At 49.5% G+C, this 91,963-nt stretch carries 91 protein-coding genes and 1 riboswitch; of the genes, 29 read left to right on the top strand and 62 right to left on the bottom strand.

Going from position 1 to position 91,963, the window contains the following annotated elements; genetic code table 11:
* On the bottom strand, nucleotides 1–198 hold a 198-nt coding region (locus AC6R0R_RS15110), incomplete at its 3' end, for a LysR family transcriptional regulator (RefSeq protein ID WP_500627288.1).
* 207 nt (nucleotides 199–405) lie between these two features.
* Here AC6R0R_RS15110 and AC6R0R_RS15115 point away from each other — a divergent pair.
* A complete protein-coding gene (locus tag AC6R0R_RS15115) occupies nucleotides 406–765 on the top strand; it encodes a MaoP family protein (protein ID WP_500627289.1) in 360 nt (119 codons plus the stop codon).
* Between the two features lie 73 nt (nucleotides 766–838).
* Here the strand turns inward: AC6R0R_RS15115 and AC6R0R_RS15120 are convergent, their stop codons facing one another.
* Both AC6R0R_RS15120 and AC6R0R_RS15125 read right to left on the bottom strand, forming a co-directional pair.
* Nucleotides 839–1,090 (bottom strand): DUF3081 domain-containing protein, encoded by a 252-nt coding sequence (locus AC6R0R_RS15120; RefSeq protein WP_487902985.1) that lies wholly within the window; start codon nucleotides 1,088–1,090, stop codon nucleotides 839–841.
* Nucleotides 1,091–1,197: 107 nt separating this feature from the next.
* Nucleotides 1,198–1,893 (bottom strand): pirin family protein, encoded by a 696-nt coding sequence (locus tag AC6R0R_RS15125; RefSeq protein ID WP_500627290.1) that lies wholly within the window; start codon nucleotides 1,891–1,893, stop codon nucleotides 1,198–1,200.
* A 258-nt stretch (nucleotides 1,894–2,151) separates the two neighbouring features.
* On the opposite strand from AC6R0R_RS15125, the gene speA reads away from it, so the two are divergent.
* Nucleotides 2,152–4,074: a biosynthetic arginine decarboxylase gene (speA, locus tag AC6R0R_RS15130; protein WP_500627291.1), complete on the top strand. Its 1,923-nt coding sequence runs from the start codon at nucleotides 2,152–2,154 to the stop codon at nucleotides 4,072–4,074.
* Complete coding sequence (gene speB / locus AC6R0R_RS15135) at nucleotides 4,075–5,001, top strand: agmatinase (protein ID WP_500627292.1); 927 nt, start codon at nucleotides 4,075–4,077, stop codon at nucleotides 4,999–5,001. It begins immediately after the preceding gene.
* Nucleotides 5,002–5,069: 68 nt separating this feature from the next.
* Here speB and AC6R0R_RS15140 read toward each other — a convergent pair whose 3' ends face one another.
* The 3 genes from AC6R0R_RS15140 to AC6R0R_RS15150 are packed head-to-tail and all read right to left on the bottom strand — an operon-like array spanning nucleotide 5,070 to nucleotide 6,794.
* A complete protein-coding gene (locus tag AC6R0R_RS15140) occupies nucleotides 5,070–5,387 on the bottom strand; it encodes a DUF4144 family protein (protein ID WP_500627293.1) in 318 nt (105 codons plus the stop codon).
* A 27-nt stretch (nucleotides 5,388–5,414) separates the two neighbouring features.
* Entirely contained in the window at nucleotides 5,415–6,365 is a 951-nt protein-coding gene (locus AC6R0R_RS15145) for an endonuclease/exonuclease/phosphatase family protein (RefSeq protein ID WP_500627294.1), read from the bottom strand.
* A gap of 60 nt (nucleotides 6,366–6,425) precedes the next feature.
* Nucleotides 6,426–6,794: an MmcQ/YjbR family DNA-binding protein gene (locus AC6R0R_RS15150; protein WP_500627295.1), complete on the bottom strand. Its 369-nt coding sequence runs from the start codon at nucleotides 6,792–6,794 to the stop codon at nucleotides 6,426–6,428.
* 131 nt (nucleotides 6,795–6,925) lie between these two features.
* On the opposite strand from AC6R0R_RS15150, the gene AC6R0R_RS15155 reads away from it, so the two are divergent.
* Nucleotides 6,926–7,297, top strand: coding sequence for a hypothetical protein (locus AC6R0R_RS15155; RefSeq protein WP_500627296.1), 372 nt, complete (start codon nucleotides 6,926–6,928; stop codon nucleotides 7,295–7,297).
* A gap of 14 nt (nucleotides 7,298–7,311) precedes the next feature.
* On the opposite strand, the gene AC6R0R_RS15160 is transcribed toward AC6R0R_RS15155, so the two are convergent.
* From AC6R0R_RS15160 to AC6R0R_RS15170, 3 genes are all read right to left on the bottom strand, one after another.
* Nucleotides 7,312–8,700 (bottom strand): SLC13 family permease, encoded by a 1,389-nt coding sequence (locus tag AC6R0R_RS15160; RefSeq protein ID WP_500627297.1) that lies wholly within the window; start codon nucleotides 8,698–8,700, stop codon nucleotides 7,312–7,314.
* Between the two features lie 149 nt (nucleotides 8,701–8,849).
* The gene (locus tag AC6R0R_RS15165) at nucleotides 8,850–9,698 is read right to left on the bottom strand and encodes an alpha/beta fold hydrolase (RefSeq protein ID WP_500627298.1); all 849 of its coding nucleotides are present in this window, start codon (nucleotides 9,696–9,698) and stop codon (nucleotides 8,850–8,852) included.
* A 96-nt stretch (nucleotides 9,699–9,794) separates the two neighbouring features.
* The gene (locus AC6R0R_RS15170; protein ID WP_500627299.1) at nucleotides 9,795–10,391 is read right to left on the bottom strand and encodes a TetR/AcrR family transcriptional regulator; all 597 of its coding nucleotides are present in this window, start codon (nucleotides 10,389–10,391) and stop codon (nucleotides 9,795–9,797) included.
* Nucleotides 10,392–10,588: 197 nt separating this feature from the next.
* Here AC6R0R_RS15170 and AC6R0R_RS15175 point away from each other — a divergent pair, with 197 nt between their 5' ends.
* Nucleotides 10,589–11,992: an HD-GYP domain-containing protein gene (locus AC6R0R_RS15175; protein WP_500627362.1), complete on the top strand. Its 1,404-nt coding sequence runs from the start codon at nucleotides 10,589–10,591 to the stop codon at nucleotides 11,990–11,992.
* A 144-nt stretch (nucleotides 11,993–12,136) separates the two neighbouring features.
* Here the strand turns inward: AC6R0R_RS15175 and AC6R0R_RS15180 are convergent, their stop codons facing one another.
* The 3 genes from AC6R0R_RS15180 to AC6R0R_RS15190 all read right to left on the bottom strand — a co-directional run bounded on the left by AC6R0R_RS15180 (nucleotide 12,137) and on the right by AC6R0R_RS15190 (nucleotide 13,656).
* Nucleotides 12,137–12,721, bottom strand: coding sequence for a tyrosine-type recombinase/integrase (locus AC6R0R_RS15180; RefSeq protein ID WP_500627300.1), 585 nt, complete (start codon nucleotides 12,719–12,721; stop codon nucleotides 12,137–12,139).
* Nucleotides 12,722–12,822: 101 nt separating this feature from the next.
* Nucleotides 12,823–13,374: a carboxymuconolactone decarboxylase family protein gene (locus AC6R0R_RS15185; protein WP_500627301.1), complete on the bottom strand. Its 552-nt coding sequence runs from the start codon at nucleotides 13,372–13,374 to the stop codon at nucleotides 12,823–12,825.
* A 39-nt stretch (nucleotides 13,375–13,413) separates the two neighbouring features.
* Nucleotides 13,414–13,656 (bottom strand): DUF2798 domain-containing protein, encoded by a 243-nt coding sequence (locus AC6R0R_RS15190; protein ID WP_102778453.1) that lies wholly within the window; start codon nucleotides 13,654–13,656, stop codon nucleotides 13,414–13,416.
* Between the two features lie 148 nt (nucleotides 13,657–13,804).
* On the opposite strand from AC6R0R_RS15190, the gene AC6R0R_RS15195 reads away from it, so the two are divergent.
* The gene (locus AC6R0R_RS15195) at nucleotides 13,805–14,728 is read left to right on the top strand and encodes a LysR family transcriptional regulator (protein WP_500627302.1); all 924 of its coding nucleotides are present in this window, start codon (nucleotides 13,805–13,807) and stop codon (nucleotides 14,726–14,728) included.
* 72 nt (nucleotides 14,729–14,800) lie between these two features.
* Here the strand turns inward: AC6R0R_RS15195 and AC6R0R_RS15200 are convergent, their stop codons facing one another.
* Nucleotides 14,801–15,316, bottom strand: a complete 516-nt coding sequence (locus AC6R0R_RS15200) for a hypothetical protein (protein ID WP_500627303.1) — start codon at nucleotides 15,314–15,316, stop codon at nucleotides 14,801–14,803.
* A gap of 322 nt (nucleotides 15,317–15,638) precedes the next feature.
* On the opposite strand from AC6R0R_RS15200, the gene AC6R0R_RS15205 reads away from it, so the two are divergent.
* From AC6R0R_RS15205 to AC6R0R_RS15215, 3 genes are all read left to right on the top strand, one after another.
* Nucleotides 15,639–15,923, top strand: coding sequence for a type II toxin-antitoxin system RelB/DinJ family antitoxin (locus AC6R0R_RS15205; protein ID WP_500627304.1), 285 nt, complete (start codon nucleotides 15,639–15,641; stop codon nucleotides 15,921–15,923).
* A complete protein-coding gene (locus AC6R0R_RS15210) occupies nucleotides 15,920–16,198 on the top strand; it encodes a type II toxin-antitoxin system RelE/ParE family toxin (protein ID WP_500627305.1) in 279 nt (92 codons plus the stop codon). The genes AC6R0R_RS15205 and AC6R0R_RS15210 overlap by 4 nt, the downstream gene beginning before the upstream one ends.
* Before the next feature lie 282 nt (nucleotides 16,199–16,480).
* Nucleotides 16,481–17,503 carry an acyltransferase gene (locus AC6R0R_RS15215; protein ID WP_500627306.1) on the top strand — a complete coding sequence of 341 codons (1,023 nt, stop codon included), beginning with the start codon at nucleotides 16,481–16,483 and terminating at the stop codon, nucleotides 17,501–17,503.
* A gap of 36 nt (nucleotides 17,504–17,539) precedes the next feature.
* Here the strand turns inward: AC6R0R_RS15215 and AC6R0R_RS15220 are convergent, their stop codons facing one another.
* The 11 genes from AC6R0R_RS15220 to kduD form a co-directional block, all read right to left on the bottom strand.
* Nucleotides 17,540–17,929 carry an MAPEG family protein gene (locus AC6R0R_RS15220; RefSeq protein ID WP_500627307.1) on the bottom strand — a complete coding sequence of 130 codons (390 nt, stop codon included), beginning with the start codon at nucleotides 17,927–17,929 and terminating at the stop codon, nucleotides 17,540–17,542.
* A gap of 179 nt (nucleotides 17,930–18,108) precedes the next feature.
* Complete coding sequence (locus tag AC6R0R_RS15225) at nucleotides 18,109–20,103, bottom strand: heparinase II/III domain-containing protein (RefSeq protein WP_500627308.1); 1,995 nt, start codon at nucleotides 20,101–20,103, stop codon at nucleotides 18,109–18,111.
* On the bottom strand, nucleotides 20,100–21,533 hold the full coding sequence (gene uxaC / locus AC6R0R_RS15230) for a glucuronate isomerase (protein WP_500627309.1): 1,434 nt from the start codon (nucleotides 21,531–21,533) through the stop codon (nucleotides 20,100–20,102). Before uxaC ends, AC6R0R_RS15225 begins: the two co-directional genes overlap by 4 nt.
* Before the next feature lie 120 nt (nucleotides 21,534–21,653).
* A complete protein-coding gene (locus AC6R0R_RS15235) occupies nucleotides 21,654–22,820 on the bottom strand; it encodes an oligogalacturonate lyase family protein (protein WP_334553086.1) in 1,167 nt (388 codons plus the stop codon).
* Between the two features lie 71 nt (nucleotides 22,821–22,891).
* Nucleotides 22,892–24,658, bottom strand: coding sequence for a sodium:solute symporter family transporter (locus AC6R0R_RS15240; protein ID WP_500627310.1), 1,767 nt, complete (start codon nucleotides 24,656–24,658; stop codon nucleotides 22,892–22,894).
* 151 nt (nucleotides 24,659–24,809) lie between these two features.
* The gene (locus AC6R0R_RS15245) at nucleotides 24,810–25,088 is read right to left on the bottom strand and encodes a hypothetical protein (RefSeq protein WP_500627363.1); all 279 of its coding nucleotides are present in this window, start codon (nucleotides 25,086–25,088) and stop codon (nucleotides 24,810–24,812) included.
* Between the two features lie 12 nt (nucleotides 25,089–25,100).
* Entirely contained in the window at nucleotides 25,101–25,229 is a 129-nt protein-coding gene (locus tag AC6R0R_RS15250; protein WP_500627311.1) for a hypothetical protein, read from the bottom strand.
* Nucleotides 25,230–25,486: 257 nt separating this feature from the next.
* Nucleotides 25,487–26,122 (bottom strand): RpiB/LacA/LacB family sugar-phosphate isomerase, encoded by a 636-nt coding sequence (locus tag AC6R0R_RS15255; RefSeq protein WP_334553081.1) that lies wholly within the window; start codon nucleotides 26,120–26,122, stop codon nucleotides 25,487–25,489.
* 40 nt (nucleotides 26,123–26,162) lie between these two features.
* Nucleotides 26,163–26,483, bottom strand: coding sequence for a cupin domain-containing protein (locus AC6R0R_RS15260; protein ID WP_500627312.1), 321 nt, complete (start codon nucleotides 26,481–26,483; stop codon nucleotides 26,163–26,165).
* The gene (locus AC6R0R_RS15265; protein ID WP_500627313.1) at nucleotides 26,453–27,013 is read right to left on the bottom strand and encodes a YgjV family protein; all 561 of its coding nucleotides are present in this window, start codon (nucleotides 27,011–27,013) and stop codon (nucleotides 26,453–26,455) included. Before AC6R0R_RS15265 ends, AC6R0R_RS15260 begins: the two co-directional genes overlap by 31 nt.
* 52 nt (nucleotides 27,014–27,065) lie before the next feature.
* Nucleotides 27,066–27,827, bottom strand: a complete 762-nt coding sequence (gene kduD, locus AC6R0R_RS15270) for a 2-dehydro-3-deoxy-D-gluconate 5-dehydrogenase KduD (protein WP_334553078.1) — start codon at nucleotides 27,825–27,827, stop codon at nucleotides 27,066–27,068.
* 255 nt (nucleotides 27,828–28,082) lie between these two features.
* On the opposite strand from kduD, the gene kdgR reads away from it, so the two are divergent.
* Nucleotides 28,083–28,868 (top strand): DNA-binding transcriptional regulator KdgR, encoded by a 786-nt coding sequence (kdgR, locus tag AC6R0R_RS15275; RefSeq protein WP_500627314.1) that lies wholly within the window; start codon nucleotides 28,083–28,085, stop codon nucleotides 28,866–28,868.
* 35 nt (nucleotides 28,869–28,903) lie between these two features.
* Here the strand turns inward: kdgR and AC6R0R_RS15280 are convergent, their stop codons facing one another.
* Both AC6R0R_RS15280 and AC6R0R_RS15285 read right to left on the bottom strand, forming a co-directional pair.
* Nucleotides 28,904–29,221, bottom strand: coding sequence for an ArsR/SmtB family transcription factor (locus AC6R0R_RS15280; RefSeq protein WP_500627315.1), 318 nt, complete (start codon nucleotides 29,219–29,221; stop codon nucleotides 28,904–28,906).
* 105 nt (nucleotides 29,222–29,326) lie between these two features.
* Nucleotides 29,327–30,316, bottom strand: coding sequence for an arginine deiminase-related protein (locus tag AC6R0R_RS15285; RefSeq protein ID WP_500627316.1), 990 nt, complete (start codon nucleotides 30,314–30,316; stop codon nucleotides 29,327–29,329).
* A gap of 278 nt (nucleotides 30,317–30,594) precedes the next feature.
* Between AC6R0R_RS15285 and AC6R0R_RS15290 the strand changes: the two genes are divergently transcribed.
* On the top strand, nucleotides 30,595–32,454 hold the full coding sequence (locus AC6R0R_RS15290; protein WP_500627317.1) for an ABC transporter ATP-binding protein: 1,860 nt from the start codon (nucleotides 30,595–30,597) through the stop codon (nucleotides 32,452–32,454).
* Nucleotides 32,455–32,496: 42 nt separating this feature from the next.
* On the opposite strand, the gene AC6R0R_RS15295 is transcribed toward AC6R0R_RS15290, so the two are convergent.
* From AC6R0R_RS15295 to AC6R0R_RS15305, 3 genes are all read right to left on the bottom strand, one after another.
* Nucleotides 32,497–33,465, bottom strand: a complete 969-nt coding sequence (locus tag AC6R0R_RS15295) for a GGDEF domain-containing protein (protein WP_500627318.1) — start codon at nucleotides 33,463–33,465, stop codon at nucleotides 32,497–32,499.
* Nucleotides 33,466–33,572: 107 nt separating this feature from the next.
* A complete protein-coding gene (locus AC6R0R_RS15300) occupies nucleotides 33,573–34,397 on the bottom strand; it encodes a phosphatase PAP2 family protein (protein WP_500627319.1) in 825 nt (274 codons plus the stop codon).
* Between the two features lie 140 nt (nucleotides 34,398–34,537).
* Nucleotides 34,538–36,544 carry a putative bifunctional diguanylate cyclase/phosphodiesterase gene (locus AC6R0R_RS15305; RefSeq protein WP_500627320.1) on the bottom strand — a complete coding sequence of 669 codons (2,007 nt, stop codon included), beginning with the start codon at nucleotides 36,542–36,544 and terminating at the stop codon, nucleotides 34,538–34,540.
* Nucleotides 36,545–36,764: 220 nt separating this feature from the next.
* Between AC6R0R_RS15305 and AC6R0R_RS15310 the strand changes: the two genes are divergently transcribed.
* The gene (locus AC6R0R_RS15310) at nucleotides 36,765–37,715 is read left to right on the top strand and encodes a PstS family phosphate ABC transporter substrate-binding protein (protein WP_500627321.1); all 951 of its coding nucleotides are present in this window, start codon (nucleotides 36,765–36,767) and stop codon (nucleotides 37,713–37,715) included.
* A 33-nt stretch (nucleotides 37,716–37,748) separates the two neighbouring features.
* Here AC6R0R_RS15310 and thiD read toward each other — a convergent pair whose 3' ends face one another.
* Nucleotides 37,749–38,585, bottom strand: a complete 837-nt coding sequence (gene thiD / locus AC6R0R_RS15315; RefSeq protein ID WP_500627322.1) for a bifunctional hydroxymethylpyrimidine kinase/phosphomethylpyrimidine kinase — start codon at nucleotides 38,583–38,585, stop codon at nucleotides 37,749–37,751.
* A gap of 91 nt (nucleotides 38,586–38,676) precedes the next feature.
* A riboswitch (TPP riboswitch) is annotated at nucleotides 38,677–38,834 on the bottom strand.
* Between the two features lie 156 nt (nucleotides 38,835–38,990).
* On the opposite strand from thiD, the gene AC6R0R_RS15320 reads away from it, so the two are divergent.
* Nucleotides 38,991–39,878: a LysR family transcriptional regulator gene (locus AC6R0R_RS15320; RefSeq protein WP_500627323.1), complete on the top strand. Its 888-nt coding sequence runs from the start codon at nucleotides 38,991–38,993 to the stop codon at nucleotides 39,876–39,878.
* Nucleotides 39,879–39,988: 110 nt separating this feature from the next.
* Here AC6R0R_RS15320 and AC6R0R_RS15325 read toward each other — a convergent pair whose 3' ends face one another.
* From AC6R0R_RS15325 to AC6R0R_RS15340, 4 genes are all read right to left on the bottom strand, one after another.
* Nucleotides 39,989–40,141, bottom strand: coding sequence for a hypothetical protein (locus AC6R0R_RS15325; protein ID WP_334553060.1), 153 nt, complete (start codon nucleotides 40,139–40,141; stop codon nucleotides 39,989–39,991).
* A gap of 394 nt (nucleotides 40,142–40,535) precedes the next feature.
* The gene (locus AC6R0R_RS15330) at nucleotides 40,536–42,413 is read right to left on the bottom strand and encodes a PhoX family protein (protein ID WP_500627324.1); all 1,878 of its coding nucleotides are present in this window, start codon (nucleotides 42,411–42,413) and stop codon (nucleotides 40,536–40,538) included.
* A gap of 473 nt (nucleotides 42,414–42,886) precedes the next feature.
* Nucleotides 42,887–43,720, bottom strand: coding sequence for an arginase family protein (locus tag AC6R0R_RS15335; protein WP_500627325.1), 834 nt, complete (start codon nucleotides 43,718–43,720; stop codon nucleotides 42,887–42,889).
* Between the two features lie 5 nt (nucleotides 43,721–43,725).
* The gene (locus tag AC6R0R_RS15340; protein ID WP_500627326.1) at nucleotides 43,726–44,451 is read right to left on the bottom strand and encodes an IclR family transcriptional regulator; all 726 of its coding nucleotides are present in this window, start codon (nucleotides 44,449–44,451) and stop codon (nucleotides 43,726–43,728) included.
* Nucleotides 44,452–44,699: 248 nt separating this feature from the next.
* Between AC6R0R_RS15340 and AC6R0R_RS15345 the strand changes: the two genes are divergently transcribed.
* Both AC6R0R_RS15345 and AC6R0R_RS15350 read left to right on the top strand, forming a co-directional pair.
* Nucleotides 44,700–45,791: an efflux RND transporter periplasmic adaptor subunit gene (locus AC6R0R_RS15345; RefSeq protein ID WP_500627327.1), complete on the top strand. Its 1,092-nt coding sequence runs from the start codon at nucleotides 44,700–44,702 to the stop codon at nucleotides 45,789–45,791.
* 134 nt (nucleotides 45,792–45,925) lie between these two features.
* On the top strand, nucleotides 45,926–46,531 hold the full coding sequence (locus tag AC6R0R_RS15350) for a TetR/AcrR family transcriptional regulator (protein WP_500627328.1): 606 nt from the start codon (nucleotides 45,926–45,928) through the stop codon (nucleotides 46,529–46,531).
* Nucleotides 46,532–46,640: 109 nt separating this feature from the next.
* Here the strand turns inward: AC6R0R_RS15350 and AC6R0R_RS15355 are convergent, their stop codons facing one another.
* A complete protein-coding gene (locus AC6R0R_RS15355) occupies nucleotides 46,641–48,035 on the bottom strand; it encodes a glycoside hydrolase family 1 protein (protein ID WP_500627329.1) in 1,395 nt (464 codons plus the stop codon).
* Between the two features lie 237 nt (nucleotides 48,036–48,272).
* Between AC6R0R_RS15355 and AC6R0R_RS15360 the strand changes: the two genes are divergently transcribed.
* Nucleotides 48,273–48,698 carry a universal stress protein gene (locus AC6R0R_RS15360; protein WP_500627330.1) on the top strand — a complete coding sequence of 142 codons (426 nt, stop codon included), beginning with the start codon at nucleotides 48,273–48,275 and terminating at the stop codon, nucleotides 48,696–48,698.
* A 31-nt stretch (nucleotides 48,699–48,729) separates the two neighbouring features.
* Here AC6R0R_RS15360 and AC6R0R_RS15365 read toward each other — a convergent pair whose 3' ends face one another.
* The gene (locus AC6R0R_RS15365) at nucleotides 48,730–49,377 is read right to left on the bottom strand and encodes a haloacid dehalogenase type II (protein ID WP_500627331.1); all 648 of its coding nucleotides are present in this window, start codon (nucleotides 49,375–49,377) and stop codon (nucleotides 48,730–48,732) included.
* Nucleotides 49,378–49,480: 103 nt separating this feature from the next.
* Here AC6R0R_RS15365 and AC6R0R_RS15370 point away from each other — a divergent pair, with 103 nt between their 5' ends.
* Nucleotides 49,481–49,753 carry a nitrogenase-stabilizing/protective protein NifW gene (locus AC6R0R_RS15370; protein ID WP_487902471.1) on the top strand — a complete coding sequence of 91 codons (273 nt, stop codon included), beginning with the start codon at nucleotides 49,481–49,483 and terminating at the stop codon, nucleotides 49,751–49,753.
* On the opposite strand, the gene AC6R0R_RS15375 is transcribed toward AC6R0R_RS15370, so the two are convergent.
* From AC6R0R_RS15375 to AC6R0R_RS15450, 16 genes are all read right to left on the bottom strand, one after another.
* Entirely contained in the window at nucleotides 49,750–51,432 is a 1,683-nt protein-coding gene (locus AC6R0R_RS15375; protein WP_500627332.1) for a flagellar assembly protein A, read from the bottom strand. The genes AC6R0R_RS15370 and AC6R0R_RS15375 overlap by 4 nt on opposite strands.
* A gap of 245 nt (nucleotides 51,433–51,677) precedes the next feature.
* Entirely contained in the window at nucleotides 51,678–53,372 is a 1,695-nt protein-coding gene (locus AC6R0R_RS15380) for a SpoIIE family protein phosphatase (RefSeq protein WP_500627333.1), read from the bottom strand.
* A 9-nt stretch (nucleotides 53,373–53,381) separates the two neighbouring features.
* Nucleotides 53,382–53,681, bottom strand: a complete 300-nt coding sequence (locus AC6R0R_RS15385; RefSeq protein ID WP_500627334.1) for an STAS domain-containing protein — start codon at nucleotides 53,679–53,681, stop codon at nucleotides 53,382–53,384.
* A gap of 17 nt (nucleotides 53,682–53,698) precedes the next feature.
* Nucleotides 53,699–54,871 (bottom strand): methyl-accepting chemotaxis protein, encoded by a 1,173-nt coding sequence (locus AC6R0R_RS15390; protein WP_500627335.1) that lies wholly within the window; start codon nucleotides 54,869–54,871, stop codon nucleotides 53,699–53,701.
* Nucleotides 54,868–55,902 (bottom strand): protein-glutamate methylesterase/protein-glutamine glutaminase, encoded by a 1,035-nt coding sequence (locus tag AC6R0R_RS15395; protein ID WP_500627336.1) that lies wholly within the window; start codon nucleotides 55,900–55,902, stop codon nucleotides 54,868–54,870. Before AC6R0R_RS15395 ends, AC6R0R_RS15390 begins: the two co-directional genes overlap by 4 nt.
* Complete coding sequence (locus AC6R0R_RS15400) at nucleotides 55,899–56,549, bottom strand: chemotaxis protein CheD (RefSeq protein WP_500627337.1); 651 nt, start codon at nucleotides 56,547–56,549, stop codon at nucleotides 55,899–55,901. Before AC6R0R_RS15400 ends, AC6R0R_RS15395 begins: the two co-directional genes overlap by 4 nt.
* Nucleotides 56,550–56,558: 9 nt before the next feature.
* The gene (locus tag AC6R0R_RS15405) at nucleotides 56,559–57,410 is read right to left on the bottom strand and encodes a CheR family methyltransferase (RefSeq protein WP_500627338.1); all 852 of its coding nucleotides are present in this window, start codon (nucleotides 57,408–57,410) and stop codon (nucleotides 56,559–56,561) included.
* Nucleotides 57,395–59,797 (bottom strand): aerotaxis transducer Aer2, encoded by a 2,403-nt coding sequence (aer2, locus tag AC6R0R_RS15410; RefSeq protein WP_500627339.1) that lies wholly within the window; start codon nucleotides 59,795–59,797, stop codon nucleotides 57,395–57,397. The genes AC6R0R_RS15405 and aer2 overlap by 16 nt, the downstream gene beginning before the upstream one ends.
* Before the next feature lie 45 nt (nucleotides 59,798–59,842).
* On the bottom strand, nucleotides 59,843–60,310 hold the full coding sequence (locus AC6R0R_RS15415; RefSeq protein WP_500627340.1) for a chemotaxis protein CheW: 468 nt from the start codon (nucleotides 60,308–60,310) through the stop codon (nucleotides 59,843–59,845).
* A complete protein-coding gene (locus AC6R0R_RS15420) occupies nucleotides 60,310–60,849 on the bottom strand; it encodes a chemotaxis protein CheW (RefSeq protein ID WP_334553030.1) in 540 nt (179 codons plus the stop codon). Before AC6R0R_RS15420 ends, AC6R0R_RS15415 begins: the two co-directional genes overlap by 1 nt.
* A 9-nt stretch (nucleotides 60,850–60,858) precedes the next feature.
* Nucleotides 60,859–63,003, bottom strand: a complete 2,145-nt coding sequence (locus AC6R0R_RS15425) for a chemotaxis protein CheA (protein WP_500627341.1) — start codon at nucleotides 63,001–63,003, stop codon at nucleotides 60,859–60,861.
* A 37-nt stretch (nucleotides 63,004–63,040) separates the two neighbouring features.
* A complete protein-coding gene (locus AC6R0R_RS15430; protein WP_500627342.1) occupies nucleotides 63,041–63,400 on the bottom strand; it encodes a response regulator in 360 nt (119 codons plus the stop codon).
* Nucleotides 63,393–63,692: an STAS domain-containing protein gene (locus AC6R0R_RS15435; RefSeq protein WP_500627343.1), complete on the bottom strand. Its 300-nt coding sequence runs from the start codon at nucleotides 63,690–63,692 to the stop codon at nucleotides 63,393–63,395. Before AC6R0R_RS15435 ends, AC6R0R_RS15430 begins: the two co-directional genes overlap by 8 nt.
* Before the next feature lie 346 nt (nucleotides 63,693–64,038).
* Nucleotides 64,039–66,042: a tRNA(Met) cytidine acetyltransferase TmcA gene (locus AC6R0R_RS15440; RefSeq protein WP_500627344.1), complete on the bottom strand. Its 2,004-nt coding sequence runs from the start codon at nucleotides 66,040–66,042 to the stop codon at nucleotides 64,039–64,041.
* Between the two features lie 149 nt (nucleotides 66,043–66,191).
* A complete protein-coding gene (locus tag AC6R0R_RS15445; RefSeq protein WP_500627345.1) occupies nucleotides 66,192–67,163 on the bottom strand; it encodes a ParB/RepB/Spo0J family partition protein in 972 nt (323 codons plus the stop codon).
* 8 nt (nucleotides 67,164–67,171) lie between these two features.
* On the bottom strand, nucleotides 67,172–68,389 hold the full coding sequence (locus tag AC6R0R_RS15450) for a ParA family protein (protein WP_500627346.1): 1,218 nt from the start codon (nucleotides 68,387–68,389) through the stop codon (nucleotides 67,172–67,174).
* An 829-nt stretch (nucleotides 68,390–69,218) separates the two neighbouring features.
* Here AC6R0R_RS15450 and AC6R0R_RS15455 point away from each other — a divergent pair.
* From AC6R0R_RS15455 to AC6R0R_RS15475, 5 genes are all read left to right on the top strand, one after another.
* Entirely contained in the window at nucleotides 69,219–69,395 is a 177-nt protein-coding gene (locus AC6R0R_RS15455; RefSeq protein ID WP_500627347.1) for a hypothetical protein, read from the top strand.
* A gap of 431 nt (nucleotides 69,396–69,826) precedes the next feature.
* Nucleotides 69,827–71,797, top strand: a complete 1,971-nt coding sequence (locus AC6R0R_RS15460) for a replication initiator protein RctB domain-containing protein (protein ID WP_487902458.1) — start codon at nucleotides 69,827–69,829, stop codon at nucleotides 71,795–71,797.
* A 697-nt stretch (nucleotides 71,798–72,494) separates the two neighbouring features.
* Complete coding sequence (locus AC6R0R_RS15465) at nucleotides 72,495–72,692, top strand: PA3496 family putative envelope integrity protein (RefSeq protein WP_334553016.1); 198 nt, start codon at nucleotides 72,495–72,497, stop codon at nucleotides 72,690–72,692.
* 168 nt (nucleotides 72,693–72,860) lie between these two features.
* The gene (locus tag AC6R0R_RS15470) at nucleotides 72,861–73,070 is read left to right on the top strand and encodes a DUF3283 family protein (protein ID WP_500627348.1); all 210 of its coding nucleotides are present in this window, start codon (nucleotides 72,861–72,863) and stop codon (nucleotides 73,068–73,070) included.
* Nucleotides 73,071–73,159: 89 nt separating this feature from the next.
* Complete coding sequence (locus AC6R0R_RS15475; RefSeq protein WP_334553012.1) at nucleotides 73,160–73,879, top strand: YebC/PmpR family DNA-binding transcriptional regulator; 720 nt, start codon at nucleotides 73,160–73,162, stop codon at nucleotides 73,877–73,879.
* 51 nt (nucleotides 73,880–73,930) lie between these two features.
* Here AC6R0R_RS15475 and AC6R0R_RS15480 read toward each other — a convergent pair whose 3' ends face one another.
* Together AC6R0R_RS15480 and AC6R0R_RS15485 are read right to left on the bottom strand one after the other, a co-directional pair.
* The gene (locus tag AC6R0R_RS15480) at nucleotides 73,931–74,167 is read right to left on the bottom strand and encodes a DUF2798 domain-containing protein (protein WP_500627349.1); all 237 of its coding nucleotides are present in this window, start codon (nucleotides 74,165–74,167) and stop codon (nucleotides 73,931–73,933) included.
* An 87-nt stretch (nucleotides 74,168–74,254) separates the two neighbouring features.
* Nucleotides 74,255–75,139, bottom strand: a complete 885-nt coding sequence (locus AC6R0R_RS15485; protein ID WP_500627350.1) for a DMT family transporter — start codon at nucleotides 75,137–75,139, stop codon at nucleotides 74,255–74,257.
* 115 nt (nucleotides 75,140–75,254) lie between these two features.
* Here AC6R0R_RS15485 and AC6R0R_RS15490 point away from each other — a divergent pair, with 115 nt between their 5' ends.
* The 3 genes from AC6R0R_RS15490 to AC6R0R_RS15500 all read left to right on the top strand — a co-directional run bounded on the left by AC6R0R_RS15490 (nucleotide 75,255) and on the right by AC6R0R_RS15500 (nucleotide 78,186).
* Nucleotides 75,255–75,740, top strand: coding sequence for a MarR family winged helix-turn-helix transcriptional regulator (locus tag AC6R0R_RS15490; protein ID WP_500627351.1), 486 nt, complete (start codon nucleotides 75,255–75,257; stop codon nucleotides 75,738–75,740).
* Between the two features lie 26 nt (nucleotides 75,741–75,766).
* A complete protein-coding gene (locus AC6R0R_RS15495) occupies nucleotides 75,767–76,936 on the top strand; it encodes a sugar diacid recognition domain-containing protein (RefSeq protein ID WP_500627352.1) in 1,170 nt (389 codons plus the stop codon).
* A 113-nt stretch (nucleotides 76,937–77,049) separates the two neighbouring features.
* Nucleotides 77,050–78,186, top strand: a complete 1,137-nt coding sequence (locus AC6R0R_RS15500) for a glycerate kinase (protein ID WP_500627353.1) — start codon at nucleotides 77,050–77,052, stop codon at nucleotides 78,184–78,186.
* A gap of 49 nt (nucleotides 78,187–78,235) precedes the next feature.
* On the opposite strand, the gene AC6R0R_RS15505 is transcribed toward AC6R0R_RS15500, so the two are convergent.
* From AC6R0R_RS15505 to rimK, 4 genes are read right to left on the bottom strand one after another with little or no spacing between them, the layout of a single operon-like run.
* Nucleotides 78,236–79,099, bottom strand: coding sequence for a mechanosensitive ion channel family protein (locus AC6R0R_RS15505; protein WP_500627354.1), 864 nt, complete (start codon nucleotides 79,097–79,099; stop codon nucleotides 78,236–78,238).
* Nucleotides 79,100–79,105: 6 nt separating this feature from the next.
* Nucleotides 79,106–79,555: an ATP-dependent zinc protease family protein gene (locus tag AC6R0R_RS15510; protein ID WP_334552986.1), complete on the bottom strand. Its 450-nt coding sequence runs from the start codon at nucleotides 79,553–79,555 to the stop codon at nucleotides 79,106–79,108.
* Nucleotides 79,555–80,586, bottom strand: coding sequence for a succinylglutamate desuccinylase/aspartoacylase family protein (locus AC6R0R_RS15515; protein WP_334552984.1), 1,032 nt, complete (start codon nucleotides 80,584–80,586; stop codon nucleotides 79,555–79,557). Before AC6R0R_RS15515 ends, AC6R0R_RS15510 begins: the two co-directional genes overlap by 1 nt.
* 5 nt (nucleotides 80,587–80,591) lie before the next feature.
* Entirely contained in the window at nucleotides 80,592–81,497 is a 906-nt protein-coding gene (gene rimK, locus AC6R0R_RS15520; RefSeq protein ID WP_334552982.1) for a 30S ribosomal protein S6--L-glutamate ligase, read from the bottom strand.
* 103 nt (nucleotides 81,498–81,600) lie between these two features.
* Here rimK and AC6R0R_RS15525 point away from each other — a divergent pair, with 103 nt between their 5' ends.
* Both AC6R0R_RS15525 and AC6R0R_RS15530 read left to right on the top strand, forming a co-directional pair.
* The gene (locus AC6R0R_RS15525; RefSeq protein ID WP_500627355.1) at nucleotides 81,601–82,443 is read left to right on the top strand and encodes a LysR family transcriptional regulator; all 843 of its coding nucleotides are present in this window, start codon (nucleotides 81,601–81,603) and stop codon (nucleotides 82,441–82,443) included.
* A 114-nt stretch (nucleotides 82,444–82,557) separates the two neighbouring features.
* Nucleotides 82,558–83,520 carry a magnesium transporter CorA family protein gene (locus tag AC6R0R_RS15530; RefSeq protein ID WP_500627356.1) on the top strand — a complete coding sequence of 321 codons (963 nt, stop codon included), beginning with the start codon at nucleotides 82,558–82,560 and terminating at the stop codon, nucleotides 83,518–83,520.
* An 89-nt stretch (nucleotides 83,521–83,609) separates the two neighbouring features.
* Here AC6R0R_RS15530 and AC6R0R_RS15535 read toward each other — a convergent pair whose 3' ends face one another.
* On the bottom strand, nucleotides 83,610–85,457 hold the full coding sequence (locus tag AC6R0R_RS15535) for a cation:proton antiporter (RefSeq protein WP_500627357.1): 1,848 nt from the start codon (nucleotides 85,455–85,457) through the stop codon (nucleotides 83,610–83,612).
* A gap of 174 nt (nucleotides 85,458–85,631) precedes the next feature.
* Here AC6R0R_RS15535 and AC6R0R_RS15540 point away from each other — a divergent pair, with 174 nt between their 5' ends.
* Nucleotides 85,632–87,059, top strand: coding sequence for an NAD-dependent succinate-semialdehyde dehydrogenase (locus tag AC6R0R_RS15540; protein ID WP_500627358.1), 1,428 nt, complete (start codon nucleotides 85,632–85,634; stop codon nucleotides 87,057–87,059).
* Between the two features lie 7 nt (nucleotides 87,060–87,066).
* On the opposite strand, the gene AC6R0R_RS15545 is transcribed toward AC6R0R_RS15540, so the two are convergent.
* Both AC6R0R_RS15545 and AC6R0R_RS15550 read right to left on the bottom strand, forming a co-directional pair.
* A complete protein-coding gene (locus tag AC6R0R_RS15545; RefSeq protein ID WP_500627359.1) occupies nucleotides 87,067–88,278 on the bottom strand; it encodes a multidrug effflux MFS transporter in 1,212 nt (403 codons plus the stop codon).
* Nucleotides 88,278–88,931 (bottom strand): recombinase family protein, encoded by a 654-nt coding sequence (locus tag AC6R0R_RS15550; RefSeq protein ID WP_500627360.1) that lies wholly within the window; start codon nucleotides 88,929–88,931, stop codon nucleotides 88,278–88,280. Before AC6R0R_RS15550 ends, AC6R0R_RS15545 begins: the two co-directional genes overlap by 1 nt.
* A gap of 383 nt (nucleotides 88,932–89,314) precedes the next feature.
* Here AC6R0R_RS15550 and AC6R0R_RS15555 point away from each other — a divergent pair, with 383 nt between their 5' ends.
* Nucleotides 89,315–90,352, top strand: coding sequence for a lactonase family protein (locus AC6R0R_RS15555; RefSeq protein ID WP_500627361.1), 1,038 nt, complete (start codon nucleotides 89,315–89,317; stop codon nucleotides 90,350–90,352).
* On the opposite strand, the gene AC6R0R_RS15560 is transcribed toward AC6R0R_RS15555, so the two are convergent.
* Nucleotides 90,349–91,311: an integron integrase gene (locus tag AC6R0R_RS15560; protein WP_500627364.1), complete on the bottom strand. Its 963-nt coding sequence runs from the start codon at nucleotides 91,309–91,311 to the stop codon at nucleotides 90,349–90,351. The genes AC6R0R_RS15555 and AC6R0R_RS15560 overlap by 4 nt on opposite strands.
* Nucleotides 91,312–91,963: the final 652 nt, after the last annotated feature.

A 91,963-nucleotide genomic window follows, 5' to 3' on the forward strand; every position in this document is an offset into this window, starting at 1 on the left:
GCCAATCAAGCGCTCACCGGCGGAAGTCAGTTTGATGTTGTTGCGATCACGGATGAAGAGTTGCGTATCAAAATAGCTTTCCAATTGCTTAATACGTGCGCTAACCGCAGCTTGAGTGATGTACAGGTTTTCCGCCGCACGACCAAAGTGGCGTACATTGGCCAATTCTAAAAAGGTTCTGAAGACTTTAACGTCCATTAATATTCCTCAAAGTGCAAGCGTTCAAGCCTACCAAATCTTGCCATTAAGCAAACCATTGAATGGGCAAAATGTTACCTTAAAACCACAAAAATGTTTAATAGTGACAATAAAAAAGTTTTGTTTTCTTTTTGCTAACTTTGCGCCTAATTTTCGATCTGTACCGCTTAGGTCATTTATCAATTGTAGGTTACAGAGGCTACCACAATGTCTGACACTGAATTTCGTCACGGCAAAAAACGTTTTTACGACAACACTAAGTTTCCACGCGGCTTTGCTAAGTCTGGTGATTTTACGCTCGCTGAAGAAGAAATCCTAACCCTCTATGGTGACACCATGTTGGGCTTGGAGAACGGCGATCTCTTACCTGAAAACGCAGAAGAAAAGCATTTCGTAAAAGTTATCGAAAACCCTGGAAAAGCGAAAACCAAGCTGGAACGTGTGTGGTTAAAATACGTTCAACTCGCTCGTGGTCGTAAACGCTTTCACACCCTAAATGGTCGTTCAAAACCAGATGGCAATGTGGAAGATTACGCCGATGATGTCAGCTTGGTGGAAGAAGATTAATCTCGACCCGCAAGCACAGAATAACAAAGCCCAGATTGGCAACAATCTGGGCTTTAACTTTTTAGCCGCTCGGCTATTTGGCCAAAGAGGCGACCTTTTTCAAGAAGCTGTCTCTTAGATGCTCTTGGTCATACTCTAAATGATAGGTGTTGTGGAAACCGATTTTGAGTTCAACGCCGTTACCGCGTAGAAAGACGTTGTAGCCATCATAGTCGGAAAACGCTTCGACCCCTTCATACATCTTGCCAAACTCGGTCGGCGTACCGCGCGCCATTACCATCTCGTAAGCCTGCAATACTTTGGTCGGATCCAGTTCGTTTTTCATCGCTGACCCTCCTGTTATGTTCTCATTTCAAGTATGGCTCTGTGTGTACAATTTAGCCACTGGAGAACGCCAGTGACATCACGCTTTCTCTATTTACTCTTGAGGCGCTAGGGAAGATCAAACAGCAACGCTTTGACGTTGTCAGCGCCGCGGTTGATGAGCGTGATTCGAGAGGTGGACTCTACCTTTGCACCATCTCCCCCTTGTAGGGGATTCCCGTCAACCTCTAACGTGCCGTCGATTTGGTGCACATACACCTTACGATCAGCGCCAAGCGCGTGCTCCAGCGATTCCCCCGGTAATAAAATCAGCTGATGTAGTTGGGCATCTTGTTTAATATGTAAGGTACCCGCCTCGCCTGTGGGCGTCGCGATGGTCGTTAACCCAGGCGCTTGACCAAAGTCTTTTTGCTGATAACCAGGCGTTTGACCGAAAGTGTGCGGCTCAATCCAAATTTGCAAGAAGCGCAATGCATCGGTTTTCGACGCATTGTATTCACTGTGATAGATGCCTTTTCCCGCCGACATCAATTGGAACTCACCCGCAGGCAGTGACTTAATATTGCCTTCACTGTCTTTATGTTCGATGGTGCCCTCAAGAACGTAGCTGATGATTTCCATATCTCGGTGACCGTGGGTATCAAACCCCGCGCCGGGTGCCACTTCATCGTCATTGATGACGCGCAGCGCGGAAAAACCCATCTGCTGCGGATCGTAATAGTGGCCAAATGAAAACGTGTGTTTGCTGTCGAGCCAACCAAAATTGGCGCGGCCGCGATCGTGTGCGTGTCTCACTGTGATCATGACATTACTCCTCTTTCTTTTCTCCTAGATTAAGAGATGCTTGCGCTCACAAACAGCGCATAAATTTGGCTTAATAGTTCGAAATTTTTGATGAAGCAGGCGTAAAGTAATCCTTGTCCTATCGACAAATTGTTTTTGTTGGACACTAGGGGGCGTTTGTCCGTTAATGCGCTCGTCGCGATAACCCGGTCATCAAATTAAGCCCGCGACTCGTATGATTTCTAACTACACTGAAGTCATGTTTTATTCTTTATCTTTGTGAGACTTGATGTGGAAAATTCTTCCAAACTCGACCGCGTTCGCGCTGACTACAATGTTCAACACTGGAGCCAAGGCTTTTACGGTATCGATAACCAAGGTGAGGTGTATGTGTCACCTGCGCTTGGTCAAGATCACCAAGTGCCACTGAGCAAAATTGTCGCTCAACTCGAACAAAAGCAGCTTAATTTACCGGTACTGGTCCGCTTCCCTCAGATTCTGCATCAACGTGTGCACGGCATCTGTGATGCATTCAACCAAGCGATTGATGAGTACCAATATCCGAATAACTACTTGCTGGTTTACCCGATCAAAGTGAACCAACAAAAAGAAGTGGTCGATGAGATCCTTGCCAGCCAAGCGCAACTAGAGACCAAACAACTTGGCCTAGAAGCGGGCAGTAAGCCTGAACTTTTGGCGGTACTGGCATTGGCGCAAAAAGCGAGCTCAGTGATCGTCTGCAACGGCTATAAAGACAGAGAGTACATTCGCCTAGCGCTGATCGGTGAAAAACTGGGTCACAAAGTCTTCATCGTGCTTGAGAAAATGTCCGAGCTGGACTTAGTGCTTAAAGAAGCGAAAAGTCTTGGCGTTAAACCGCGCATGGGCATTCGTATTCGCCTGGCCTCTCAAGGTGCGGGTAAATGGCAATCAAGCGGCGGTGATAAGTCGAAGTTTGGTCTAGCGGCATCACAAGTGCTTAGCGTGATTGATAGGCTAACGAAAGAGAACCAATTGGACTCTTTGCAACTGGTGCATTTCCATTTGGGCTCGCAGATGGCGAACATCCGCGATATTCGTAATGGTGTCAATGAATCGGCGCGCTTCTACTGTGAACTGCGCGGCATGGGTGCCAACATTCAATATTTCGATATTGGTGGCGGACTCGCGGTGGACTACGACGGCACACGTAGCCAATCCACCAGCTCGATGAACTATGGCTTGATTGAATATGCGCGCAACATCGTCAACACGGTTGGGGATGTGTGCACGCAGTACGAACAACCCATGCCGACGATCATCTCCGAATCGGGTCGCTCACTTACCGCCCATCACGCGGTACTGATCACCAACGTGATCGGCACAGAAGCCTACCAGCCGGAAGTGGTCAATGAGCCAGAACTTGATGACCCACTGCTACTACAAAACATGTGGCGCAACTGGGAAAGTTTGCAAGATGGCAGTGATGCGCGTGCATTAATTGAAATTTACAACGATACGCAAAGCGACCTTGCCGAAGTGCATTCGCTATTTGCTGCGGGGGTGTTGAACCTGCACCAGCGCGCTTGGGCAGAGCAGATGTCATTGCGTATTTACTACGAGCTCAGCCGATTGATGAGCACCAAAAACCGCTTCCATCGCCCTATTTTGGACGAACTGAGTGAGCGTTTGGCGGATAAGTTCTTCATCAACTTTTCGCTGTTTCAATCGCTACCTGACGCTTGGGGGATTGATCAGGTGTTCCCTGTCCTACCTCTGTCAGGGCTTGAGAATGTCGAAGACCGCCGCGCGGTGATGCTCGACATCACCTGTGACTCAGACGGTACTGTCGATCAGTACGTCGATGGTCAAGGCATTGAGACGACTCTCCCTGTTCCGGCATGGAGCAAAGATAAGCCGTACTTTATGGGCTTTTTCTTGGTCGGTGCCTACCAAGAGATCTTGGGTGACATGCACAACTTATTCGGTGACACGCACAGTGCGGTCGTGACCGTAGATGACAGTGGTGAACCTATCATCGAGCGTATTGATGAGGGCGATACTGTAGAAGATATGATGCGCTACGTGCATATTGATGTCGATAACATCCGTGAGCACTACCGTGAACTGGTCACGCAGCGCGTCAGTGAACAAGAACAGCAAAGCGTATTGCAAGAACTTGAGCAAGGCTTAAGTGGCTATACCTATTTAGAGGATTTCTAAGTGAACGATTTGTTTAGCAAAATCGATTATTCGCTCTACTCCAACGCGATGACCTTTTGTCGTCGCCCTTATATGCGCGACCCTATCGGCAGTGATGCCGATTTGGTTATCCTCGGCGTACCTTTAGATATGGCGACGTCAGGACGACCTGGCGCGCGTATGGGCCCTGACGCCATTCGTCGTGCCTCGGTTAACTTGGCTTGGGAAAGCAAAAAGTTCCCATGGGATTTCAACGTGTTCAAACGTGCTAACGTGATTGACGCGGGTGATTTGGTGTTTGACTGCGGCGACGCTGAAGACTTCACTTACCGCCTTGAAGCGGCGACCAGTGAAATCTTGCGTGATGGTAAAACCATGTTGGCATTGGGCGGAGACCATTTTGTCACCTTACCCATCTTGCGCGCCTACGCGAAGCATCACGGTGAGATGGCGCTCGTCCACTTTGACGCGCACACCGACACCTACGCGAACGGCAGCTCATACGATCATGGCACTATGTTCTATCATGCGCCAAAAGAAGGGTTGATTTCGCCTAAACACTCAGTACAAATTGGCATTCGTACGGAATACAAAAAGCAAGATCATGGCTTTAACGTCATCAATGCGATGGAAGCCAATGAACTGAGCGCGAGTGAGATTGTTGCACAAGTGCGAGACATCGTCGGCGACAAACCGGTGTACGTGACTTTTGACATCGACTGTTTAGACCCAGCTTTTGCACCCGGTACAGGCACCCCGGTATGTGGCGGTCTGAACTCTGATAAAGTGCTGAAAATCATCCGCGGTTTTGCCGATATGAACATCGTCGGTATGGACGTCGTAGAAGTGTCTCCTCCCTACGACCACGCAGACCTCACCTCACTCGCAGGCGCCACCATCGCACTAGAGTTGATGTACGCTTGGGCAGCCAATCGCATCGAAGAATAACAATATCACTGACCAACAGGGAGCCCACGGCTCCCTGTTTTGTTTTCTGCGTTGTCATTTGAGGTGACTTACGCCACGCTCAGCGATTCGATGGCTTGCTGTATTGAATTAAAGTGGATTTTCGTCAAGCACATTTCCACCTTGGCAAACTCATGTTCTTGTACCCATTGGGTCACTTGTTCGAGCGTAATAAGCTCGCCGTGAGGCTGGTAGTGATAGCCTTGTTCGTCTGTTGAGATGAGAAAACACCGACCACGGCTATCAATCAGCCAATCGTCTTCACTCCAGATTAGCGATGTGAGTTCACTTTCCAACACATCTTGAGAGGGTACATAGAGTAGCTCGTAATCGCCGTCTAGCTTGAACATGCATGGCCATTCAATCATGGTTGGGTTTCCTATTGTGTTGTCAAACTATAAAACAAACGAGACCGTCACCGAGACAAACGCGTGATCACTCGCTTGGCTATCTTGCGCGAAGGACGGGTTAATCAGATGTTGATCCAACACCTGATAGCCCACAACATCCGCAAGTGAGTATGGCGAGTGAGCTTGAAACTCTTGCGAGAGAAGCAGGTAGTCCAACACATTGCCCGTTGCGAAATGATAATGTGTGGCCGCTCGGTCTTTTGCTTTGTCATTGGTTTGGTAGAGGCTCCAGCTGTCTTCGAGTGTGAGTGTCGCACTGTCGCTGCTGGCATTGAGCGTGAGTTGCCCGGTCAGTACGCTGTCCAAACTTTGATTCATATCACCCATCAGCACAGTCGGCACCGGATGTGACCGGTAGGCGTTTTCCATCGCAATTCGAAGCATCACGGCTTCCCAGCCACGTTGTTGATGAGACAACCAGCGCCCGAGAAGTGGATGCTCACTCTCACCACTTGCGCTCTCTGTCGCGCGTTGAGATTTTAGGTGACACACATAAACGGCAACTTCGCCTATATTGGGCACCGAGACCACGGCCGCAATCGGCTGACGACTAAAGCCTGGAAAGGGAACGCCATAGCACTCCATTAAAGCGCTAGGCGGCGTCACCGCCTGACAACGTGTGATTGGGTAGCGAGACGCCAGCGCCACAACGGGCTGGGAGTAGATGTATTCCTGCTCAATATGCGGCGTGTCGACGACCGCAAAATAGCCATAGCCGAGATCCGCCATCATCTGTCTCGCGGCCTCAATCGAGAACACCTCTTGCAGCCCGACGATATCTGCATCAAGAAGCGTTAATTTCTCCTTCGTCCAGCGACATTTTTCCGCCCACGCTGGCGTCTCATAGATATTCTCAAAATCATAAAACGCGTTGGGCGGCGCGACAAAATTGAACAGGTTTGCGGTGGCAAACGTCAGTGTCTGATGGGTGTGCAAACGACGTCTCTAACAATGAAATCATAGGATGAGTGTACCAAATTTTTGCGCGACCCTGCGTTACTTCTCGAGCTCGATACCCAGCTCTTTACGCACACGCTGACTCAGTCCTTTGCTCACCAGTTGGTAGGAGGCGTGCAAATAGTAATGGAGCGCTTCATCGCGCTCGGGCGAGGCATCGATTTGCTGAATCCATTTCATGCCGCGGCTGGCAAAGTACGGCGCCGGAATATAACCGTCACTTTCACTGAGGAAGACAAAGTTTCTCTCTGATGTCTTAAACGTGTAAGCAGGCGTACCACTTGGCGTGCGTGTACCGATGGCAAACACCTTGCCGCCCACTTTCCACACCTCGCTGTTGCCCCATTGCACCACGTGTGTGGTTGCCGGTAAAGCACGGCAGAACTGATTAAATTGTTCGTGATTCATCACCATTCCTTTTTGATTTAGGTCGAGCGCATAGAGCACAAGATAAATTGATCCATTACAGGTGACAACAGAGGGGATTGATGTAGTATCGCCATTATTAACTCTATGATTAAAATGGAATTAGCACCTCGATGCGATTGGAACACGTACTAGAGATCATCGAATTTACCGATTCAGACCACCTAGAAAATGCAATGGCACATTACCAAACACACGCTTGGGTGGCCGACACTTTAATGCCATATCTGCACCCCGTTTATGACATCGCACCCGAGGCGCTGTGCCAGCATCTTTCTCGCCTTGGATTTAAAGGTACATTGAGCATTGTGCCGCATCAAGATGGTAGCGCCCAGCGCAGTTACTTGCTGTTTGACGCCAGTCGCATCGATGCGCACACCGCCATGCAATTATCTGGCGCACTATCGTCATCGAAACCACAATCCACATCCTGCCATTCTACCCAAACCCAGGTGAATACCGTGCAAGAAGAAGAGGCGCTCTAGGCGCCTCAGTTGCGTTATGCCCAAAACGTGAGGGCAATGCCCGTCAGCACTAAGATACAAGCAAGATTGAGCACAATACCGACTTTCATCATCTCACTTTGTTCTACGTGACCTGAACCAAACACGATGGCATTGGGCGGCGTGGCGACCGGCAACATAAACGCGCAAGAGGCAGCAACCGCAATCAGCACAGACAGAATTACTGGCGATAAGCCAAACGCTTCGGCGACGGTGGCAAAAACCGGAATCAACAAGGCTGCGCTCGCCGTGTTGCTGGCAAACTCGGTAAGAAACACGACAAAAATCGCAATCACCGCCACAATGAACACTATGCCAAGGTGAGCAATCGCCTCGCTGAGCACATTGGCCAAAAAGACGCTGGTACCCGTCGCTTTGAGTACATTACTCAAGCAAATCCCGCCGCCAAACAGCAGCAACACGCCCCAATCTGCCGTTTTTTCAATATCTTTCCAGTGCACGACGCGCGCAAAGTTCACCGCGACAATTGCACCGAGTGCCACCAACGTATCGAACTTAGCAAAACCGCCCAGCATGGCATTAATCGGCTTACTGAAAATCCACAGACAAACCGTGGCAGCAAAAATACCTAACGTGACGATTTTGCCTTTATCCCACTGCACCGGCTGATAGTTCAGCTCAAATTTGCCTTGTAAATTGGGTTTGAGCATCAGATACAGCACAGCCATCGCGACAGGCAAAAGCACCAGCGTCGTCGGCACACCAAAGCGCATCCAATCAGTAAAAGTTAGCCCCACTTCGGCTGCGGCGATGGCGTTCGGTGGGCTACCGACGATGGTGGCAATACCGCCAATACTGGCGCTGTAGGCGATACCCAAAAGCACAAACACATAGGTTGGGTGCTCTTTGTCTGCATCGACTTTACTCAGTACGCCGAGCACCAATGGCAGCATCATCGCCGTTGTCGCGGTGTTGCTGATCCACATCGACAACCCAGCGGTCACCCCAAACAGCATAAACACCGCCACGCTCATTTTGCCTTTAGCCAAGATCAAAACTTTATCGGCAATCACCTTATCCAAACCTTGCCTGTGCATCGCCGCCGCGAGGGCGAAACCGCCAAGGAATAGGAAGATAATGGAATTAGAAAAGTTGTTGAGCGCGGTTTGGGTGTCAAACACATCAAAGAACACCGCCATCACAGGGACAAGAATGGCCGTCACCGTCACGTGCAACGCCTCGGTGAGCCATAAAATGGCGATAAACAGTAGCATGCTGATACCCAGCACAACCGGCGGATCAAACGGGAGGGTAAAATAGAGCAGCAAAAACAGCGCTATATCCGCCAAGACGATGGCGCTGTTGCGGTTAAACAACCACTCTCGGGTATTGGTGGGCAAAGGGACACTATCATTTTTATGCATTATTATATTTCCTTCTAAGGGCCGAACTGGCCCCTAGATGATCCCACAATGTTGCAGGCGGAAATAATTTCCTTTGCGAATTTGTTAACCCCATCAATACCATGGACATTAATGACTTAACTATCAGTAATAGGCGGGTAAACGCTTCACTAAGCCGTTAATTTATCGAAACTTTCCATCACTTGTGGGCACTTCATCACGCGACCATGCCCCTGGCCTTGTGTCGCCACCAAGCTGACGTTCGCCATCTCACTGGCCGCTTTTTCTGACACGGAGAAGTGGGTGAATTTATCTTGCTGATCATGAACGATAATAGTCGGCGTTTGGCGCAATTTGAGTTTGTTGTAGGGGTCGATGGATTGGATCGGATAGCGATATTGCTCTTCCACTTTCGATACCACCGCATCAAACAAACGCATCGAGTATCCTGAGCGAGAAATGCTGCCGAACAGATTGTCGAGGTAGTCCAACACCGGCGCAATCAGCAACATCGGCTTATCCACCAGTTTTTGATGATGGCACTCAATCGCAGACGCGGTTCCCATACTGTGCCCAACCAGACCCGCCACATCATCGACACTGTCCAGTACCGCTTCTAGCCCTTGAACAAAGGCAGGAATATGGCCATAGACGCCTTCGCTTTGACCATGAGCCGGGTGATCATACGCCAGAGCGGTGTAACCTCGCTTAGCAATATGCGCCATCAAAGGGTAGAACTGGCTTGCGCTGCCCGACCAACCGTGGGTCAACACCCACACCGGCCCCGACCCCAAGCGATAGGTTTTCAACACCCCCTCCCCACTTTGCACTTCGCCTTCAATCATCCCTAGCGGAGCGGCGTTTTTCGGTTTGGTGCGCACCGGCGTCAGCAAAAGTTTGCGCGCCGTTTTTTCCGCGTGCTTAGGCGCTAAGGTGTGATGAAGCCTTGTGCCCCAGTTCACCATGCTTTTCTTTAAGCTGAATTTCGTTGATGTATTGAAATAGATCTTATCACTCATGGTCGTATCCTTATCTGTTCGTAAAAACGAACGACCGTACTATTTTAAGTTAAAAAAACCGCGTCAATCGATGACGCGTGTTGTTTATTCTGTGGGTTAAGCGCTCACTCTCCAGCGCTGCAACAGCGCTTCTACCCCAGACCAGAACAGCGCATAACTCGCCTGCTCGCCGTGGATGGAGTAAAACAGATGGGCACTCAAATAAAGCCCGTACAACTCGAACGTGGCTTGTTTCGGATCGAGCTGGCGGTCGAACTCACCACTCTCGACCCCTTTCGCTACCTGAATGCGCAAATACTCAATCCAAGTGGCGATGGTTTTCTTCAATACTTGCTGCGTCGGCGTCGGTTGTGGGCACGCCTCTTTCCACGCATCAAGGAACATACAACTGCCTTGAAACGAGTGGTTCCACCCTAACCAATTGTCGAGCAGGCTGCGCAGTTTGCGCTCGATGTTGTCATCACCTTGCGCCCTCGCTGGCGCAATCACTCGCTCGGTAAACACGAGGTTGGCGTACTCCAGCACCGCAATTTGCAAGTTGTCTTTCGAGTTAAAATGGGCAAACAACCCACTCTTAGACATACCACACTGCTTCGCCAACTCTCCGATCGTCAGGCTCTCCAACCCATTTTCACTGGCCAGTTCAAATGCCTTGCTCAGAATATTCTCTCGGGTGATTTTACCTTTACTCATCGGTGACTCACTGTGTGGACTGAACGCCTTTTTAGCACGTTCGTACTTTTTTGCCAAGTGTGAAGTCTTAGCGGAACATCGAAAACGAGGAGGAACGGTCGCTCCTGGATCGTTCGCCAAGCTTTTATCGTTTGTCATTAGGCGATAACGAATGATTGCACTACAATTTTTGTTTACATGTGAATAAGTAGAGCATGATGTTGTTACAGGGTTTAAACCTCAATATGCCTTTGGCGGAACTGATTTCTTCACTGACCGTCGCACTCGATATGACGGAGGGACAACCCCCTGAACACAGCATGCGTTGCTGCTGGATAGGCATGCATATTGGTGAGCGAATGAACCTTTCCTCATCAGAACTGCATGATCTGTATTTTACGTTGTTACTCAAAGATGCGGGCTGTAGCAGTAATGCCGCGCGTATTTGCGAGCTTTACGCCACCGATGATCTGAGGTTTAAACAGCGTTATAAAACGGTCGGCACCAGCCTGACGAGTGCCATTAACTTTGTACTTAAAAATGCAGGCTCGGGAGAGCATTGGCGCAAGCGTATTTCGACCACCATTGACATCTTAAAAAATGGTACCGATTACGCACAAGAGTTGATCCAAACACGTTGCACAAAAGGTGCTGAAGTCGCGCGTGAACTCTTGTTCAGTGAAAACGTGGCGCAAGGTATCAAACATTTGGATGAACACTGGGACGGTTCAGGCCGTCCTGAAGGGCTGCAACATGATCACATCCCACTCTTTTCAAGAATTGCGCTTCTCGCTCAAGTAATGGATGTGTTCCAACGTGAACATGATTTGAGCATTGCCTTTTCTGAACTGGAACGTCGCTCCGGAAACTGGCTGGACCCTAGCTTAGTGACCATCGCCAAGCAGTTGGAAGAGAACGCGGATTTTATTGAGGCACTCAACGCCCCATCCATCGTCTCTTTTGTCCTCTCCATGTCACCCGCACAAGCAATGATCCCCTTAGACGATGATTATTTCGACCGAATCGTGACCGCGTTTGGCAAGATCATCGACGCCAAGAGTCCTTTTACCTCCGGACACAGCGCCAGAGTGGCTGTTTTTAGTACCCTCATTGCCGAAGAGCTCAATATTGACCAAGAGGATCGACTATGGCTGAAACGCGCCGCACTCTTGCACGATCTCGGAAAACTTGGGGTCAGCAACACCATCTTGGATAAACCAGGAAAACTGGATAGAGACGAATGGGCACAAGTGCAAAACCACGCAGTGCTGACGAGAGAGATCCTTGAAAAGATATCGCCGCTCAGACACTTTGCCAAAATGGCGGCGGCCCATCACGAGAAGTTAGATGGAACAGGCTATCCCGACAAACTGGTTGCCGAAGAAATATCGATGATGACACGGATTATTACCACAGCTGATATTTTTGACGCCATTACCGCTGAACGCCCTTATCGAGGCGCCATTCCGATTCCAAAAACATTGGAAATCATGGAAGAAAACGTCGGCACAGCCATCGATCCATTGTGCTTTAATGCGCTCAAAGCCGCATTAAGCAAGCTCCCAGAGAAATACATCAAAGACATTGGGATGAGTGAACTCCCCTCGTCACCAACGCTTTAGATTTATTTGTAAAGAGCATCTTCATCTCTTCGCTCACTGTGGCTATGCCGTCTGTGTGCTTCAGTTTGATAGCTTGGTTTTGGACATAAATGAGACAGAGTAAAAACTCTAAGTCACCAACATTTGATAATCATTCCTTATGAATCAGCTCTCAATTTCTTCGGATAAACGAAGTGCATCTTCCAACTCAACACCCAAATATTTGATGGTGTTTTCGATCTTGGTATGCCCGAGTAAAAGTTGAATCGCTCGAATATTTTTAGTCTTCTGGTAAATCAATGTCGTTTTAGTTCGGCGCATTGAATGAGTTCCGTAGAGATCAGGGTTGTGACCTAAAGTAAGTGCCCAACTCCGAATGATTCGACGGTAATATGAGTAGCTTAGAGATTGATGGGGCTTTCCTGGGCTTGGAAAAAGGTAGTCTTTAGGTTGAAGCTTTTGGTCTTTAATCCAATGACTCAGCGTTTGCTGTGTTCTCTGAGTGATTTCAAACTGAACGTCATTGCCAGTCTTTTTCTGAACATACTGGACACGGTTGAATATTAAGAAGTTAGATGAAACATCTGATACTGTTAATGATAAGAGGTCGTTTGAACGTAGCTTGCTATCGATTGCAAGGTTAAGAAGAGATAGTTCCATCAGATTATTACTGAGCTCTAAGCGAGTTCTAATCCGCCAGATTTCTTCTAATCTAAATGGCTTTTTTACACCCGTTTTCTTGCACTCCATATGCTCTCTCGTTGTACTGTTGTTAACAGACATCTAAACATGAAGTTTTGTGAAAAAAGAGCGAACGTATTCGTTCGCTCTATTACGTCTAGATCGTGGGACTATTTTTTAGACCAAGCAAACTTCTCAAATACTTTGTCTACTGGCGTGTGAGCAACGTGGTTGACGTAGTTACTGATCACTTTTTGCGATAGACCAAGGATCACTTCCAGTACCTGTTGCTTACCGTAACCTGCCGCAAAGAATGCCGCTAGGTCTGCTTCTGATACATTGCCACGTTCACGAACTACTGCAAGAGTGAAGTCTTTCAGAGCTTGAAGCTTTTCAGTTGGCATCGCCTCATCGTTACGCAGTGCTTCAATCAATGCAGGATCAACCTTCATTGAGTGCGCGATCCCAGTGTGTGCAGGGACGCAGTAGTGACACTCGTGTTCAACGTTGATGGTCTGCCATACAACTGTTAGTTCTTCGGCATCAAATGATGTGTTGGTGAATTGCTGATGCAGTTGCGTGTACGCTGTTAGGATTTGAGGAGACTCAGCCATTACTGCGTAGAGACCAGGAATCATACCCATTTGCTTTTGTGCGCCTTCAAGAATTGCTTTGCTTTTCTCAGGTGCAGACTCAACAGTGTGTAGTTTAAATTCACTCATTTTCACTTTCCTATTCTTTAACTTGTTAACTTTACTAACTTATTTTGCTTCTGGCTCTAGCAGCACTTTGGTTACGAAAAGACGAACAGTTGGTGCTACAAGGGCTAAAACTAACAGTGCAGATGGCACCATTTGTGAAACTGCGTTTAACCATGCATCAAAGAATGCGCCGTTCTCTGGCAGTGTTTTAGCTACCATGATGGCTGGCATGCTAAGAAGCATAGTAGGCAAAACCATAGAAACCATTAGTGGGTATTGGAACTTACGTGAAAACTTTTTCATGATTGACTCTCTTATGCCTGACTTCGATTGGCTAACTGATGGGGTTATATTAGCCCCGCCCATCACAATCAAAAATAGACAACATTGAACTTGAATCTTTCATATTTGAATGATTAACTCAGAGTGCAACCCTCAAGAGCGATCAACTATGAAAGCAAAAGACATCTCCAATCTCTATCTGTTTTGCCAATCTGTCGAGTGCGGTGGCTTTGCAGCGGCGAGCCTTAAAACACACGTTTCAGCCCCAACGTTATCAAGGGCTGTAGCGAGCCTTGAGGATAAATTGGGTGAAAAACTGGTACACCGTAATGCAAAACAGTTCCAGCTCACGACAGCTGGTGACGAATATTACCAACGCTTCGCAGCCCTATTTGTGCAGTTGAATGATGAATGGACACAGCTTTCGAATAGTCAGCCCGTATTAACGGGGGAAATCCGAGTATCTTGCCCAGAGCCATTTGCTGACAAATTCCTGCAAAAAATGGCGATTGAGTTTATGCAGCTTCACCCAGAGGTCTCCGTAACCATTCAATTTAGCGCAGGTACAGAACGTTTCTTCGATGAGCAGATTGATCTTGCGATAGTGACGACGCCTCCTCATGCCAGTCATTTAATACAGCGTCAGTTGTTTGAATCACAATTAATGCTCGCGGCATCACCCAGCTATATTGAAAAATATGGTCAGCCAGAACGAGCAGAAGAGTTAATTAACCATCAGCTACTATCGGGTAATAACTTGCCATATTGGGAGCTAAAAGAAGATGGCAAAACACTCCGTATTCCCTATCAACCTCGTTACTCAATCAGCAGTCTACGTTTAAATATTGATGCGACATTGGCAGGTGCTGGGATCTGCATGATGCCAAGAGCAGTTTTTGAAAAGCATGCAGATAGAAAAGAGTTGGTCGAGGTATTGCCAGAACTTGAATACCCAACGGGTAAAGCATTCTTGGTGTGGGCAGACAGAAAGCTGATAGCGACCAGAGTGGTTGCCTTTAGGGACATGATTTTTGAACGGTTTGGGCAATCTACTGAGTTTCTGGCTTCGATTCACTCTGAGCGAGACTCGTAGTTGTTATATTTATGAAATGAAAAACGCCAGACTAGACGAACTAATCTGGCATTTATTATGTGACTTTAGCGATTACTTTTTACGAAAATATAAGAATGCATTCAACCACGCTAAACCAAGAATAGTCAGCGTCATTACAGGTGGTTTAGACTGAAGCGGTAGCACTTCGGCAGGCACATTTGGCAGTAGGTGAACATACACTGCAACGATCATAATTGCTGTCGTTAATAGCGTTGATAACTCTATGGCTTTATCTTTAATCGGTGCCGCAAGTGCCTTATTACCAATCATCACTACAAGCAACAGTAGACCTGAAAAAATCTCACCTAATTGACCAGCCCAGCGAGACAACGTTGGTAAAGGCAGTTCACTCAGTGCAATTTGTTTTGCAAACATAGCCGTGAACGGGTCAAAGAATTTTACCATTCCCGCCATCACCATAAAGGCGCCAAGTAAACCTGTTAGGATCTTTTGAATTTTTGTTCCTACGCTGTCGGTTTTATCATAGCTACGAACCAAAAAAATACCCGTAACGAGTAGCATCGTGCCAATAAGAGATAGCTCAAGAATTAATTGTGATGTGCTCATAGCAAACCTTCATTATGTGTTATCAAGTTGATGGCACTATTCTACGAAGCACTCTAAGGTTCAAAAATAGACAATTTCGTTCTATATCCATGCAAAAATGAAAGATTGAACTATTTATAGATTTACTTCCTAGACCGTTTTGGGGCACTTCTGAGTTACGACGCGCCAACTGTAAAAGTTCTGGGCTGAAGTCTGTTAGTGCTATTGCCCAAAAACAAACACAACCACATTCGACTATAAAATGTACCTTGAAACTCCTGTTAGTTGCCCAGCTTATAGGCTAGTGCTAACATTTGTACATACGCCTACAAAGGAATACATAATGGACACTAGAATTCAATTTCGTGTTGATGAAGAAACAAAACGCCTAGCTCAACAAATGGCTGAGAGCCAAGGTCGCACTCTGAGTGACGCTTGCCGTGAACTAACTGAGCAACTCGCTGAACAACAAAGAAAAGCATTATCTCACGACGCATGGTTGACTGAGCAAGTAAACCTAGCATTTGAGAAGTTGGACTCAGGAAAATCCGTTTTCCTTGAGCACCAAACGGCTAAATCTCAAATGGAAGAGCGCAAAGCCAGAATCCGTAATCGAGGTAAGCAATGATTTTATGGGAAGAAGGGTCACTTAATGATCGTGAAAAAATCTTTGAGTTTCTCTATGACTTCAACCCTGATGCGGCAGAAAAAACTGACAACCTCATTGAAGCAAAAGTAGAAAACTTGCTAGAGCAGCCACTTATGGGTGTGCAACGAGACGGTATACGTGGTCGATTACTGGTAATTCCTGAGATTTCGTTGATCGTCTCCTATTGGATCGAAGGCGACATTATCCGAATCATGCGCGTTCTCCACCAGAAACAAAAATTTCCTATGGATTGATTGCGTCCTCTGCGGAACTCACGCTTATTAGACGGAATAATTCGGCTTTTGCTTTCCTTCTATACTGCTTAATATGTCACATTGCAGGTCTTGAAATTGGACTCAATCCTGCTCTGGCTTGTTTGGGGCAAACTACTGCCCACACCCACACCAAACATTTGAACTCCCCCACAAAAACAACACATATCCCCTCCTTCCTGCCCGACTCCTTGATTTCACCCCACCTTGTCTGCGCGGTGAACTGCTATATCTAAGGGTCAGTTATTAACAATGATAATTATTATGCAGAAAGAAAAAATCCAGAGTATCGAACTTGGCCGTGTGGTGGCGATCATCGCGATTGTTGCTATGCATGGGCAGCCATTTCTCTCCTACTGGCTATCGGATGGCACCCCTTGGTTTGGGTACATTTTTAATCAGGCGACACGCTTTGCTGTGCCGCTGTTCTTTTTGATTTCGGGGTATTTGATTGCCCCTAAACTGGACGCCAACCCCATCGCGACGCTCAAAGCCTACAGCGCGCCGCTACTGCGCATTTTTGTTGTGTGGAGTGTAATTTGTCTTGTGATGCCGTTTAACCTCAATGTAGTGATGGAACAAGGGTACTTGGCCGATCGCATGGGCTACTGGCAGTTTTTACTCTCTACACCGCTTAATACCTTGCTTGAAGGCGGACTGGTGCACTTGTGGTTTATCCCGGCGTTAGTATTAGCGGCGGCGATTGCGGCAGGGTTGGCGCATATTTCCCAATCTCAGTGGTTGATTCCGTTGGCGTTGCTACTGTATGTCTACGGCGTTTTGGCAGGCAGCTATCAAGGGGTAACGGATCTGTGGTCGCCGTTTTTCACCCGTAACGGACCATTTTTCTCAACGCTCCTGTTCGCATTGGGCATCGTGATTCGCCGTCAACAATGGCGCGTGAGCAGTGCACAGGCACTGACGATGGCGGCGCTGGGGATGTTGGTTCATTTCGCTGAAGCGTACGGATTGTCGTTTTATGACCAGCCTTTCAACACCAATGATTTTCTGTTTGGGACGGCGCTGTGGGGAACGGGCTGTTTTCTCTGGCTATTGACCAAGCCTTCGCTCGGCCAAGGTCATTGGCTGACGGGGCTCGCCCGCTACGTGTTACCGGTTTACGTCGCGCATTTACCGATGATGATAGTGATGTTCAACCTCGCCGGGGCGTTGGAATTAGAGGGGTTGATGCGAGATGCCAGTATCTTTGTGGGTACACTCACGTTGACGTATCTACTGGTGAAAGCCGTGGACGGCACCAAACTCAATACTTGGTTGTTCCGTTGATACTCAAGCGCCGCAGATACGCGGCGCTCTTGTTATCTATCCAAGCAGTTTCGAGTACGGCAGCGCGATGAGGTTTAACACCATCAGCGCGGCCATGACGAAGAAGGTCAATTTCATTCCAGTGATACGGTGCTTTAGCGTATCGGATAAAATCGCTTTCGCGTGCAGCACTCGCCCAATCACAAACGCAATCCCCGCCAAATGAATAAAGCCGGCATGCACACCGTTGTATTCCGCCAAGGCCATTAAAATCAAAGTGATAGGAATATAGTCGACCGCATTGCCGTGTGCGCTGCGCGCTAAAACCAGCGCTTCGACGCCGCCGTCCGCGTATTTTATGAGCTCTGCACGTCGTTGTTTGATCACTTGCCAAGCAAGCGAAATCAATAATCCGGCCAATATCACCGCATATAGCGCCGTTACCATAGTGTGTCTCCTTGATTGATGTCATCTCTAACATAATGGGGAACGATGGATTATGCCAGCCGAAACAAAAGGCAGCGCCCAATGAACGCTGCCTTTTTCACATCACCGACCCAGGGTGGCTGTCACGTTAGTATGCACGCTAAGTGCACATGACGATGACATGCGTGTGCGATGCTTGCTTATACCACCTGACACTGAGTCCAGTCATAACGCAGCTCATGCCAATGCCCATCACGTTGGTAACGCACGACCACTTGCTCCGCTTGCCACTCAACATTAAGCCCTTGGTAGCGCCCGTCTAAAGACAAATCGTGCAGTACCGCGACCTGACACAATGCCGCTTGGCTTCTGAGCAGACTGTACGCCAAATGACTGGTGGCTGGGTTGTCTGGGGCGTAGCCCGTGAGCAAGCCTAGCGGCGTGTCGCTGGCGATGAATTGAGTGAATGTCGGCTGACTTTCAATCTCATAATGTAGCGTTAAGCCGCTTTGTTCTGCCAGCCACTGGGTGTCTGTCATGCGGGCTAATGGGCCTTCAAGTGGATTGTCGATGACCTCACCACGTTGCGCCAACTGGTGCTGACCGCGCACGTGATAGGTCAAGTCTAGCTGCTGTTGGTGCGGGTTATCGATGCGGTTGAGCTCGATCGCTGCATCGCCTAGCCAGAGTAAGGTACGACGAAAACGCACATCTTGGTACGCTTTGCTGTCCCAATGCTCCAGCGTGTGGCTATCGACTTGCGCTGGCGGCTCAGACCAATCCACTTGCGTATCAATCACCGTCAGCGCATCGCTCTGCTGATAGGCCAGCAAGTTCGGGTTGATAGGAGACTGGTTTTTCTGGTTTACGACTAAGGTGTTGTGCGTCGCGCTGTTTTTGTAGTAGCCGTAGTGCAGCTCAGCGCCATAACCTGTGGTGCCAAGATCTGGCAGAATCTCTTTGCCCGCGCGGTTTAAAATCATGCCAAGGCGGTCATAGTGATCGTGCTCACCGCCATAGGGCGCGTGTTTGAGCAGCAAGGCGTTGTCTTGCTTGTCATCGTACACCAAGCTGATCCCGGCCTCTTTGGCGTGTACCGTGTGGCAGGCAAGCGGCGAAGCTTCCGGTAAGGTGTCTACGCCGTATAGCAGCGCATCAATGTTATCACGCTCAATATTTTGGTAGATGCTGCTGAGCATGCGTGCAAACGGCTCACATGGGGTTTGTCGGTAAGCAAACTCAAAAATGTGCGCATGAGTAAGCTGCTCTTGCCCTGCGATACAGTCATTAAGACGCGGGAACGCGCCGGTGTTCATCACTAAACTGAGCGGAAAAGTAAGCAACTTGAGGTAGTTCGGGTTTGAGGCGACCGAATATGGCGTGTTGTACGCGATCTTCTCAAAATTCATTAATGCTTGCAGCGCGTAGTAGTGATAGTGAATCGAGCCTTCAAACCACATCCCTTCACCCAAGCAGCCATGATTGAGCTGATAGTGCAGGCCGTAATCGGTATTGAGCGCGAAATCAAGGTAACGCGAATCATCGAGAATCAGACCAATCACACCCACGGTGGCATTGATTTTCATCTCATGGTTGTGCAACTGCGGGGTGCGGTATTCCATCAGGAACTCGGCCCCTTCACGCAGCAGGCGCGTCTCAATCACCGCTTGTTGCTCTGCGCTGAGCGCTTCACGGATAAAATCATAACCTCGCGCCATATCAATATGGCAGTTGGCCTCACACAGGGTTTGCGCGTTGGCTTTGCCTGGGCCGTTGTACGGAATGCCGCCGTGAATTTCGTAATCTGGGTAGTACTTGGCGTATTCAAGCAAAATCGCCGTGACTTTCTCAAGGTAGAGCGGCTCTTTGGTGATCTGCCACAGTAAGCCAAGGTCGTAACACGCTTTGGCGTTCAGTCCGTTCATCCAGCGCCACCATGCGCCATCATACGGTTCGCCGGTAAACTCTTTGCCGTCCACTGGGCAGCAGTGTGAGAGCGGCTTGTCGCGATCCCATGTCAAACGCACACCGTGCTCTGGGCAGTAGTAGTAGAGGTTCCACGTTGCGCGGCCATCGCACGGCACGAGGATCTCGTTCTCGAGCACTATCTGATTATTGGATTTGAGCGCGTCAATCACCTTAGGGGTGGCGCGCTCGCGGATGAGGTCCATGTCAGAGTGAGAAAATTGAATCATGAAGACGTCTCCAGCTGAGTCGTTGAGAAGCCGAAATAACGCTCGGCGTTGTAAAAGCAAATGTTTTCAATCGTGGTTTTGAGCAGTGACTCATCGTAAGGAAGCTCACCCTCGCTGACCCACTTCGCCAACAGATCGCACAATACGCGGCGGAAATATTCGTGGCGGCTGAAAGAGAGCACATTGCGTGAGTCGGTCAACATGCCGACAAATCGCCCTAATGCGCCGAGGTTTTTCAGTGTCGTCAGCTGCGCCACCATGCCATCTTTGTGATCGTTGAACCACCACGCCGCACCGAACTGGATTTTACCTGCGGCGCGATCGCTGTCTTGGAAAGCGCCAGCCATGCAGCTCAGCACCGCGTTGTGGTTAGGGTTGAGATTGTAGAGCACGGTATTGGGCAGCTCGGCACTTTCATCCAGCGCACTGAGCAACTGCGCCAGTGGCTGAGCAATCGACAGATCGTTGATGATGCTAAACCCGGTGCCGCCACCCAGCGCCTGTTTGCGCCTTTGGTTGACGTTGACCAACACGCCGATGTGCAGTTGCATGCTCCAGCCATAGTGGTGATAACGTCGGCCAAGCTCAATAAACAGACGAGTGCGCAGCGCCACTTGCTCAGACTCGCTCAGCGCTTGTCCACTGAGCAGCGTCGAGAACGCTGCTTTGGCCTCTTCTGGCGTGCATGGTGTAAACGCCACCTGCGTTAACCCGAGATCAGACAAGCGGCAGCCGAGCGCATGGAAAGTCTCGATACGCGCGTCAATAGCAGCAAGGTAGTCTTCCCATCGTGCGATTGGATTGCCTGTCAGCGCCGCCAATTTTCCGGTCACCGTCTGCAGCGCAGCAGGGGTATCGAACGCCAGCAGCTCATCGGCGCGAAACGTCGGCAGCACTTGTACGGAAAAATCAGATTGCTTGAGCGCGGCGTGCGCGCTTAAATCGCTCAGCGGAGAGTCGGTAGTACAGAGCGTTTTAACCTTGAGCGAGGTGAGCACCTCGCGGGTGGTCAACGGCTGAGTCGCCAGTCGCTGTTGGCAATGTTGCCAAATCGCTTGCTCGTTGTCAGGGTTTATCAGCAAATCACACTCAAAAAAGCGCTTTAACTCAAGATGCGACCATTGGTAGAGCGGGTTACCGAGCAAGTACGGCACAGACTCGCACCACTTGGCAAATTTCTCAGCATCACTCGCCGCACCGGTAATGAAGTGCTCATCCACGCCGTTGCTGCGCATCGCACGCCACACATAGTGATCGCTGTGCAGCCAAGCTTCGGCCAAGTTTTGAATGGGGGTGTTGTCTAAGATGTCCTGCGCTTCCAAGTGATTATGATAATCAATAATGGGCATGGGCGCGGCGTAGTTGTGATAGAGGTGCTGAGCGAGTGTCGAGTTGAGGAGAAAATTGTCGTGAATATAGTGATTGTTCATTGAACCAGCCTTAAGTGTTGAGCCTTAAGTTATGGCATCCCCCTTCCGCGTGTGCGAATGGGGTGAAAGCAACGAAAAGGCCAACCGATCGGCGGCTGGCCTTGGATTCGTCAGTCAGAATCAGTTCTTGTACTCTTCTGGTAGGTCTGCGATGTAGATTGCAGGTACACCTTCAAAGTCACTGGTGAACAGCACGCCATCGTCGTTTGGTGTGAACGATGGGTGTGGGTGAGTGATCTGACGGTCACCGTCTAACACGTCCCAAGAGGTACTGTGCTTAGCCAGTTTCGCAAAGCTCTTCTTCTTGGTGTTCATGATGTATAGGAACGGGTCGTTCTCGATGTTGTAGCTTTCTGCGTCTGCCACATCCACCGGCGCATCACAGCCGTCACCCACCATCAAAGAACCGTCGAAGTTACTCATTAGGTGAGAACATGGTGGCATCACCATCACTTCTTCATTCTCAAGCGTTTCTGGGTTCGCTTTGTAGATCACGCGATCCGTTTGACCTTTGAAGTAAGACACGTAAGCCATTGCGCTGCCATCTGGAATCCAGAATTCGTGCGTGCAAGATTCGCCTTCTTCATGCTCTTTGATCTTACGAACGTTTGAGCCATCTTCGTTCACTAGCCACATACGTGCGTCAACTAGATCGTGTGGACCTTCGTGACAGAAGCCAACGGTTGAATCATCAAATGGACGGTAGATTGGGTGGCCTAGCCATGCGTTATCTTGGTGAACCACTTCCAACTCACCCGTTTCAATGTCCACTTTGATTAAGCGACAGGTTGGGTTGGTGTGGTAAAACTCAGCGAATTTTTCCCAAGAAGTCAGTGGTTGCCAATCCGCTTTAAGGATCTCAATGCCCACCAGCTTAGTGCACTCTGAGTTTGCGACCCAAGTACCGTAGCCTTTCCACTCTTCATCAACGGTGTAAACGACAGTTTCGTTTAGTGTTTCGAGGTCAACCTTCATCAGGTTGAGTTCGTTTTTCACGTAGAAGAAAGAGCGGTCGTCGTCAGAGATGAAGCCGCCAAATGTGTTATCGCCCGCACCTTCTGTCAGCTGAGTCGCTTGCTGAGTTTTTAAGTCCAATAGGTAGTAGTTGCGGTTGCCGTCAAAATCGCCAGCAAATAGGAGCTTTGTGCCATCCTTGGTGAAGCATTTCTGGTAGAAGTAGTTACGGTGACAGATCACATCAGTTGGTGTCAGACGCGTTACCTTCACTTGGGTATCGCTATCAACGAAGGTTTCAAAGCCCAGTTGAATCACATTACCTTTGGCCATTTTAAATTCTCCTAAATTCTTAAGTGGTATAGCCACCTCCGAGGAGGTGGCTAATCATGATTTAAACGTGATTAGTTGGTTTGCTCAGTGAGCTTTTTTTCGTCACCGACCTTAGCGCTTTGCTTCAGTGCGTAACCAACAGCAAAGATGGCAGCCGCACAGCAGGCGAACACGAAGCGTCCCCACAGTGGGTTTGGAATCAATACCATCAAGCTCAAGCCACCCGCCATGAACATAACCAATGTACCTAGCTTGTTGCGCTGCATGCGGTCAACAATGTCTTGACCTTCAGACGCGACCACTTCAGTTTCCACGTCGTTGAAGAACTTCTCAGTTTCCGCCAACTGCGTGTCTGTCTCTTCTTTGTAGAACAAGGTGGTTGCCCAGAAGAAGCCCGCGGTTAGGAATAGGTGCGCTGCGATAGTGATCATCGTACGCATCTCAGAGATTTCACGACCTGTTAGATCCGTCATGCCGAACCAGCCGCCAACCACTTGTGGTGTGAACACGTTGATCACAGACCAAGAGACCAAACCACCGAATACTACGGTTGCCCACGGTGCCCATTTTGGCGTTCTACGGATAATCATACCGAAGAATAGAGGAACAAGAATTGGACCTTGTAGCAAGGTAGACACTTGCATCATTAGGTCAAATAGGCTGAGTTCTTTTAGAGATGTGAAGAACTGCGCCATCATGATAACCATTAGGCCGTTCGCGACACACACTAGCTGACCAGCGCGTAATAGTTCTTTGTCAGACGCTTTGCCTTTACGAACGATCGTTGCGTAGAAGCTGCGGACAAAGATACCTGAGTTACGGTTTAGTGCTGAGTCCATGGAAGACATGGTCGCAGCAAATAGACCCGCCATCAGTAGGCCAACAGTACCCACAGGCATGATTTCACGAGCAAAGACTAGGTAAACCGCATCGCTGGCTTTCGCGCCAAGTGCTGGGTACTGAGCCGCTGCATCTGGGAACACAATCGCAGTTACCCAAGGTGGGATGAACCAAATCACCGCACCTGCAAGCATCATTGCGCCTGCCATCAACGCCGCTTTAGTTGCGTTGTTTGAGTCTTTTGCGTTTAGGAAACGGTAAGAGTCTTGCATGTTGTTGATACTTTGAAGCTGTTTCACCACAAAGAACAAGAAGGTACATACCATCAACAGCGGGTAGTTCATGTCAGGACCAATGAAGAAGCCTGATGGGAACTCAGTAATGATCTCAGCTGGACCACCGATGTAAACCAGCGCCACGATAGCACACGCAATCGAGATGATCGCGATAACCAAGGTTTGAATGAAGTCTGATGCCACTACGCCCCAAGCACCACTCAATAGAGAGATGATCAGAACCGCAATACCGGTTGCCCAGATAGTGGTGATGATGTCAGCGTCAAATACCGCTGAAGCGAATACGCTCAGACCGTTTAGCCATACACCGCCGTTGATCACACTAAGAGGGATGATAACCCAAGTGAAGAACTGCTCGTTGGTGTTACCAAAGCGACGACGAATACCTTCCGTTGGGGTATCGACGCGCATGTTGCGAAAACGCTTAGCAAAGTAGAGGTAAGCCACGACGTACGCCATGATGTTACCGAAGAATACGCCCAGTACCGCAAAGCCATCGTTAAAGGCTTTACCGGCTGCGCCTGTGAACGTCCAAGCAGAGAACTGCGTCATAAACGCCGTTGCACCTACCATCCACCACAACATTTTACCGCCCCCGCGGAAGTAGTCACTGGTGCTGTTGCTCGCCATCTTTTTGAATAGCAAACTGATCGCCACCATTAGGCCGAAATAGCCCACGATGACAAGATAATCAAATTCCATAGCAGAACCTCGAAACACTGTTTTAATTTAAGCGTATTGTAGTTTTGTATTACGTTTAGTTCCGTGACCAAAATCGAAACATCGGTTCATAAACAAAAAAATCTCGCTAAACATGATCTAGATCACTAGCCATTCGGCACTAGTTGAGTTTTTATTTATCAGTAACGGTTAAAACGTCATCACTTGATATCAAAGGTGGGACAAAAGGGACGCCTTCCACGTAATCCACTTGGCTTAGGCGGTTACCTGCGGTGCCCCAAGGTTGGTAGACACCTTCACGGAAAGAGGCGTTGATGTTGGTCATACCATCGTTGGTGCGCGTGTGTGAGCGCATCAGGTTCATCACCATGTTTGACGCCGAAGGGAACTCTTCGTGGCCCTCTGGTTGTGGCATCAGACGCTCTGCGCCTACGATGTCACGAACCATGATGCCTGCGCCTTCCTAGCAGTTAGGTGTTGCGCCCGTCTCTGGGCCTAATTGTTCAAGTTCGATGTCAGCAGTCAGTTCACTCACAATCGCTTGTGGTGTCAACGCCATGGCAACGCACAGGGCAAGAGTCTGTTTTCTCATTTGACTTACCAATATTGAAGCATTGTTTTGATTTATGGTTTCTGGCGCACGCTTTTACTCGTTCTAGAGAGGGGTGAGAAGCAAAAAACCAATAAAATGCATTCTTAGATACGGTGTTTCACTTTTGCATAGACGCCACTTATCAGTGGCCAAAAAGACATAAAAAAAAAGCACCCATTCATCTGGGTGCTTTTTTGGCTAGATTCGCCGGAAATGGGCAGGCTTAACGGCCCTCCTCTTCCCTTAGCAATCCGTGATTAGTCGATTAGAGACTTCACGTATTCTGCGATTTCTGGCACTTGGCAGTTAGAGAAGAAACACTCTTGGAACTGCGCGCTGCCCACTGCTTGCTTAACAAGATCTTGGTCAATCGCACGTAGAGACTCAACTACGTCTTTACATACTGCTGCTTTCACGTTGTTTAGGATAGCCGCGTTTGCTTGCTGAGGTGCAGCACGCTCGATTGGGTAACCTTCGCCACGCGCGCCAGTGAACGCTTTTTCGAAGATGTAACGAACGTTCAGTTCACCAGCCCAACCAAAGCCTTTTGCGAACGCTAGAGAAATCGCGTTGCCGTTGTTGATTTGGTTGAATAGGAACGCGTCAGATGGCTCTAGGCAGTAACCACAAACAACACCTGGGTGTAGGTTGCTTGCCATTAGTGCGCCTTGACCAGTACCACAACCCGTTACGATGAAATCCACTGCTTTAGAGTTCAGTAGGATGCTCGCTTGGATACCTAGGTGGATGTACGTTAGGTGATGATCGTTTTCGTCAGTCATACCTACGTTGAATACTTCGTGACCTAGACCACCAGCAACCGTGTTTAGCTCAGCAGCAACCATAGCGTTTTTAGGTGCTTGGCTGTTTTCCATAGTTAGTGCAATTTTCATTGGATTCTCCTGCGGCGAACCGCGTAACTAATTTTAAAACTTATAGGAAATCTTTGCGCATTGGCGTGAAGTTATCAATCAACACACCGGCTTCTAGACACACACAACCGTGCTCAATGTTTGGCTCTTTGTACATGGTGTCGCCCGCTTCAACGATTTTCTTCTCATCGCCGATAGTGAATTCGAACTTACCAGACAGTACGTAAGTCAACTGCTCATGTGGGTGGTTGTGCATTGAACCAACAGCACCTTTTTCAAAGTGCACTTCAACGGCCATCATGTTGTCACTGTGCGCGAGCACTTTACGTGAGATACCGTCACCTAGGTCTTCTAGTTGGATGTCTTTGTTGTATACGAACATGGGTCTTCTTTCTCTTCGTTATCGACAAGCTTCACTTTCTTTTGCTCTCTGAGCAATTTTGCTGTGGTCATTAAGTTAACGCTGATCAGCGTCATTTCCAGCAGCGTTCCACCAATCGATCCTATGATGAAATTATTGGTCAGCCAGCATAACGCCCCGACCAAAAAACCGATTCTCATCGCCACGCCCTTGAGGACAAACACCGAGAATGTCCCGATGACAGTGCCCAAAATTGGCCAGATGTCCTGTGGCGATTCCATAATATAGAAACCACTGGCCATACTGATGGCGATGAAGATTGCTGCGACTCTTTTCGATGAAACGTAAATCGCGGTAGCCGTTCGAAGCGCTGAAAGCACTGAACTGACCACCGATACTAAAGAGCCAAGCAAGAAAAAATGCAGTAGATGGTTTAAATGAAAAACCAACATCAAAATCTTCAGCTTCTTATCGTCTTTCTGATAAAAGGTACACACCCCTAAAAAAAAGCTTAAGAATCCAAGAATTTGTGCAATCGTGTTTTGTTCCACGTGATCTACCCATTTTTCAGCGCCTAACCACAGTTAGGCACTAAATTGCTAATTAGCGAGCTAACCAGCCACCGTCTACAGCAACAGTGTAACCGTTGATGTAAGAAGCAGCGTCAGACGCTAGGAATACACATGGGCCAGCAACGTCTTCTGGCGTGCCCCAACGATCAGCAGGGATACGCTCTAGGATAGCGGCGTTGCGATCTTCATCCGCGCGTAGTGCTGCTGTGTTGTTTGTCGCCATGTAACCCGGTGCAATTGCGTTCACGTTGATGTTGTGACGAGCCCATTCGTTTGCCATTGCGCGAGTGATACCCATAACCGCACTCTTAGATGCAGTGTAAGAAGGTACACGGATGCCGCCTTGGAAAGAAAGCATAGAAGCGATGTTGATGATCTTACCGCCAGTGCCTTGAGCAATAAACTGACGCGCTACTGCTTGAGACATGAAGTAAACCGTTTTCGAGTTGATGTTCATCACGTCATCCCAGTTTTGCTCTGAGAAGTCGATCGCATCTTCACGACGGATGATACCTGCGTTGTTTACTAGGATATCCACTTTACCGAATTCAGTCACAGTGCTGTCGATGATGCTTGGGATATCGTCTTGTTTTAGTAGGTTAGCGCGAACATCTAGGAACGTGTAACCTGCTGCATTCATTTTTTCGATGGTTTCAGTTGGTTCAACGTAGTTAACACCAACAACTTTACAACCTGCTGCTGCAAGACCTAGTGCCATACCTTGACCAAGGCCAGTGTCACAACCCGTTACGATAGCAACCTTACCTTCTAGGTTAAATGAATTAAGAATCATGTTTATTCCTCAAAAGCTGTCAAATTAACGTTCATTACGATGGCTCGCCATCCTGTGACGCTAATATAGCAATTTTTAAAACCGCATTTCAATTATTTTTAAAACAGACTTTCAAAAAGCATGACCTAGATCGTCTTTTTGTATGACAAATAGCTGCGCGGTTTCAAAATTTTAAAAACGTTTTTTGAAATAATCTGGCGACTCATCGTCTCATAGGTATAATCACCCCTAGACAAATATAACTAGGGTAAAGAGATGGAAAAGAACACCCAACCTGAAGCCGTATCCTCGGTTCTCAAGGTATTTAACATTCTTCAAGCATTGGGCGAGCAAAAGGAAATTGGTGTTTCAGAGCTGTCACAGCGTCTGATGATGTCGAAAGCGACAACGTACCGATTCCTGCAAACCATGAAAACGTTAGGCTATGTGGCACAAGAAGGTGAAGCAGATAAATACTCCCTTACCCTGAAGATGTTTGAGCTCGGCGCGAAATCACTCGAATACGTCGATCTGATTGAACTGGCCGATAAAGAGATGAAGTACATCTCGCAGCAAACCAATGAAGCGCTGCACTTAGGTGCCCTTGACGAAGACGGCATCATCTATATTCACAAAATCGACTCCAACTACAACCTACGCATGCAATCACGCGTCGGTCGTCGTAACCCTCTCTACAGTACCGCGATTGGTAAGGTATTGCTGGCGGAGCGTGATGAGAGCTTCGTACGCGATCTTCTGGCGAATGTAGAGTTTGTTAAACACACAGAACGCACACACGAAAACGTTGATCAGCTCTTATCTGAGCTTAAAAAAGTGCGTGAACTGCATTTTGGTCAAGATAACGAAGAGCAAGAGCCAGGTCTGCGCTGTATCGCTGCGCCAATCTACGACCGTTTCGGCACGGTCATCGCTGGCGTTTCGATTTCGTTCCCGACCATTCGTTTTGATGAAAAGCGCATGTCTTACTACATTGAGCTGCTACACAATGCCGGCCGCAATATTTCTGAGAAGTTGGGTTTTAACGGCTACCCTGTGAAATAGTCCCCGCTACAGACAACAAACAGCGCCCACTCGATTTACACATCCTGTGGGCGTTTTTGATCGCAGCGTTCGTCACTACAACACTCGGCACGCAAAAAGCGGATCACCTGATCCAAACATTCATACTCCGCAACGCAATACAAAGTGCGCCCTTCTCGGCGCTGGCTGAGCAATCCCGCCGATGCCAAGCTAGAGATGTGATGAGACAAAGTAGAGCCCGGGACAGACAACCGCTCCTGAATCGCGCCCACAGCCACCCCTTGATAACCCGCCTTAACGATGGTTTTGTATATCGCCAATCGAGTCGGATGGCCCAATTCTTTTAGCGCTTTGGCAACCGATTCCAGTTCCATAATTCACTCCACAGAAAAACATTTCCATTATTGTGGAACTATTGCGTATTTGCAATCGCAAAAAAGGCAGCGAACGCTGCCTTATGACTGAAATCGCGACTAGCACTACAGTGCTCGACTGCGGGTCGGTAAGAAGACCTCACCCAGCATGCAGCGTACGCTGCCGCCACCGATGGATTCGATGGTCGAAACATCAAACGCCAGCACCTTACCGTGGCTAGAGAGTTGCGCCAATTGCGCGGGCTCAAACGCCTGATAGGCCGATTGCGACATGGCAATCACCTTGTCACCATTGATGGTTTCAAGCTGAAGAAGGTTGCCACAAAACTGGTTCATCTGTTCCAAGCTGATTGAAATCACCTGTTTGTCTTTTGCCAAGGATTTCAAAACAAAACGGCGCTCGAACTCAGGGATCACTTCATCACAGATGACGCAAAAGCCTTCACCGATCGCCATCATCACATTGGTGTGATAGATAGGATTACCTGACGGCAACGCGGTTTGAAATGACACCACTTTAGGGTAACAAATACGCTCCGCGTAATCCTCCAACACTTCACGATCACAGCGCTGCGACAACGCCGCATAAATGGTGCGATTGATGTGATCCATCACCATAACACCCGTGCTTTCAAGGTGCGCGCCATGCGCAAGGTAGCTCACTAAGCTATCTTGTTGAGTCACGCTTCTTCCCGCAGCTTGCAGCGCCTCGACCAGCGCTTTGGGTCTTACTTCCTGTTGGCGATTTTGGCAAGCCATTGGGAAGGTATAGAGCGTGCCCTCAGCTGTGGTGCTGAACCAGTTATTGGGAAACACTGCATCTGGCGTCTCTATCTCAGAGGTGGGGTAGTCAAACTCAATCACCTGAACGCCCGCAGCACGCAGCTTCGCCACCATAGCGTTAAACTCCGCCATCGCCTTGCGGCGAATCGCGCTCGTTTCAGCCTGGATGACATGCTGAAATTCATTGTCTTTGGCGGTTTGCGCGTTAAAAGCAAACTCTTTCGGTGGCACCATCACAACGCAGTTCGCGTTCTGTGCCTGTAACATGTCGTTATTCGCTAAGGAATTCACTACAGATTGCTGTTCCAACATGATGACCAACTCGCATTTTTTCACTTGATGAAGCCAATTGTAGACATAATGTTAAACAAAAAATCACTGAAATCACGCAGCGAAACGAGTATAAATCAGTAATATTTTCTGATTATAATTTTCAATGCAGCAAATATTACTGTCACCAGCACCACTCAGAGTTTCAGCATGAATAATATGCACAAATAAGAATATCGCACTGGTTACATTCTGATTACTAACGCGTTACCATTGCGTATCCTTTCATATTGAGCCATTTTTGCCTTTAGGAAACACGCATGTTTAACAAGTTTGAGCAGTGGACACACCCTTTTCCACGTCAAGAGCCCGACCAGCCGCCAATGGGCATTTGGGCCTTTTGCCGCCACTACACCCGAGGCTTTGAAAAGCCACTGCTGCTCATGTCAATTCTATCAATGATCGTCGCGGTGGTAGAGGTATCGCTGTTTGGTGCGATGGGCAATCTCGTCGACTGGTTGACACATAGCGACCCTGCGACATTCTGGCAAGAGAACCAAACGCAGTTGCTGTTTTATGCGGCGCTGCTTCTCATCATCATGCCGTTGCTGATCTTGGCGCACTCTTTGGTCATCCACCAGTCACTGCTGGGTAACTACCCTATGGCTATCCGCTGGCTAGCTCATCGCTATTTACTCAAACAAAGCCTGACCTTCTATCAAGATGACTTTGCCGGCCGAGTGGCAACCAAAGTCATGCAAACGTCCCTTGCGGTGCGCGAAACCGTGATGAAAACCATGAACGTGTTTGTTTATGTCGCGGTCTATTTTACCTCCATCGTCGTGCTACTCGCTCAGGCAGACTGGCGCTTAATGATCCCGATGCTGATTTGGTTATGCTGCTACGTGGGGATTCAGCTCTATTTTGTACCAAAGCTGAAAGACATCGCGTCACACCAAGCCGATGCGCGTTCCACCATGACAGGACGCATCGTCGACAGTTACACCAATATCGCCACCGTCAAGTTGTTCTCCCACAGTCAGCGGGAAACCGACTACGCCGAAACCGGGATGCGCGGCTTTTTGGATACCGTCTATCACCAGATGCGCTTGGTCACAGGGTTCAATGTTGCGGTGGAAATCACCAACTATGTGTTGGTCTTTACTATCAGTACGCTCTCAATCGTACTGTGGATGAACGATGCCGTCAGTGTCGGGGCGATCGCCATCGCCATTGCCCTCGCGCTGCGCATCAACGGTATGTCGATGTGGATCATGTGGGAAGTGGGCGCGCTGTTTGAAAACATGGGTACCGTGGTGGATGGGATGAAAACCCTATCAAAACCGGTGGATATCCAAGATGCGCCCAACGCCAAAGCGCTCAATGTCACTGACGGTGAAATCAAGTTTGATAACGTGAGCTTTCACTATGGTGATAAAACTAAAGGGGTGATCTCTCACCTTAATCTGACCATCAAACCGGGTGAAAAAGTGGGTCTGGTGGGCCGCTCTGGCGCAGGAAAATCCACCCTAGTGAACCTTCTGCTGCGTTTTCATGATGTCGAAAGCGGGCAAATCACCATTGATGGCCAAGCGATCAATGCGGTAACCCAAGACTCGCTGCGCAGTAACATCGGTATGGTGACGCAAGACACCTCCCTGCTGCATCGCTCTATTCGTGACAACATCGTTTACGGCAACCCTGAAGCCAGCGAGGAAGCGCTGTTACGTGCCACTCAACAGGCGCACGCGCATGAGTTTATTGAAACCCTGAGTGACCCTTTTGGCAATACGGGTTACGACGCGCAAGTCGGTGAGCGAGGGGTGAAACTGTCTGGCGGACAACGTCAGCGTATCGCTATTTCTCGCGTACTGTTAAAAGACGCGCCATTACTGATTTTAGATGAAGCCACCTCAGCACTCGATTCGGAAGTCGAAGCGGCGATTCAAGAGAGTTTGAATGAGCTGATGGAAGGCAAAACCGTCATCGCTATTGCGCACCGACTCTCAACCATCGCTGCGATGGATCGCCTTATCGTCCTCGACCAAGGTCAAGTCGTCGAGCAAGGCACCCACCAAGAACTGATAAGCGCCGGAGGGATATACTCGCAGTTGTGGGCACATCAAACCGGCGGTTTTATTGGCGATAATGAGACGCTTGATGCGGCCTCATCGAAATAACTCGCTCATTGATTCTCTTTGCGAGTTATTCCCTAGCGGACCTTATCTTTTACGGGATTTGGATTGCTTATCTTGATACATGCGCTTGTCGGCCAGTTCGACAAGCTCTTGTATCGACAGTTTAGCGTTGGAGCTGGCAGAGGTAATGCCCACGCTAAACTCTATTGCATAGGCATGACCGCTGCGTTGATTGTACGCCTCTATTGCCTGCTTAAACCGCTCTATCACCACACCCGCAACCGGCTCTGACGCGCCAGACATCAACACAACAAACTCATCACCGCCAATACGAGAAAACACATCGGACTCACGAAAGGAGTCTCGCATCGTCGCAGCAAACGCTTTGAGTAGCGCATCCCCGGCACTGTGACCGTGGGTATCGTTGATGTGCTTAAAGTTATCGAGATCAAAATAGGCCAAGGAGAGGGGTAACTGCGCCGCGCGGCAGTAATCTACCGACTTTGCTCCCAAGGCGAAAAATCCGCGCCGGTTTGAGATCAGCGTTAGAGGGTCTAAGGTCGCGGTTAAACTGTTCGACAGCTCCTGCTCGGCAATTTTGGCCAAATCCAGCAAGTCGTTGATCTCATCCGGTAAGAAGTGTCTCGGTTTGGTGTCGATAATGCACAGAGTGCCGAGCTTGGTACCGTCGTGATACACCAAAGGCACACCAGCATAAAAGCGAATATGGGGCGCACCGGAGACCAAAGGATTATCAGCGAATCGCTCATCTTGAGTGGCATCTTCAATCACGAACGGCGCATCACCCAAGATCGCGTGGCCACAAAAAGAGACATCACGCCCGGTTTCTTTCGCCTCCAAGCCAAAACAAGATTTGAACCATTGACGGTTCACATCCACCAAGCTGACCAAGGCCATTGGCACGTCAAACAACCGCTTCGCAAGGCGAGCCACGCGGTCAAAACGCTCCTCCGGTTCCGTGTCGAGAATCTGAAGCTGGTGAAGGCTTTGGATGCGTTGCTGCTCATCGGGTGGTAAATCAGGCGCTTTCATCTCTGGCTCGTGTCTTATTGATAAATGAGTAAGGTACCTTAAAGAATAGCACCGAAAGTTCGCCTTGCTTGCTCCGCGACAAACCCGTGGTTCCCCCAAGCGAAATACTAGCGCTTGACATGGCCCAAGGTGAGCTTCTCTTGCCATCTAAGTGGCACAGTTAACCGTGGCACCAGCGTGTAAATCAATGCAGCCACCGCCACAGATCCAACAAGGTCAATGGGTCGATGCATGCCAAGCCACAGTCGGCTATACGCGACCGCTAGCGCCCAAATCAACACACCGGCAGCCAGACCATAGTGCTTACGCTCAGCAAACAGGCCGCCAAAAAAGGCCACGCACACCGCGACAAACAACGTATGGCCGGAAGGAAAAGAGTAATCTTTCTCGCCATGCCAATGGCGCGTACGCCAATCACTCACCCGAGTATCCAGGGCATCAATCACCTGATCTTTTTGCTCGGCATCGAGCTTATAAAAGTGCGCGGGCTGGGGAATCAACAGCTGATGACTTAACAGTTCCGTGTAAGGACGCGGGCTTTCTGTCGCGAGCTTCAAGCCACTTTTGGCTACAAAGGCAAACACCAGCAGCAGCGCCAGTTGCGCCGCTTTTCCTATCAGCGACACACCAAGCTGACGACGAGGTGAAACGCTTGAGTGCTCTGTGGTTAAAAAAGAACGAGGGAAAAAAGAACAATGAGAAGAAGTCGAACGAATGACCCAAAGTGCCAGAGCCACCAGCAAAGCGAGAGTAACGAGAAAGCCTTGCGATCCCGCGGAGTAAGTCAGCCATGTCATCCCTTGCCCGATGGGATCTGAGACGTCACTCAGCAGATCCACTGAGCTAAACATCAGGCTCATCAGCGCAATGGCGCCCGACAGCACCATCAACAGCCCTAACCCTTTTTGCTTCTCACTAACTCTATGTTTCACACTCGCCTCTCACCTCGACTTTCGAGAGATGATCTTAGGCGTGTGGCGTTAATGATTTTATCAACCGCGTGTCAATTCGCTGCAAGTTCGCATCATGCCCAATTATCGGTGTGCAACAGTTGATAAGGGCAAGCGCATAACTAAGACCATCGGGTCATAGGCACCACGTTTCCACGCTCTCTGAGGTACGCTTCTGGAGCAAGCAATTTGGCTAGCGCCTCTGCATTTACCGGTTTAGTGAGATAGAAACCTTGGCCGATCGCGCAGCCCATTTTGAGTAGATCCCGCTGATGGGCAGCGGTTTCAACGCCCTCAGCAACCACAGAAACACCAAGCTCGTTGCCAAGCGAGATAATGTTTTTCAGCAATACCGACGAGGTGGCGTTATTGGCATAATCGATAACAAAACTGCGATCGATTTTGAGCGTTTGAAACTCGAAATCTTTCAAGTAAGAGAGTGATGAAAAGCCGGTACCGAAATCGTCCAATGCCACGCGCACACCCAGTTGCTGTAACTCTTTAAAAATCACCTGCGCGAGCTCGGTATTCTCAATCATCACGGTCTCGGTGATTTCCACCTCTAAGTAACGTGTCGGAACGCCGGACTGGACAATGACCTTTTTCAAACTGTCAAAAAAGCCCGGATGTTTTAAGCTCTTCGCGGAAATATTCACCCCCACCACCCCGGTTTCGACGCCGTCATCTAACCACTTTCTCTTGGCTTGCAGCGCTTTGCGCATCACCAACAAATCAAGCAGGCGAATCAAACCGGTGGATTCGGCTACGGGAATAAAATCATTGGGGTACAACCGCCCTTTGGTGGGATGGTTCCAACGCACTAAGGCTTCAACGCCGACCACTTTCTCATCGTTCAACTGCCACTTGGGCAGAAAGTGCAGCTCGAATTCATCACGCTCAATCGCTTTATTGAGATCGCTCTCGGTCTCTTTTTGCGACATCGCAATGCGGTTGAGCTCTTTGGAGTAAAACTGAAAATTGTTTTTGCCCATCGCTTTGGCGTGATACATGGCGTTGTCCGCGTAGCGTAGCAGGCTATCTTGCGTCGCACTGTCTTCGGGATAGAGCGAAATACCAATACTGGCGGACACATTCACCGCCACACCCTCTATATGAAACGGCTGCTGCAAGGTATCTATCAACTTCGAGGCGATACGGTTGGCAACACTGATTGCGCTATTGACGCTGTTTAAGTGACTCAGTACCACCACAAACTCATCGCCACTGAAGCGCGCCGACAAGTCGGTGATGCGAATGCTGCTCTCAATCCGCTTTGCGACTTGCTCAAGCAAGCGGTCGCCCATCTCATGCCCATAGAGATCGTTGACGTCTTTAAAATGATCTAAATCGATGAACAGTAAAGCAAACGGCTTTTTCGAGCGGTCAGCGTTGAGGATGGATTGGCCTAGTCGGTCTAAAAACAGTGCTCGGTTTGGCAACCCAGTTAAAGGGTCGAAGTAAGCTCGGTTGTGCAGTTGCTCATTTTTCTCCTCTATTGCGGCTTTGGCTTGCGTGAGAGAGTGGAGCAATTGATCGCGGTTTTTCTCATAGCGGTGCTGCAATCGTATCGAGTAGGCAGCAATCACAATCACCGCAATAATCAGGGTGATGCTGGTTTGCGTGTAATTGGAAATCCCAGATTCATAACTGGCTTTGATCACGCGCTGGATCTCATCCGCTTGGCTGGCAAACTCCAAAAATTGCTCGTCGCGTCCGGCGCTTAAAAACGCATCCGCTCGCTGCGCCTGAATTTTTTGGTAGGTGGATTCCACATGAAGGCGGAATTGCGCCAGCGTTTTGCGAAGCTCAACCAGACGCTCACGTAATTCGTTGTCCGTGACTGGCTCATAATTGCCCATGATGCTCTCGCCGCCTTCAAGCAGCGCGACCACATGCCAATCAGCGATTTCTAAGTAGTACCACACTTCCTGAATCGACTGAGCGGTATCGCCCGACATGATCTCATCAAACCAAAGATAGGCCAGCGTGCCGTTGACTTTAATTTCAGCGGCCGCTTCCGCAAGCGGGGACTTTTTCACTAAAAGATGGGTCGCTTGGGTCACTAGCGCCGACGTAAACGTGATCACCAACAAGGCGAGAATGGAAGTAAAAATGAATTTGCGCTTCATAGCATCACACGAACGTTTACCCACGTATTTTGCGGGCAGGAATAAAAACATAGGCGAGTCAGCCTAGTGAAGAAATGTTACAACCCCATGAAGATATTCAGTGTAGTTATTACTGATGAGTGATTGATGAATCTTTGGTGACAGTCCACATGAAGATATTGAGCTCAAAAGTGCTAGCTCGTATAGTCGCGGTATGTTGATTCTTCCTTTGTGCTCAACCATGACTTTTCGATTGCGTTCGACTGTTCTTGCTTCTGTATGCCTAGCGCTGATGAGTACCACGGCACACGGGAAAGATCTGATCAAAATTGAAGGGTCGAGTACCGTGTACCCGATCACTCAAGCCGTCGCCGATCACTTTATGCGTGCCGAGCGGCACAACACCCAAGTGGTGGTGGGCATCACTGGCACAGGTGGCGGATTTCGTAAGTTTTGCCGAGGCCGCACGGATATTTCTAACGCCTCTCGCCCGATTAAAGAGAAAGAGCGAGCGCTGTGTGAGATCAACCACATCGACTATATTGAGCTCCCCGTCGCACTCGATGCGATAACCGTGGTGGTGAACAAAGAAAACCAGTGGATCGATGCGCTCTCTCTTGATGAACTGAAAACACTCTGGGAAAGCACCGCTGAACGCACGATAACTCACTGGCAGCAAGTCAATCCGCACTTCCCTGATCGCCCCATCGTCCTGCACGGCCCTGGATCAGACTCAGGCACTTATGACTATTTTGTTGAGGTGGTGCTGGATGGCAAAGCGAGTCGACAAGACTACACCGCAAATGAAGACGATGAAGCCTTAGTCGCCGAAGTGGCCGCCGATCCCAACGCCATGGCGTTTATCGGCTTTGCTTACTATTTGCAAAATCAAGACAAGTTGAAAGCGATCGCCATCTCTCCCTCTGGCTTCAACGCGGTCAAACCCAGTGTCGAGAACGTGATTATGGGACGATACACCGCACTTTCCCGTCCTCTGTTTATTTACGTGAACAAACAGGCGCTAGAGAAGCGGCCATCACTGAAACGCTTTGTCGATAGTTATATCGACAGAGACAACATCAACAAAGTTGTCTCCCACTCTGGCTATATTCCTCTCTCTAATGATCGCTATGACGCGGCGCGTTTTATTCTCAACTCTAGCCGCTCTGGCTCGGTCTCGATGCCCAAATAAGGGCCCTTATGTTGTGACTGCACACCATCGCGATTAACGTACATTTTGGTGACCAGAGAAAAAGTGGTGCACAGGCCCATGTCCTTGACCAATAGAGAGTTCATCGGCATGCGCGATGGCTTGTGAGATGTATTGCTTGGCCAAATGGACCGCTTTGTGCAGCCGATACCCTTGGGCAAGATAGGACGCAATGGCCGATGACAACGTGCAACCCGTGCCATGAGTATTATGAGTGGTGACTCGTTTAGCGCGAATCAATTCACTGCCACTCCTTTCAATCAGCAGATCGTTGCTGCTTTCGCCCTCTAAATGCCCCCCTTTAAGAAGCACTGTTTTGGCGCCCAAGGCGCGCAGGGCGTCAATCATCGCTCCCATCTCCTCTTCCGATGTCGGCGTTGCTCGCCCAGTCAGCGCAGCCGCCTCGGGTAAGTTTGGTGTGATCATATCGGCAAGCGGTAGCAACTCTTTCTTAAGCGCACCCACCGCACTCGCGTGCAGTAAGCTGTCACCACTGGTGGCCACCATCACCGGGTCCACCACTAGAAACTTGGGCTGATACGCCGACAAACTTTGTGCCACGACACGGATGATTTCAGCGTCAGCCAGCATGCCAACCTTCACCGCCACGACATTGAGATCGCTCAATACCGCATCGAGCTGCGCTTGAACATGGTCGATAGGGATAGGATGAATGGCGTGAACGCCACAGGTATTTTGCGCGGTAATTGCCGTAATAACGGAGCAGGCGTAACTGCCTGTTGCACTGATCGCTTTGATGTCGGCTTGGATGCCCGCGCCGCCGCCACTGTCGGAGCCAGCGATGGTTAGGACAATCGGAGTTTGAGGGTCATAAAATGCGGTTTGGTTCATCGGTGTTCCTCACGCACGCATCAGGAACTGTGTGCAGAGCGCGTTGGCCAAGCACAACACATAACGGGCGAGATTGTGGCGACCCCACGACACCGCGTTATGAATAGTTCCCTACGTCAGTGCTAACTGAATCAGGTTCAACGGGTCTCGCGATGCGATCTCAGCCCTCCTTCTATGCTTCTACGACAGGCTCGTTAATCAAGCTATCGTTATGATTCGAGCAGAAGGAACGCTCCCCGACTATGTCGCCAACCTTAACCCTGTGGTAGCGCAGATGCAACCTATTCAGATCACTTAAATAACCCGAGTGAATCGAGGAGTGGGCGATACGAACGCGACGTTTGGCACACAGAACATTATCGTTTACTCTTAATTTTATAAATTTTCGTTATTGATTTGACGGTTATGCTCAATCCACTCTGGCTCAAAACGTTTCAAACCTTGGTCGAGACCGGCCACTTTACTCATACCGCAGAAAAGCTGTTCATGACTCAGCCCGGTGTCAGCCAGCACATCAAAAAGCTCGAACAGGCTTGCGGCTACCCACTGATTGCGCGTCACAACAAGAGCTTTGAAGTAACGGAACAAGGCAGACAGGTCTATCAGTACGCAAAGCAGCGCGCCAAACAAGAAACAGACCTGATTGCTTCGTTATCTCAGGATGACGCGCATCGAGGTGAGGTGTCGGTCTCTTGCTCTGGCGCGTTGGCGCAGCTTATCTACCCGCATCTGCTCGATTTACAGTGTGAATTTGCACAACTGGTCGTCAAGCTGGAAGTCGCCCCCAACCGCAAGATCATCGACGATTTGGCTGAGGGACGCGCCGATTTGGGCCTTGTCACCCACATTCCGCTCGACCCGAGAATCGAAGCGCAGGAGATAGGTCAAGAAACCATGTGTTTGATTGTGCCGGCAAACGTCGACGAGCCTATCACCCCTGAACTTCTCCTTGAGATCGGTTTAATTCGCCACCCCGACGCGGAGCACTATCTCTCGCTCTACTTTTCGCAGTGTGGCGACAAAGCGCTGGCAGGGATTGATATTCGCGCCCTGCGCACCTCGGGCTACATCAACCAACTCAGTCAAATTCTTCTGCCAGTCGCCAAAGGGCTCGGTTTTACGGTGCTGCCACACAGCGCATTCAGCTCTTTCACTTTGCGCGATCAACTTGCTGTGCATCAGCCAAAGAAAGCTGTCGTCGAGACCCTGTATTTGGTGAGCAAGAAACAAAGAGCGTGGCCAGCCCGTTTTCATACGGTGGTGGATAAGTTGACGGACGTGATCTCGCTATAACGCAACGCACTGCCATAGCCAAAATTTTCGATAGGCTTGAAACGCAAAATGGAGCCCAAGGCTCCATTTTTGCTGCTGCTTCAACGCTCATTATCGTCGTTTATTTGAGGTCATGCCTCTAAGACGTCTTCGCCAGCGAGTTCAGATATAATCAGTAGATCGGACTCATCCAGTTTAAGCCCCAGCATAGGGAGACCATGCTGAGCACTCCAACAACATAAGAAGACCACACAACCTAATGCTACCCAAAGTAGTGATACCATAGCCTAACCTCCTCCTCAGTTATCATCACCGTACTTGATAACCTAAAGGTGCCACTTCTCTCATCAGAAGGCGCTCAGATAGACTTTATTCTTTTTACGTTGGGGCGTCTGCGCCAATAGAAATGGGTTAGATTCGCCGGGTCAATCGCTCAATGTCGTATTGTTATCTGGAGTTTATTCGGATTAGAACACCTTAAGGTTATGCTGAGTACTCTTTCAATATAGGGATTGCGATTGTGAAGCGCAACACTCTTTGCGGTGAACACACGAAACCTTGACGTTTTTTATGCGAGCGATCGCATAAATATGCCAATGTGGATATCGGCAATAAAAAATGGGCGCTCGTGGCGCCCATCTTGATGCGAATGATTGTTGATGCAAACAGTGAGACAGCTTAAGCGCCAATAACGCCGCCATCTTCACGGGTAATGGCAACGATGGTGGAGCGAGGCTTGCTGTCACCACCACCTGGATAGTGAGAAGGCGCACCTTTCTCGCCCGGATGCTGAACCCCCACAAACATGGTTTTGTAGTCGGCGGAGAAGGTCAGCCCCGTGATTTCACAGGCAATTGGCCCCGTCAAGAAACGTCGCACTTCACCAGTATTAGGATCGCCGCACAACATTTGGTTGTTCCCTTGACCTGCAAAATCGCCCTGATTTGAGTAGTTTCCGTCCGTTTGAATCCACAAACGACCAGCTTTATCAAAACCGATACCATCCGGACTATTAAACATGTTGTCGGCGTTGATGTTGTCACTGCCCGCGTAGAGCGAATCTTTGTGCACCGTTGGGTTGCCAGCAATCAGGTACAAATCCCAATCAAACTCTGCTTGGGTGTGATCGCCCGAGGTCGGTACCCAGCGAACAATTTGTCCGTAGTGGTTTTCAGCGCGAGGGTTAGGACCACCGACAGGTTGGCCCTCTTTTACGCCGCGGTTTTTGTTGTTGGTGAGGGTACAGAAGACGTGTTGGTTGTCTGGGTGCACCGCCACCCACTCTGGGCGATCCATCGTGGTCGCGCCAACTTGAGTCGCAGCGCGACGTGCAAAAATCATCACCTCGGCTTGATCGTTAAAACCGTTCTCTTTAGTCAGGCCATTTTTGCCGTACGTCAGTTCAATCCACTGGCCTTTGCCTTTCAACTCGTTGTCGTCCATCTCGAACTTGGCGACATACAAGGTGCCCTCTTCAAGCAAGTTGCGATTAGCAGCATCATTGCCCGGTTGGTAGCGATCGCGAGAGACAAATTTGTAAATGTGCTCCCCACGCTCATCATCACCTAGGTACACCACGACATGACCATCATCGTTGATCAACAGTGCCGCATTCTCGTGCTTAAATCGCCCGAGTGCAGTGCGCTTAAGCGGCGTCGACGTCGGATCGTTTGGATCGATCTCCACAACCCAACCAAAACGGTGTGGCTCATTCGGATGCTTAGCGACATCGAAACGCTCATCGGTGTCATGCCACTGGTAGCTGCTCTTCGCCGCTTTGATTCCGTAACGCTTATGATCGTCGCTCAACTCAGCCGTCGTACTGGTACCGAAATAGCCGTGGAAGTTCTCTTCACAGGTTAAGTATGTACCCCAAGGCGTTTGACCGTTGGCGCAGTTATTAAAGGTGCCGAGTGGCGCTAAGCCTGAAGGATCCAATTTGGTTTTCATCAACGCATGACCCGCCGCTGGGCCTGTCAGGCGCATTTCTGTGTTAGCGGTAATACGGCGGTTGCGTTTCCCCGCTTTATCCACTTTCCACTCTCCGCCGGATTTGACGATTTCGAACACCGTCACACCGTGTGCCGCTTGCGCTTTTAATACGTCGTCCGCCGTCATCGCTTTACCGCCATGTTCGAACAAGTATTCGTAATTGGTGTATTCGTTGTTCACCGCAATAACAGCGCGATCGTCACTGATAGGGAATAGGCTCATCCCGTCGGTGTTGTCACCAAACTGACGCGCTTGCGCGGCTGAACCTTGCTTACCGCTTTGATCAAACTCTGGCGCATCAGCAAAAATAGGATCACCCCAAGAGAGAAGCGGCGTGGCTTTATAACCTTTAGGTACGATGATCGCATCTTTTGTCGAGGCAGGCACCGCTTCGAAGTTGAGCAAACGACTATCACTCGATGCCGCTATCGCTTTCGCGATCGGGTTGAGGGAAAGAAACGCCCCTGCACTGACGGCAGCGGTTCCGGCTAAGAAACGACGACGAGATAGTCGCGCTTCGATCATCTGGCTGAATTGTGAATCCTGTTCATCACGATCCCACATTGCTGACTCCTTGCTGAGTTATCATTATATAAGCGAGCAAATGGTAGGCGAGTAAGGTTACACATCAGTTAAGGTTTTGTTTAACAAATACAAAGTAAAGATGATGCTTTTACTTCGATTACATGACAAGACCAATAAATGGCGATCTCAGTCACATGTAAATTAGAAATTACGCCAATTTCGCGAAAAATTTGTGATCAAAACACTGGTGTTTCGCGCATTTCGCCGCTAAATTGAAATTGTTCATGAGGAACTAGATTCACATCTGCTCAATGAAGAGCATGGTATTTAACGTGAGGGATTATCATGAAGAAAATGAGAAAAGCACAATTGCATCGTGTTCGTATTCAATACTGGAAAGATTCGAACAAAAACACGAACAGCAAATCTCAATAACTGTGCAACCCCAACAAAGCTGGCTTAACCGCCAGCTTTAGTAGTTTTATAGGCCCCCGTTTTCACCCACTTGAGCATTACGCTGCTCTATGATGACTGGGAAACAGTGACGCCAAGCCATTCACCACGCCCAATGTCTCTTTCGAATAAATGTGCTTGTCTTTGTAACCGACAAATTGCACTAAGCGCACCTTGCCTGAAAGCAGCACTTGGCGTAACACTCGATTGACCATCTGCACTTCGATCAACGTATCGGATTCCAACCGCGTCACGGGCTGTAAGCTGGCGAGATCAATATTGATCACCACGTCGTCACAATGCGACAAGTAGTGGCTCAACTGCTGCTTCACAGTAAAACGAGAGCGAAAGTGGCACTCGTTGACGGACAACCAATCACAGCCGAGATCTTCTGCATAATCAAGTAGCTTCGGATCTTGATTGTCCGAGTCCACACCAAGGCAGAACAAGCGGCTTTGCTGACTGCGCTGCAAGATAAAATGAAACAGCGAGCCTTTCTCAGGCTCTAGAGTCGGTTTGATATCCAAGCTGCGGCTGATATGGATAAACCCCAGCTCTCTGCCTTGACTCGCCACCATCGGCAGCGCATGCAGTAAGCTTTCACCGTCATTGGCAAAGAGCACAGGTAAACTGGCCGATTCCATCAACGCCGCAACGGTATCAAGCAAGCGATGTTTGGCCGCTTGTTGGAGATTGAAATGACCGCCATAGCCAATATTGGTCGAGACTTTGTCTGCCAACCAATCGTAGAGCTCTTCCAAGCTCTGGTTGGCCATATCAAACTCTACTTGGCTCATCGGTTTGATCTGTTCACTGACACTGAGCAAGGTGAGTTTGTCGCAACAGAGCCCAGTAATACTGTGTAGCTTGCGCCGTTGAAATAGCCTAAACATATCCTTTACCTTTCAGGAGGCAGAGCTCTCGCTGCCTGCAATACATGAAGTACAATTTTTTGCTCGTTCATCTCAACGCGATGAGCCGGTGCCATCACCGACACAGCGCCAACAAGTTTGCTGCCCTTTAACACCGGCGCGCTGATACCAGACACCCCGGGATCAATTTCAGAGGTACTGACCGCATACCCTTGGGCTCGAATCGCGTCCAATTTGGTCTGCCAAGCGTCCCATTGCGACTCTTGGCCAAAATAACGCAATATTTTCTCGCAGCGCGCACTCGGCATATACGCCAACATCACTTTCGATGAGGCGCCATGCAGCAGCGGCTGACTCTGCCCTTCGACATAACTGCACCTAAGCGCTTGCATGCTCTCTTTTCGGCTGACGCACAGTGCACGATAGCCAACAGGCACCATGTAAGCGGCCATTTCGCCCGTCTGCTTTTGTAAGCGTCTGAGCACCGCGGACACTGACTCCAGCTCACTTTGACTCGATTGGTAACTGCGCATCAACATCAAAGCCGCCGGACCGATGATCAAGGTTTTGTCGTGCGTACTCTCTTCAATCAGATTCCACTCTTTCAACATTTTGAGGTGGCGATACAAACTGCTCAGTGGTGTCCCAAGCTGATGACTCAAGATTTTGGCGGTCACCGGCTCGTCGTTGACCGCTACCTGCATGAGCAGTTGTAAGATTTTCTCGTTCACTTGGCCGCTGCCGTTTTTCATGGTCAATTCTTTTCTAACTGGGTCATAGAGTGAGTTCAAATTATATTCTTATAAGGCGAGAATAGTGAGCACAAAGAGCATCTACATTTTCACCGAGTGATAAAAAGCACGCCCTACGCAACCCATTCAAACCATCAATAAAACTTTACTTAACGGTAAAGTTAAAATAATCTATGTTGCATAATCATCTCGAGCCGCCCAGCGGCCATCTCGTTTTGGGATCAACGACCACAAGGTTTAGGGATAACATGAAGCCTCTAGCACTTACCCTCAGCGTTCTGTTTGGCGCGGCGGCCACTCTCAGTGTCACCTGCCAACTGTCGAACGCCAGCGAACGTTATCAATCCAACGCGTATCAAGTTCAGTTGCCGATAGAGAAGCAAGCGATCCGGCTCGAGAAGCTCTCCGGTGAATTCCAAGCGTCTGAATACACAAAAATTCTGTCGGATCAGGAAGGCAAGATTACCAATGTCTTGGTCAATGATGGTGCGGTGGTTAAAAAGGGCACACCGCTGTTTGAATTTAATACCACCTTCGCTCGTTTAGCGGTTCAAGCCGCCCAAGAGGAATACCAACGCGCGCTCGACAATATCCTTGATTTAACGAAATCCGGTGTGACGCGCGGTGAACGACTCGACAGCGCTCGGCAAGCCATTGATGCGACGAGAAAGAATCTGCTTGTCGCCCAAGAGGCGCTCGTCGATACCACCATCGTCGCGCCCTTTTCAGGGAAAGTGGGGCAAATTCTGGTCAGTGCCGGGAACTTCGTCACCAAAGGTCAGGAGTTGACGGAGTTGATCGCCGTCTCTGATGTGGAACTGCATTTCAGCGCGCCGAATGACGTGCTCTACCCCTACCTAACGACACTGAGTGATCCCTCAACACACACGCCGCCGACAGTGTCGGTAAAAAATGCCAACGGCCAATTTATTGATGGTACGCTCAGTTTTGTCGACAGCAAAACCACCGAACAAGCCCAGACACTCTCCGCCTATGCCACCTTTACCAATTCTGACAATCAGTTACTGGTGGGAAGTAAAACCGAGCTCTACCTCAACGCCATAGAACGCCAGGCGACCCTGTTTGTCCCTAAACAGGCGGTTCATACCAAAGAGACCCAAAGCTTTGTCTATGTCCTTGATGGGGATAAGAAAGTGCTAGAAGTGCCGGTCGCGCCGCTGATGGTCAAATCTGAGATCGAGGGCTATCTCGCGGTCACCGGTTTAGAGGCCAACCAGTTTGTGGTCAACGATCCTTACGCGTATGAGCTAGTCGGGCGCAAGATTGAGCCCATTGTGAATCTGGTTGAAGGGCTAAACCAAATCCTTAGCCGTGGATAATCTCGGCAATCGAGTGTCGCAATGTTGAGTCAGCTCTCAACTCTCAGCGACAGGCATACTGGTAGGACCATGCTTATGGTAGCGTTAACACAATGACCACATGGAAGAAATTAGAACACTGCTCTGACCTTTGTATGGATAAAAGAAGTCAACGAAGCGAAAAAACTCGGCAGAATATTATTCAGGCAGCAATGGAGTGCTACCAGGATTTTGGTGTGCAAGGCGCATCGCTTGAAGCTGTCGCCAAATGCGCAGGCACGTCAAAGCCCACCATCTATGCCCATTACGGCTCGAAAGAGAAGCTCTACCAGAATGTCGTCGAACACATTTTGCACCAAGAGCAAGAGACGCAAAAACTGCCGCCATTTGATCCGACCCGTAGCATCAAATCTCAGCTTTTTGATATTTTCGACCAGCAGTTGGATTTTGTCTTGAGCTGCGAGCGCCGCCGCCTGTTGGTGGCCATCACGATTGAAGCCATGTGCCATGGCAGTTGTCATCTCAACGATCTTGAACAGATCAAAACTTGTCCAATGGAGCATTGGCTGAGCGACGCCATGGCACACAACACACTGCCGCAGCAAAATGCGCGAGAACTCGCGACGAATCTGCTGGCGTTAGTGAAAGGTCGCACCTTCTACCCCACATTTCTTGGTATGAATGACGATAATATTGAGCAGCGCCGAGCCAACCTTCACTCCGCGTTGGATTTCTTCCTCCAGACGCAGCAAGCACGATAAGAGGCGCAGCAGCGCCCCTTGTTTCTGTATTTATGCGCTTCTCAGTCACTCTATCTTCTAAGCGATCCGTCTTAAGGATGCCGAATACTACGGCATCCTGCTGACTTCATTACTCTTGAGCCAAGAGCGCCTGCCCATTGGTTTTGATGACCTCTTGATACCAATAGAAGCTCTTTTTGCGCAGACGCGTCAAGGTACCCGAGCCGTCATCGTGGCGATCGACATAGATATAGCCATAGCGCTTGCTCATCTCTGCGGTAGAGTTCGCTACCAAGTCAATTGGCCCCCAGCTGGTAAAGCCCATTAGCTCGACGCCATCTAGTATCGCCTCATGCGCTTGCACCAAATGATCACGCAGGTACGCGATACGGTAGTCGTCGATCACCTCACCTTCGTCAGTCACGGAATCACGCGCACCGAGACCATTCTCAACGATAAACAGCGGCTTTTGGTAGCGATCGTGGAGGAAGTTGAGCAGAATGCGCAATCCTTTAGGATCAATCAACCAGCCCCACTGACTCTTTTCCAGATACGGATTTGGGACACTGTCGACGATATTGCCCACCTCTTTTTGCTTAGGATCGGCACTCGCACACCCACTGGCGTAATAACTGAAGGAAATAAAATCGACACTCGCCGCCGCCAGGGTCTCGATGTCCCCCGCTTCCATCTCGATGGTGATTCCGTTATCACGGAAATAACGCAACATATAACCTGGGTACTTGCCTCGAGTCTGCACATCGCCAAAGAAGAGCCACTTATTGTTCTCATCCATCGCCGCCAAAACGTCATCAGGATTACAGGTGTAGGGGTAGTTAATCGCGCCGAGCAGCATGTTGCCGATTTTCGCGTCAGGGATGATGTCATGACAGAGCTGCACTGCTTTAGCGTTGGCCACTAGCTGATGGTGGATCGCTTGGTAGATCGCCTGTTCGCTCGCATCTTCTTGAAGTCCCACCCCAGTAAAAGGCGCATGCAACGACATATTGATTTCATTAAAGGTAAGCCAAAGCTTCACTTTCTCCTTGTAGCGCGTAAATACGCTGCGCGCATAGCGCTCAAAGAAGGTAATCACTTCTCGGCTACCCCAACCGCCGTAATTTTCCACTAGGGCGTAAGGCATTTCGTAGTGCGAAAGCGTGACAAACGGTGTCATCCCGTGGGCCGCCAATTCGTCAAATAGTCGGTCATAGTAGGCAAGCCCTTCTTCACACGGCTCGGTTTCATCGCCTTGCGGAAAGATACGCGTCCAAGCAATGGATAGACGAAGGCAGTTGAACCCCATCTCCTCAAACAAAGCGATGTCTTCTGGATAACGATGATAAAAATCGATGGCAAGATCTTTGATCCCCTCAGTACGCGCTTCGCGAGTCTGATGTGGGTTTAAGATCCCTTTTGGCAGCATGTCAGCGGTGGAAAGCCCTTTGCCACCAGTGAGGTAAGCGCCCTCTACCTGGTTAGCCGCAATGGCTCCGCCCCAAAGAAAATTGGATGGAAAGGTCATAGTTCATTCTCTTTATTTATGATTCTGACTTGAGTGTACTCGAACCATTAGGCACTAAATAAGGTTAGATATTTATCAGGATATTTCCCATTTTTAGGCCAGAGCGCAACGACAAAAATCGGCAAAATCTAAATGATAGATCGGTATTTTCAAGCTATTACGAGACCTATCCGACACATCTTTTTCCACAGAAATACTATGCTTATAGGGTAAACAATGACGTAAGAGGGCGTGGTTATGAAATACAAACATATCCTAGTTGCACTAGAACTGTCTGAAGAGAGTAACGTTCTCATTGAACGCGCCGCGTCTCTCGCTGAGATAGTGGGTGCACAAGTCTCGTTCATCCATATCGATGGCACACATGGGGAAATCTACCCAGATTTGGTCGATATTCAAGCCGATCCTAGCCGTCGACCTTTGAACGAAAACAACAACAAATGGCTAGAGAAATTTCAAACCGATTCACCTGTCCCGATCAAGCACTTCCTTGTCGGTACCGGCGATCTCAGTGAGAAATTAACGTACACCATTAAAGAACACGGCTTTGATCTGTTGATTTGTGGCCACCATCAGGACTTTTGGAGCAAAATTGTTTCCTACTCCCGCCACCTCATCAATAAGTCACCGATTGATATCCTCGTCGTGCCGATCACAAGCTAACTGACATAGCCGCCCTAGGCGGCTATCTTTTTTACAGCTCGGTCAAACGACAAATAACGCGATCGGGCTCAACGCCCCACGGATCAAAAGGCACATCCACGCTACGCTGCAACCAGACGGTTTTAATACCGGCTGATTGCGCACCCAGCACGTCAAACGGATTACTCGAGACTAAATGGGTGTCGTTGTCTTGGGTGACCGACAGAAGATGCTGATAGACAGATGGGTTGGGCTTAAAGGTTTTCACCTCTTCACAGCTGATTATCTGCGCAAACTCGTCCCGAATGCCCGCGCGGCGCAACAACGTCTCAACACTGTGTTGTTCACCATTAGAAAAAGCGATCAGCCGATGCCCTTTAGCCACAAGTGAGGCTAGGCTCTCTTGGACATCATCAAAACAGGGCAAGCGAAGATAGAGGTCGAGAAGCTGTGCTTTCTGCTCTGGCGACAAGGTTGTTTGATGGGCGGCGCATGTGTAATCCAGCGCTTGTTCGGTGCAGGTTGAAAACGGCACATACTCGTTCATCAACCCACGTCGAAACGCGTATTCGAGCTGCTTATTTCGCCAAGTCACACTCATGGCCTGCCCCAGCCCCGGACGCCACGCTTCCAGTTGAGTCGCCACAAAATGTGTGTCAATCAAAGTGCCATAGACATCAAACGCATAAGTCTTCGTCATTGTTGCCATTTCCATTGTGGAGAGTGTCTTACTATCGTAGACAATGGTGAACGAGTGTTCAATAATAGGACACCCATTCTGAACGAAAGAAGTGATTAAGCGAATGACCGACTCGATAACAGAAACCCTCGCCAGTTTCACCTCTATCGAACAGGCATTGGATTATTTTGAGATAGGCTATGACCGCACGTTTATCGAGCAGAATCGAACCGAGTTGGTGAAGCGGTTTGGGGGTAATCTTATTTTACAAAAGCCTGATGATTGGTTTTCAGCGCGACGTGCGCTAAAAAATGCTTATTGTAAAGTACAGCGCAGCAAGCTGGATAAACACACTCGCTCGGCCTGCCGCGGCTGCACGTCTTGTGAACGTCGTTAGGCTTCTTGTTCGATATCCTCTTCTTCGAACATAGATGAGCATTTGATTTCAAACTGATTGAACGAGAAGATGCTAGGGCCGTGGACGCGCTTAGTGATCACTTTCTCTTCCCCATATTGCACCGTAACATGGGTGAACACCTTACCTTTTACCTCTATGGTGTTGTCTTCGAGTGCAGAGGTCAATTCCGCTTCATTGCCATCACGGGCACGTTTGACTTTCTCAAGGTGTGCGTTGCTCTCTCGTTTGAGCGTTTCTACCTCTTCTTCTTGCTCTGGCGTCCGTTGAGATTTCGGAATTTTTTTCAACTCCAGCTCTTTACGCACCACCGCCATGGTCGCTTCTTGTGCTTGAGTATATTGTTCTTTGAGTTTAGCTTGGCGCTCTTTGTACATCTGAAAGCGCGCAAACGCCTGAACATGTGTCGCGGTGTCGCCTTCCACACCCAGCTCGACGCAGGTGATTTTTCCGCCCACCTTGGCACTGCCGCCGCTTAAGGTGCCGTGTTTTTCGCTGCTATCGGCGACAACGAGGTGGCGACCACAGCGAATGGCGTTGTTCATACTGTGGACATTGAGAATAATATCTTGTCCAGCTTGTAACTCACTAAACTGCGCATAATTAGCCTTGATGCTGCCGCCCGACTTCACCACACAGCTCTTTTCTTCGCCTTCAGAGACATTATGACCAATGATGCCTTTGGCAACTTCAATGTCACCTTGCGCTTGAACATCCGCCGATTCAATAAATCCGCCCACCGTGAGTGATCCGGTTGCCCGAACGACCATATCCGATTCAATGTTGCCAAACACCACCACGTTGCCTTTGAATTTAACATGACCCGTCGCCACACCGATGGTCGGTAAGCAGAGTGCATCTTCCACTTCCACGCTGCGCTCTTTGAGGACCGGCATACCGGATACCTCTGCCAGCAATACATTGGGGTTATTGGGATCCACTTTCGTGCCTTTGCCCGCTTTGAGCATGGCATCGTTACCTGGCTTAGGCGGAATCACCTTACCTTGTACTGTCATGCCTGGTGTCCCTTTCGTCGCAGGTACACGTTTCATAAGGGGATCATTTGCTGAGACGGTGATGGTCTCGCCTAAGTTGAGCATGTCCACTTTGCCCCCATCTTGATCTGATTCTTTGGGAGCGAGCACTTGTCTAGCAGGGTCTTTGACTAAAGGAACAAACTTGGCGTCTTTGCCTTGGATGGGATTTTTGCCTTTGGCGACAGGTTGAGTGAAGGTTTCACCGGGTTTGAGTTGATGGCTCATCACTAACACTTTTTTCAGTGCGAGCTTGTTGATGCCTTTAGTGACATGGGATTGCGCCAAGGCATGCACGATTTGCGGTCCTTTCAGAGGTTGGCCTTTGTAAGCGCCGGTCACCACCATACTGGCCAGCATGTCGTGTTCAGAGAGCACCACTTCCACCGTCGCGTCACGCACTTCAGCGATAGGAAAGCCCACATACGCTTCACTTTTCGCTTCTCGCGCACACTTGATAAAGCGGTTCACCGCCTCTTCCATCAGATAAAAATCACTGGCACCAATATTGGCTAACGCGGAATCTAATCCACGCGTATCGAAATTTCCATCCACACTGATGTCTGGCAATAGCTTCGCGACCACTCCCTGCTCATCTTCTGACAGAGATACTAACTTGTCCCACATAACTGACCTGCTTAACCCACTTAACCTGTCCAGTCTATTCAATTTGATACTGACACAGTATGGAATGTGTGACAAATTCAGGCATAGGTCACTGAACTTTTGTTGTAGAAACGTCCATCAACGCTATTTACAGTGTAAAGTTTGCCAGTGCCGTTTATCGGCCCATCTTATGGTTGAGTGCGCCATCCACTCACTGGGTGGATAATCAATCGGTCGCAATGCTTCTCTTCAGGCTCCTCTGCGCATCATGCGGAAAGCGGAAAATGGTGCAGCGCGTTTAACGAATAGATCGCGGTTAATTTGCGCCCTTGTTCGCTGTATTGCAGCGAGTCACACAGTTCTGTGGCGAGAACGATACCTCGGCCATAGGTGTGTCCGTCTTGAACTTGCTGGCGTTTTTCGTAGTCAAATCCCTCGCCGTTATGAAGCAAAATCATGGTGACCTTCTCACTGTCAGGCTGATAATCGAGCTCAAGTTTGACCCAGGCACTGTCTTCAAGCTGCTTGAGTTTATCCTCTCGCTGCTGGTAATAGGTAAAAAAGCCGTCGGGGTCATCTTTTACGGAGGAATCAAGCTTGAGCAAACCATGCTCGATGGCATTAGAAAAGAGCTCAGAGGCCACCGAACAAATCAGATCCAGATGTGGACCACCCGATAACATTCCCTGTAAAAATTGCCTAACTTCGGCCATTACCGACAGGTGGCGCAGCTTATGGCCGTCAAATTGCAGACTGGCATGTATCGGCACTTGACGTCTCTGCTGCTCTACCGTTTGACAAGCCTCTTCTTCCGCCACGGTAATGGGGAAGTGCATGGTCAAAATGGATAAATCGTCACGCACCTCTTGATTGCTAAATGCTTGTACCGCTTCATACAGCGTTGGGATGACCGCGCGCTGGCCAGTAAAACAGGCTTCAAGGCGCTTGGCGCCAAACTGTTCATTGTTGGGGCTGGCGGCTTCAATCACGCCATCGGTGTAGCAAACGATCTGCTGATCAGGCTCCAGTTTGTAGTGCACAATGTCGGCTTCAAACTCGTGCGGCTCAAGCACGCCCAACGGCATGTGACTTGAGACTAAACGGCTGACAATCTCGCCTCCAGGATCGATAATATACCCATCAGGCAAACCGCCTCCCCACCAAGAGACTTCAAAGCCATTGGCTCTTACTTCAAAAACGCTGGCGGCAAGCATCATTCCCATCGGAAGAAAACGCACCAACACTTCGTTGATTTCGGTGACAATTTCCCCGAGCGGTAATCCTTTTGCCGCCATCGTAAAAAATGCACGCGTCGCAGGCAGCGCGGAGATCGCCGCTGGTAAACCGTGTCCTGTGGCGTCAGCGATCATCACATAGACACCACCGTGTGGCCGCTTTGCAAGCACAATCAAATCACCGTTAAAGATGGTTGAGGGGGTCGACAAATAATGGATGCCGTACACATTGCTGACCTGGCGGCTCATCTCTTGAGCGAGATTGGCAAAAATCGACTCAGCAATCGAATAGTCGTACCGTACTTGCTCATGAAACTGGCTCAGTTCATCACGCTGCTGCATCACTTCATTGTGCATTTTGACAATCCGATAGTGCGCTTGCACTTTGGCAATGAGGACATTGCGCTCCACCGGTTTGAGGATAAAGTCATCACCAAAGGCAAGGCAGCGCTCAAAAGAGGCGCGATCATCCAAAGCGGTTAAGAAAATGATCGGAATGTGGACGTTAGGAAAGGCTTCTCTGACTTCTTGCGCGGTAGTGAACCCATCTTTCACCGGCATCATGACATCCAACAAAATCAGATCCGGCATCGAATCCATCTGTTGCATCGCCTCCACCACCCCTTGGCCATTTTCAAACATGGTAATGCGTTCGGTAATGTGATCGAGAATAAAACGACACAGCTCACGGTTGGTGGCGTGGTCATCGATGATCATGACATGCATAGGCAGTCCTTACTCTATCGAGAACTTCTTATCGAAACGGGAAATGGCGAGGATTTTTCGCACCTGTGGCAAGGTGTTGGTGATGCGAATCGCCCCATCAGGCTGTCCGAGATAATTGTGCATGTTTAACAGCATCCCAAGCCCTGCACTGTCGATATAGTCGACTTTGCGCAAATCAATCGTAAACCGATAACTGTGTTTGTCTGTATAGCAGCGCCGAAAATCTTGAACGAGGTTAAACCCAAACGCCCCTTCAATGGTAATGGTCACCTCAAGTGAGCCTGAATTCACTGTAGACTTAACCGACATATTGCCCCCTTGGTGGATTAGAACAGCTCAACTTCGCCTTCATCAATGTTTGCTTGCGTTGCCGCCGGTGAACCTCTTTGCTCAACCTGTTCAAGCAATGCGTGCAGTTCACTCGCAAACTCCGCGTCACTGAGGGTGCGTTCTGTCCATGCCAGAGTCAGATCGGCCAGCTGTTGGATAAACGCCACGCTACCTTGCGCGTACTCCCCTTGCTGCGTAATGATGTCAGCAAATTGCAGGGCGCGTATGCCATTGGCAACCTGAACACTGAGCAGATCACCGCTGTGCTTGATTTTGTGGACTTCTTGTTCAACCGACACATTGAGCTGCTGCACGCCTCGCAACATGTCATCGACTTTTTCTTTCGACTCGATCGCTTCCGTCATATCGATGGAGGCCATCTCCCCAACGGTTTTGTTGGCCTCTTGTACCGTGGCTTGCGCGGTGTTAATTTCGCGCTCAATTTGGTTATTCAGCTCTTCCGCTTTGACCGAAAGGTGTCGTACTTCATCGGCGACGACGGCAAACCCGCGCCCTGCCTCTCCCGCTCGCGCCGCTTCAATCGCCGCATTGAGCGCCAGTAAGTTGGTCTGCTCGGATAACCCGCGCACTTGGTTGAGTAACTTAAACACCGAATCGAGCTTGTCTGACATATCGTGAATGCTGTGCACCGCAGAAATACTTTTTTCCGAGACGATCACTAAGGTGTCCACAAAGTGGCGAATAATGGCTTCGGTTTTCGGTAACACTTGGCTGATGTCATGATCGCTGCCGTGATTACCCAGCAAGGTTTCCACCAACTCACTCGTCACTTGGCTCTGCTCTTCCGCCAGCTTTTGCAATTCAAAATAGCTTTCATTTAAGGTGTCTACTGACTCGTCTACCACGCTGCGTTGATGGCTAAGCGGCTCCGATAATTGAGGGATAACACGTTGCAAGACGTGCCCCAACGCCGCTTCCCGAGTAAGGTTGGGATCATCGCTCGAGGGGACCTGTGAAGACGCAGCGCTCTCAGTTGGCATCGGGCGAGGCTTGGCTAAGACAATCCAAGGCACCGCCGCCACGGCGATCATTAAGGCAAGTTGAAGCTGAGACGGCGCATAACTCACCCCCACACCCAACAGCAGCACTTGAATAAGCACCGCGAGCGCGCAGCGTACGCGATGACTCAGTATTCTCTTTTTCTTCATAAGCTCACCAACTGACAAATCTGTTTCGGTATTTTATGCAGCCCGAGAACGTACTCCGCAGCGCCCAAATGCACCGCGGCGCCCGGCATGCCCCACACCACTGAGCTCAACTCATCTTGAGCAATGGTCGGCGCGCCTTGCTGCTTCATCTTCAACATGCCTCGCGCACCGTCTTTACCCATACCAGTGAGCAAGATACCGATCGCGTGCTCGCCTAACGTCTCGGCAACGGCATCAAACATGACATCCACGGAGGGTTTGTGGCGATTGATCGCTGGCCTATCGTCAAGTTCTGCGTACAACTGGCCGCCACGTCGGGTAACGACCAAATGCTTATCGCCGGGGGCTAAATAGGCGCAACCTGATTTCAGCACCTCACGAGTCTGGCCAAGTTCTGTCACCTGTATATCCGAGTTCGCGTCGAGCCTGCGCGCAAACGAGGCGGAAAACATCGCGCTAATGTGCTGGGTAATCACTATCGGCGGCAGACCAGCGGGCAAGGTTTTAAGCACCTGATTAACCGCTTCCGTCCCTCCCGTCGAGGCTCCGATGGCAATCAGCTCAATGTGATTGGTTTGGCGTATAGGATCGAGTTTTTGCGCCTCAGGCGCCACTGTCTCTCGTCCTACGTTAGCGCCTGCGGCGACTTTGATCTTTTCATTCACCAGCTTTTTGTAATTGACCATCTCGGCAGTGTTTTGCACCGCAGGCTTGGGAAAGTAGTCCACCGCCCCGAGTTCCAGTGCCGCCAGCGTCGGCTCTGCGCCGTGCTGCGTTAACGTGGAGATCATCACCACAGGCATCGGCCGTAAACGCATCAGATTTTTTAAGAACTGAACGCCATTCATTTTTGGCATTTCGATATCCAGAGTCAGCACGTCGGGATTGTGTTGTTTGATCAAAGCCCGAGCTTGATACGGATCTTCTGCACTGGCGACCACCTCAAGATCCGGATCGCTGTTGATCAGCTCAGTCAAGATCGCGCGGAATACCGGCGAATCATCGACCACCAATACTCTGATTTTTTTCATATAAACAGCTCCGCGTCATCGCCATTGTCACGTTCGTGCTCCAACTTATAGGCATAGGTCGATTCTTGTTGATGCACCGTATGCACTTCACTAAAGGGCACCCGTTTCAGCCACACTTTTCCAATCGAGGGATCAAAGAGTATTTTTCTTGGCTCCACTCCCCCGAGATCTTGCGCCACCACATCCAATTGCTCGCGCTCAACATAACTCAGAATAAAACTGACGTTTTTCTCCCCTATCATCGATTCTTTGCCGAGCATTTGCGCCCCACCAAACAGTTTAACCACCAAGCGATGCCGACGCGCCCCCAAACCAATCAGTTGATTGATCAACATTTCCATCGCATAACAACCGTAGCGAGAAGCACTCGAATCCAACGCGCTCGGCTGCCAAGATTTGATTTGGCTGCGATTCTCAAAAGGCAGGAGAAAGTGATTCATGCCGCCGATACGTGTGACGGGATCCCACATGCAGGCTGAGATGCATGACCCTAGACCAGTCACAATCAACTCGTCACTCGCCTCACTGCAATAAACGCCGCCGGGGTACACTTTGACAAAGTGCTTTTCCCGGATAGGGTGATAAAACCGACTGACATGACAAGCCCCGTTTTGCAGGTCGACGTTCGGGCCGTGGTATGGCGTCATAACCGCTCCCTACTTTTTGACATAAATCGTATGACCGAGGTGATGAAAGCAATCCACTCCATCTGGTAAGCTCTCCGAGTGGCCTAAAAACAGCACCCCATCAGGGGATAGCTGTTGATAAAAGCGTTTGAGCAATCGCGCCTGCGTTTTTTTGTCGAAATAGATCATCACGTTACGGCAGAATATGACATCAAAGCTCGCTGTAAATGGCCAAGTTTCAAGCAAGTTGAGTGGTGAAAACTGTACGTGATCCATCAGTCGCTGTTTGACTTTGATCTGGCCACTTTGGCGTCCCACACCTCGAACAAAGTTCCCCTTTAGATAGTGCTTAGGAATAGAATTGAGTGCCTCATCACTGTAAATGCCAAGTTGCGCCTTCTCGAGTACCGCAGTATCTAGGTCTGTCGCAACAATCACGACTTCGTCCAACTGACCTTTGCGTTCAAATGCCGCAAGTGAAGCGGCAATGCTGTAGGGCTCCTCACCACTAGAGCAGCCCGCGGACCACACCGCGACCTGCTTTTTGCCTTGCTCCTGCCACTGGCGACTGAGCACCTGCTCCAAAAATTCAAAATGGTGGTACTCACGGAAAAACGACGTTTTATTGGTCGTCAAACAATTGATGAAAGTGACTCGCTCCTGGCGGTCATTCTCAATCAACGGACGATACTCTCTAAAACGGCGTAGCCCCAATCGGCGCAACTGACGACTGACGCGGCCATAGACCATAGCGCGCTTCTGATCCGAGAGAAAAATGCCCACGTGTTTATGCATAAACCATTGGATAAAGTGAAAATCTTTATCCGTGAGCTCAAACTCTTGCTCGGGTAGCGTCAATTCCGTGTTCAAAATTCTTCCCATTCGTCGCCTTCCTCTTCCACCTTAAATGCCGTGTTGCTGGCTTTGTTGGTGCGAATCTCTCTGACGTTATTTTCGTTAGGGGCTTTGTTGCTGCGCGAATCAAAGCTGGCCACTTTGGCGTCGGTCACAAAGAAGTTCATAAGATTGAGCAACTCTTTGCCTTCATCTTTGAGCGATTGACTGGCGGCTGAGGTTTCTTCAACCAGCGACGCATTCTGCTGTGTCATTTCGTCCATCGTCGCAACGGCTCGATTGATCTCATCAATGCCGGTCGATTGCTCCACACTGGAAGAGGCAATCTGTTCAATCAACTGGTTGACCTTCTCCACCGCTTCGACAATTTCACTAAGTGTGTCGCCAGACTCACCCACTAAGCGTGAACCTTCATCGACTTTCTCTACACTGTCTTTGATAAGGCCCTTGATCTCTTTGGCGGCCGCCGCACTGCGCTGCGCTAGATTGCGCACTTCACCCGCGACAACAGCGAAACCGCGCCCTTGCTCGCCAGCGCGCGCCGCTTCCACCGCTGCATTAAGTGCTAACAAGTTGGTTTGAAAGGCAATTTCGTCTATGACGCCAATGATGTCGGAAATCTTTTTACTGGCTGAGTTAATGTCAGCCATCGCATCAACCGCCTGGCCAACCACTTGGCCGCCTTTGGTGGCTTTTTTCGTTGCATCCACGGCCAATTCGTTAACGCCTTTCGCGTTGTCGGCATTTTGTTTCACCGTTGCTGTCATCTGCTCCATGCTCGCCGCGGTTTGCTCGAGGTTCGCGGCTTGAGCTTCCACTCGTTGACTCAAATCGTTGTTGCCTTCGGCGATCTCTGATGAGGCGGTAGCAACGCGCGCCGAGGATTGCGTGATCTTATCCACCATGTCGCGCAAGTTGAGAATCGAGGTATTGACCGATTGAGACAATCGACCCAGTTCCCCGTTATTGCTCTCGGGCATCGTCGTATTAAGATTCCCTTTTGCCACTTGGCTCATCACATCAATGCACTGCCCTATCGGTGTCACCATAGTGTCCAGTAGGCTATTAATGCCATCCCCTAACTCTTTCATAAAGCCGCTGTACACACTGGTGTCAATCCGCTCTTGCAGCTCACCGGCGATCGCTTTTTGTATCAAAGACTCGACCTGACGCTGCCCATCTTGTTGTTCGGTAATATCCACCCACTGTAAGGCAGGACCGATGTACTTGCCCTGGCCATCTTTCATGGCAATACAGGTCAAATTGAACTCTAGTCCTCCGACCGCAATATTAGAGCTAAATGGCAAGCGGTCAGGGTTAGCAATGATGCTCTTTTGATGGGCGGGGTTTTTATGGAATACATCGATGTTACGCCCAACTAAATTGCTGGCATCAAAGCCGGGAAGTGCTTGCCTTAGCTCAGATTCACGCGATTTGAGTAAAGTGAGCAAAGCCGGGTTGACGTAAGTAATCACCCCTTCCATATCGGCCATCATTAGATTCGTCGTCATGCCCGCCACCGCAGAGGCGAGGCGCCCGATCTCTTCTTCTTTTGCTCGCTCATCGGTGACATCGCGCCACTCTAGCGTATTGCCAATGTAAGTTCCTTGGGCGTCGTGTATGGCGGCGACGTTCAACTCAATCTTCAAATCACCAATGGTGATATCGGTGCTGTAAGGTAAATTGTTCGGATCGGCCAGCATCTTGCGCTGATGTGCGGGGTTTTGATGAAACTCATCAATACAACGCCCCATAAGCCATTCCGCACTTGCGGTAAATCCAGACCATACCGAGCGCAACGTCGCCTCATGCTGGCGAAATAAAGTCAGCGTCTCTTTGTTGATGTAGGTGATCAAAAAGTCTCGGTCAATCATCACCATGGCGGTTTGCGCTTGGTCAACAGCGGCTTGGAGTCTCGCAATGTCTTGGCTTATCTGCTCAGACTGTGTGACATCAGACCATTCCAAGGTATTACCAACATACTGCCCTTTGGCATCTATGATGGCGCCGACATTGAGTTCAATCCTCACGTCTTTGACCGAAATGGTCGTGGTGTAAGGTAAATTATTGGGATTGGAAAGAAGTTGGCGCTGGTGGCTTGGGTTAGCGTGGAACGCATCAATACAGAACCCGAGTAAGTCATCTTCGTGTGCCTTAAAACCCGGCCACATTGATTGAAACAGCGCTTCATGGTGCTTAAGTAGTTCCAGAGACTTCTGATTGAGGTAGGTAATCTTGAAATCACGATCAATCATCATCAGCGCGGTTTGCGCCGCATTCAGTGCAGACATGAGTTGCTCTTTGGAAATGCCGCTCTCTTGCTCCACATCCAGCGTAAAGTCTTGAGTCAACGTGTCTTCCGTCGGGGTTGAAAATTGCTGAGCTTGCTCTGCCTTTCTGTTCCAAAATCCCATACCTGTCCCTCTTCTTGCCATGCTCTATTGTTATCAGTGTTTGCTTTAGACCCAGCTCTCATGTTGAGTCAGTTCAGAAAGCTTTTCGACATCCAATAAAGCTTCCATATTCAGTAGGATGAGGTGACCTGCTTGCACCGAAGCGAGCCCCCGAATAAAACGCTGGTCCACCCCCATCGACACTTTAGGTGGTGCCTTGATGGCCTCGTCACTGAGGGGATACACCTCTGACACCGCATCAACCATGATGCCAAACGGGTTGCCTTGAACATCACTCAACACCACGATGACCGTCACGTCGGTCAGCTCGGTTTTGCCCAGACCAAGACGCATTTTGAGGTCAATGATGGGTAAGTACTCGCCGCGAATTTCCCACACGCCTTTGAAATAGTCCGGCGAGTTCGGGACTTTGCGCACCGGCGACCAGCCTCGTAGTTCTCGCACATCTAAAATCGGCACGCCGTATTCGTCATCTTGTAGGGTGAAACTTAAAAACTCATGTCGGGTTTCCATTACTTCGCCCTCAAGATTTTGTCCATGTTGAGCAGCTCGTGGGTATCAAGCAGGGACATCACCTGCTCGCCCACATTCATCAACCCAACCAAATAGGGTGTCACAGCCGTGTCGCCGACACAGGGGTGAAGGGTTTTGTCGTCTTGCGCCAATACATCGCTGACCGCATCCACCACAACGCCCATCAAGCGCTCGCCTTGATCACCCTCTTCTCGCAATACAATCACAACGGTCGTCGGCAAGTATTGGCATTCACCTAACGAAAATCGTCGTCTTAAATCCGTCACTGGCACGATCATGCCGCGAATATTGATCACGCCACAGACAAATTCCGGGGCGCGAGGTATCGGCGTCGGCTTTTCCCAAACCCGAATCTCTTCGACATCCTTAATCGGCACCGCATACAACTCGTCAGCAAGCAGAAAGCTGAGAAAATCCGCGCTCTGCTCACCAAGCTCTTCGCTGTATTGCCCAGACACTAGCGCCGCGTCTTGAGCTAGCGCGTCTGTATCTGGTTGAATGGCGGTCACTTGATTCATGATGTCTCCCTACGCCGCTAATCCGTTACTGCCCGCCGCATCAAGGTGGGTTTTCAAAAAGCCGGTGATTAATCCCTGAATATCCAAAATCAATGACACCGACCCATCCCCTAAAATGGTGGCGCCAGAAATGCCGGAGACTTTGCTGTAGTTCGACTCCAAACTCTTGATGACCACCTGTTGCTGCTCTAACAGTTCATCAACCAATAACCCAACGCGATTGCCTGCCGCTTCCACAAAGCAGAGTATGGGGTGCTCACTGGGCGTAGCGGGAGCCAGTTCAAGCTCGGATTGCAGATTCATGATAGGGATGCTTTCTTCTCGTAGGCGATACAGCAACACGCCACCGGAAGCGCGTTTGATCTTGCTCTCATCCAAAGAGACCGATTCGATGATGGTCAGCAACGGAATGACAAACACTTGGTCGGCCACTTTGATAAGCTGACCGTCCAAAATCGCCAAGGTAAGGGGTAAGCTGATGGTGAAACGGCTGCCTTTGCCCAGCTCGGATTCCACCTCGATGTGGCCGCCCAATTCTTCAATGTTGCGCTTGACCACATCCATACCCACGCCTCGCCCAGAAATATCTGAGACCGATTCCGCCGTCGAAAAACCGGGGGCAAAAATCAGGTTCATCACCTGCTGTTTGGAAAACTCGTCCCGGTTGGCATCGCTCGCGACAACGCCTTTTTCCTGCGCTTTACTCCACAGCACATCGCAATCGAGTCCGGCGCCATCGTCGCATATTTGAATGATGATAGAGCCGCCTTGATGGAAAGCATTAAGCTCAATGATCCCAGCCTCGGGTTTACCTCGTTCACTGCGCGTTTGGCGTGACTCTAAGCCGTGGTCAATGCCATTTCGCACCAAATGCACGAGCGGATCAACAATGCGCTCTAGCACCGTTTTGTCGAGTTCCGTGTGCTCGCCCTTGATCACCAACTCAACCTGTTTGTCCAAGCGAGATGACAAATCTCGAACCAAACGGGGGAAGCGACTAAAGGCAAAACTCATTGGCAACATGCGAATATTGAGGACGTTATCTTGCAGCTCCTTGCTGTTTTGCAACAGCTGCTCGAGGCCAGCTTTGAGTTTATCCAATTTATCAGGGGTAAAATCGTTACCAATTTCCGTCAACATGGATTGCGTGATGACCAGTTCGCCCACCAAGTTGATCAAGCTATCGACTTTATCAATATCTACCCGAATGGAACCGACGCTTGACTCGGTTTTCGTCGGCTTGGACGCGGTTTTCACTGGTGTCTCAATGCTTGGTTTGGTTGCGCTAGGTTCAGATGCAGTGGGCTCAGATGCAATCGGCTTGAGTGTAATGGACTCAGACTCGGTAGACTTAGACGCCGTCGAAGCGGAAGAGATTGACTCAGATGGGGCGACTTCTAACGATGTCTCTTCAACCCCACGCTCACCACTCTCTGGTTGTCCTCGCGTAATGATGAGATCGCACTCATCCTCTACCCATTCGAATATCTCGCTAATCTCTTCTTGCGCGAGCTGACCATCCATAACGAGATGCCATTTCAGATAACAGAGCTCCGCCTCCAGTTGCTCAATCATGGGTAAGGTGCTGGTGGCGACGCAAATCGACATGTTCGGATCCAGTTCATGACATTCGCGAAGGATGCGTAACGGGTCGTTGCCGCTAAAAAACAGTTCAGGATGGGGAGCAAACGTGATGTGGTAAGGTAGAGAACCCGCATCGGATGCCTCCGCCAATGACTCGTCGGGCTCACTTTCAACGCTTGGTTCGTCGCCTAATAAGCGTTCTAGCTCCTGACTGATCTCAGTTTTTAGGTTGGATTCATTAGGAACGCCAGACTCGTGCGCCTCAAGCAACGTGTGTATGCAGTCAACACTGCGCAGCAAGAGATCAATGCTGGCGGGCGTTAATTGGTGCTCGCCATTACGCACCAGATCCAGATACGCTTCAACGGAATGAGTAAACTCGCTGATATCGAGTAAGCCAAACGTGCCGGCTCCGCCTTTAATCGAGTGGGCGGCGCGGAAAATGGTGTTGATCTCTTCACTGTCGATGTTGGTGACATCAAGGTTGAGCAACACCTGTTCGAGAGTTTCAAGGTTTTCCCGACACTCTTCATAGAACATCTTACGCAGTTGACCCATATCTAGCGACATACTTTCCCCTCAAACGCTCTCTGTTCTAAACCGCTGACTACAGCACGCGCTTCAATGTTTTTAGCAAGGTATCGGGATTGAATGGTTTCACTAGCCACCCCGTCGCACCGGCCTGTTTGCCCTGCAGCTTTTTATCCGCACTGGTTTCCGTGGTAAGCATGAGGATCGGCACAAATTTGTACTGCGGTTTCTCTCGCAGCGCTTTAACCAGCTCAAAGCCGCCCATGTTAGGCATGTTGACATCGGAGATCACAACGTCAAACCTCGCGCTCATCACTTTATTCAACGCGTCTTTACCATCATTCGCGGTTTCTACCTCATAGCCGGCATCTTTCAGGGTGTGACTGACCATTTGTCTGATTGATACAGAATCATCAACAGCAAGAATTTTAGTCATGAGATCCATCTCCAACGTCTGAACTTAACTTCAATAAGTGTTGTAATCCCAAGGCGTTTGCTCCTTGTTTTAATGTGGCGCTCGGCTTGTCGAGTCGTATCTCGACTGAGTCGCGCTCTGCACTAAGAAAAAGAGAAACAAGGACCTGTAGGCCCGCAGCGTCGACTCGCTCCACATTCGAGGCGAGAATAACAAGCGAGCGATGATCTTGAAGCCACTGCTTAGATTCAGCAGCGACATTGAGCGCACTTGAGATATCAAGCGCATCAGGAAGTAGACAATCCTTTTTCATTGTTATTCTTATTTCCTAGCCACAAAACACTACGCACAAAGTTTTATATTGAGTTTAGGAAAGGTTCGTCATTTGGCAAATGTGACTTAACTTTTGATACAGCAAGTTGCCGTTAAAATTTTTGTCGTTGGAATAAAAACTATCGAAGATTTAGTGGGTTGCCGATGGAGGCTATTTGGAAAAAATTCTTATTTTCTACTGTGTTTTATTGACTGGTTCTTTAGTACTAGTTCGCAACCGCGTTGAAGGTAGGGTGTTATAGAATGAGATTTTACAGTGTAAATCGACTCGATTGTGTGGCCGTTTACACTGTAAATTTATCGTCTATTTTACAGTGTAAATTGGACTAGCCAGAACATTGAGATAACCAAGTTTCTATATCAAGCCGAAGCTGAGCTTCGACCTGCTTTTTACCAGGCAAACCTAAAGCCAAGGCACACTCACTCCAGCTCTGTTTTTGCAATACCTTTCTTATCATCACATCGCTGAACGCCTCAAAACCGTGTGTGAATGCAAAGCGATCGAGAAGTGGCGCACAACTGTCATAACTCGCCCCACCTTTTGCATAACCCAACAGAAGCGCAGCCGTCCCAGTAGAGACAATGGAAGCATTAGTTTTTGGCGCCAAACTACGGACGACCTCAGTTTCAAGTTGGCGCAAACTGTCTGAGAGAGAATAGTGAAATTGCGTGGAGTAATGTTGTGCCACCTGTGCTAGCCACTCAGTATCGCCTTTGATCATAATGACCGAGTGTGTACCGCTGGCGCTGTCTCGTTGACTGCTCACTTTGATCGGTGCAAAACCAGCTTGGCGCCAAAACTTAACCAAATCAGCGGTGGCGCCAAAGCTGGTGGAGAGAAAGTCACACTCAATGCTCTCTTCAAGCTGTGCGAGTACCGCCAGCCCTACCCCTCGCCTTTGTAGATCGGGGTGAACCGCTATTCGCATGACACGCACGCTTTTTTGCTGCGCAGCTCGCTCAATACCAAATTGATTCGCTAAGGTGCTCGGCACCAATTGACCTTTGGGGCGTCGTTTACCGAGCACAATGTCTTGCACCAGCTCTGCGGGCATGTAGCCCTCATCGACGGTCAACACGCAGGCAATGCATGTCCCTGACTCAAACTGAGCATACACGTTGACGCTGGGCTCATCGAGGATAAGCATCAAATCATTGGGTGACGTCTGATAATGAGCGTTGACCAACAGCGCAAAGCACTGGCGCAGCAACTCAGGTTTTGCCAACAGCTGCGCTTTGTCGATGCAGGTGAGCGCTATCTCCGGCAACTGAACAGGCGCAGGTTCTAAATCGGCGTCTAAGGCAAACGTCGAAAAATGCCATGCTTCTAACGGATCGCCCGCGTTCCAACGAATCGGTTGGTGGAGATGAAGTTGTACCATCCCCGGTCTTGCCACTTTAAGCCAATCTAAAAACTTGAGCGTAAAGCCGCGTCCACATCCCTCATAGCCGTGAATGGTGGTCGAAAACACGACACGATGATAGCGCTCTGTGATCTGTTTGAGCATGGAAATAGGAATCGCAGACGCTTCATCGACCCACAAAGCATTACAATCCGGGCGCAGGCGCAGTAACTCATCTGGCGCAATAAACGCAAGTTGACTCTCTTGGTATTCTATACATGATTTGCTGACCGTGGCGCCCTCAAGTCGTGAGGCGGCGTGTTCAAACACTGCGCGTGTGGCGGCCAAACTCGGCGCACAAACAAGAAGACGTTTTCGAGAAGCCTTCATCAACCTTGCCGCCGCAATGCCTAATGCGCTGCTTTTTCCTCGACCTCGGTCTGCCGTTAGCACCAATGGGCGCTTTCTGTGGCCTTCCACCACGCGACAAATCGCTTCAATCGCTGAGTGTTGCTCGATAAACGGATCTTGAGTTTGTCCACTCGTCAGCGTGATGTTGGGGAGTGGTTTATCGGATGATAACCAATACAAGGATTGCATTGAGCGCAGCAACCACGTTTTCGATGAAGAAGCATCGATGCACTCGTCAAGCGTGAATATCACTACCCCGCCCCCTTTGACCGCACCGAGTGCCGCACTGACGCTGTTGGCATCGAAATCGTCGTTCACCGCGACCACTAAGAGCTCTATCTCTTGGCCCAGTAGCTGAGTGCCTTGCTTAGCCGCTAGATGACTAACAAGGCTGTCATCTTGATTAAAGACAGTGTGACCGAGACAAACCGCTGATTCAGCGCCGCTCGCTGAAAGCGCAGTGCGCAATACCGTGAGTTGCCATTGACCATCGCCTTCAATCACCACACCATAACGATGACGCATTAATTGGGCTTGTTGAAAAAGATCACGAAAAAAGGACTCTATCGGATTCATAACACGTGGGTAACGGTGGACGATGGAGTGAGTATATCACTCTCGCTGTGCGCTGCGACATTCGCTCATCGTTTCTGCCCGCCGCCGCGCGCCAGCAATAAAAAAACCGCTCGAACAAGGAGCGGTTTTAGATGACGTTGATGGAGAAGTTACTGGAGCTTCGCTTGCAAGAAATCCAGAATATCTTGCATCAAAGCATCATCGACTTTCTTTAGGTTCAGCGACAAACTGGAACCTTTACGGCTGTAGCTCGCGCGACCTTTGACCAGTTCGGTTTTCGCACTGCCACTGGATTTGCTTGGCGTCATCTCTTCAATCCAAGACTCTATCGTCTCAGAGACTTCTTTGGTAATGCGTGCAACCCCTTGGGCTTCACTGCGCTGCCACACAAATCCCCCTTCACACTGACACTTTTCAAGTAGCTTTGCACGGTTCTCATCGCTGAGTGCATTGAACTGCTTGTGCAACTTCACAATGGTAGGTCGACCTAAGTCCGCCACATTCGGGTACGCTTGCAGCAGCTCTAGTGGCAAATCAGCGGCTTTCAACGCCCCACTGACCAAGGCTTCACTGCACTGAAACATCTTCGCCAGTGCTTTCTGATCCTCAGCTTCACCGCTAGCGAGCTTTGCTTGCATCTCTTTGCCCTTCTCATACAGAGACAAAGGCTTGTGGGCGTTCGCCACATCGGATAAGAATTTTGCATGTTGGGTGTTGATGTCATCGGCAACATAGATCAAGAACTCTTTGTTGGACAAAATACACGACATGCGGCGACGGCTACCATCGAGTACTTCAATCTTGCCATCTTCACGCTTGCGACCGACTGCCGGGTACTGCTGGCCGCGCTCACGTAAAGTGACCAATACATCTGATAACGCATGCTCATTGAGGAAAGATTGCTCGCGGGCATTATCCGCAAAGACAACCGTCTGCGCTTCCACTTGATCGGCCGGAATACGCACCAACTCAAACTGCACTAACTCCTCACCCGCAACCGCTAACTCGATAAACTGCGCTTTATCTTTCGCTGCTTGCTGGGCTTCTTGTGGTGTCGTAACTTGGCGTTTGTTCGCCTTGCCGAACAGTCTTGCATTTAAGTCTGAAGTTTTAATTGCCATACTCTAGTTTACCCCTGATTCAGTGATGACCAGTGACTGTGCAACACGCGCTCAAGCTCCAGTGCACTCTTTTGTACCGCATCTTGCGCGGTCGCTAGGGTTTTCTTACCGCCTTCGAAGTCGCCGGTCGTGAGGTCAAACACCGTGCTGTAGGTGTCCGCACAGGTTTCAAACGCGCGGCTTCGCGGAATGGTGGCCATCATCACTTGATCGCCAAGTAAGTAGTTCATCTCAGTCAACACAGAAACTTGCTTCTTGTTGTCATCTTCAAACATAGTGGGCATCAGACGCACGAACTCAAGCCCTTTCCAATCTACTGGGAACATTTCATACACCGTCGGCAGGTGCTGGAAGAAGTTAACGGTCGACGCCCAATCCAATCGCTTCGCCGCACAAGGGATCAGCAACGCATTTGACGCGTACATGGCATTCCATACAAGGGGATCCACGTGCGGACCGGTATCAATCATAATGACATCAAAATCATCAGCAATCTTATCGATCAGCTTTTCTTTCAGTAGTTTTACGATATCCAACGACTGATTCTGTGACAAGCTTTGCCATGCTTCTGCGTTAAACATCGCATCTTCTGGGAAGGCAGACACGGTTTTTAAATTCGGGTACTGCGTTGGTAGCATGACGTTTTTGCGCAAAAATGCCTTATCGACCTCAGTACCTTCAGGTACGTTATCGAGCATGATATCCACTGCAGAATAGATACTCTGGTGTTCACTGATGCTAATTTGTGGATTTAAAAATAGACGCAACGAACCTTGTGGATCTAAGTCAATCAAACAAATGCGGTAACGTTTATCCAGATTGAGCGCTAAGCACGCCGCTAAGTGTACAGCGGTCATCGACTTACCGGTTCCGCCCTTTTGGTTCTGAACGTTAATGATCCACGGCTTATTCTCTGTGTTCTTTTTACGTTCATGAAACTTGGGGATGCCCGCCGCATCCATCAACATGTGCGCTTCTTGCAATGAAATGGAGTAGTGATTGGCGTTGTTTTTCGTAAATTGGTGACCGTCCGCTTCGAGCTTACTGATCGCATCATCTAGTTTGCGACGCGTTAGCCCTGAGCGGGTTTCCATCAGCGCTTTCGACATCGGAGGAAAATGTTCGTCACGACGTTCTTCTAATACGATCTCTATGCGGTCCGCTTGAACTTGAGCCGTCTGCTCCGCCAATTGGTAGAGACTCTCTATGGTTTGTTCTCTTTTCATTGCCAAAATCCGTTGTAAGTGACTAAAACAAATTGTACAGCATTTAATAAAACAAACAATAAAAAGGTGAACATTCACTTATGGATTAAAATCACATTAAATAAAAGAAATCGGAACAATTTGATGACTTCTTGTAATCTGATGTTATTTTCGTCAATAAGGTGAGCAAAATCGCCTAAAAATCTTAGCCACTTTTCTTCGCGTTCTAACTTCTCGTAAAAGTGTTACCTTGTCACATATTTACATTGTAAACTACAGAAGCAAACCGAAAGATGAAAGTAGGGCAGAAGTGTGGTGTTTTAATCCAACGAGTGCGTTCAAACCATTAATGCACCACAGCGTTCGCATTATTCACTTCTGACATACTCACCACAGAAAATCTCATCGCCAGTATCGGAACGATTAAGTTTTCCTCCTATTTTACGGAGCGTGTCATTTCAACCTTTACTGATCTAACCAAAACCTCACTCACTTTGCGGTACGAAGCCGTTTACGTGAGCAGAATGAGTGATAATAACTCTCGCAACGCGATCGTAATTCAACCGGATCCAGCGGTTGAGTATTCGAAACGATGATCAAGGGACATCACTTGATCATGCTTTCGCTCCAAATCGATGAAATTGGAACGATGATCAAGGCAACAAACCCTAAATGTCATCAATTGAACCTCGCGATCTTTCATCGCAAATGATCGGATCAATGATCAAGTGAATTGATGCTTCGGAAGCATGTAAAATAGAAGTTTATTTACGGACAAATGCAGATGGAATAAGAACTCATGCCAAAATAGCGGTGTTTAGCCAATAAATCAGATTGACAGGCACAGAGAATGGGAAGAAACACGAATCACTTGATCATGCTTTCGACCTATATCGTCATAGAAGCCGTTGAGAGCAAAGTTGGCCGAGATTGCCGTTCAAAAGCGATGATGGACAATAAACGGTGGAAATCCGAGCGAAATAAGCGACACTGCTCAGAAACATCAGCAGAAATGGCGTTTCCTTGATCATGTTTTCGGCATCACAGAGCGCTCAGCACAACCAATAAACCGCCGCTTATTGACACTTAACGATGCGTTCTGTGGATAACGTGTGAGAGAGTGATGATCATGCTTCTGCCAGCCCAATGATCATTGATTCAGCAACCACATGATCATGGTTCTTGGATATTTTGATCATGCTTTCAATAACTTAATGATCATGCTTTCGTCTTTCACATGATCATGCTTTCCAAGTCAGAAAAAATAATGCGCCAATAAACAATGACTTAGAAGGAAACTGACGGTCAGATCATAAGATCATATAACCAATATAGATCAAATAAATCAAAAAGATCAGTTATTTAAAAACCTCTAATTTTTTCTTTATTTATGATCTTTTTTTCTTTATTCTTCAGGAACTATAGCGATATTACGGCTAGTGTGATACGGATCTAATCATGAGTTCTGACGAAAAAATACTGATCAAAGCCCCAAGAAGCCACAAGGATGGCCATTTATTTGAGGTGTCTGAAACGGCTGTCCACTGGATAGAACAATACCAACACTTCAAAGGGGTGACGAAAAGTATTGTCGAACTGCTCAATCTCATCTCACTGCGAGGATTCAGCAGCAAAGATGGTTTGGTTTCAACCACTGAGTTGATCGATGCAACAGATGGGCAAGTCACACGAGCAGCCATTCAGCAGCGATTACGCGCCGCAGTCAACATCGGCCTGTTTTTACAGGTACCAGTGCGTTTTGAAGAAGGGTTAGCGGGCAAAACCATGCTCCATCGCTTTGTTAACCCAAACCAGTTGATTTCCGTGTTGGGCGCCACCAGCTTGGTCACGGAATCGGTGAAACAAAGTGAGAAACAAAAACGCTCTAAGGCACTGGCTCAAACTCAAGTGAACAAACGCTTGCTCAATGAGCATGGCTTGAATATTCCCCCAGCAATGAAAGATGAGGCGGATCAGTTTGTGGTATCGCCTACCAACTGGGCGGGCATTATCGATCAAGCCTTAGCGCCGCCCAGAACGCGCAAACAGTACCAAAAAAGCATGGTGTCGATCTCAGGCACGCGCGCGGTGATCGAAACACGATCATCAAAAAACATCATGACGGTGGATGATCTGATGACGCTCTTCGCGCTGTTCACCTTAACCGTGCAATACCATGAGCATCACCAGCAACAATATCAACTCGATGCAACGCACGTGCCTAACAAAACGCCACTCTACATCACCGACATTTTGTCGCTGCGTGGCAAAAAAGACAGCGGCCCTGCACGAGACTCCATTCGTGACAGCATCGATAGAATCGAGTTTACCGACTTTCAGTTACACGAACTCACTGGCCGTTGGCTGAGCGAGAACATGCCAGAAGGCTTTAAGAGCGATCGTTTTCGTTTCTTGGCCCGAACCATTACCGCATCGGAAGAGGCACCTACAGAGGGCGCTGACGGCGAAATTCGCATTAAACCGAACCTCTACATCTTGGTTTGGGAGCCGTCGTTCTACGAAGAACTGCTCACGCGTGACTATTTCTTCTTGTTCCCACCTGAAATTCTGAAGCAGCATACCTTGGTCTTCCAGCTGTACAGCTATTTCCGTAGCCGTATGGTACGTCGACACACAGATCAAATGCTATTAAGTGAGCTAAATCAAAAGCTTGCGCGTAACATTGAGTGGCGCCGTTTTTCAATGGATTTGATCCGAGAGCTGAAAAAACTCTCGGAAGGGAAGGGCAGTGACGATCTGTTTGTGGTCAATTTGTGGGGTTATCACTTAACGATCCGCACGATCGCGGAAGGCGACAAGATCAAAGATTACGAATTCGACATCAAATGCGATGCTGAAGAAGTGCTGCGTTATTCGCGCGCGCGCACCACCAACGCGGGTAAGCGCAACATGGCGCCGACGCTACCCAACCCGCTACGTAATGAGATGGTCACACGCCAACAGCTTGATGAGATGTCGCAGATCATCGACGGCGAGTTCGAGCCTATCCAACGTAAAGAGCGCGCGGCAAAAGGCAAATTGGGCCGTCGGGTAAAACAGCGTAAGCACTTAGTTGAGATCAACGCCGATGAGATCACTATTACTCTCTCCAAGTATACCTCTCCAGAGGCTCTAGAACGCTCTATAACGGCGTTAGCGGCGATGACGGGGCACTCCCATAACTCCATCCAAGAAGAGTGTCTGGAGCTCATTGACAAGCTTGACTACCTGCGAGTCGGTGAAGAGGTCATCCCATACGAGACTTTGAGTAAAATGGTCGAGTTATACAACAGCCAAAGTGAAAACAAGCACTTGTCGATCGAACGCTTGATTGCGGGCCTCGCCGTGCGCCGAAAAGTGTGCAAACAAGTCCATGAAGGGCATCTGGATGAGACCGTATTCCGCGCATTAGATGAAGTGGCGGTGTAGTTTTCGGCCTTGTCTGACAATTGGACACTATCACTACATTACCCTGACACTTTACTGACATAAAGCGCGCCGAGCTTGGCTATTATTTATCCCGAATAGACAACCTTTTGTCCTTTCTGATGAATGAGAGATAGGATTATCTCTGATAGATTGGCTCATATTGTTACATTCATTCTGAATATTTGGCGAGTTCGATGAACTCGCTATTTTTTTGCCTGTTGATCCCCTATTTCTCCTTTTACGCTGTTTCTCTTAAGCGCTCATGCGACCTTCATCACCTTGATCATGCTTTCGAAGAACAGTGCAAGATCACCGACATCCCTTGATCATTCTTCCCAAGATTGACATCTCGGTACTGACACCGCTTCGCTTGAACCTTTTTGTTTGGATAAACCTTGGTCTCAGGATGGAGTCAGCCCGTTGTTACGCTTCGGGAGTGCGGAGAGTTGGATGTTGCAGAGGGAGTGAGTAGGGCACACCGTAGAAAAAATGAGAGCTGGATCGCCTGACTTTTCTTAAGGGTAATCATTTAAATGTATCGCTAGTTTTTCTGCCCTGCAAAGGCTATTTATAAAATAATCGGTAAGAGTGTTCGAACTATTAGCGCAATCACATTCTGACGCTAAAATTCTTAACAAGGGATAGGCGAATTTGCTACAGATTAGGCGTCCCTAGCATGGTTTGTTCGGAGGTTACTATGTCCATTAATTCTATTGACCATGATGAAATGACTCATATTGCCGGTAAGTGGGACTTCACGGAAGAAGTAGAAACAAAAGAGCCAACCAAGGCAGTCAAATCTGCCGAGGCACGTAGACGTATTGAAGCATTGAGAGAGATACGTGAAAGCGGCTTATCGATTGAAGAAGCGAAAGAACTTGGTTTACTTCATTAAGCAATCCCCCAATTAGTTAAGGGCGGCCATAGTGCCGCCCTTAGTTTTTCCAAAAGAGCGCTGTTTTTTTTGATCTTGGCGGGTGAGCGAGGTGATTGAGACTCTACTTTGCTCGTTGGTGTGTGGTATATTCCCACTCCATATTTTTACAGAAACTGAGCGTGATTTATGTCGATTAACCTGTCGAACCTTCCTGCCGAAGAAAAAAACAAGGTTGAGCTTGATAAACAAGCGTCATTTTTGGTTTGGAAGCTCCGTGAGGCTAAAACTGGCCCAGATGAAGTGAATCAGCAAGCGGCCAAAATCAAAGATGAGAACGAGAAAGCGTTCTTCTTAGACTCTGTAGCCAAATATAAGCGAGTAATGGGCGTGTTGTGACCCCATTTCTCAGCAAGGCGAGAAATTGAAAAGCCCTCGCATTTTGCTAAAATCCTTCGCGTTAAATTGAAATTAGAGAGAACATCCCGATGGGAAGAAGTTTTGAAGTGCGCAAAGCCTCAATGGCGAAAACTGCAGGCGCAAAAATTAAAGTTTATTCCAAATACGGTAAAGAAATTTACGTGTGTGCAAAAAACGGCGGTTCAGACCCAGACATGAACCTGTCGCTTAAGCATTTGATTGCAAAAGCAAAAAAGGACCAAGTTCCTGCGCACGTGATCGATAAAGCGCTAGATAAAGCCAGCGGCGGTGGCGGTGAAGATTACCAACCTGCACGCTACGAAGGTTTCGGTCCGGGTGGCACGAGCGTTATCGTTGACTGTTTGACTGATAACGGCAATCGTACTTTCCAAGATGTTCGCCAGTGCTTTGTGAAAACAGGCGCGAAAATCGGTGTGGAAGGCTCAGTATCACACATGTTCGACCATCAAGCGGTGTTCCAGTTTAAAGGTGATGACGACGAGGTCATCCTAGAGACCTTGATGATGGAAGATGTGGACGTCACTGACGTAGAACTGGAAGATGGCGTGATCACAGTGTTCGCACCTCATACTGAGTTCTTTAAAACCAAAACGGCATTGAGCGCAGCGTTCCCAGACTTAGTTTTGGATGTTGAGGAAATCACTTTCGTACCGCAGACTCACACGCCAGTCAGTGGTGAGGATGCGGAGAAATTCCAAAAGTTCCTTGATATGCTTGATGATTGTGACGATGTTCAGCAGGTTTACCACAACGCTGAATTGTCGTAATCGACGAGTAAGACGAATAGAGTAACAAAAACCGAGCTTGGCTCGGTTTTTTTATGGCAGTGAGTTGGTCTTTGGGCTGGCCAACCAGGCTGATAAGCGGCGAATTTGTGGCAGTACCGTGAGGTTCAAGACCAAAGCGCATGGCCACGCCAAGGTAAAGCCTCTCATCCAAGCGGCTGGCCAGGTGGCGTTAAAGCCCAAATTGTAGCCAGACAGCAGCCCAGACATGATAAACGCCATTGTGAAGGATGACAGTAGGGCTGAAATCCAAAATTGTTTACGACTCATTGTAGCTCCTCATTAAATGGTTGTTTTGGCTATTCTGCATGCGAGTGAGTAATGTGTCTAACCGGTTTACAGTGTAAACCTCGACGATTACGCGACACGCTTCCTATCGTGCGCTAACGCCGAAACCGCTTGAGGCAGCAGTGACATAATGATCATGCCCAGCATTAAGCTGTACTGAAAGGGAGTGAAGGACTCACCAAGCAGTATCATCCCTGAAACGATGCCTGCGATCGGATTGGCAATGCCGCCAAAAGTAAAATCGACCACAGTCATTCTTTGTAGCAGCCAGACATACATGGCGTAGCTAAACGCCGTATTCAGACCGACTACCCAGACTAACCCGAGTGCATTGCTCATTGAAAAATGCTCAATGACGGAGGCGTACTGCTCCGGAGACGAGACACTGTGGAGTAGAGCCGCTAAGGTGAGTACACCGCCCCCAATGAGTAATTGCCATGTCAGGACTTTCCACCAGTGGATGCGACTGCCCAAAGATTTGGTCAACGCGCTGCCTGTTACTATGCATAAAATCGCGCCCAGCATGGCGAGCAAGCCAACCGGATCTAGGACAATCGTACTGGGATCGAACAACCACCACGCAAGCATGATCAAGGATGCGCCGCAAATCGATTGCAGCAAGGTCGGTCTGATTTTATGAACGATCGCCGCGTAGCCCAGCGCAAACACAGGAACAGAGACCATGCCAACACCGGCAATTGCAGACGGCAATCGCAGTGCCATGACAAAAATCAAGCTGAAAAACAGCCCGATGTTGACCGTTCCGAGTAGAGCCAGTACTCGCCATTCGCCTCTTTTGGGCCAGCTCGGCTTTATTGCAAGCAACAACAGCCCAGCCGGCAGCGCACGCAATGCGCCAAGCAGCAAAGGCGGCCAGTCTGTAAGCGCGAACTGTGTCACGGCGTAGGTGGTACCCCAAAAAAAAGCAGGGATCATGGCAAGCAATATATTCATCCAATTTATCTTTACGTTAAGATATTGGCCCGAACCATACGCCTATTCACCGTGCTTGTAAAGTATCTTTATGTTAAGGTAAATCCGCATGTCAGAATAATGGAGAGGCACCCCGGTGGATGTCATTGACACCTTGACCCAGCAGTGGTCGACAGAAAAACCGCATCTTGACACAGGGCCGATGGCCATGATGGGGCGGTTATTGCGCATAACGAAGCAGATCGAAGCGGCGCTGGCTCAATTGCACAAGCAGTATGACTTGAAATTGGGAGAGTTCGACGTCTTGGCGACCCTGCGCCGCAGTGGCGCGCCGTATCGTTTGACCCCTTCTGAGCTTATCAACGCGATGCTGCTGACCTCTGGGGCGATGACCAACCGTCTTGATAAACTCACAAGTAAAGGCTTGATCGTACGTATTCACAGTGAGCAAGATAGACGCAGCGTTGCGGTTGAATTGACGGAGCGTGGGCGCACTGTGATTGATGCCTTGCTCGACGAGCACGTGGCCCTTCAGCATCGCCTTGTCGAAGGACTGAACGTTTCGCAGCGTGAAGCGCTGACCGCTCTGCTCAAAGAGTGGCAGCTGCAACTGGAATCTTAGATGACGGACAACCAAAGAGTATGCCCATGCAATTAACCCCTGCCATCGCGCTTCATATTGTTGAGCGCGCCTCGTCCATCTTGCCTTATCCCGTCAATGTGATGGATGAGTGTGGCATCGTCATTGGTTCGAGTGACGAGAGTCGTCTTCATCGCTCTCATAAAGGCGCGTTATTGGTACTGCAAGAGCAACGTGCGGTCGAAGTGGATAGTTCGATGGCTAAGGCGTTAGTGGGGGTTAAACAAGGGATCAATTTACCGATTCGTTATCGTGGACAAATGATTGGCGTAGTCGGCTTATCCGGAGAACCCCAAGAGGTACGCTATTACGCTGAGTTAGTCAAAATGACGGCGGAAATGGTCATTGAGCAAGCCGCTTTGGTGGCGGAACTGCAATGGGATAATCGCCATAGAGAGAAACTCCTGCAGCAATTACTAGGAGCGCCAAATGTTCAAGAAGGGCAATTGGCGACGATTGCCGAGCGGCTTACCATTGATTTGCGTCAGCCACGTCTTGCATTGATCCTCAAAGTGAGCTCAACGGTGCCAACGCCTTTGTCGCTAGAGGCGATTCAAGCGCTCATTGCGGATTTAGAGCATACTCAGCTTGACGCCTTAATTGGCCTGATGCCTGATGCACCGGATGAGATTGTCTTGTTGGTGCCTGCGCAAGTTAAGGCTCAGCTCTGGGATAAATCTCGTGAGGAACATGCATGTTTGAGGCGATGGCAGACCATTGAGCAGTGCATCCAGCGCCATTGTGATAGCGGCTACTCCGCTCGGTTGACCGTTGGGCACTACTATCCAGGGCTAGATGGTCTTAAGCGCTCGTATCTCAGCGCTCAATCACTGCTGTTTATCGCCACTTCTGAGTCTCTGTCCATCCAGTTTTATCATCAACACACCTTGGCGGCATTGGTGGCGAGTTTACGACAATCGTCTTGGCATCAACATCAGCTTCTAGAGCCGATTGAGCGTCTAATAGCAAAAGATCGTAAGGGCGTGCTGCTGCATACGCTACGCACCTATTTTGAGCACAATGAGGATGCGAAGAGCACGTGCCAAATGTTGGATATTCATAAAAATACGCTGCGCTATCGTCTAGAGAAAGTGGAAGCACTCACTGACAAACGACTTTCTTGCCTCGAAGATAAAGTGGCGCTTTACCTCGCGCTGCAAGCAAAAATTGTTTATTGACACAATAAACTAGCATTATTTTTCACCAATATTGTCAATACATCCAATTTAATGACGTTCAAGCCATTCTATACTGGTGATACTCATTTGTGCTTGGCGAAATAGGAAAACCGATGAAAGTAGTGATTGCACCAGATTCATTTAAAGAAAGCTTAACCGCGATGGAGGTCGCTGATGCGATTGAGCGAGGCTGCCGCACCGTTTGGCCGGATGCGAATTACATCAAGTTGCCGATGGCCGATGGCGGGGAGGGCACAGTGCAGTCGCTGGTTGATGCCACGGGAGGCAGTATTGTACCTGCAGTGGTAACCGGCCCGATGGGCGAGCCTGTTGAGGCGTTTTATGGATTGCTGGGTGATGGCCGCACTGCGGTGATAGAGATGGCCGCGGCATCGGGCATTCATCTCGTTGCCGCAGAGGATCGCAATCCGCTTACCACCACCAGCTATGGAACGGGAGAGTTGATTCTCGCTGCCATCGCACAGGGCGTCACGTCCATCATCATTGGTATTGGTGGGAGTGCGACCAACGATGGCGGAGTCGGCATGTTGCAGGCGCTTGGCGCGCGTTGTCTGGATAGACAAGGCAATGAGATCGCATTCGGTGGCGGTGCGTTGCGTGAGCTAGATTGCCTTGATCTCAGTGGACTCCATCCTACCTTGACTCAGGTGGAGCTTAACGTCGCGTGCGATGTGGACAACCCACTGTGTGGTGAGCTTGGCGCTTCTGCTGTGTTCGGTCCGCAAAAAGGGGCGACACCGGCGATGGTGAAGCAGCTAGATGACAACTTGGCGCATTATGCTGACATCATTGCGCGCACCACTGGGGCTATGGTCAAACATCAGGCCGGAGCGGGCGCCGCTGGTGGTCTAGGGGCGGCGTTACTGGGCGTACTTAATGCGAAGCTGACACCCGGCATTGATATTGTGATGCAAGCACTGGCGCTTGATTCTCACCTCCAAGGTGCGGATTTGGTGATCACAGGTGAAGGACGCATCGATAGCCAAACCATTCATGGTAAAACCCCCATCGGTGTAGCTAAAGCCGCCAAACGCTACGATACTCCTGTGATCGGTATTGCCGGTAGCCTTGCTAAAGATTGCGCGATTGTCCATCAACATGGGCTTGATGCCGTTTTTAGCGTCGTACTCGGCGCGACCGATCTTCCTACTGCACTAAAAGAAGCCGCCTTCAATGTGGAGCTGACGGCGAGAAACGTTGCGGCGGCGCTGGCTCTTTGTGTTAAGTGAACATTTTCAAAAGACTAGGAAGGGAGCAACATGCTCCCTTCCTTGCCATTTAACGCGGCTCTCGCACTATTTTGATGGCCCCGTCGAGGTGAATATCACGCTGCGGGTAGGCGATGGTGATGCCGTGCTCGTTAAACGCGGCGTCAATCTCGAAGCGAATCTCACTTGAGACGGATCGGATGCCCCCTTCAACTTGCGAGTGAATCCAGAAGAAGGATTCAAAGATCAGCGCGTTGTCGCCAAAGTCTTGGAAAAAGACTTTGGGTTCAGGTTTAGGCAGCACCTTTGGATTGTTGGTGGTGATCTCACGCATCAGCTTTTCGACCAAGCGAACATCACTGCCGTATGCCACACCGACGACAACCGACGCGCGCACCAGTTCATCGCGTAGCGTCCAGTTGATCACTGTATTTTCAAGCAACTTGCTGTTTGGGATCAACATGTGCACGCCATCGACACGGCGAATACGGGTCGAGCGGGTGTTGATTTGCTCCACTTTGCCCTTTGCGCCTTCCACTTCAAGAAAGTCGCCGATTCGAATCGGCTTTTCGCCAATCAAAATCCAACCACTGATGAAGTTGTTGATGATGTTTTGGGCGCCGAAACCAAAACCGATCGCAATGGCTCCGGAGAGAAACGCAAACGCCGTGATAGGGATGTTGAGCATCGACAAGGTGGTGAGGAAGATGATGCCAAGGGCTATCACAAACAAAATCCGCTCAATCAAATGGATGATGTTGGGATCTTTGCCATTGGACGCCAACCTTGATGAGACCGCTTTGATCATCAATTTCGCGATCCACAAACTCACCACTATCCAAGTTGGAACCATCAAGATAGCCCACAAGGTGATCGGTTGTTCGTTAAAGGTAAAGAGCGTCATTTCTAACCATGAAATGGCTTGCTCAAACATAGTGTTCTACTCCTGTATGCTAGACCCGCAAAATACCTGCGCAGGGTCGATTAAAAAGCGTTTGCCCATCGCTTGGCGGCCCAGCAACATCAGATAAGTCATGTCTGAGCGGTCAGTGAGCGTAATTTGAATCGGCCACTCTAACTCGCCCAATTTGGCCATCGTTTCAATCACGTAGCGCTGCTCTGACATACCGTTGGATGACTTGATTTTGCGCAGGTCATACAACTCAGATTTGCATCGCACCACTTTGTCGACGTCGTGCACTTCTGGGTGAATATCAAACTGAATACCGGGTTTACCGTTCACTTTGATAAGCTTAATGTGATCAACGTGTAGGGACGAGGTTTGCGCGCCTGAATCCACTCGCACGGTGAGATTATCAATGCCCAGCTCAGGCAAGGAAATGTTCTCTAAGCGACCAATAATGACTTTTTCTGTGTTGCTGCTTTTCATTACAGACCTTCTTTTATCTCTCTAGAGGCGACGTCTTCAGACAGCTTATCTATCTGTTCGGCGACCGCTTTTTCATCTTCATCAAAATAGGCGATGTGATACATGGCTTCGCCTTCTTGAACCAAAGGAATGTTTTGCTTACCGATGATGACCCCTGTACGAGGCGCGACAATCACCGCCAACTTTTCACCGTACGCACTGCTAATGGTCGCCAGTTCATCGCCCTTCTTGACGTAGTCACCCAACTGGTACTTGTGTCTGACGATGCCACTGGCACTGCCGCGAACCCATTGGCTGCCACGAGCGACCACAGGCTCCGGGACCCCTTTACGTTGGTTGCGACCTTTGCTGACCATGTTGAGATGGCGCAGGACGCGAATCACGCCACGGGTGCCCATACGAATCGAGGTCTCATCAAAGCGCAGTGCTTCACCTCCTTCATACACCAAGACTTTGGTATTCGAGTTGGCGGCGCAATCACGCAGTGAGCCGTCAATTTCTTCCGAGTGCAGTACCACAGGCGCACCAAAGGCGTTGGCCAGTTCTGCGGTCACCTCATCTTCGACGTTAGCCCGGATCTGTGGCAAGTTGGTGCGATGAATCGCGCCAGTATGCAAATCGATACCGTATTGGCATTTGTCGATGATTTCGGTTTTAAAAATATTGGCGACTCGAGCCGCGAGCGACCCTTTAGGCGAGCCCGGAAAGCTGCGGTTGAGATCGCGTCTATCAGGTAAATAACGGCTTTGATGAATCACACCATGCACGTTAACCATAGGCACAAAAATCACCGTACCACGCAAGACGCGAAAGCGTTTCATGTTGATGATGCGGTGGACAATTTCAATGCCATTGAGCTCATCACCATGCACCGCGGCACTGACGAAAATCGTCGGCCCTGCCTGTTTTCCACGCACGATATACACCGGCAGCGAAACTTCGGCGTCTGTATACAGCTTTGCTACTGGCAGCGCAATCTTTTTACGCTCGCCCGGCTTAATCGTGTGAGCGCCAATTTTCAGTTCTGTCATGCTTATTAACCCTTGCCACGCGTCTTGTTGGCGTTAAATTTTGCGTTTTTCTCAATAAATTCGTACAGTTTGCCAGCCACATCAAGGTTGGTCGCTTTTTCAATGCCTTCTAGACCTGGAGAGGAGTTGACTTCCATCACCATAGGGCCGCTGTTAGAGCGCAGCAAGTCAACGCCACAGAAATTCAAGCCCATCACTTTGGCCGCATTGACAGCAGTTTCTCGCTCTTCTTTGGTCAAACGAATGATCTCCGCAGAGCCGCCACGGTGCAGGTTGGAGCGAAACTCCCCTTCGGCCGCTTGACGCTTCATTGCAGCAACCACGCGTCCACCAATCACCAAACAGCGAATGTCAGCGCCGCCAGACTCTTTGATGTACTCTTGAATCAAAATGTTCGCTTGCAGTCCCATAAAGGCTTCGATGATGCTCTCCGCCGCTTTAGAGGTTTCCGCAAGTACCACGCCAATGCCTTGAGTACCTTCAAGCAATTTAATGACCAGCGGTGCGCCACCGACGTTTTTGATCAAGTCTTTAATGTTGTCCGGTTTGCTTGCAAAGCCCGTTCTTGGTAGGCCAATGCCTTTGCGAGACAGCAATTGTAGCGAGCGCAATTTGTCACGAGAGCGGCTAATCGCCACCGACTCATTGACGTTAAAGGTGCCCATCATTTCAAACTGTCTTGCCACCGCAGTGCCGTAGAAGGTGATGGAAGAGCCAATACGCGGAATCACCGCATCGTACAGCGGCAGCTCTTCACCGTGATAACGCACGGTAGGGCGGCTGCTTGTTATATCCATGTAACAGTGTAGAGTGTCGATCACATCGACTTCGTGGCCACGTTCGATACCCGCCTCGACGAGACGCTGAGTGGAATAGAGTTTTTTATTGCGAGACAGAATAGCGATTTTCATGAGGCTCTCCTTTGTGTTTGCGTGACTTAACTGTAGTCTTTGAAAATCGATAAATAAAACTCTATATTTCTTACAGTTTGTTTGAAAAAATTTATCAAATCCGATGAAGATTGAATTATTAAAGACCTTTATTGAAGTGAGCCAAACGCTCCATATTCGGATGTCTGCTCAGAACTTACACCTGACGCAGGCGGCGGTCAGCTCCCGAATCAAACAGCTTGAAGATGAGTTGGGGGTGATGCTGTTTGATCGCGCTAACAAGCGCCTAAAACTGACCGCAGAAGGCGATAAAATGGTCAAGCACGCCAACGACATGATGGCGATGTGGCACAAAATTAAGCAAGAAGTCGGCGTGACAGACAGCGATGGCTCGCAGCTATTTTTAGGTGCCATGATGTCCATTTGGGATATAGTGCTGCATGACTGGTTACAAAAAATTCACCGTAATATTGATGATGCCCATCTTTACACCCACACATACTCATCGGTGGAATTGCGTAAACGGGTCCTCAACCGAATCTTAGATATCGCGTTTCTGTTTGAGCCGCCACATACCGATGAAGTCGTGGCGAAAAAGCTCTGCACTGTCCCTTTGGTGTTGGTCAGTACGACGCCAGTAAGGGAAGCGTCGGAGCTAGAGAGCTTTGTGATGGTGGATTACGGTGATGCGATTAACTCTATGTTTTCCCATCACTTTGGCGAAGAGCTCGCGCCAAGGCATCATATGACGCAGCCCAATGTTGCCCTCTCATTTATTCTCGAGGCGGGCGGGGCGGCGTACTTGCCGCGGCAGATGTGTTTTGCTCAGTTGCGACGTCAGCAACTGCATTTGGTGCCCAATACGCCGACGTTTCATCGTGATATCTATGCGATTTACTTGGCCAACAGCCACAAACGTGAGCTGATTGAGGATTCACTGATGCTGTTTCCCTATAGTATTAGATAACCTTCAGCATTAGATAGTGTTTGTTTTATCCCGTTAATTGTTCGATTTTTTTTATCAACTCACTTTTTAACCGTAAAAAATCACGGTTGGGCGTGAAAATTAAGGAGCGTCAGAGTGCTAAAAGCGTTTTATCTACATGACCATCAGTTGTCCGAAGGCGGCGAGGAGTTAATCAGTCAGTGGCAAACTCAAGGTGGCCACATTTGGTTAGATTTTTATGAAGAGCCCGCTCAGCAGGAAGCCGAGCTTCTCGCCAAGCTAGGCTGCCACCCATTAGCCATTCAAGATGCGCAGCGCGATCGCCGTCCGCCTAAGGTGGAAGAGTTTGATCAGCATACTTTCGTGCTTTATCGCGGTTTTAGTCATGTTGAAGAGCATCTCGATTTAAAAACCATGGCGCTTGCCTGTTTTGTCGGGGAAAACATCCTGATCACCCGCCGTGTGGAGCACTCGTTCGGTATTGAAGCGTTAGCGGCGCACAAATCGCTGGCGAAGTATTTGCGCTCACCGAGTTTGCTTTTGAGTAAAATTATGAACGCCTCGGCGCAGCGTTTTACCGATGCGGTGTTAGAAGCGGAAGATGAAATCAGTGAGTTGGAAGATGGCATGCTGACGCAATCCAGCGATGAGCTGATGCAGCGACTGATTTTGCTTAAATCCCATCTGCGTAAAATTCATCGCGTCCAGTCCTACCACGTGAAGTTGATTGATCAGGTGATGGAAGAAGAGCTGGCCTTCATTGATATGAACGATTCAGAGGTGAAACACAGCTTCCGTGATGTGTTTGATAAATTCGATCGGCTCGAAAGTTTAACTTCCATGTACTACGACTTGTGTGGTGACTTGATTGAAGGTTACATCTCGCTGAGCTCGCATCAACTAAACAAGACCATGCAGCTATTGACGGTGGTATCAGCGATTTTCGTGCCGCTGACCTTTATTGCCGGTATCTACGGAATGAACTTCGAATATATTCCTGAGCTGCGGTTTGAGCACGGCTATTTTGTGTTGTGGGGTGTGATGATTGGTGTCGCGTCGGCGCTATTGTACGTCTTTAGGCGCAAACGCTGGTTGTAGCGAGCGGTTATTCATAAACGCCATCGCCCACCAAATCGGTGGGCGATGGTTTTTTTATGGCTTGGCGTGTGATGCTTCGCCGAGTACCGTTATTCGGCTTTCGCCTCTCGGCCGTTATTGTCTTTGAGAGTGCTGTCTTTGTGATTGTTCTCTTTGCTGTGGATCAGTGACACCATGATTTCGCCCGCCACAGGCTTGAGTTCATCTGGCTGGCTGACAATCTGGATGCGGTTTTTTACATTGACCACAAACAACGGCACCACGGTGGCGTCTTTGTATTGCGTCTTGTAATCCTCAAAAGTGAAGTTATCACTGATCTTGGTGTGCTTCATTTCAGCCCCTTGACCAATCATACTGGCCAACTTTTTATAGCTGACTGTGCCACCGAGTAGCAGGGAGTAGGCATGTTCGGAGTTGTGAGTATGCTTATCTTGTGATTCATCGCTTTTCTTTTCATGCAGACAAAACACCTTGCGATGGCCAAAGTCGGTCGCGAGTTGTACGCTGGCAATAGAGTTGAAGTGTTGGTCGGGCGTGACCGCCAGCACCTGACCAATACCAATCAGGTCGAGGTTGTCTTCGGCATGGCTCGAGGTTGGGTTGCCGTAGTAGCTATCAAATCCGTCCATGCGCGCTTTGCGTACGTAGTCCCAGTTGGAATCGGCCATCAGAATTCGGCAGTTGTAGGTTGAAATCGCTTTACCAATTTTGCGCGCAACATCGTTGGCACCCACAATCAAAAAGCCTCTTGGCGAAGGTTCTGCGACACCCAGCCAAGTCGCGATCGGGCGGGCCGTGGCACTTTGCAGCACTACGGTGCCGATGATGACCATAAAGATCAGTGGTACCAGCAAGTTTGCGCCTTCGACCTCCAAAAAGGTCAGTTTAATGGCAAACAGGGAAGAGACCGCAGCGGCAACGATACCGCGCGGGGCAACCCAAGCGAGGAAGGCTTTCTCTTTGGTCGACAGCTGGCTGCGCGCCGTGGACAGGAAAATCGACACCGGACGAGACACCAACTGGATGACGGCAAACAGCACCAACGCCGCGAAACCAAGTTGCTCAAAGTCGGACACTTGCACTCGCGCAGCGAGCAGAATAAACAGACCAGAGATAAAGAGAATGGTGAGGTTCTCTTTAAAATGGAGGATGTGCGCAATGCTGACGCCTTTGACGTTGGCAAGCCATACGCCCATCACGGTTACGGTCAAAAGACCCGATTCGTGCTCAAGATAATTGGAGGCGGCAAATACCCCTAGAACAATGGTCAGCACGGCAAACGGCTGTAAATACTCCGGTAACCAATGGCGGCGCATCATGGCGGCCACCAACACGCCTGCTGCGATGCCCAAACCAAAACCGACCACCAAAATGGTGCCGAACACGGCTAAGCTGTGCACTTCGCTTTGTGAGACGATGAACTCATACACCATCACCACAAACAGCGCGCCTAATGGGTCAATTAAGATCCCTTCCCAGCGTAAAATATTGGCCAGGCGTGAGCTTGGCCTGACCGTGCGTAGCAGTGGCACGATCACCGTTGGCCCTGTCACCACCGTCAAGCTGCCAAAGAGGAAGGCGATGGTCCAGTCTAGGCCAAGCAAATAATGGGTCGCGAACGAGGTAATGATCCAAGAGATCACTGCCCCTATGGTGACGATACTCCAAACACTTTTACTGATCCCCCTTATTTGTTTGAAGTTTAGGGTCAAGCTGCCTTCAAACAGAATCACGGCAACAGCCAGTGAAATGATGGGGAAAAACAGATCGCCCAAGGCTTGCTCGGGTGAGAACAGGCCAAGCACTGGCCCCACTAGTAATCCAGCAATCAACAAAAATAGAATCGCCGGCAGTTTAAGTTGCCATGCGACCCATTGACAGACTAATCCTAGAACCCCGACACCGGCTAGGGTCAAGGCGATCATCTCTGAACTCATTGTTATTCCTTTTGAAAATGGATGATGTCTTTGAAATTCAAGCTACACCTGAAACTGGGCGCTTGCACCCTTTTTCTTATCCACTTAGAGTGAAAATCCATACGGTCAGTGAACAAGCGCAGTCAGTCAGTAAGAACTGTCAATCAGTAAGAATAGTCAAGTTAGGGGAACATCATGGAAAATAGGCTTGATCCGAGCGAGATTTCATTTCTTTTACCAGACACCGACGCTGGGCTTGCCGTGCATAACCCTGCAACAGGCGAGCCAGTGGGTGTGGTGCCTGTTAGCACTTCGCAAGAGATAGAGCAGGCCATCGGGCGCGCGCATAAGGCACAGCCTGAGTGGGCGGCACTGAGCGCCAAAGCGCGGGCGGATCGTCTGCTTACCTGGCATGCATTGCTGCTCGAACACCAAGAAGCACTAGCAACCTTGATGACGCTTGAGCAAGGTAAACCGCTGCCCGAAGCGCGAGGTGAGGTGGCCTACGGCGCGAGCTTTATTCAGTGGTTTGCAGAAGAGGGAAAGCGAGCCTACGGTGAAACCATCCCCGCACCGAGTGGGGATAAGCGCATTGTGACTATTAAGCAGCCGGTGGGTGTGGCTTGCGCCATTACGCCTTGGAACTTTCCGATTGCCATGATCACCCGCAAAGCGGCGCCGGCGTTAGCGGCGGGATGCAGCTTTATCGTTAAGCCGTCTGAGCTCACCCCGCTGTGCGCGTTCGCATTGGCCAAGTTGGCGTATCAGGCGGGCATCCACTCTGATGTGTTTCAGGTGGTGATTGGGCGCAGCGCCCCAGAGGTGGGTGAGCGGTTTACCTCTTCTCCGTTGATTCGCAAACTCTCGTTTACTGGCTCTACCCGAGTGGGCAAAGCCTTGCTGGCGCAAAGCGCACATGACGTTAAACGCACATCGATGGAGCTTGGCGGTAATGCGCCCTTTATCGTGTTTGCCGATGCAGATGTAGACGCGGCGGTAGATGGGGCCATCGCCTCTAAGTTTCGCAATGCTGGGCAGACCTGCGTGTGTGCCAACCGCTTTTATGTTCAGCGTGAGATTTACGACTTATTCGTGGCGAAATTTGTCGCGAAAGTGGAGGCGTTAACGGTTGGTAATGGCCTCGACGAAGGCGTGGAGATAGGCCCCATCATTACCCATGAAGCCAAACAAAATCTCCTATCGCTGGTGGAGCAGGCCACAGCGCAAGGCGCGGTCGTTGCCAACAAAGCGCGGACGTTAGACGGGCAGTTTATGGCGCCAGTGGTGCTGACAAATGTTGAGCACACGATGGCACTGGTCCAAGATGAAATTTTCGGCCCCATCGCGCCCATCATCGCCTTTGACGATGAGGCGCAGTTAATTGAGCAGGCCAACGATACGCCTTATGGTCTCGCCGCCTACTTTTATACTCAGCATATTGGCCGAGCTTGGCGGGTCGCCGAGGCGCTGGACTACGGCATGGTTGGCATCAATGAAGGGATTATCTCTACCGAAGTGGCGCCATTTGGCGGCGTAAAGCAGTCCGGTATCGGCAGAGAAGGTGCTAAGCAGGGACTGGATGAGTACCTCGACATCAAATACCTCTGCTTTGGTGGCGTATAGCGCTAAGTCAATCGGTGGACAGTGCAGAGCGCTCGGCTGCGGCTGAGCGCTCAATTTCATCAAACCCGCGCAAAATATTGCTCAGGGTCACTGCCGCAAACAGTGCGATGACAAACGATAAATGCCAAGCCTGACTGAGACCGAGCTGCACTAGCGTCATACTCACTAGCGCAGAGACGACCATTTGCCCGCCTCCCGACATGGCCGCCGCCGCGCCCGCTTGCTTTTTGTAGGGCAGCATCACCATCGCTTGCGCGCAGGGCAGCGCAATACCATTGCCTAAGATCATCAACAGTTGCCCCAACATTAAAAACAGTGGTTCTACCGGGCAAAAGAACAGCCACAGCGCTGCGCTGAGGTGTAAGGCGGGGGTAAACAGCAGCATCTTTTTGGTGCCAATCAGCGGTCTTACTCGGTTGCACAGGCTCGTGCCTGCCAACATACCCAGTGTTGGGATCAGCGCCCATATTGCGTATTCGTCGGAGGTCATGCCGATGTGATCTTGCATAATAAATGGCATCACCGACACCGTGGTGATCATCAAGCTAAAATTAAGCCAGCCGATGCTAGCAAAGCTCATAAAGTAGCGCGAGGTCAGTAGGGCACGGTATTGGCTCACCATCGCTTTTGGCGAGGGGATAGCGCTGGTGCTGTGCAGCGTTTCATCAAAACGGAGCGCAATCACCACCCAGGCTAACCCGAGATAGCCGAGCAGTGACACGAACACCATCGTCCAGCCAAAGTGAAAGTTGATAAAGCCGCCAAGCACCGGCGCCATCAGTGGGGTAATGGACGCCGCCATCGCAATGTAAGACATCGCCACAGGCAGCTCTGGGCCGCTAAATCGGTCTCGAGTCGAGGCGCGAGCAAGTACCGCGCAGCAGCCAGTGCCGAGCCCTTGTAGAAAGCGCCCCGCGACCATGCCCATAAATGAGTCGCTAAGCGCAATGATCAGCATAAGACCTGACATGGCGATCAGCAGCCCAGTCAGCAGCACCTTTTTGCGACCCAAGGCATCAGAGATAGGGCCGTAGATAAATTGCGAAGGACCAAAGCCGAGCAGGTAAATACCGACCAACAGCTGCGCTTCATCAAGCGTGATCGCGAAATCTTTTGCGATCCAAGGCAGCGCTGGAAAGACCAACCCCATACTGAGTTGACCGATACTGATGATAAGACACGCCAGTAAGATGGAGCGAAAGTGAATCGCCTTGGCCATTAACGGTCCCCTTTGCGCGTAAAGTGAGCGTGTTTTCCATGACCGCGGCGGCGCAATCCACCTTCGTGGTCATGCTCACTGAGCTTGGCTTTAACGCGTTTGACGGTCGATAAACTGACATCACACTGCTCGGCAACCTGAGCTAAGGTAAGGCCTTCAAAGAGCAGCGCGGCAATCTGTTTGTGCTTGCTGCGATCGGCAGGTCTACCACGAAACTTCTGTTTCCATTGTTCAGGGTGACGCTTGAGTGCTCGGCGTCCTTGCTCGGCGGCAAACAAGCGATGCTGTGTCTGTACTTGCGCATAGCCGCTGAGCATACTCAGTAGCGTTTGTGTTTCTGCGGAATTAGGCGCAAAGGTCATGGGTTGGCAAAGGGTTTGCAGTGTCACGCCCTTGTCGAGAATATCCTCGATTGTTGCGAGAGCTTGGCTAAAATCACGCCCAAACACGGTGAACCACCAAATCACCAGCGTATCGCCAGATTGTAGATTGTTGAAGAGCGATTGAAATTGCTCCCGTTCATTGGGTGGCACGCAGCCTTGTACTTGGTCTTCAAAGTGCTTGGCATCGCCGGTGTGTGCTTGTAGTGCGGCCAAGTGTTCTTGATACGCTCGGTTTTTGGGTGAGAAGCGAGTATAGAGGTAAGTCGCCATAGTGACTCCTTAGTTAATGTAAAGGTCCAAATAATGTATTGGCTCATAATTGAGTTCACTATACTCGGGTTCATAATTTATGCAAACACCAAATGAGCTATTTACACTTCTTTACGCGGGCAAGTGAGAAGTTTACGTGAGTAAGTGACAAGGCGCCGTTGTTGGCGCCTTGTCATTTTGATTCATCCAGCGGTTGGTGATCCAAGCGCACGAACTATCAGCATGTGATTGATGAGAATGCCATCATCATGGATGAAATCATTGTCGCCATCGTCACGCCGACTGAGAGGTTACTTCACACTTTCTATAACTGATCGCTCAGTACGATTGCCGCCAGCGTCTGCTGGCGGCATGGTAGAACAAACGCCGTCAAGACACACATTATGACCATAACGCAGAGACACTTTTACGTCGGCACCTACACCGATGCCCCTAGCCAAAGCCGCGGCATTGCCCGTATCGCCCTAGATACCCAGACAGGAGAAATCACACGTTTAGAGGATGTGTGTGAGCTGCGTAATCCTTCCTATCTGGTGAACACCTCGACTGGGCTCTACACCTTCTCGGAGGTCTCCGAGCAAGAGGGGGCGCAAGTTGTTCATCTCCAACCAGCGGAGAAGAATGGATCAATGAACTGTGCGCCGATCCACGGCGATGCGCCTTGCCATATCGCCATCGATGCCGCTCAACGGTTTGTCGCTGTTGCTAACTATGGCAGTGGCAATGTAAGTGTTCACTTACTCGATGAGAATCATCACCCTTCTTCTACGTCGACAACGCTTTTTATTGACGGATTTGGACCTAAGACTCACCGGCAATCAAGCCCGCACGCGCATCAAGTCACCTTTATCGATGGACAGTTGGTGGTGGTCGATTTAGGCAGTGATCGGGTCCATTTTTATCGTCATCAAGATTCGCTCGCGTCGTTTGAACTCGACTACTCCGTGGCCCTTTCTCCCGGCAGTGGACCGCGTCACCTTGTATTCAATCAAGCTAGCAACCTCGCTTATGTGGTGTGTGAGCTCTCTGAAACGCTTGCAGTGCTGACCTATTCTCAAGGCCGCTGGTCTCAGAGCGCTGAGATCCCGCTATTGCCAAAAGAGACAGTCTATGAGGCGGCGAGTGCGATTTACCTTAGCCAAGATGAGCGCTACGTGTACGTCTCCTGTCGTAAGCAGAACTGCCTTTCTATTTTGGATGTCTCAGTGACCCCACCTCAGAATATTGGCAGAGTCGATACACAAGGTCAGTTCCCGCGCGATTTTACCCTGAGCGCGTGTGAGCATTGGCTGCTGGTGGCCAATCAGCACTCCAACAACATCGTCAGTTTTCATCGAGAGACCCTCAGTGATGCATTCAGGCCCACCGGCTATGAGTGCGCAATTGATGCGCCTGTCTGCTTGGTGGAATACCAAGCTTAAAGCGTTGAGAATGGGCTGATAACGCCGCTTGCTCCACGTTCAATCACATGGGTATAGATTTGAGTGGTTTTGACATCCGTATGGCCAAGCTGCTCTTGCACGGTTCGAATGTCGGCGCCACTCTCAAGAAGATGCGTGGCGAACGAGTGGCGCAGCGTATGTGAGGTCACAGGTTTTTCAATGTTGGCCCGTTTGGCCGCCGCTTTAATCGCTCGTTGAATGGTGGTGACATCAATGTGGTGCCTGCGAGTTTGATTAGATGCGGGATCGACACTAAGTCTGTCGGAAGGAAAGAGAAATTGCCAATTGAGCGTTTTGTTGGCGCCCGGATACTTTTTGTCTAGCGCGCTAGGCATCATCACACCGGCATACTCCGGTGCGAGCAGGTCGGTTTGCCAAAGGTGTGCCACTGCTTCTCTTTGCTGATGCAGTGCCGGACACAGCTCTTTGGCCAAGGTCACAATGCGACTTTTATTCCCCTTGGAGAGGTGGATACGCAACGCGTAAAAATCAAAATCGACGTCACCATAGCGCAGCCTGACACACTCTTTGACCCTTAAACCTGAACCATACATCAATTGGATAGGTAAGCGCCATTTGGGATTGGTATGCTTGAGCAATGCACGGATTTCTTGCTTGGTTAACACCACTGGCAGTTTTTTCTGTTTGGTCGCTTTTCGATATCGGATGTCGACTTTAATCGGCTGTTTCAAGATATGCTCATAGAGGAAAACCAGCGCGTTTAGTGCTTGAGCCTGAGTATTCGCCGCGACATTTCGATCAAGCGATAGGTGCGAGAGAAACTGCTCAACATGCTGGACATCAAGCGTGCTCGGATGCTGTTTATCATGATGGAGAATATAGCGTTTGATCCACGACACGTAAGCCTCAATCGTTTTATTGGCATAGTGCGATGCTCGCATATAATCGGTCACTTGTTGCAGAAACGGTGATTGGATTTTCATGACGTTTTGTGTGTCGGTTAACGGATATAAAACAGTGTACGCTGCCCTATTGGTGTTAGACTGCACTTTGCCGCACATTGCGACCAGTATCATAAGGGTTCATCCTTTAGCGAGTTGTTTTGCAAGGATTTAGCAGATTTCGTTCACAGAACCGATGCAGAATAGGCGGCGCTAGTTGGTTGGGTTAGGTGGTTTGGGGTTGTATACAAAGCGTTAGGCGACGGGCAGTAAAGTTCTTTGTTCTCATCTTCTTAGTTATCTTTGAGCATTCGTTTTTCTAAGTCGGCAACTTGGCATTGTCGGCTCAAATTCTTGAACCTCTCCAGCCGTAAAACATGCCAAGGTTCGCGGGTTGCCTCATTGGTTTTCACAGTCGGTTGGTTGTGAATCTCGCGGGCTTAAAGTATGGAAAGGACAAGTTAATCGAGGCTTTCGTTCTCGCTTTAAGTTTGCAGCTTTGGGTTTCTCAGGATCAAGAACTACTTAGTCGCTGCAAATTCGCATTTCGTGGTCGTTGGAATTTTGGCTGAAACATAGTGAGTTTTGTGGTTCTTGAATCACAAAAAGTCAGTGGGTGTTTGGTTGCTTATTTGGTTTCGGGTAATCTGCTTTCAAAACAACTTAAACACTGGTGGAAAACTTCGCC

Source organism: Vibrio sp. R12-SW3-ISO1 (assembly GCF_059834005.1).

Excerpts from the sequence above, each read along its gene's own strand:
- AC6R0R_RS15405 (WP_500627338.1), bottom strand. The coding sequence starts at position 57,410 with ATGGGAAGAATTTTGAACACGGAATTGACGCTACCCGAGCAAGAGTTT.
- AC6R0R_RS15345 (WP_500627327.1), top strand. The coding sequence starts at position 44,700 with ATGAAGCCTCTAGCACTTACCCTCAGCGTTCTGTTTGGCGCGGCGGCC.
- AC6R0R_RS15295 (WP_500627318.1), bottom strand. The coding sequence starts at position 33,465 with ATGAAAGCGCCTGATTTACCACCCGATGAGCAGCAACGCATCCAAAGC.
- AC6R0R_RS15240 (WP_500627310.1), bottom strand. The coding sequence starts at position 24,658 with ATGGAATTTGATTATCTTGTCATCGTGGGCTATTTCGGCCTAATGGTG.
- AC6R0R_RS15475 (WP_334553012.1), top strand. The coding sequence starts at position 73,160 with ATGGGAAGAAGTTTTGAAGTGCGCAAAGCCTCAATGGCGAAAACTGCA.
- AC6R0R_RS15285 (WP_500627316.1), bottom strand. The coding sequence starts at position 30,316 with ATGTTGGAACAGCAATCTGTAGTGAATTCCTTAGCGAATAACGACATG.
- AC6R0R_RS15330 (WP_500627324.1), bottom strand. The coding sequence starts at position 42,413 with ATGTGGGATCGTGATGAACAGGATTCACAATTCAGCCAGATGATCGAA.
- AC6R0R_RS15250 (WP_500627311.1), bottom strand. The coding sequence starts at position 25,229 with ATGAGAAAACAGACTCTTGCCCTGTGCGTTGCCATGGCGTTGACACCA.
- AC6R0R_RS15495 (WP_500627352.1), top strand. The coding sequence starts at position 75,767 with ATGCAATTAACCCCTGCCATCGCGCTTCATATTGTTGAGCGCGCCTCG.
- AC6R0R_RS15455 (WP_500627347.1), top strand. The coding sequence starts at position 69,219 with ATGGGAAGAAACACGAATCACTTGATCATGCTTTCGACCTATATCGTC.
- AC6R0R_RS15450 (WP_500627346.1), bottom strand. The coding sequence starts at position 68,389 with ATGAAAAGAGAACAAACCATAGAGAGTCTCTACCAATTGGCGGAGCAG.
- AC6R0R_RS15325 (WP_334553060.1), bottom strand. The coding sequence starts at position 40,141 with ATGGTATCACTACTTTGGGTAGCATTAGGTTGTGTGGTCTTCTTATGT.
- AC6R0R_RS15160 (WP_500627297.1), bottom strand. The coding sequence starts at position 8,700 with ATGCATAAAAATGATAGTGTCCCTTTGCCCACCAATACCCGAGAGTGG.
- AC6R0R_RS15205 (WP_500627304.1), top strand. The coding sequence starts at position 15,639 with ATGGACACTAGAATTCAATTTCGTGTTGATGAAGAAACAAAACGCCTA.
- AC6R0R_RS15195 (WP_500627302.1), top strand. The coding sequence starts at position 13,805 with ATGAAAGCAAAAGACATCTCCAATCTCTATCTGTTTTGCCAATCTGTC.
- AC6R0R_RS15180 (WP_500627300.1), bottom strand. The coding sequence starts at position 12,721 with ATGGAGTGCAAGAAAACGGGTGTAAAAAAGCCATTTAGATTAGAAGAA.
- AC6R0R_RS15465 (WP_334553016.1), top strand. The coding sequence starts at position 72,495 with ATGTCCATTAATTCTATTGACCATGATGAAATGACTCATATTGCCGGT.
- AC6R0R_RS15440 (WP_500627344.1), bottom strand. The coding sequence starts at position 66,042 with ATGAATCCGATAGAGTCCTTTTTTCGTGATCTTTTTCAACAAGCCCAA.
- AC6R0R_RS15260 (WP_500627312.1), bottom strand. The coding sequence starts at position 26,483 with ATGTTCGTATACAACAAAGACATCCAACTAGAAGACCTAGGTGACGGT.
- AC6R0R_RS15425 (WP_500627341.1), bottom strand. The coding sequence starts at position 63,003 with ATGTCGCTAGATATGGGTCAACTGCGTAAGATGTTCTATGAAGAGTGT.
- AC6R0R_RS15390 (WP_500627335.1), bottom strand. The coding sequence starts at position 54,871 with ATGAAGAAAAAGAGAATACTGAGTCATCGCGTACGCTGCGCGCTCGCG.
- AC6R0R_RS15420 (WP_334553030.1), bottom strand. The coding sequence starts at position 60,849 with ATGAATCAAGTGACCGCCATTCAACCAGATACAGACGCGCTAGCTCAA.
- AC6R0R_RS15525 (WP_500627355.1), top strand. The coding sequence starts at position 81,601 with ATGAAGATTGAATTATTAAAGACCTTTATTGAAGTGAGCCAAACGCTC.
- AC6R0R_RS15400 (WP_500627337.1), bottom strand. The coding sequence starts at position 56,549 with ATGACGCCATACCACGGCCCGAACGTCGACCTGCAAAACGGGGCTTGT.
- AC6R0R_RS15430 (WP_500627342.1), bottom strand. The coding sequence starts at position 63,400 with ATGACTAAAATTCTTGCTGTTGATGATTCTGTATCAATCAGACAAATG.
- AC6R0R_RS15190 (WP_102778453.1), bottom strand. The coding sequence starts at position 13,656 with ATGAAAAAGTTTTCACGTAAGTTCCAATACCCACTAATGGTTTCTATG.
- AC6R0R_RS15415 (WP_500627340.1), bottom strand. The coding sequence starts at position 60,310 with ATGGAAACCCGACATGAGTTTTTAAGTTTCACCCTACAAGATGACGAA.
- AC6R0R_RS15310 (WP_500627321.1), top strand. The coding sequence starts at position 36,765 with ATGACTTTTCGATTGCGTTCGACTGTTCTTGCTTCTGTATGCCTAGCG.
- AC6R0R_RS15445 (WP_500627345.1), bottom strand. The coding sequence starts at position 67,163 with ATGGCAATTAAAACTTCAGACTTAAATGCAAGACTGTTCGGCAAGGCG.
- AC6R0R_RS15505 (WP_500627354.1), bottom strand. The coding sequence starts at position 79,099 with ATGTTTGAGCAAGCCATTTCATGGTTAGAAATGACGCTCTTTACCTTT.
- thiD (WP_500627322.1), bottom strand. The coding sequence starts at position 38,585 with ATGAACCAAACCGCATTTTATGACCCTCAAACTCCGATTGTCCTAACC.
- AC6R0R_RS15380 (WP_500627333.1), bottom strand. The coding sequence starts at position 53,372 with ATGCATGTCATGATCATCGATGACCACGCCACCAACCGTGAGCTGTGT.
- AC6R0R_RS15255 (WP_334553081.1), bottom strand. The coding sequence starts at position 26,122 with ATGAAAATTGCACTAACTATGGAAAACAGCCAAGCACCTAAAAACGCT.
- AC6R0R_RS15555 (WP_500627361.1), top strand. The coding sequence starts at position 89,315 with ATGACCATAACGCAGAGACACTTTTACGTCGGCACCTACACCGATGCC.
- AC6R0R_RS15280 (WP_500627315.1), bottom strand. The coding sequence starts at position 29,221 with ATGGAACTGGAATCGGTTGCCAAAGCGCTAAAAGAATTGGGCCATCCG.
- AC6R0R_RS15305 (WP_500627320.1), bottom strand. The coding sequence starts at position 36,544 with ATGAAGCGCAAATTCATTTTTACTTCCATTCTCGCCTTGTTGGTGATC.
- AC6R0R_RS15370 (WP_487902471.1), top strand. The coding sequence starts at position 49,481 with ATGACCGACTCGATAACAGAAACCCTCGCCAGTTTCACCTCTATCGAA.
- AC6R0R_RS15355 (WP_500627329.1), bottom strand. The coding sequence starts at position 48,035 with ATGACCTTTCCATCCAATTTTCTTTGGGGCGGAGCCATTGCGGCTAAC.
- AC6R0R_RS15335 (WP_500627325.1), bottom strand. The coding sequence starts at position 43,720 with ATGTTTAGGCTATTTCAACGGCGCAAGCTACACAGTATTACTGGGCTC.
- AC6R0R_RS15485 (WP_500627350.1), bottom strand. The coding sequence starts at position 75,139 with ATGAATATATTGCTTGCCATGATCCCTGCTTTTTTTTGGGGTACCACC.
- AC6R0R_RS15125 (WP_500627290.1), bottom strand. The coding sequence starts at position 1,893 with ATGATCACAGTGAGACACGCACACGATCGCGGCCGCGCCAATTTTGGT.
- AC6R0R_RS15480 (WP_500627349.1), bottom strand. The coding sequence starts at position 74,167 with ATGAGTCGTAAACAATTTTGGATTTCAGCCCTACTGTCATCCTTCACA.
- AC6R0R_RS15350 (WP_500627328.1), top strand. The coding sequence starts at position 45,926 with ATGGATAAAAGAAGTCAACGAAGCGAAAAAACTCGGCAGAATATTATT.
- uxaC (WP_500627309.1), bottom strand. The coding sequence starts at position 21,533 with ATGAACAATCACTATATTCACGACAATTTTCTCCTCAACTCGACACTC.
- kduD (WP_334553078.1), bottom strand. The coding sequence starts at position 27,827 with ATGATTCTTAATTCATTTAACCTAGAAGGTAAGGTTGCTATCGTAACG.
- AC6R0R_RS15340 (WP_500627326.1), bottom strand. The coding sequence starts at position 44,451 with ATGAAAAACGGCAGCGGCCAAGTGAACGAGAAAATCTTACAACTGCTC.
- AC6R0R_RS15375 (WP_500627332.1), bottom strand. The coding sequence starts at position 51,432 with ATGTGGGACAAGTTAGTATCTCTGTCAGAAGATGAGCAGGGAGTGGTC.
- AC6R0R_RS15290 (WP_500627317.1), top strand. The coding sequence starts at position 30,595 with ATGTTTAACAAGTTTGAGCAGTGGACACACCCTTTTCCACGTCAAGAG.
- AC6R0R_RS15115 (WP_500627289.1), top strand. The coding sequence starts at position 406 with ATGTCTGACACTGAATTTCGTCACGGCAAAAAACGTTTTTACGACAAC.
- AC6R0R_RS15185 (WP_500627301.1), bottom strand. The coding sequence starts at position 13,374 with ATGAGTGAATTTAAACTACACACTGTTGAGTCTGCACCTGAGAAAAGC.
- AC6R0R_RS15435 (WP_500627343.1), bottom strand. The coding sequence starts at position 63,692 with ATGAAAAAGGATTGTCTACTTCCTGATGCGCTTGATATCTCAAGTGCG.
- AC6R0R_RS15540 (WP_500627358.1), top strand. The coding sequence starts at position 85,632 with ATGGAAAATAGGCTTGATCCGAGCGAGATTTCATTTCTTTTACCAGAC.
- AC6R0R_RS15155 (WP_500627296.1), top strand. The coding sequence starts at position 6,926 with ATGCGATTGGAACACGTACTAGAGATCATCGAATTTACCGATTCAGAC.
- rimK (WP_334552982.1), bottom strand. The coding sequence starts at position 81,497 with ATGAAAATCGCTATTCTGTCTCGCAATAAAAAACTCTATTCCACTCAG.
- AC6R0R_RS15535 (WP_500627357.1), bottom strand. The coding sequence starts at position 85,457 with ATGAGTTCAGAGATGATCGCCTTGACCCTAGCCGGTGTCGGGGTTCTA.
- AC6R0R_RS15200 (WP_500627303.1), bottom strand. The coding sequence starts at position 15,316 with ATGAGCACATCACAATTAATTCTTGAGCTATCTCTTATTGGCACGATG.
- AC6R0R_RS15150 (WP_500627295.1), bottom strand. The coding sequence starts at position 6,794 with ATGAATCACGAACAATTTAATCAGTTCTGCCGTGCTTTACCGGCAACC.
- AC6R0R_RS15385 (WP_500627334.1), bottom strand. The coding sequence starts at position 53,681 with ATGTCGGTTAAGTCTACAGTGAATTCAGGCTCACTTGAGGTGACCATT.
- AC6R0R_RS15225 (WP_500627308.1), bottom strand. The coding sequence starts at position 20,103 with ATGATTCAATTTTCTCACTCTGACATGGACCTCATCCGCGAGCGCGCC.
- AC6R0R_RS15235 (WP_334553086.1), bottom strand. The coding sequence starts at position 22,820 with ATGGCCAAAGGTAATGTGATTCAACTGGGCTTTGAAACCTTCGTTGAT.
- AC6R0R_RS15395 (WP_500627336.1), bottom strand. The coding sequence starts at position 55,902 with ATGAAAAAAATCAGAGTATTGGTGGTCGATGATTCGCCGGTATTCCGC.
- AC6R0R_RS15360 (WP_500627330.1), top strand. The coding sequence starts at position 48,273 with ATGAAATACAAACATATCCTAGTTGCACTAGAACTGTCTGAAGAGAGT.
- AC6R0R_RS15175 (WP_500627362.1), top strand. The coding sequence starts at position 10,589 with ATGTTGTTACAGGGTTTAAACCTCAATATGCCTTTGGCGGAACTGATT.
- AC6R0R_RS15515 (WP_334552984.1), bottom strand. The coding sequence starts at position 80,586 with ATGACAGAACTGAAAATTGGCGCTCACACGATTAAGCCGGGCGAGCGT.
- AC6R0R_RS15170 (WP_500627299.1), bottom strand. The coding sequence starts at position 10,391 with ATGAGTAAAGGTAAAATCACCCGAGAGAATATTCTGAGCAAGGCATTT.
- AC6R0R_RS15545 (WP_500627359.1), bottom strand. The coding sequence starts at position 88,278 with ATGGCCAAGGCGATTCACTTTCGCTCCATCTTACTGGCGTGTCTTATC.
- AC6R0R_RS15320 (WP_500627323.1), top strand. The coding sequence starts at position 38,991 with ATGCTCAATCCACTCTGGCTCAAAACGTTTCAAACCTTGGTCGAGACC.
- AC6R0R_RS15210 (WP_500627305.1), top strand. The coding sequence starts at position 15,920 with ATGATTTTATGGGAAGAAGGGTCACTTAATGATCGTGAAAAAATCTTT.
- AC6R0R_RS15120 (WP_487902985.1), bottom strand. The coding sequence starts at position 1,090 with ATGAAAAACGAACTGGATCCGACCAAAGTATTGCAGGCTTACGAGATG.
- AC6R0R_RS15165 (WP_500627298.1), bottom strand. The coding sequence starts at position 9,698 with ATGAGTGATAAGATCTATTTCAATACATCAACGAAATTCAGCTTAAAG.
- kdgR (WP_500627314.1), top strand. The coding sequence starts at position 28,083 with ATGGAAAAGAACACCCAACCTGAAGCCGTATCCTCGGTTCTCAAGGTA.
- AC6R0R_RS15140 (WP_500627293.1), bottom strand. The coding sequence starts at position 5,387 with ATGATTGAATGGCCATGCATGTTCAAGCTAGACGGCGATTACGAGCTA.
- AC6R0R_RS15500 (WP_500627353.1), top strand. The coding sequence starts at position 77,050 with ATGAAAGTAGTGATTGCACCAGATTCATTTAAAGAAAGCTTAACCGCG.
- aer2 (WP_500627339.1), bottom strand. The coding sequence starts at position 59,797 with ATGGGATTTTGGAACAGAAAGGCAGAGCAAGCTCAGCAATTTTCAACC.
- AC6R0R_RS15510 (WP_334552986.1), bottom strand. The coding sequence starts at position 79,555 with ATGAAAAGCAGCAACACAGAAAAAGTCATTATTGGTCGCTTAGAGAAC.
- AC6R0R_RS15215 (WP_500627306.1), top strand. The coding sequence starts at position 16,481 with ATGCAGAAAGAAAAAATCCAGAGTATCGAACTTGGCCGTGTGGTGGCG.
- AC6R0R_RS15470 (WP_500627348.1), top strand. The coding sequence starts at position 72,861 with ATGTCGATTAACCTGTCGAACCTTCCTGCCGAAGAAAAAAACAAGGTT.
- AC6R0R_RS15550 (WP_500627360.1), bottom strand. The coding sequence starts at position 88,931 with ATGGCGACTTACCTCTATACTCGCTTCTCACCCAAAAACCGAGCGTAT.
- AC6R0R_RS15460 (WP_487902458.1), top strand. The coding sequence starts at position 69,827 with ATGAGTTCTGACGAAAAAATACTGATCAAAGCCCCAAGAAGCCACAAG.
- AC6R0R_RS15365 (WP_500627331.1), bottom strand. The coding sequence starts at position 49,377 with ATGACGAAGACTTATGCGTTTGATGTCTATGGCACTTTGATTGACACA.
- AC6R0R_RS15220 (WP_500627307.1), bottom strand. The coding sequence starts at position 17,929 with ATGGTAACGGCGCTATATGCGGTGATATTGGCCGGATTATTGATTTCG.